We start from the raw sequence: 115,343 nt of genomic DNA on the forward strand, positions 1-115,343 counted from the left end.
CATCGTAAAAGAAGACGAATTGGTGCTTGGGCCGTTTCAGGGGCCAATTGCCTGTACACGCATCCGTAAAGGCAAGGGTGTTTGCGGTACTTCGTGGGAGAAGGCCGAGACCATCATTGTTCCTGATGTAGATGAATTTCCCGGACACATCGCTTGCAGTAGCGATAGCAAATCCGAGATCGTGGTTCCCGGAATATCCAACGGAGAAGTGAAATGGATCCTCGATGTAGACAGTACAGAGGTCAATAGCTTTGATGCTACCGACCAGTACTATCTAGAGCGATTGTGCAATTATCTGCTGCCGAAAAACAGCTGATAAATGCTCTCGAGCAAAGTATTTCTACGTTGTTCGAGTCGTGGTTCCTGTTTTGCGCGAACAGGACGTTTTGTTGCGGACGGTGTAGGGTGTTTCGATGAAGACTGGTATGCACTTGCAGCGTCTATTTCTACAAGTTCCAGATTGTCTGTGCTGGTGGCGCCTGGAGTGATCCATTCGTAAGCTTCTACCTCAGAAGAAAAGGATTTGAAAGTAAGGTTCGGATAAACCAGAGAGACCGTTTTTGAGATCGTATTGGAATAGATCTGTCCAATGGCAGAACGAGATTCGATGGTGGCTACCTTAGCCAGGAAAGGAATGACCGGCTTGACCAGTTTCTTCAGAAAATAGTTTTTCATCCAAACCCGACATTCTGTGTTCAGTTCTTTCAGGTTAAGTCGATTGATCACCACGTTTTGGATACCGTGGACCTCCGTGATTTCAACGGCTTTGGTGAGTACTCGCTTGTATTCTTCAAAATCGACCACACCATGCCAGGTGATCAGCAAAAATTTCTCAGAAAAGTCAACTGCGAGTGTAGCGGTATTAAGGGCTAAGATTCGATCCATAACTGCGATGCGAAAAGTTCTTCAATGATTTATGGTTAATCAGGGAAGTAAATTTGCCAAGCAACACAGTTTTTCACAATACCCTAAATCGGGTAATTATCGGACCTTAATATACCCTAAAGTGGGTCGTGTAGGGTATTGTTTTAGACGTGAAACACCTATTCGATGACTTAAGGACACTTAAGACGGCAGCGTCGCCAAAATGGTTTCACCACCTACGGTCTTCTCTCCGATCTTCACATGGACCAAAGATTCGGGAGGCAGGAATACATCTACCCGGCTACCGAAACGAATGAAGCCCACTTCATCACCAGCGGCAACAGGATCATTTTCTTTGCCGTAGAAGCTTATTCTTCGGGCTACTGCACCCGCAATCTGACGCATCAGGATCTTGATGCCATTGCCCGTTTCATAACCGATAGATGTTCGTTCGTTTTCCGTACTGGATTTGGGGTGCCAGGCCACCAGGTATTTACCCGGATGGTATTTGTAATAAGAGATCTTACCGTCCACAGGCGCTCGATTCACGTGCACATTCAAGGGAGACATGAAAATAGAGATCTGAATCCGCTTTTCTTTCAGGTATTCATCCTCTTCTGTTTCCTCAATCACGACGACTTTTCCTTCAGCCGGAGCAATCACGCGATGGTCTTGCTCCGGTGTTTCATAACCGGGCACTCTGAAAAACCGCACGATCAATATCCAGAAAATCGCGGCAGCAGCACCCAGGATCCATTGAACAATCACAAAAGGCAATAGCCAGGTCAATAAAAAGTACAACCCTGCAATCAGTACCGCCGATACGGGAATGATGATCTTGCCTTCCTTGTGAATCTTCATAAATATTATTTTTCTAGAATCCGCCCCTGAATTTATAGGTTTTCGCCACTTTGTCAATCGCCACGATGTACGCCGCAATTCTCAGAGGCACGTTATACTGTAAAGATGCATCATAAACCTTATTGAAGGCTTCTTTCATGATCCTGTCCGATCTTCTGTTGACACGCTCAGCTGTCCACTTGTATCCCAGTCGGTTTTGTACCCACTCGAAATAAGAGACCGTCACACCACCTGCATTGGCAAGGATGTCTGGCACCGCCATGATTCCCTTTGCATTCACAATGGCATCTGCTTGTGCGGAAGTAGGTCCGTTCGCACCTTCTACGATCAGCTTTGCTTTGATTTTATCTGCATTCACTTCCGTGATCACATCCTCAACTGCCGCAGGTACCAATACATCTACATCCAGTAACAAAAGCTCTTCCGGATCAATTTTCTCTGCTCCTTCGAAACCTTCCATCGTACGATCATTGGAATCTCTGTAGTTGATCGCTGCATGAATATCGATCCCCTCTTTGTTGTAGTACGCACCTGACACATCACTGATCGCAACAATCTTCGCACCTCTTTCTTCCAACAACACCGCGGCCCAAGAGCCCACATTACCAAAACCTTGTACAGCACAAGTCGCTTTAAAAGGATTGATCTTCAATTTCTCCATTCCTGCCAAAGCAGAAATCATTACACCACGACCAGTCGCTTCTGTCCGTCCCAGTGAACCACCCAAAACAAGCGGCTTACCGGTAACAACCGCATTGACGGTCATACCTTGAGAACGGGAATACTGGTCCATCATCCAGGCCATTTCTTCGGGTCCGGTTCCCATGTCTGGTGCAGGGATATCTCTATCCGGTCCAAATATTTCGTACATCGCCTGTGTATAGGCACGCGTCAATCGCTCTACCTCGCCTCGAGACATCTTTCTTGGGTCACAAGTGATGCCTCCTTTGGCGCCTCCGTAAGGAATATCCACCACGGCACATTTCCAGGTCATCCAGGCAGCCAGGGCTTTTACTTCATCGATGTTCACATCCATCGCAAATCGAACGCCGCCTTTAGATGGGCCCAGGATGTTGGAATGAATGACTCGATAGCCTTCAAAAACACGGATCGAACCATCATCCATGGTCACTGGAAGCGATACGATCACCTGTTTTACCGGTGATTTGAGCACATTATAGATCTGGTCGTCAAGTCCCAAATGCTGGGCAGCAATGTGGAATCTTGACATCATTGACTCAAATGGGTTGCCTTTGTCCTTAATCGGAGCAGGTTCAATGTAAGCCATGGGGTATTAGCTAATGGGTTATGTCGTCAAAAATTTGGATGCAAAAGTAACACTTAAGCGAAAAGAACTGTCTGGAAACGAGAGTTTTTGGTGCCTGAAAGTTGTCGCCTAGATTTGCTCTGCATGACTACTATTTTGCTCATTCAGTTTTTTAAAGAACCGCCTCTTGGCATTTCCTCTCTGGAAGTAGCGTTAAGCCAGCGCTTTGGAAGCCAATTAGTGGCCTTAGACAGCTTTTCTGATGGTAGCAACCTGGCTTATGTCCGAAAGATGATTGAAGAAAGTGAAAAGATCAATGCCATCATCTGGGAGAATGAAGGTGGCACACTCAAAGGCGTTCAACCCATCTTCAATGCCCTGCTCAAAAAGAAGCAGGTGGTTTCCCTGATCACCAATTCCTCGCAAGGCGTGATCGCAAAAATGTGTAAGGCGATGGAGTCGAAGAAAGTGGAGGGCGAGACGGAGTTGATAGAAGTGGTGAAAACAATGAACTAAGCGATGAACTTCAAGCTGAAAGTACTTATCCTGATTATGCTGTTGGCAACGCCCACATGGTCATTCGGACAGCAGTTATCGAAACAATCACTCATTGATGATTTGACCTTCTTGAACGAATCCGTTTCGAACGGTCATCCGGTAAACTATGACCCTCAATATCAATTCAATATTTCTGAAGTCATTGATCGTGCAAAAGCACTTAACACGGACAGTATTTCTGCCTTGAACTACACTATTTGGATCGAAAAAGGCATCTATCATATTGGCTGTATTCACACCTCGATCCAGGTAAACCCATTAAAAGTACATTATCAACCTTCTTTCATCCCTATCACCACATCGATCCAAAAAAATAACCTCAACATTACATCCTGTCAGGGCGCATCGAAAATTGGCCAGACGATACAGAAAATCAATGGACGTCATGCCTCCGAAATCATCGCTTATTATGAAGAATACAAGGCGAGTGATGGTGGCACCGATGCGTTTTCAAAAGAGTATTTTCATTTGTTCTCATCGAGCTTAATCTCAAAGTTCCTGGGCTATCCAGCGCATTATGAAATTGAAACTGCCAATGAGACCTATGTTTTGAAAGGACAGAAAAAGGGGTATTACCGTAAATCTGAAGATCAGGCAACTACTGATCTTTTATCAAATGGCTCCAATGAACTGTATCTAAACGACGATTTCGTCATCTTGAAAGTCGAGGACTTCAATAATTCAGACAAAGGGTTCTTTAAAAATGCATTTAAGAAAATTGACGAAATCGATGCTGAAAACCTGATCATAGACCTGAGACAAAATACCGGGGGAAGTAGAAAGGCCGCGATCGTGCTCACCAAATTTTTAGCAGACAGTGCCTTTGCCTATTCCATCCTTCAACCCAAATTGTCCACAGGAAAGTACCTGAATGGGAAAGGCAAGTTTTTTCTATTCCTATCAAAGCTGAAATACAATGTGGGCAATTTTTATAAAATGCGCTTCACCGATTTGGGAACGTCATTTAGATATGCTTACAAACCCAAAGCCAAGTATCATTTCAACGGTAATGTGTATGTCCTGACCGATGGTTTCACTGCTTCTGCCTCTACCATGGTCACTTCCTGGTTAAAACAATACAGCCATGCCCAGTTTCTTGGGCGTCAGGCCAGCGGTGGCTACAATGGCAACAATGGTGGCTCCTTCCCTGTCATCACCCTCCCCCAATCAAAAATTCAAATCAGATTTCCCGCTTATCGCCTTGTTCTCGATGATCAATCTGAAATGAGTGCCGGCCTCCAACCGGATGTTTCCCTTGATACAAATTCAGATATCGCCACCATCATCAAAGAAATAAGAAAGTAATAGGCTTTAGGCGCCCACCGCATTTTACTTTTCGCCTTGGCCCTGCGCTTGGCGGGGCAGGCGAGTACCTGCAACCAAACTCATATACTTTTATTATTAAAGCGGAGCTAGTGGTATTTGTTTTTTAGCAGGAAATCGTTTCTGCATTCGATTGGATCCCATTAAACCAGGCAGAAAGATCTCAAGCAATATTATAATAGTGCAATTGATTCTAAGAAACATGCTGCCGTCACTTTGAAAATATCCGGGCGGTGTTGATTTTTAGATTCAAAGTTTCGATTTTTAGTCATATTACTTAATAATGAGAAGAGCCATTTTTCTAGTATTAGTTGCTTTAGGCTTGATTGCCATTCTTCTTTTTATCTATAATCCAGATCTATTGGAGAAGATATGGTTATGGCTTGTAGGCCTTATAGGCGTGATTATCTCTTCCATTAAGTCCCTAATCAACGGCGTGCTCAATTTTTTCAAAGAAAATGAAAAAGATGACGTCAATAAAGAGAACAAAACAGCAGAAAAGGAGCAGCTAAACCCTAAGCAGCCCGAAGCCAATATTGCTAGTCCTCAGCCAGATCAACGGCAGCTTGCCGCGAAAGACAAAGAAATTTCCTTGCTCAAGCTAAAAGTGAAAGAGCTTGAATACGCACTTAGTTCCTCGAATACCGAACTGGACAATTTTCAGGGAACTACATTGACAGTACTGCGATATTTTGATGACCAGTCCACAACATTGGGACTACTCTTTATAGAAAACGAATTTTTCTGTTACACCTTGGAAGATACTTACCGGCCTCACAAAATCATGAAAGAAACAAGAATCCCTAGTGGTACCTACCAATTGGGTTTCAATGAAATTGAATCAAATACTACCAGCAGGTATAGAAAAGGCCGGCCCTGGTTCAAATATCATTTACATGTGAAGGACGTCCCGAACTATTCCGGAATATTGATCCATGTCGGGAATACCAAGGAAGATACAGCAGGATGTCTTTTGGTCGCAGACAGTATATCAGGGGGAAATAAACTAAAAACAGTCTATGATTCCTGGAAAGCCTTTGAACGACTTTACAAGACACTCCGTCCAAAAATAGAAAACAAGGAAGACGTAAGAATCCGGTATTATGATGAAGACTGGTTTGAAAAATTTAACCTTAAGCGAATTGTAGCATGATTGACAGTAAACGATTAAAAAATTTATCCTGGTGGTGGGGTGTCAATTTTCTGCTGATCGCTGCATTTATCATTTTGCATCTGCTGTTGGATGGTCAAACAAGACAGTCCATAAAATATCAGTTCTCACTGGATGCATACGAGTGGGGAATCATTATGCTTATATTCTCGGCCCTGATTCTCATATCTGCCTTGATGCCATTTTTCTGGGAACAATTATTTAGAAAGCCCGGAAGGATCATCCAGCTTCAGAATCAATCGAAACTGGCTAATGAAACTATTCAAGACATTGCCAGCGGAAAAAGTACGTTGGATGAAAAGAAACCGGGTCTCATGGATGCGAACATTCAAGCTATCTACCTGGAAAGTACAGATACTTTAAAAGAGTTTGTTGAAGAGCTGGATGGAGCCGCGAACACCGATGGAAAGATCGCGCAATTGAAGGCATTAAAAGTTTATCTGGAAAATGCCTCCAAAACCTGGCTCATTGCATTTTTTGCATCAACGATGTTCATTTCGGCTATCGGTATCATTACCCTTTTTGTGAAAGAAATTACACCGGACTATTGGGTGGGTATTGCAACAGGCCTTTTGCTTTTGGTGCTCTTCTCCGGCCTTGCCATATATTCTATTTTCATTCTTTATGTTGCAAACAGGACAAGTTTGTTTTCTAAGATCCTGAAGTGGCTTTCAAAGTACAATTATTTACAAAAAGCTGCGATCATTTATATAGTAAGTCTGTCTTTGATGGTCGTGATACTGGCATACGTCGTGTTAGTTTACGGTCGAAGTGGCGCATGGGACGCTGCTGTGGTTTCCACGGTTTTTGTATATGTAATTGCCTTTTTTGGTATCAGGTTTTGGTATAAGAACATAGATTCCTACGGAAGAGCAGTAGAGCAGCGAAAGAATCCTTACCGAAAGATGTTTTTTGGGAGCGTCAACATCATTTCAATGATACTCCTCGCCGTAGGACTTACAGGTGCTTTTCTCTTGCTCTTTTCCAGTGAGGAGAATAATTCCTATGAGGCCATGGGACTGGTGGTCATCATTATTTGGGCCGTGATCTTCCTGAGATACTTCATCTGGGCCATTTATCATTATAACATCAACTTCGGTCTTACCGACAAGGACTGGGATGAGATTTTTCAGGCCAGAAGAGACCGGGATAACGGAATATTGGTTTCTGAAGAGCGCCTGAAGGCGCCCAAAGCCAACCCATACAGAGCTCAAACCTTTGGTCTTCCTCCCGGGACCATAAGGGGAATGATCGCCGTTACCTTGCTGTTCGGCGCCATCGCCATGCTCATCGTTTCGATGGGAATGAATGGCAACATCGACCAGGATAGTTTCTTTTGGGATCATTTTGAATTTTATAAAACTGCATTCCTCATGATGATCGCCTTCTATTTTGGGGACCGATCCCTGAAATATTTGCAAAATCGTTGGCCATCCGTTCAACAGGGCAAATTCAAAGAAGCACAACTAAAAAAAAACGGGGCGGAGCCTAATGACGACATAAAAAAGGAGGACGAGGTATTCGCACAGGAGAATGGACTTGATGAAGAAGAGGAAGAAGCTGGCCAAAAGCTTAATAGTCCCTCGGATATCAAAGATTTGTTGAATACTGCTGAAGCAAATGTGCCTGCAAGCGTCAGCGAAGACTTAGAGGCAGAATTTGTCCAAATCAAAGATTTAGGGGTCAGTAAGGAACTTGATGACAACCTGATCCAGGAGGTGGCTGAAAAAAGTACTATAGAACCAGCTGCCTTAAAAGCAATCATAGAGGTGGAATCTTCAGGTAGTGGGTTTCTGAACAATGGAAAACCTAAAATCCTATTTGAAGGTCATCGCTTTTGGAGTTGGCTTGAAAAAAGAGGGCATAATCCGGAGCGACTCAGTAAAAGCTATCCGGATCTTATTTACAAACGCTGGACACGTGAACACTATCTGGGAGGGCAAAAAGAATATACACGATTCCAACGAGCCTATAAAATAGATCCTGTAGCTGCCGTTTATGCGACTTCATGGGGTCTGTTTCAGATCATGGGTGAAAATTTCCATAAAGGTGGGAACTGTGCGAACAGATCAAAGGATAAATCACATTTTTCTGAGACTGAAAACAAACTGAAAACAGAGACAGATATCCAGAAGATACCGCAGCATGAAAAAGATTTGAATCAGTATTACAAAAGAGTAGCGGTTGATAGTAATAAATGGGAAATTGATCCCGATGATTTCATTGATAAAATGGAATGGTCGGAACTCAACCACCTCAATGATTTCTTAGCTTTTATTGGCACCAAGAAATCTAACCATGCGATCGGAGGCTCCAAAATGAAATTAATCACGATCCTGGAAAAACTCAATACCGAGAAGGATGAGGAGATCATTGAGAAACTTTGGCGAGCCTTTGCCTATGGATATAATGGCAGTGGGTATGAAACTCACGGGTATCACATTCGATTGAAGAAAGCTTTTCAAAGATATCAAGCCTAATGTCTAAGCTGATCTACATTGTATTGTTAAGTGTCATGCTGTATTCCTGCAACAGGGACAACAGGGGCCTGGTGGTTGGAAAAATCCATAAAGCATCCAAGCTGGCAACAACAGAGTTTACGATAGACAAGATTGTTCACGGTACCAAATCCAAAAAAATTGGATGGTTGATCAAATTGAGTGAAGCCCGTTTTCTGCTTAGGTCGAAAGTAATTGTAAAGGCTGGGGTCGACCTGAAAAGGTTAAAAAAGGAAGACATTGAGATTGATGGCAAGAGCATCTCAATTGTACTACCTCCCATCGAAGTATTGAATTTTTCTTATCCTCCCGACAGCATGTTCATTGATAATGAAGTCACCAGAAATGCTTTCCTCAATCAGATATCTGTGGTTGATCAGGAAGAATTTCTTAGAAGGGCAGAGTTGGATGTAAGAGCCAATCTGCAATTTATGGGGATTGTAGAAACCTCTCAGCAAAAGACCCGAACCATGCTTACGGCACTATTGAGTTCTCTGAACTATGAAGAAATATACATCAGATTTCAATCGGATGAGTTGATCCTGGATCAGGTACCGGAAGAAGACATATGATAGGACTCCTTACCAAACATTGGAAATTTATTCTGGATGTTGCGATTGTGGCGGCAATCGTGATTTTGGTATTCCTTTGGAATCCTTTAAATCTGTTTGGTTCCGGACTGAAACTACAAAGCACGGCTAACATGGTTTCGAAGGTCAATGAAATCGGAGAACTGATTACCGCTGAGTATTATGGGGAAGTAATCGCTCACGACAACCTACAAGAAGTTGAGATAGAGCAACCAAATTATTTTGATGAAACGGGAGCCCTCTATTATCTGGAGTTGAAAGATAGTATTGCCAAATATTTTCAGAATGAGTACGAATCCGGACTTTCAGTTATCGAGGATAAGGATTTCAGACCTGCGAAGGAAGAACGCAAGATCAACAAACTCATAGGGAACATCAAATCCCAAACGATTAAAAAATATGTTGATTTCTACAAGACTGAAGGGACTAGAACCTATGAAGAAGAGAACTTATGGTATCCGCTATTCTTGTACCTATCAGAGTATGAGCACAAACAGAGAACCAAAGCCAAAAAATTCATCAAGAATGAAAAATACGTAGGACGTGTTCTCAAAGAGGTCATCAGTAAGGAGGTCAACCTGATAGCCGAATCGATCACTGGAAATCCGGCCTACGACGGGTACAGCCTCCAAAGTTTTACCAGCACCAAATCCTTCAAAGAAGTCTATTATGATTACATCGATAGGCAGGACGCTATCATTGGAGGAAAAAAGAACAATGAATTAGCATTAATTGGCCGAGGCAGTGTGAAAGCCGGTTTTAGATTTGGGGAATTCAATGATCGGAATTTTGTCTATGATGAAAGCAGAAACGTTATACACCTGTATGGCTTCAATGCTGAAATTTTAACTCAGGACATCAATCCATGGTTCATCCCCCAAAAGCGGGTGCCAGGTTTCGAAGTGCTTATCGCAGAGAAGGATGTATCATTTGAAGAAATGAAGGCATTGAAATCTAAATGCGTGAAAGTGCTTCGCGAACGAGCAAAGGCAGCAGGTATCTTAAAAGCAGCCCAGGAAAATGGAGAAGAAGCCCTAAAGGAATTTTTTAATTTGGTGCTCGATGAAGAGGTCCAGGACGTCATTTTTCACAAGGACGAATTATTTTTCCATGAAGATGAAATATTGAAAGACGAAGTGATCTCAATTGCTGAGCTCCGTACCATTGAGGCCACCTATCGATCAAATCTAAAACTCATCAACGAATCGAAAAGTAAGGCGGTCAGAATGAGAAGGGAAAAGCTCCTGGTATCCTTTCTACAAGAACTACAAACCAGTAAGATTCAATACGAGCAGAAAGAAGATACCACCACAACGGTCATTTCTATTCCCTTCAACTATTTCACTCGGCACATTCCCAAATTGATGGCTGATGGTCGCTTGATAGACAAGATGGAAGGAAGCGAAACATTTGAGAGTGAGTTGGAATTTATTGTGAAAGATCTGCGTCACAATCCTGTTTCCGCCAACCAAAATTCTCCTTATCGAAACCTTCCTGAACAAATGAGCTATTGGTTTGAAGATAGCTTACAATACCTTGTTCAATTCAACGTCTTCTTAGATCACCTATTTACCGATGATTTTAAGGGTGTTTATGACGTAGTGATCGTTGAAGGAGAGAGCCTGGAAGATACTCCTGAAAACCTACTCATCGCAGACTCATATATCGCGGAAAATGAATACGAGGAATATGTCCGGAAGGATGATATGATCCATTTTCTGAAATACGAACTGAAACCCGGTCATACAAAAATCGAGCGGTACGGAATAAATGATTCTTTATTTCAGGCTACCCTATTAGATGACAAGACCGAGTTTGACCTGCTATGGGTTCCACCAGATTCAGTTGTTGAAAAACAGGTGAATTCGCTTTTCAGCAATGTACTTTATGACTGGAAGGAAGATGACTTTGATCCTTATTCAATTAGAGAATTGGATAGCGTTAAGTATTTGATTGTCAACTCGCATCCTGATACCCTTCTATCGTATAAAATCATTGCGCAGGGTAGTCTGGATGAACCTTTTCAACTGAATGGGAAAAACTATAAACGAGGAGGATCCCTGAACACCAGATTGAGTACGGTTAACTCATTTTTCGAAGAAGTTCGGTTGAAGGAACTTTCAAATACATGGTACCTCACTTCAGAACTTGGTAATGCAGTGACAGATGATTTCTTTGTCCGAAAAGCTGAGGAAGAGGTATACTGGTATAAAGGAGGCCCGATGTTCGCCATTACCAAACAAAATGTTGTTGATCATCTTGATCTACTTGGTATCAAAAGAAGGGACCTGAAAAAAGAACAGGAAGCGATCAGATGGGCCATATATGAACGAAGAAGTACTTATCAATCCAGCGGTACTGTCGGCCAGTTAAGGATGCGTGCGAATAGCTTTATCGAAAAGGATAGTACCATATCCACTTCAGTGAAAGACGGCAGAAAGTGGATGAATGATAAGATTCGGGATTTAAAAGGTGCAGTGAAGTAAGTACGATTGGTCCAGTTGGTTTTGCCACCATCAATCCAAAAGCGCTTCCCAGGTTTGGATTTCCGGGAATTCAGTAGCCATCTTCGAAGGACAAGAAAGAAACCTGCCGAGCATCATTGCGATGCTCTTTTCCCCCATTACCGTCCTGCTAACGCCCCATTTATCCGACCGTTCAAATTCGGCAGGATTCTCTTCACTTACCTCATCCCTATTGTTCCTTTATTCGTCCTTTGGGACGGAGTAGTTTCCTCCTTACGGACCTACTCCATCAAAGAAATGAACGAACTAGTGGCTGACCTCAAAGGAACCGAAACCTATACCTTGAACATCAACAAAGTAAAATCCGGACCGGGGGTTATTTTGTACATGGTGGGGGTAAGGAAATAATGTTTAGTGGCATTTTTTTGGCAGAAGATGGTTTGTAATTTCGGATTAGGTTGTCTTATGAGGGAAGTGACACATATAGGCGGCGTGTTAGCCACTAGTTAACTTCAATCCATACTAAGTATATAAATACCTAAAAGTCGGTATTGCTCCAACCTCTTCACTTATTTAATATTACGGAAAAAATTATGGCTAACTGGACAAAAAACAATAGAGCTTGTACAACACTTTGGACAACTCTATTTAATATGAAACAAATTGAATCAAATTTTGAAGAGAGTGGTAAGATAAAAATGGAAGACCTAACCTTCTACAATGTCTTATCAAGTTCTGATCTCAGAAACCAAGAAGCAAAAATCATCGCAGATCAACTTGATAATATTTTCAGAATTGGCAGGGGAGCAAAATATGAAAGTGGTGTAACGAGATCTGATGCGATGACTGCAATGGTTGAAATACTTACAGACGACTCTAAACTAGTAGAAGAGCTTGCTGCAAAAGTTGATGATCAGTATCTCTTTTGGGGAGAATAAATGTATATAAACATGAAGAAAGTAATTCTCATCACCTTAACATTTTTAACAACAACGTTCTCTTTTGCCCAAGTTTCAGAAAAACAAATAACAGAATTGACTGATTATTTGAAATCATTAAATAAAGATGACGAAGCTATTAAAGAAGCTATTGATGGTTTAATTGATAGTCCTGAACTCTACAATGACATTTGGGAAATCCTTATTGATAACGCCATTAAAAGTGATAGCGTTAAATGGAAATACCTAGACGATTTGAACCTAAAATTCAAAACATTTCAAACTGAGGACAATACAAATTCAACACTTGGTTTATCTTATGACTTTAGTTTTGACTGGGCAAATTTTAATGAAACAAATAATCGCAGGGTCCCGCAGACTTTTGGGCTTGACGCTAAAGGAAATATTGCTTTTCACAAAAGTCTGAATCCAAATGACTTTCTTGAAAGTAATGTGAATTACAATCTTAGCTGGTTTATCGGTGGTGTTGTGAAAAATTCTGACTCATCGATATTTACTGAGCTTAATGCAATAGAAGATAAGCTAGTAACCTACGATGACCCACTGTCTACAGAAGCATTGAAACTATGGAATGAATTCGGTCAAAAATTGAAGCTTTCAAACCAGTATTATTTTTCAATTGAACCGAAGTTTGGTCTAGAGTCGAACCAAGATTTTTCTAAAACCCAGTTAGCTCCAGGATTCAAGCTAAACTTAGGAGTAAAGTCATGGTCAAGTTCTTCTAAGTTATCTAAACTAAATGTTTTTGATTATCCTTTTGCATTAATTAGAGCTCTAACTAAAGCTGATAAAAAATTTACCCCACGTGGAGCAACTATTCCAACTATTCAATTTGGATTAGACTATGTGGTACCACAAAACGATTCAATTCGAGAAGAATTAGTAGGAAATCTTGATCCGTTTCTTAGAACAAAGTTAGAGGCAAGTTTCAGAACGTATGTCTCAAAAATTAAAAAACAAAAAATCTTCTTCAATGCTAACTTTAGGTATTATCAAGAATTGTCAGCTGATGAAGCTGTAGAGAATGCTGATTTAGCCGATAATACATATTATGTTATTGCATTGCAATCATCCTCTGGATTTTATGTCAGTTACGCAAATGGTTCATTACCTTTTGATGCTAAAGACGATGAAGTCTATGCAATTGGTTTCAATTATAAATTTTAGTAGCTGCTAAATAATTTACACTATGGCACAAAAACAAAACTTAGAATGTCCGGAATGTGGTGCTAAATTCGTGTTTGACCCAAATTCAGATCAAAAAGTTATAAGTAACCTTAACGAGTCATACGTTCCAAAATTAAAAAAACAGATTGAAGTAACGGCTTACCTTGAATGTCCCAATGGGCATACAAAGCCTTATAAGGTAACCAAAGAATATTAGCAATGGAAATAGTAAATGATGAGTATTGGTTGAAATATGGCAAAACCTCTATTGAGCAATCTCTATCTAGCCGAAATGCTGCCGCTGCAAAGCTTGAAAAAATGACTCTTTGGTTTTGGGGGCTATATACTGCATCTTTTACCATTGGGGTCTCAATTAATATTATTGAAGCACCTGTAATAGTCCTAGTTATGCTGGCTTCACCGATTGTTTTACTTATACTAACATATTGGTTTTGTATTCTCGCTCAGCTCCCTGTTAATGCTGAGTTCGATCCAACAATTCCCTATGAGATTAAAGAAGCATTTAATGCGGGTTTAAAAGTGAAAAACAGGAGATTTTCGATAGCTCGTTATTTAACCTTGTTCTCTGCATTATTACTTAGTTCTGCTCTATTCTCAATGGCCTTTGTTAAGAAGAAAACTACTAACTCATTAGATGTTACCTTTCATAGAGAGAACTCTGTTTTAGTCGTATCAGGATTATTTCCAACAGGAACTGAAGTTGTAACCGAGATTGATTCTTTAAATTCTAAAGATGAAATTGTAAGATTCTATACCAAAATTTTTAAAATTCAGGAAACTGGAATCCTTAACTTAAACATTCCGATGAAACAACTCCCCAAGGAGATTACAGTATCAGCCAAATGGAAGGAGAAAAAAATAAAGAAAGGCATTTCTAGAAGTTTGACTAAATAACATATTGCTAACAAACACTAAAAATGAATATGCGATCTGAGCTATTTGAAAGGACATTGCGAATAGCCTACATCACAGATTCTAGCCACTAGCGCGCATACTCATTTTAGTTGCATGTTAGCACCACCTTGATATGCAGATTAAACACCTTAAAGTCCTGGAACATTTCTTTGAAAAGACATCCTTGTGGATCCATCCGATAAATGAAACTTCTACAGTATCATTTATTCATGGGTTTGAAGCAGGAATTGATAGTAGAATTTTTACAGTTGACTTAAAGGAATACATGGAATCAGAACATAATATTTACGGATCAAATCAAGGATGGCCTCGTCAAATATCATTGTATGCAAAAAGGAATAATCTGGAATGGCCCGAAGCATTTATGGAGATAGGAAGTAGGGTCCTTGATCGAATAAAATCAGCTTCTAACAACAACTAACAAACACCCGCATTCATAGGATTTAATCACCCATCCGTTTCTTTACCCCCACCCCATACCGCAACTGCGGTAGATTTTTCAATGCACACTTTGCTGTATTAATGTCCTGCTCGGAGTACTGAATTTTGAAAGGTTCAATATTCTATTGAGCAGCTACAATCCGTCTTTGTTTTCGACAGTAAAATTTTAATTAAAAGAAATGAAAGAGCAGAAAAACCCCGCATTTAGAATCTACCCGTCCATCGGGATAGCGCGAATGGGCAACGGGCCCGCAACCAAGGAAGAGGTTGTTTTCAGCCCGGAAGTACCCTGGAGACATTTATTCGATACCGATATCGTCCCTTATACATCGGAGGGTGCGTTGAAAAAACAGGCACAGCGATTTTACATCTACAAGTGTGATGAAAAAGGGAATCCCGTGGAAAAAATCAGTCCGGAGGATTACGATATTCAGTGGTTTGTGGAAGTCGCCAACAAAAAATCATTTTGGTATGATTTTAACAACAGCCTGGACCTCTCAGTAGACATGGATGATAAGGTTAACGATTTTAACAACAAGAACTTAAGCAAAGCCTTTTACGAAAACCGCATTGCGCCTGGGATCAGTGCCAGTTCCAGAAACCCAAACATTCCTAGTGAAGGCACGAAAGAAAAGAATATTCCCAACTCCAGAAAGGAGCTGGTGAATGGACCTAATTTCGGATCCGTTTCTTTGGCCAATAGCCGAATGGAACTTGAGGGTCTTTTCCCTTACCCTCGGACCGAAGAAGGTCAAGATAAAGTGAGTAAAATCGCTGCCAAAATGAAGACACATCCCAAAACGGTCAAACTTGGCACCATTGAATACGATGATGATCCGAAATACAACGGAGCACTTATTTTTTACAGCGGAGATGGCGTTTCTGCCTCTTTGAACCCTTCAGACCTCAATACTGATTTTGCTGACAACTCGAATTGGTATGACGATATCTGTGACGGTCGGGTAACCGCGAAGCTGACGCCAAAAGGAGGCGGAGAAACCATCGTTTTGGATGGTCCGGAAGCCGCTGCATGGATTGCCAGTGCACCACCGGATTATGCACCACAAATCAATCCGATCTCGTCGCTGTACGATTTGGTGACCGGCGCAGCTAAGGGTGACTTGCCAACAGATAAAGGATCAGTCCTAAGCATGGTGCTTCCTTTGTTTTTCAAGTTCTACCAAATGCAATGGGTCAATTTGAGTGACTTCCTGGCACCATCCTTCAAGGAGATCATTGATAAATTAATACACAATAACAAATTTGATTTGCTCTATACCCCTGGTCCTGAGAGCCAGGCGATACGTGAGTACATCTTTAAGCAATTCAGGAATCCTAGATACGATTACGACAAGAAAGAAGGGATCATCCCTAGTAAAGATGTCACCTCTTTTGATGCTTTGGGAATCCCCCCACTACCAGACAAACTGCCTACGTATGTTGGTGATGGAGTGAATTACCCTGGTAGCCCGGCACAATGGTTTGCTATTCCACCATTCCTCTATGATCAAATGGAACAATGGAGCTTAGGGCACTTTACTACGCCTCCGGAATTAATCAGCTTTGTGAAAAATAAGGAGAAGGACAATAAAAAGAAGAATCCCAATCCTATGATCTGGTTAGGTGAGTATTACCAGAGTGACTTTAATGCTGCGGCTAATGATCCTAAAAAAGCACCCTTGTTAATGACACGAGCGGTTTTGGAAACATTGTATGGCGGAGGGTTCCATCCTGGTGTCGAGCTGACCTGGCCCATGCGACATGCGCAAATGTATTGTGAGAATACATTGAAACACCATTCTGTGAATGGGGTAGAGCAGAACGACTTATTTGGCTTGCGAGAAGTCCGAATCAACTCGGCCAGTAAAGAAGTGCAAGACAAGGTATTCTTCAAGGATTTCGGATTCTTAATGACTCCTGAAGATGTAAGAAAATCCATGGATCCGAAAAACGAAGATTACTACTGGTTGTGGCAAATAACACCCGGAGACCTGACCAAATGGATGGGCATTCCATGGCAGTCTGATGCCGGCAGTTGTCAGGCAGTTTGGATCGATGCGCAATATCCTGTGCCTTCCTGGTGGGCTGCAAACCTTCCAATCGATGTACTGACCAACGAAAGTTATAAGGCAATAAAGAACCCTGAAACTTTGCCTGACACTAAACGCAATCTCTACGCAAGCCGTCAGCCCTGGCTTCAAACTACGGATACGGGTTATGTGGGATATCATGCAGAAGGAGGCTATTTGAACGGACTCATTAACATGGTCTATCAATGGGATCAAATAGGATCGGTGGCCGCTCGAAAATTAGATGTGGAAGGATTCCCTGAAACCGTGTATGTTTCTTTCCATGGGCAAGACGTAACGGATGATCAGCCAGTCTTGTTAGGTGTAGTCTATCCAAGTGAACCGTCTCCTAAACGTGGACCATTTTACAAAAAAACGGAAAAAGAGGTCCTGATCCCTTCGGGCAAACTGGCCATCCTGTCTGGTGAACCCGATGGAACTGGAACGACCTATGTAGACGATCAGGTTACAATCTCTGTAAATGGGAATGTAATATTTGAATTTGATTACAGTCATGGAAACTCGGGCAGGATCATTCCAAGAGAACCCATAGACCTGACTGAACAATTGAAACCATATGCTGGCCAAAGGGTAACCATTGAAACGGTTTATTCAGATCTATTTGGAGGGTCACAAGGGGCTTCAAGTTTTTTCCTGGTTTTCCGTTAATTAAACATAATTGATTCAATGATGAAGACAGATGTAGTAATCGTGGGTAGTGGTATGGCAGGCCTGGTCCTATCTGTTCTTTTGAAAGAAAAGGGTGTCGATCACGTCGTGTTAAGTCGTGTGGAAAACCGAAAAACACTCGAGTTGCCGGAAACCATTCCCCCCGCTACATTGGTGCTTTTAGAATCATTGAACTTACTGGAGCTTTTTTCGAAAAGCTCCAGTAAAACCTTTGGTTATCATTCCCTGTGGAATGGAAATGCAATCACCAACGATAATTTCTTCCATCACAATCCCTATAAGTATGGCTTAAAATTGAACAAGAAGCAACTGCTCCATGACTTGGAAGCATTGGTCCAGGACCATGTAACACCATTCAATAATCTCATTGAAATCAACCAATCGGATGAAAATGTAATCGTAGAGATTGAATCAAATCACACCTTGCATAAAATATCCTGCCGGATCATGGTAGATGCTACAGGCAGAAATAGAGCGGCGCTAAAGCATCTTGGTATTTCATCCGAAACCTTTGACAACCAGGTCGCATTGAGCTGTCATCTGCCTTATTTCAAACACTCCCGATTGATCCATCCCATCTTTACAGAATCCTTTGAAGGGGGCTGGGGCATTGTTTCTCCTTTGAACGACCAGGTTAATGGCATGACCCTTTATGCAGAGAAAGGCAGTCCTATTCTATCACAACTCAAAGACTACCGAAACTGGAAAGCTGCGCTCTCCAAAACACAAGTATTAAAAGATTTTTTGACGGATGATCTGAATCGAAAAGTAGTAGGTGGGAATGCCAATTCGTCCCGAGCTGCACAACTTACAGGTGCCAATTGGCTGGCCCTCGGAGATGCGGCCTTTACCTTTGACCCACTATCATCACACGGCAATTCAAACGCCATTTACAGTGCTAATTTTGCCGCCAATGCCATTCAATCAACTTTGACCAATAATGGAAATCCATCCTTTAAACATTACGAAGACACGATGGGTCGCGTGTTTGAGGAGTATTTAAGGCAAAAAGCGAAATTGTACGATAGCAGTATATCGATTTGAAGCGTACATGAGAATTTATTGCCGAAGGTCAGGAATAATATCTTTTCCTTATATTTGTAACTAGTTACGTAACCGCTAACATATATGGATTTCGAAGCAATAGGTAAAATGGCATTGGGCAGCAGGTTAAGGTTTTTGAGCGAAAAGGTCACGGAAGATGCTCAGCAGATCTACGATGCTTACGGCATTGAACTTAAGCCAAAATGGTTTCCAGTTTTCTATTTTCTGTCAAATGAAAAATCAGGAAAATCCATTACAGCTATTGCCACTGAAATTGGTCATTCACATCCCTCAGTGATCAAGATTGTAAGAGAAATGTCTAAGGATCAGCTGGTTCAAGAACAGAGAGATACTAACGATGGGCGCAAAAACCTGATTCATTTGACAAAGAAAGGTGTGGAGCTGTCCATTAAAATCAAGGCACAGTACATCGATGTGGAGAACGCCATTGACAACATGCTAAAAAATTCGAAGCACAATATTTGGTTCGCTCTTCAGGAATTCGAATACATTCTCAATGAGAAGACCCTTTACGCCAGGGTACTGGAAGAGAAGAAAATGAGAGAATCAGCGACAGTTCAAATAGTGGATTATCAAGCGAAACATCACTCGGCTTTTCGGGAACTCAATGAAGCGTGGATCAACCAATACTTCCGGCTGGAGGATGCCGATAGACAAGCCCTGGACAAGCCGGTGGAACACATCTTAGAGAAGGGAGGAAAAATTCTTGTTGCCGAACAAAACAACGTCGTTTTGGGCGTGTGTGCTTTACTGAAGATGTCTGACGAAAATTACGATTATGAACTTGCCAAAATGGCCGTTTCTGCAAAAGCAAGAGGACTAGGCATTGGATCTCTATTAGGAAAAGCGGTCATCGAAAAAGCGAGGCAGTTAGATGCCTCTTACCTGTATCTGGAAAGCAATACAATTTTAACACCGGCAATTTCCCTCTATGAAAAACTGGGATTCAAAAAGATCACTGGACGGAACACACCCTATGAAAGATGTAATATTCAAATGGAACTAAAACTAAACCCTTGACGAATGCCTTTTGAAAATAAGATTGCCATCGTGATCAAAGACGATCTTCAGCATTGGCAAAAACTGAATGTCGCCTCTTTCCTTGCTAGTTCCGTTGCGGTCCGATTCCCGGAGACGCATGGCCAGCCGTTTGTGAACGCATCCAATTCTGAGTTTCTTCCCTTTATCAAACAGCCGATGCTCATTTACAAGGCGGATGACCCATCTCAATTAGATCGGGCATTTAGAAGAGCTAAAGAAAGAGATTTACATATTGGGGTTTTTACATCACCCCTCTTTTTGACAAAAAATGAAGTGGAAAACCATTTGGAAATAGGCAAAACCACCGATGAGTCCCAGGACCTGGCGGGAATTGTCATTTACGGTGAAAACAAGAAAGTGAACAAAGCCTTAAACGGGCTCAAATTCCACGATTGAAAAGGCCGAAGAGAGGTATTGCTAAAATGGAATAACCAGGTTATCAGGGTTTTCCTGGCCAGAAAGACGCCCCACCCAACCCATCCTTTCACCTTAGCCCTGCGCTATTGGGGCAGGCGAGTACCTGCAACTCAATTTGATAACGCTGATAAATTTGTTATTCAGTAATTGGCATGCAAAGGCTAATTTCTTACGTTGGAGCCTTTATAGTTTTGAAATGAATCTAAACTTGTTGGAAAATCCTGATATCAAGCGCTAAAGAACATTAAAATGAAATTTTGGACATTCATATGGATACTTTCAATCACGACAAGTTGTTGTGAATTCAGTGATAAAGACTTTGAATTTTCTGAAGACCAAATAGCCCTATTTGGTCATTACAATATAGGAGACACGATTTATTACCAAAGTAAATCCGGAGACTATGACACACTAACAGTTTCAAGAATCGATTCTTCTCAACAATGTGGAGGATTCATGGGGTTTCCCGTACGAGGACAATCTGTTGAAATCAAGCATGTACCTAAGAACAAATGGGTTGCAGGAATTTCTCATTACGAGGATAAACCAGCAGAAGAAATTGATCAAAGTTTAATCACGATTGTAAAAACCCCAATACCTGATAAAAACATGTATAATGTTGGTTTCGATTTTAGAGATTTTTATGCAGGAGTAGATGGACATCCTAATAAACAGAATGATGACTTCTTCACTGATTTACAGATAAAGGAGTATTGGCAAGTGAAAACCGAACTTCCTCTTGAACACCAGACCGACAGTTCAGTTGTTGAAATATTCTGGACATCAAAATTTGGGCTCACCGCTTATTTCCTGAAAAATGGCGACTATTACAAAATAAAGAACGGACGCTAAAACAGTATTTCACAAGAGCTTTAAGTTTTCCAAACATTGAAAGAGATCAGAACCATCCAAAACCTTCAATTTGCCATGTTTGATTGGATGAATGGCTTTTTTGACTTACTGGTAAAAATAATTGACCATAACACAGATCTGAAGGCTATTGAAGATGATATTAAAAACTTACAATCAGACCTGGCTCAGATCAGAAGTGACCTCAATAAGGAAGTCGAAATTTTGGAATTAGGTGAGTTGGACAAAGCTTTCTTCATTAAATCCGTGACTAAACTGTTGTCAGTTAATCTTTTAACCCTCAGGATGTCCAAAATCCAAATGAAACCAACCGATTTCCTTGATTGGGATGATCTTATCAAAATTGAAAAAAATACCAGATCACACCTGAGCCAATTCGGCCAACAAGATTTACAAAATGCATGGGTTGCGTTCAACCAATGTTCGGCTAACCTAATTTTCAAAATCAAGAAAAGATCATCTGAAAACAATGGAAAAAGAGCAATTAAAGAAAATTTGTAAACAGCATAAGAATCTGATATTTTAGAAGCAACAAACAGCTAGTCACACTTCTGGCTTGACAATAGAATCAAAGACAATTATCGAAAAATGAGACGTACAATTTGGGCTGGAATTTTTATACTGACATTTCTTAAACTGAATGCCCAATCCGTATTTCTTAATGGGTACAGTTTTGTTGACGGTCCGCGAGAGCTATTACCTGAGCCAACCAGCATTACCGTAATGGGTGACTTTTTTTTTCAGGGATACGAGGAATTAAAAGAATCCATCTACGATTCTTTATTTTCTTCTTACTCATTTGAGTACGCCGGGGATGAAATCTTTGGAATCGGTGGGTTTATATTAGACTACACTTATATTGATCAAAACTTACGACTGACGATTCCTGGAGGAGTGGGTATTCGCACCACGATATTAACCCCAATGACTCCCTACCAATGGGTTAATTATGCTTGCGTTTTAGACGTGGAAAAACAAACAATATCGCTTTACATCGATGGTGAGCTTATTGCGGAAAAGCCATATGAGACCGACGATGGCGACTGGGAAGCTGACAATAGGGTGACGATCGGAGGATCAGACCAAAGAATAGGTGATGGGTTCAACGGGAAACTCAGCAATTTTAATGTTTGGGGGGAAGCACTGGATCAAAATGAAATTCAATTCTTCAGACACCAAAGTCCAACCGGACTTGAAAGTAACCTGATGCTTTCCTGGGACTTTTCCACCATAGATAACTCCACCATAAGGGATAGAACAAGCAACATGCATCATGGTATGCTTCAAACCGGAACCTCTTTACGATCCGACAGGCCAAGTTACTTGTTGCCAATCGAAAATATTGATCTGCACCTTCACCGTATTGAGATGGTGGACTTTGAGAACCTATTGATCGGTCATAATCCTTTGACCATTTCGTTGATCAACTATGGCAAGAATCAAGTGTCCGATTTCCAGGCATCCTTTTATTTGAATGATTCATTGATAGCTACTGAACAGATCGATCAGGTTATTCTTCCACGATCTCGATTCGACTATACGTTTCAAACACCTCTACACGTAGATACAGGAGATTTTCATCTTGATATTGAGATTACCGGTTTGCGTGCCGATTTTTTGGGGAATAGCTCCTTACAATCGGAGTTTTCAATTAAGCATCAACAAATCTTCCCGGATGAAGGAGCCGTCTATGGCAAGCATGAAGTCACTCGTTTTAGCTGGGAAAGTGATTTGGATCCCACCTTTCAAAATCGATTACAGGTGGCCACTGATAGCCTTTATGAAAATTTGATTTTGGATACTGTAATCGTTCACTATAAAGAATATTTAATTGAGGATAACTATGGCCCTCCGGATAGCCTGGAAGTCAGGCTCCCCATTTTCGATGGGCAGCTTGACCTCATGACCTTGTTAGAGGAAAATACGGAATATCATTGGAGACTCATCTCATCCAACGATTCCACACAATATGAATTGGAGAGCCATTTTTTTACTGATTCTACCAGAATAGTCGTATTCAAAGATGAAATCGGTGATACGTTTGAAGTAGGCGAATATCCATTCTGGGGGAAGGAGGCAAAAGTCAGTTTTGAAATAAGGGAACTTGGGATAGTCAGAGACATAAATATAGGCTATACGATTAACCAGTACTTTCGCTGTACCAGTGGTGACGGTTTCAATGGTTTCATCTCATTGATTTCACCTTCAGGGACGAAGATCAGGTTATCCAAAAATCACGAGCTCTTCAGCATATCTAACACCAGGTACTATGACGATGAGGGCTTTGTAAGTGATACCACCTATTATGATTTGTTTAACGACATGGGATTACCAGATCATTACAATGCATGCATTTATAACCCATTGCCGCGATACCCAAATTTTAGATTAAAACCTTTTGAACCACTATCAACCCTCATCGGTGAAGAGTCATTTGGAACCTGGACTTTAACTGTGGATATGGATAAGCTTGACGGATCTATCAGTAACGTATCTTTAGAAATTGGCATTGAGAGTCATCCTATCGAAGTATTCGTATCCAAAAACGCAAGTATTCAGCAAATCTGGAATGGAACACCGACCAGGTTTATCAAACATTCCATATTCAAAGAAGTATCGAATTCGGTGATTTTGAGACGATTCATCAAACTGACCAAACTTCTTTCACGGACACCACGCTGACCACACCCAATCAAGTTGTTGTTTATAGAATTGTAGGTTCAAGGGAGGATCAAGACTTCATTTCCAATGAAGCCGAATACAGAACATGGCTTGAACAGCCCACTATAAACGAGAGAGCATTTCATATTTCCCATGAAACAGACTATGAATGGATCGTCCAAACCAGTTGGAATTCGACAGGTTCGACATTTGGCTACCTTTTAGATGATGGTAGGAAAATTTCAACCTACGATGGTGACCCGCCAACAGAAGTGACTACTACACCCTTCAGAATTGCAACATTCCATCAATTTGATACCAGTCAGTGGAGTGATCCTGTTTCTTACAGCTTTGAATTACTATCTCCTGAGAATGGCGGCATTGTTTCGTTGAACCAGATTGGTGATTTTGAGTGGTTTTCTGACATGGAAAGTGAAGCAAGGTTGATCATTGGCAAGTCAAGGGATGAACGTGGAAAGATTATCCCTGATTTCGAAGCAAAAAACGTAGATCATACAATCTCCCTATCTACCAGTGAAAGTGTTGCCTTATTTGATGATATAGGGGAGTATTATTGGTCGATCATCTTAAAAGAAAGTGAATTTTACGAAGGGATATTTCTTTCGAAGCAGGGATCTTTTACCATAGAAGAAAAGCCACTAAGTACACCCACTCAACAATTAGCTGAAGTATGGCCTAACCCGGTTACTGGGAGCCTTACCGTGGAAACGAATGGTCATTCCAGGAAAAAAATAGCGCTCGTAGACCTTTCAGGGAAAATGGTACTGGCAAAAAATACCAATGACCAAACAATTGTGATCAATACAGAAGGGATCAAAAATGGTGTTTACTTATTGCAAGTCACCACTTCAGATAATTCATACACACATAAAGTGATCATTGCGAATTGATGAATTGTATACGCTTCACTATTTGAAATAGATATGAATGCTCCAAAGAAGTTTGGTCGTTTAATTGTTGTTGTAATCATTAGCTATCTTGGTTTTAGTCTGTATGTAATATTGGGACCAGACATAGAGAACTACAAAAACAGGATTGAATTCGACGCTGAACAGTGGAAGAATTGGGAAGAATCAGAGGACACCATGTCCTTGAGATGGGACATGACCCACAGTTTAACGACAAACTACGAACTCGTTGGTATGTCGACCGATGTAGTAATCGCACTACTGGGCGAGCCTTCCAGAAAGTCCAATGCTGATTTTTATTATTATCTGGGCATGACAAGAAATGGGATTGACACAGGTTCACTAATGCTGGAACTCGAAAACGGCAAGGTAGTGAGCTATAAAGTGCGGCATGGCTGATGAGGGTGGCTTAAGTCATAAACCATACCAAAGCGCAGACACAATCCAAGATCATTTTTTAGAAACCAGCTTTTTGAGAGGCACTGAAAGAAGCCTGCCAAGAATAACCGTCAAAAACAGATTACCAAAAATATTTTCAAGGTTCGCTATTTTCTTCATTAAGTTGTGAGCATCAGGATACATGGTATCAATGCCTGCAATGGAGTTTTGACTAAACATCAACGCCTGTATATAACTTGGATATCCAATTTCATAGGCTTGCCCCAAGAGGCTATGGTCTCCCAATAACAAAATCAATTCGAAGACTTCTGCAAAAGAGAGGATGATGAGAAAGTAAACCACAATAGCACCCCAAATATGATCTGTCTCCGTCTCAGGTGACTGGAATATATCCTTCAGGATGTAGAAACTAAAGATGACATCAACGATCAGGTTTGACAAATGAAAAAGCGGAAACAGTATTTGTTTCTGAGTCGGTGAATAAATATCTGCAAACGGGTAAGCTACACTCAGTCCTATAATAAGCCCCAAAACGGCATAGACCTGTAACGTACGAATGAGCAAATCCTGACGTCCCAGCATCTTGAGTAATTGTATACAATACAAATAGAAGACTACATCCAAAATGGAAAAAATGGCGCCTCCATATTTAGGACCATTCATATCACCTGTTAAGAATGTACTTTCAGAAGCCAGCACAACCACTACTTGCATCAAAATCACATAGGCTAATAATCGTCCATAAAGATTGCTTTTGGAAAGAATTTGGAACCTACTCTTCATATATTAACCTTTTTCAAGTTTCGCAAAACCTACCGTCCTGCGATAAACATCCGGAGATACACCTACTTTCTTTTTGAATAAACGACTGAAATAAAATTCGTCCTGATAACCAAGTTCTGCGCTGACTCTTTTCACGGATTTGGAGGTTAAGTAAAGTTCTCTTTTCGCCTCAATTACAATGCGACCCACAATTAAATCAGTCAATGTTTGATTGAGATACTTCTTTGAAATTTTCGCTAATGTCTTTGAGTTCATACAGAGTAGGTCTGCATAATCTTGAGGTGCATGTATTTCACAAAATTTATCTTCAATCAAATTGATGAGGTTTTGCATGATTTCAGATTGGTGTCCGGACGGTTTCGAAGGATTAAATTCATCAAATTGCATTTTTTGCCTTACCGCTTCGATCAAAAAAATCTTTAGGTAAGCAACCAATACCTCATGCTGGGCAACACCCTCTTTCTTCATTTCGTTTGATAATTGATCAATCAGGCTATTAAAGGTGTCTATACGATCAATTTTAAAGTAGGGAGGCTGATTGAAGTTGTGAAAAAGTACCCCTTCCGTTTCCACTTCATTTTGATGACGATATGTACAGAAAAAATCTGGATGGAAATTCAAAAGAACGCCAGAACAATGACTGTCAGAAGTGATCATATGAGGTTGATAGGGACCAATACAAATCATGTAATTGCCATCAAGCTCATGCTCTGAAACATCTACAAGAAGTTTAAAACTACCTGTATTTAAAATGATCAATGAGTAATAATTCTTTCTTTGAACATGATCGAAATGAGATAAACTGTTGAATCGCTCAAGCCTGAATGCCAATTCGCCGGTTTGTTTATCGATAATGATTTGTGCCATTTTCTAGAAAAGAAGGGAGTGAATTCACTTCCCTTCTAAAGTAACCATTTATTTTGAGGCCAATATGTCAATCATCTGAATGGCTTGTTGACCAAACCCTTCTAAAATTTCAGGCGCACTTTTCATCAAGGCAGCTGCCACTTTTCCATTTAGGTGGGCGTTCCTGCCTTCATCTGCCGCAAAAGTGTCGAATATGGCATAGGTATCATTGTTAAGCTGCATTGCATACCAGGATAGGGTATTAGTTTCGTCATTCACTAACTCTTCTCCCGCTAAAAGGAACTTCTCCACCTCCTGAGTTTTACCCTTCCTGGCTTTCATGATGACTAACAACCCTTTATTTTCACCTTCTTTAGAAAGCTTGGTTGCGAGTAAGTTTGCAGGCTGAATCCTTACACTAACTTCAAAATCAACTAGTAAGTCATCCGCATTTGCCAAAAGAGCTTTCGCTACTTCTCCTTCCAAATGTGCTTGTCTTCCCTCATTCGTACTAAAGGTGTCAAATATTCCAAATTCATTTTCATCAACCTGAAAGGCATACCACGATTGTGTGTCTGGTTCCTTTTGTACTAAAGGAAGACCGCCAAGTAAAAAGTCTCTCACCGCTTGTTCTTTACCTGGCTTTGCTTTCATTTTGACCAGTAAGCCAAATCTTTCATTATCCATGTTTTTCCACTTTTTTGTTTGAGATTGAATAAATCTGAGTTGAAAACCACGGAAGCGCGTGCCGCTAAGAATATCTCTTTCAAAATCCAGCTTGCTATTATCTTCATAAATTTTCAACTGATGCAATATTCTGAAAGAACTGAGGCCATCGGAATGGATAATTGGAACTAAGGCATGGACATTTTTCCCCTATGGAAGAGACTATTTATCGATTGATAATCACCTAACTCGGTGGACTTTGAAACAAGGCTTTGTGCAGCAACTGATCACTTCTTCCTAAATTTCTTATTAATCATTTTCTTCTTCCATTCCTCTCCAAAGAACCCGAACGCTTCATAGTAATACGCTGCTAATATGACTCCCCAGAAGAACGCATAAGCGAAAAAAGAACCCCAGTTTGACGAATCTTTGATCGCGTTGAACATGACAAGTCCTAAGTTGAATAAGGCCAATGCAATAAGTCCGTACATCCCTTTAATTTTTTCAATATATGCTTCTTCTTTTCTAACCTGTTCCATTTCTGCTTTCTTGTCAGAATCGACAATATCAGTCTCAAAAACTGCGGCTAAAGCTTTCAAAGACTCCAACCCGGCATTTTCTCCATTTTCGATGCGCTGTATTGTCCGGATGCTTAACCCGCTCATCTCCGCTAGCTGCTCTTGCGACCAATGACGGTTCAGTCGCATTTCTTTAATTTCTCTGAGATTAATTGTATCAGGATTCATGTTTCGAATAATTATGGAGCAAAAGTATATAGCAAGGTTTCACTGGACTGAAAATACCCCAGACAGGAACATGACAGCTATACGACAGGAGGCTGACAGCAATTATTGAAGGCTTTCAGAGATGTTTATGTGAATACTTAGTCGACGTGTGAGTCATCTCAAACGTCTTTTCTTCCGAAAGTTTGTGACGATACAAATAAGAGCTAAAAATCCGTGAGATTCCGGTACTCCACTACGTTACAACCGGAATGACGGTAAAAACTAAATCAGCTCAATGTAAATGCATCCCCATCCTTCTGGAAAGGAAACTGCTCACGGTAAGTATTCAATTCGGATCGTTTCAACTGGACTAATCCTATTTGCTCGGTATCCTGCATAAAGCTCAGGGCATTGCCGAGATAGTCATAGATGGCCGAGTGGCCGTTGTAATCCTTGCCGTACCCATCTTGTCCAACACGGTTCACTCCGATGCTGTAAACGTAATTTTCAATGGCTCTTGCCTTTAATAACGCGTCCCAGGATTGCACGCGGGGCGTAGGCCAATTCGCGGAATAGATGATCACATCGTATTCGTATAGCTGCTCTTCCGTACCACGGCTTCTGGACCAAACGGGGAAACGCAGGTCATAACAGATCTGAGGCAGGCATTTCCAACCCTTCACTTCAAAGATCGTGCGATCAGTTCCAGGAGAGAAAGATCCATCTTCACCAGCCAGGGTAAACAAATGCACTTTATCATAATGTTGGAAAGAACCATCAGGATGAGCAATGATCATCCGGTTGAAGTAGTTGCCTGATATATTGATGATGGCACTGCCCATCATAACAGCTTCCGTTTGTTTGGCCATTTGTGCCAGCCAGCGGTAGGTTTTGCTGTTCACGACTTCCGCCACTTCTTCGGGTTCCATCGTGAAACCCGTGGTGAACATTTCCGGCAATATGATCAGGTCTTGTTTCTCGGAAATACTCCAGATCTTTTCTTCAAAGGCAGCAAGATTGGCATCTATAGAGCGCCAGTGCAGGTCAGCCTGGATCAACGCAACGTTCAGGGTTTCTGCAGGTGTCATAGTTCATTCAGGATTTTGGCTGCGGCCAATAGGGTACTGTCATCCTTGGCAAAGCAGAACCGTAACAACTGATTGTCATGTCCATCGTGATTGAAGACGGACACGGGAATAGAAGCCAGACCATTCTCTTTGGTCATCTGCTCACACATGTCCCTATCACCCAAATCGTTGATTTCGGAATATTCAAGCAACTGAAAATAGGTCCCCGAGCTTGTAATGGCTTTGAATCGGCTGGCTTTCACCGCATTCACGAAAACATCACGTTTTTCTTCAAAAAAGCCCGCCAGGTTTTCATAGTGCGCTGGATCTTCAATGAAATCTGCCAGAGCAAATTGAATCGGCGTATTCACCGTAAAGGTCACAAACTGCCGTACTCTTCTAATTTCTTGTGTGATCGCTTCGGAAGCGATGGTATAACCACTTTTCCAACCCGTAGCATGAAAGGTCTTTCCGAAGGAAAAAACAGCTACACTTCGATCTTTCAGGTCTTCGATCTGTAAAGCACTTGTATGCCGAATGTCATCGAAAACCATGTTATGATAAACCTCATCACTGATCACAATCAGGTCTTTTTCAGCAGCAATCCTACCCAATTCAATCAGGTCTTCTTTTTTCAGGATACTCCCAGTCGGATTGTGGGGATTATTGATGATGATGGCTTTGGTCTTGACATTGATGGCATCCGCAAGATCGGCCCAGGGAATTCCGAAAGATGGATACTCCAGGTTCAAATGAACTGGAACACCACCGCATAAGCGAATAGCAGGATCATAACTATCGTAAGCAGGATCGAAAAGGATCACTTCATCTCCACGCTCCACCAATGCCGTAATGGTCGCAAATAAACCTTCTGTAGCCCCGGTTGTGATAGTGATCTCATCTTCGGGATCAGGAGTCACGCCATATAGGCGATTCGTCATTTCCGAAATGGCCTTTTTCAACCTTGGCACTCCGTTGCCCGGCGCATATTGATTGAGCCCTTTCTGCATGTAATGATGCGCCCGGTCAATCAATTCAGGGTGTACTGGAAAGTCAGGGAAACCCTGCGACAGATTAATGGCTTCATGATCTGCCGCCATGCGAGACATTACCGAAAAGATCGAAGTGCCTACATCCGGCAGTTTAGAGTTGACGATCATTTGGGTATTCGCACACGATAGTCTGCATCTACTTTTCCTTTACTGATATTGGCCAGACGGCCTTTCAGCAGGCGTTTCTTCAGTGGAGACAGGTATTCGGTAAAGAGTTTACCCTCGATGTGGTCGTATTCGTGCTGGATAATTCGCGCCTGAATGTCGGTAAAGGTTTCTTCATGCTCTACCAGATCTTCATCGAGGTAGTTGATAGTCACTGTCTCCTGTCTGGAGACATCTTCCCGGATGCCCGGAATGCTCAGACAGCCTTCTTCGAACGCCCATTCTTCGCCATCTTCTTCCACGATCTCCGGATTGATGAATGCTTTCTTCAAACCTTTGCCATCGCCTTCTTCCTCTTCCTCCATCGGCGTGCTGTCAATCACAAACACCCGGATGCTCTTCCCAATCTGGGGAGCTGCCAATCCCACGCCACCAGCAGCGTACATGGTTTCGAACATGTCCTCAACAAACTCCTTTACATTGAAATCCTCGGGAATGTCTTTGGCTTTCTGCTTCAACACCGGGTCACCGTATAATACGATCGGGTAAATCATATGCTATTTTCTAAATACGCTTTCAAAATTAAGGTCGCGCTGACCTGATCCACATTCAATTTCTCTCGACGCTGCTTTTTCTTTGTGCCAGCGGCAATCATGCTTTGCACCGCCATCTTGGAAGTGGACCATTCGTCCTGCAAAACTAACGGGACTTTGGGGAATAATTTTCGGAACCTATTGGCGAAGGCTTCTACCAGCGGGGTATTGTTGGTCGGCTGGTCATCATCATCCAAAGGATAACCCAGCACTACTTTTTCCACTTCTTCTTGTTCGAGGTACTTATTGAGGTAGACTTCCAAGTCATGCGTGTGCACGCCTTCCAAGGGGGAAGCAATGATCTGCAGAGGATCAGTCACTGCTAAACCGGTTCGTTTAGCACCGTAATCAATGGCGAGTATGCGTGGCATGGGGCAAAGGTAGTATTCCTTGGTTGATCGTCGATCACTTCGAAATCTTCATCAACAAAACCAGATTCCACTACGATTGCAATTGGAATGAATCGGATATTGAGATTTTATTAGCAATCCGTGGAATGACGGTTTTGTTGTAGAGTTACTTTTCTATCAATACCTATCATTGCATTTTTGCCGCTTCTTGAAACAGTCCATGAGCGCGTTGAGAAATTCATTGCTTTTCCTTACTTGTTTTTTCCTGCTTGGGTGGAGTACTGTCTGGGCTCAAAAGAACGCTGCAGGTTCCAAAAAATTCAGTTCCTGGTATGTAGAACCAGAGGTCATGGCGGGGTTCAATGTGAAGAACTGGTCCAGGTTTCCTGATTATACGGTCCGAACAGGCTATCAGGTTTCCATCGGAAAAGTCCATCAGGACACAAGTGTGCACTGGCATGGATACTACCGTTTCCCTAATCTTGGTATCTCATTGATGTATTCGGACCCGGGGAGTCCGGTGCTGGGTGACGAAATCAGTGTGGTCCCTTACTTCATGGTCAATTTGAGCCGGGAGAAAGCCAGGTCTTTCTACCTCAAGGTTGGAATGGGCGGAAGCTACGTGACCAATTCCTTTGATTCATTACAAAACCCGGGTAACGAAATTGTTGGTGCACCCTGGAACTGGCAATTCCAACTGTTCATGTACCGGACCCTCTGGCTGTCCAATAAATGGCATGTAAGAATTGGTGGGGGTTATGTCCATACTTCTAACAGCCACACGGAACTTCCAAATTTCGGACTGAATTCTGGGATGTTCACACTCGCTTTTCAGCGTAATCAACATGAATTGGTAGATGCGCGTAAATCAGGTTGGGCTTTTCGACCCGATCGAAGACAACAATACTTCTGGCAGGTCATTCCGGGGTTAGGATTCCATGAATTAGGAGGAACCCGAAGACCAATCGATACCCCAAATAAATTGATTGCTTCGCTCGCCATAGAAACGGGCATCATCTTCAAGCAGCATTTCAAAGTAAAAACCGGATTTACTTATCGCTATTATGATTCGTTCAGGGATGATATCATTAACAGAGAACTCGCTCAATACGAAGACCAACCTATATGGAATGCTTCTCATCTTTACTGGACATTAGGAATGGAATATCTACTTGGGCATTTCAGTTTTGAGATACAGAGTGGCATCACGATCCATAAACCTTATTTCGATCTGTGGTACTTCGAAACAGCTGGCACGAACAAGGTCGATAAATTCAGAAACAAGTTCTTTCCCAATAGAATTGGGGGGAATGTCTATTTATTGAACACAAACAAGAACCCTCCACAGAATGTCTTTTTCGGAGTGCACGTCAATGCGAATTGGGGCACTGCTGACTTTCATGGGTTTACGCTGGGGTATGTGCGGAGGTGGTCTTCGACAGCCTCAGACTGAAACCTTCTTAGCTCAATCTTTGTCAGTCTGAGGCTCTCGAAGACTAGACAAAGTAGGCTTTATATCCCTTTTAATTTATCCGGATTTTGAGCCGTATGGAAAATTCTTGAGATAGTTATTCTATTCTGTGTTAACCGATATATGATTTTGTAGCTCCAGGCTACAAGATATCTGTACTCAGATTTCTTATGTTGGAGGAGTGGTTCTCGTTGGCCTAATTCAGGAAAGTCCTCGAGGTGCTCAACCTTCTCAATAATTTTGGTCCCCACTATTTTGGCATAGGCGCTTCCACGCTCTGAGGAGATGTATTTTACAATTCTTTCGAGTTGATCAAGAGCAGTCTTGGTCCAAACTACCTTACCCATTCCTTGAGACGATCCTTCACCTCTGCAGTAGTAAATACTCGCCCCGCTTTTTCATCTTTTTCAGACTTCTCAATATCGGATAGCAAAGCAAGTTGCTCATACACATCTTCTAAAGTAGAATCTGAGGTGAGTTGATTGGCAATTGTGTTTAGATGTTCTTTGAGTCTATCCATTCATTCAAATTTACAGATTCTATCAATAGATAGCTATGTCAATCTAAAACGATCTCTTGCGGAAGATCGACTAAAGAAAAATCTGCAATCTATGCACCCTGGGGCACTCGCCAGCAGATCGGCTAGGTAGAAAAGGTGCCTTAAGACCCCCTAAATGCCTCCACTTGCTGGAAACCTTTGAACCAAATCGGAAAGGAAGCGCCTACTTCAAACTGAGAGACAAATCCACCGGAGCCCTCGGTATAGGTAATGGTTCCAAGGCCAACTCTATAAGTTCGTGATCTTGGATCCTTAGCTAAAAGATTGGCCTGCCACTGCACACCATCATCCCCTCTTTTTTCTCCTCTGAGAGCAGTTAGTCCTGTACTCGCTCCCCAGGCCCAATTAGAGGAAGTCGAAAGGAGGTATTCAATGGAAGGGGATACTTTTAAGATATGATTCTGACGAGGTAGTTCATCGTCCTGCCATCCGCCCACACCGACAAAAGTCCTGGCCACTAGCGTCCCTCGCCATAAAGACCATTTCCCTGTAAACCCGACCAGTCCCATCATCTTGATGGTGTCTGTAAATTGTCGATTGGCCCGACTGGTTGGTGCAGTATGCATTTCTCCAATTAACAACAGGTTGTATTTACCATCCGCCCACCGATCGAAGAAGCCCTGAAAAGCATTGATGGTGAAAATAAAATCAAGGTCTCCCCATTCCGATCCTTCGGCTTCCATGCCTTGCGCCAGCCGCCTGTTCGGGTCTACGTTGAACCGATGCCAGGGAAAACGTACTGAAAGACCATTTCCCGCACCAATCGGAATGTCCGCACGGAAATACTGGGTGAAGTATTCGTTGGACACCCCATCAAATGATGCCCTCGAAAACGTGCTGAAAGTAAGCTGATCATAGCCTGAAGTCACTGTCGGAATACGCCAAAAACTGTCAAAAGCTACAGGTCCATATCCAGAAAAGGACAAGGCGCCATTTTGAGCCTCAGCCTGGGTGATAAGAAGAACAATGATGAGAACCGAAAAAATACTTTTCATATGGGTTGGTTAGGGTCAACTGAAAAACGCTGATCGTAACAGAATCTTCTATAGATCGGTGAATTCTTTTCAGAAGGCACTAGTTAGAACAAAACTATCAAGAATATATAGCGGACAAGCATGAAGAGGACTATCAACCGCTGAAGTTGTTAGATCTAATTTGTCAGATCCACTGTTACCACCGGCGTGGATTGCTTTACTTCCATAGAGCCATACCTCAATACCATAAAGCTAAGGCTGAAATTTCTATTCACAACAGTCATTCCGTGGGTGGAATCTATGCAAATCAGTGATCAGCCTATCAATTTGAGCAAAGACTTCCAAAGGCCGTACGCGGAAGCGGAGTGACCTTCTCTTTATGGTATTGAGGGACTGCCCTGTACCTCGGTAAATACAACTGATTTTCTAAAGTGCCAAAGTAGAATTAGATTGACCCTTCATTCCAAATCGAGCGCTTTAGGGCATGTTTTTTAAGAAAGAATTTACGGAGATCGTCAGGGACGCCTGGCGTGATTATGATGGTGATAGTCGTCCGGTAAAATCCATCGCTGATATCAGTGCGAAAGTTTCGACTAATCATGTCTTCATGATTGAACTGGAGAATAGAGAAAGAGTGATCGGGAAACTGTCATACTTTGGGAACTTCGAAAACTTCCTGGAAGATCATACACTGATCAATGCCCTGGCCCTAAACCTGCCGGCACCGTATGAATATTTTGTTTCCCACAGTCTTACAAAGCAAAGTCAGGTGTACACCTATCGCTATGTGGACAGCATGTTGGATGCATGGGTCGTGTTTTATAAGCCAATCCGGGTCAGTAAAATGCTGCCTAGAAAACTTTCCACAAAACAGATCACAAGATTGGGAGAAGAAGTCGCCAAGTTCCACAAAACCTGTACTTCTTTGTCTGGTGTGTTGCCCCTCTGGTCCAAGACGATGAGCAGCGACCTGAATCAATTGAAGGAAATACTTCAAACGGAAGTAGGACAGTTCGAGCACCGTGGAAATGAACAGATCATTCACGAGCAAGTAGACACTTTGTTCAAAAACATGGAGGCCCTCGGTGCGGATGACTTTAAGACCATTCCCGTGTTTGTCGATTGGAACATTGGCAATTTCTCGATTGACGAAGGAGGCAACTTCTATTCGAGATGGGACTATGATTGGTTCCGAATGAGTTCGAGGATCATGGATTTCTATTTCTTCAGTCGGGTATGTTCTTCCGCTGGAGACAAAACTTTTTTCAGCTATCTGATCGACCCATTGATGGAGCCCCGGTTCATGACCTTCCTGAAAGCTTATCATCGAGTTTTCCCGCTCACAGAGCAAGAAGTGCTTTTCATGAAAGAAGCGTATCGGTTTTTTATCTTGAATTATGTGATCAAAGACGGGCGTTATTTCTTCCATGAAATATATGCCGGGCGACTTCAGATGGAAGCTTATTCCTCTTATTTCCCGAATATTGATAAATTCGATGCTTCACCGATCTTGAAGGAACTGGGAATTTGATATGGAAATTGATCGTTTTGAAGAAATCGCTAAGGGGTATAAAGTCATTTTCTTTGATGCCTATGGCGTTTTGAAGAACTCAACTGGTTCAATAGAGGGCGTAGACCGGACCTTTGCCTGGCTAGAGGAAAACAACAAACCTTTTTATATCCTGACCAATGATGCCTCCCGAAGCCCGGAACTATTGATGAAATCCTATCATGAAAGAGGGCATTACAACATCAAAGAATCACAGATCATTTCTTCCGGGATGCTATCAAGGCAATACCTGGGCTACAAAGTAACAGGAGGCAAAGTCGTTTACGTCGGACCTCCTAGCTCTGCGTTCTTCATTGAGTCCAAAGGGTTAGAAGCCCTGCACATCAGTGATGTAGACCTCAAGGATATTGAAGACATCACTGCCGTGGCCATGATGGACGATGAAGGTTTCGACTGGCAGGTGGACATCAATAAGTTGGTGAACTTGCTAAGATTTCATAATGTCCCGGTGATAGTCGCCAATACGGACCTGGGATTTCCTGTTTCAGGCAACGAAATCTCCATTGCCATTGGAGGTCTTGCAGAAATGATCCAAAACCTCGTGGGAAAGCACTTCATCAAGTTCGGGAAACCTGATGCCCAAATGTTCAATTTTGCTTTTGCACATTTTGAAGAAGATGGTGTCGAGGCAGGGAGAAATGAAGTCCTGATGGTGGGCGATACTTTAACCACAGACATCATCGGAGGCAACAAGTACGGTTTGGATACAGCTTTGGTGCTAACAGGTAATACGATCAAGGAAGAGGCGCCTACGTTGATCAGCTCCACAGGAATCCGACCGACCTATATTCTTGAGTCGGCCGGAATTTTTTAAAACTTACTCATACCGCAAGGCCTGACTGGGATTTCTTAGCGAGGTACGGATCACGGAAAGGGCCACACAAAGCACCACCAGTATCAGAACGATCAGAATGGTCAACCCAAACGGAAACAACCCGATGGAAATCTGATAAGCAAAATTTTCCAGCCAGAAATTCATCAGGAAGTAGGCCAGTGGCAACCCGACCACAAGCGAGATCACCGATCCAATAAGGAACGTGCGGCTCTCGTACCACAGGATATCTGTCAGTTTCGCTCCCATTACTTTTCTGATGCCAATCTCTTTCGTCTTTTGACTGATCAGTAAATATGCCAGTCCGGACAAACCTAAAACCGAAAGAATCAGTGCGATCGTGGTAAACAGGTTGAAAACGGCAAATGCCTGACGGTCGGACTGATAGACATTTTCCAGCGACTGATCTAAAAATTGATATTCGAATGTGAATTGCGTTTCAAAATCCAGATAAACGTCTTCGATAGCCGCTAATACTTGTGGAATGGACGTCCCGGCTTCCACTTTGATCAGCAAGTAATTAAGTGCATCGGGATTGATTTTAATGGCCAAAGGTCGAATTGGTTCGTGCAGGGATTTGTAATGAAAGTCTTCAATCACCCCGACTACTTTACCCCGACTCATGCCTGCCTCTTCATCCCAAAGCACTGTCTTTTCGAAAATATTGTCCACCTGAAATTGGGTCAATGCAGCCTCATTGATCAGATAACTAGTGCCAAGTGAATCTGTTCCTCTGGATGGCTCAAAGTAACGCCCTTCCTTCAATAGGACACCTAGCAATGGCAAAGCATCGTAATCCACACGAAGTTCAGAGCATGAAACACGATTATCAGGCTGATCTTCGGTAAAAAGGCTGTTGCGATTGAACTGACTGCCTGGCAAACTTGATACACCTCCAGCACCAATTACTCCCGGAATGGTGCGCATTTGCTGTTTCACCGCCTCCAGTTGGTCTTCGACTTGCTCGGTGTGAATTTTAACGACAATTAGCTCATCTGCATCAAAACCGAGGGCTTTGTTTTCCAGGAAATCGATTTGACTGAAGATGACCAGACTCCCGAAAATCAGCATGGCAGACACACAAAATTGAATGGCCACCAGGCTTCTTCTCAAAAACAAGCCACTGGATTGATTGGCCAGCTTGCCTTTGAGAATTTCACTGGACTTGATTCGAGTGACAGAAATTGCAGGATAAATTCCTGTAATTAATCCTACAAGCAGTACCAATCCCCAAAATGTGAAGATCAGCGTGGGATCGGTGAGATAAGTCAAAGGAATGTCGCGTCCTGCCAATGCAGAAAACTCTTCGAAAAGCAAAAGGGCCAACAAAAAGGACAGGATGGATGCCAACAGACAGGAGAAAACAGACTCCATGGTAAATTGAGAAGAAACCGCAAGCTGTCGCGCGCCCAGAGTCTTTCGAATACCAATTTCTTTACCGCGCTCCACCACACGTGCCGTACTGAGGTTGACGAAATTGATACAGGTGATCACAACAATGAAAACAATTGCTCCTAGCAGGATATAGATGTAGGTCATGTTGCTGTTTTGCTCCAGCTCCCATCGGATATCCGAATTCAAATGAATGGAAGTCATGGGCTGCAACCCAAGATAGGTTCCTCCTTCTTTCCATCGTTCGTAAATGTCTTGATTGATCAGGTCATATTTCAAATACAGATCAGGGAAGGCTGCTTCTATTACCTTGGGGTTTGCCCCTTCCTGGAGTTTCACATAATTGAAATGGCCCGAATCGTCCCACTTGAACCAGAAATCATCCGGGTTCATGGACTTGATGGTCATGTAAGAAACCAGAAATTGTGGATGGAAATGTGAATTGGCAGGCGGATCCTCAAAAACACCATTGATCACCCCTTTGAATCCACTGGTACCCGCTTCGATTGCTTTGCCCAACGGGTTTTCATCACCGTAAAACTTTTGGGCCAGACTTTCGCTGATCACAACATGACCTACACCACTGAGTGCTTCTTTGGGGTTGCCCACAGTCAATTTGAAATCAAACACATCAAAGAAGGTACTGTCTGCATAAAAGCCTCCCGGTTGCTTGATCCATTCATCCTCTCTGGGATTGCGAATAAAATTATCCTGTAACGTCAATCCCGGGCCATAAATCGGCGAAAGACTGACGGCCGCTTCCACCTGGCTGAATTCATCTACCATGGCCTGTGCCAGCGGATGAGGCGTCCGGGTTTGCGGACTACTATTGAGGATCGCCACGCGATAAGTATTGTCCGCGTCTTTGTGAAACTGATCATATGAAAGTTCGAAGCGGAGGTAAACCCAAACCAGAAGGATGCTGGTGAATCCCAGCACTAATCCAAATAAGTTGATGAAGCTAAAAGCTTTGTTTCGAAGTAAGTTTCGATAGTAAATCTTAAAAAATCCTGTGAGCATGATACTTGCGTGTTTTAATAACTCGAAAGTATCCTTATGGCCCTGAATTCCAGGTTCGAAGACATCAGGTGAACGTTCGACCTTATCAAATCGAACGTCTGAATCCCGATATTCGGAGGGAGTATTGCCCGTTATTTTCTTGAAGGTGGTGTTGAATGACGACTTGGAGGCATACCCCACCTGATTGGCAATTTCCTCGATTTTCAGATGCTGCATCTGGGGGTCTTGCAACATTTTTTTAGCCTCCCGCACTCGAACAGAGGCTTGTAGTTCGAAAAAACTGACCCCTTTGGATTCATTGAGTAGCTGGCTCAGGTTGTGGCTAGAAGTTCCCAAAAGCTTAGCCAATCCTTTGAGCGACGCATCGGGTTGCAAGAAATAAGTGCCGGATTTTAATTCGATTTCCAGGGTATCCAATAACCGTGCTTTATCGGGAGTGAGTAGTGTAGACTTGGCATATTTGGTAGTAGCAGCAAAGGATTCAAAGGAAGACTCTTTGGCAAAGTGCCAGCTACTGATCAGAACAAAGACAAGGACCAGGACGGTAAGAAATGCTAGCGGTACTTCTAACCAGAAGAAAGCCAGCAACACCAATTGAAAGAACGTTAAGGCATTGATCCAGTTGATTTTCGAGCCATTTCCAAATGTCGAAATGCCCTTCTGGCGATAGGTGCTTGTCAATAACCGAAGCGATCTCCATGTTTCCCAGGTAAATGCAAATTTCAGGATAAGTATTTGATATCCCGTAACCAAAAATGATGCGATAACCAACAATAGAAAAGGCAACACATTGATCAGTTCTCTGGGCCATTTGAGGGGTTTTTGAAAAAACTGAAGGAGATAGAACCGGAAGCCAATTGGAAGGACCAGCAACATCCATTGAGACAGAACCGGTGATGGAAGAAAAGTGGCCTGGCTTAGGCTGAAAATGAACCACATACTCGCCAGCGCAAATTGCTTTTGCCGAAGTGCGGCAAAAAATAAGCCCAGCAATAATCCTAGCGATATTAGGGGTATGAGTTCCATGCCTTCCAGAATACAATATTAGTGTTTTCTAGAAGCAGATGTTGTGCAATTACTCCCGTCACTCCCAACCAGGCGTCTCTGGATTGCACAAGAAACTAGAATTTTATCTCAAGAATAACTTGGTAATCATATGGGAATCCTTTTTCCCTAAACCATGATCAGATTCTCTTACCATCAATTTCAAGGTTGCTACAAATAAGATAATTACTGTGATGAAGGGAATGCCGAACAAGGCTGGAAGTTATCAGGTTGACTGGGTGGGGCTAGTGCGAGCGGCTAGGCGTCCTCTTATTTGTAGAAACCCACTTCTTATGGATAGATGCAGCTTTCTTCATCTATACTTCGGAGCTTGTGACCATTGGATTTAGCTACCAGGTAAGCATGTTCTTTCTGTCTTCGTAAAGCATTACGAATATATCAGTACGTCTTTTATGCATCATTCGCTTATTTTTATACAAACAATCTGACTAAAATGAGAATCTGCTTACTGGCCTTTATCAGTGTTTTATTTTTTCGATGCTCCGACGATGAACCTCTCAAGAGTCAAATCATTGACGAAAGAGATGGTCAGACTTATGAGACGATCCGTCTTGGAGGGATGAATTGGATGGCAGAGGACCTGAAGTTGAATGGACAAGATACTTATCATTATTTTGATGCTTTGGAAGCGTGCCCTGAAGGTTGGGAACTACCTACAACGGACGAATGGAGAGCCCTGGCAAGTGAAGCCGGCGGCTATCACAACTATGAAGAAGTAGTAGGTGATCCAAATCAGGCGTACAATGCACTAACAAATCCCAATGGTTTTAATGGACCTGATGACCTGGGATATTACTGGTCAGCTTCAGCTGCCGTAGCAGACGTTCCGAGTCTGCGGGCTGAGACTTTCGATTTTGCTCCAGAATTCGACGAATCAGGTGCTGCGGTATTCCTGGGGTTCACGGTACGAACCTCTTCGGGAAAATGTCGCTGTGTAGAGCGTTCCAGGAAAGTCACCGGAGCATTCGAGATGCAATCCAGTTACGGCACATTCAACTATGATGATCATTTGGAGACTTTCATCTATCCCTGGAATAACTCCTTGATTCTCCAGGGCTTTTACCTTACGGGACCCAATGATGTAGATTGGATCCAGCTTTCTATCTCCAACGAAGATCTGCAACGATTTAATGGTACGGAAATGCAATTTTCTGGTCGATTAGAGTACCAACGTACTCCTGAAATTGTGACTACTTTCTCAAATGAGGGTCGACTTGCTTACTGGAGCCCTGAAGTGGAGGTCACCATACTCCAATATGATCAGGATAATATTACTGGTCGAATACAAGGCACCCTTACTGAGGCAGAAGGGATTCCTCCGCTGGATATAGATGGACACTTCTCTGTAGACTTATCGACCTTACCGTAACCTGTCTGTGATTATCGCAACACTTTCAGGTGAGATCGACTACAACTTCCCGTAATAAATGAAAGGCGCCCAGTAACTGGTATTATTCAAATCAATGCCGTCTTTGTTGTACTTCCCTGTGATGAATCCCCTTTTCACTTCATTGAGCGCTTTTCGAAAAGACTTCTTTTCATTGAACACCATACGATACAGTTCGCTGACCAGTACGCTGGTGGCATAGTCGTTCACCGCCCAAAGTGAAGTAATCGTGCTATTGGCCCCCGAAGCAATGAAGGCTTGATTCAATCCGGCTACCCCTTGCCCAGTCTGTAATTTTCCTAACCCTGTTTGACATGCGGAAAGCATGACCATGTCTGCTTTGATCCTCAGCTTTTCTACTTCATGTAAATACACATGCCCATCCTCACCATTTTGCTCATCCGGAAATACCGTCATGGCAAACCCACTCAACTCGGGAATATAGGACTCTACCCAGCCATGTGTGGCCAAATGGATCACCCGATAATCATCCAGCTCTCCTGAGGCAGAAAGGTTTTTCAAGTTAGTCTCATTCATTTGAGTTCCCAGGAATGATTTTGCAGATGGAACGATCTGCTGAATGTTATTGACCTCCTTGAGCGTTCCCTGTAGATAGCTCATTTCCGCATACCCCAAAGCATAGAAGCGTTGACGCAACGATTTGGCCCCACCTTTGATGTCGTTGAAAGTCTCGTATTTGAGTCGTTCGACATCCGTGGCATTTTTAACCAGTTCGGGAGCCCTTTCCTTAGAAAAATTCACCTTGCCGTATTCCGCACCGCCCATGGCCAAGATCGATTTGGATGGCTGGTAATTCCGGCCAGCCAGTTCCCGTAACACAGTGGGTGACTGGACATAAGAAATATCATATTCCTCAACCAACAATCGACCAGAGCGAGACAGTAATCCTTCAAACGGAATAAAATTTAAAGGTCCACTCGGAACAATGATCAATTCCTTTTTGGCCTCAATTTCCTCTATGAACAAGCCAATGAAAGCATCGTAGTAACTCCCTCCAATATCAGCGATTTTATTCCGGTCTTCCTCCTTGAAAGACCGTCGTAATAGTTCGGTCATCAGGTTGAAGTCCCCTTTTTGCCGCATGGATTGCGGATTCACATTGAAGCTCGCAACCCGGAGTTCTTTGTTGGCATTCTCCCTTTCAATCAGTGCCAGGTCTTCTCTGTACTGGTTCCTGATCCTTACCCAGGCTTTTACATTGTTGATGTATTGATACTTCACTTTGTCTTTGGTGATGGCCACCATACAGAATCCCACATCGCCATCTTCCAACAATTTTTCAGCGTAATACAGCATGACCTGACCTGGACTTAACAAGGCCTGAACTTCTTTGGCAGTGATAGGGTCGGGAATGGTCGAGTTGATGTCACTGGCTAGCTTTTTGGCCTTGGATCGTTCGATGGCATTGAAAGCCGCTTCATCATCATTCAGGTATTTATGTGCCAGTGACAAGTTCACGTTACTGTTATACAAACTCGTATACACACTCTTTGCTAAATAGTCACTGACGGCACCAATGTAATCCAGGTACATTTCTTCTGCCTGTGTCAGGATATCGATGGCTTTTTGATGCTCTGTATGCAAAAGCCTTACGCCCAAACCCGTCAGGTTTTTGGCCTTCAGTAAATCATTAGCTGCGTATTCATTGGATAGCAGAGAGTATTCAATGCCTTTATCCCTTTGGTCATTGCGGAAATACGCCAGAGAAAGATTATTATAGATAAAGGAGATGATTTCCATGTACCCACTTTCCTTCGAAACGGCCTCTGCTTTGTGCCCATAAGCAATGGCTTTTTGCATTTGTCCCGCAAACTGATAATAGTTGTTCAAGGCCAGGTATCCTTTGATCAAAAGCTCCGGTGCCGTGTATTGAGACAAGACTTGCTCCAAAGAAGCTGCGATTTCCCGGGCCTGTTCCAACCGCTGATAATTGGCCAGAAGAATCAGCCTTTCTGCATATAAGTTGATCAGTTCAAACTTCAAATAAGGGCTGCTACCTGCCTTTTCTATCCGGACCGTATTCAATGCCAGAGCATTGTCTACATCTCCTGACTGAAGCATGATCGCATATTTCTTATCTGTAAATCGGCAATACAAGAAAGGGTTTTCTACGGCATCATTAGCTTCTTCATACCACATGGACTTCAGCACCACATTCGTTTGATAATCCGCCAACCAGTCTTTCCAATCATCGCTCAGGTCATCTCGCCGATATTGCTCGTCCAGTAGTTCATTCAGGTAGTGGAGCATGTAGTGAGAATAGCTAAACGGCAATCCCGTATCATACATTACCTGATTGGCAGCCTGAAGTCTTTTTGTCAATTCTTTAGCATGTTTCAGAATACCACCGTTTTTCAGGTCGACAAATATTTTGCCTGCTACTTCTTCCGGGTATTGATGATCCGCCTGACTGTAGGCTTGCTGAAAGATGCTGATGGTAGCATTGATATTGGGGACCAGCGAAGCATTGTAATAGTCAAAGTAACCCGTCCATGAATTGGCGTAAGAAAGGTAATAGTCGAACTGATTTTGAGCCATCATCCGTCCCGCTCGGGTTGCTAGTTTTTGGGCTTCAGTAGTTTGGCCTAAGGCAGACTTAAAAATGAACAAATTAGTCAGGATGCTGATGTCCGTGGGATTCAACAAGTGCGCCATATCGAAGTAGCTGATGGCCCGGTCAAAGTTTTCTGCTTGTACTTGTCCCAGGCCAGCTCGCAGGTAGATCTCCGCCTGATCTGGATATCGCTTGATCAAACTTTCGAAAAGTGAGCTCGCAAGGGTATAATTCTTGTTGTCATAGGCGGTCATCGCTTGCTTATAGTCAGGATGATCCTCAACGAACTGAATGTATTTGTTTGTCGAAAGCTTGACCACCGGTTTTGGTGTAGCTGCTACCTGCTTGTTAGGTTTTTCAGGTTTGGGTGCTTCCTCAACTGCTACCTTTTCTTCCTTTTCTGGTTTGGTGGATTCTTTTGCCACAACCGCTACTTCTGGTGTAGAAGAACCCCTTGAATGGATATAGCTCACGATTATATCGTCAACCCGGATGGTCGTGTTTTGATTGCTCTGCACCGATAGTACCTGGCCAAAGAATGGTTTGAATGGTACAGTGGTCACCAGTATTTCATTGATGAAGAAATAATACTGATCCGCAACTTTTCGGACAGTCATCTTATTGTAGTCACGCTTACTAAGTGCAGCTGATTCCGTCCAACTTTGATAATTGGTCCAATTATTTTCAGCAGCATCATCATAGCTGAAAACCTTAAAACTTCCATCACCCGAAAAACCGAATCGTAAGTTGCTCCAATCGTCACTTTTCTGGCCCCAGTTCAGGCTATTGGAGTTATTATCTTCTCCAGAAACGAATTTCATTTTGCATTCAATCTGGAAATCCCGGGACTGGTCAATGGTGAATTGGTTTTCCTCATTGAATTTGGCAGCAGCATAGTAGCCAGTTTTGAAGGATTGAATGACATAATATCCATTCTCAATTTGAAAATATCGAGAGTCGGAAGTACCTGCGCGCCAGGATTGGCTGTTGTCTGAGAAATCTTCCTTATAGAGCATTTCCTGATAAGAATAGCCTGTATACTGTACAGCCTGTTCATTGATTTTAGGTCGATAAGCAGACAAGTCTTGAATTTGCTCACCTTTCTTTTTGGTGAGGTATCCAACAATTAAATTCTTCACATGGATCTCGGTCCCATCATTGACCATGAAACCTACATTGTCATCATAAAAGGCAGAATAGTCTGCCGTATGGACCAGGGTTTCATTCACAAAGAAATAGAGCTTATTACCGGATTTACGGACTGTGAATTTGTTGAAGTTCCTTGGTTGCAGGGGTTCACAAACAGTCCAGCCTAATAGGTCCGTGAAAGACCGGGAATCAGCATTGTAATTGTCGATGGTAATTTTCCCGTTGCCAGAGAATCCGAATCTGAAATGTGAAGTAAATCCCGAAGCTGATTTTTTAGTGGCTTTACCAAACAGCAAGGCATTCGCATTATTGTCGCGACCAGCCACATATTTCATGTCGACTTCAATCTGAAAGTCGCGACGCTTATCAGTCTGAAAAAGTCCTTTCTTATTGAAGGATTCCTCAGGAATGTAATTCTCTACTAAGGAGGCTAACTTGTAATAGCCGTTTTCTATTTTCTTTTCATATCGATCTGTTGCGGCGGTCGCGTAGCCTTTCGCATTGACACGAAAAGGCTCATAAAATAAAATTCCATCCCGCTGATATCCGAGATCCGAATACTCGCTCTGAGCAACAGATTGAATTGACAACCAGCTGTAGACCGAAACCAATGCGATCATCAACAATTTTCTCGAATACCCGGCTTTGAAAACAATGGATAAAGCTATCATATTTGAAAAGGCTTTGAACTCAAATTTCCTTTTCAAAATTGCTTCGCTTTCAAGGCAATTACCTTCCGTGGCAATGGGTAAAGGCGTCTACGGGTTTCACGGTATAAAAGTACCCTTAGAGCCCGCTAAGCTGCCCAAATTGTGGAATTGCTGCCCAAATGGAGTCGCGCTGTTCTTTGGTTCTGATCAGCACTTTTTCACCTGCTTGCGTCAATTGGAACAAGTGTTTTCTTCTCCCGCCACGCGAAGAAGTTGCACCTGCATACCGTGAGCTGACGTACCCTTTTTTCTCGAGGCGAGCCAGCGAGGCGTGGACCGTACTAATGGTGATGGCACGATCACACCTTTCCTTGATCTCTTTCTGAATGGCGTAACCGTAGGCATCGTCATGCAGCAGGGCGACCACCAACATGATCAACTCCTCTAATTCTCCAATGTTCGTTCCTTTCATTACTCGTCCTTCAGGTTTTCGGTGAGTTTCGTATTGCCAAATTTAAAGCTCAGAGCGCTGATGATCACTACACTGACCAGGATCGTGACCAGTCCCGCGAAAAAAAATGGTGCGGGGTTCAGATCGATTTTGTAGACAAAATCATCAAGCCAGTCGCTTACCAGCCAATAAGCCAATGGTGCGGATATCACAAACCCAATCAGTATAATGACTAAAAACTGCCGATTCATCATGCCAATGATACTTTGGATCGTTGCACCTAGGATCTTGCGAATGCTGATCTCTTTTCTACGTTGCTGCAAGATCAATGCTGTCAATCCATACAGTCCCAATGCACATAAAATGACACTGATCACTGCGTACACAGATGCCATACTCAAGAGCAGTTGTTCGCTCTTGTATTGCTCATCGAACCACTGATCTACGAAATAGAAATCGATCGGTGTTCGCTCAGCCAAGGCTTCATAATTATCCGTGATGTACTTGATGGTTTGGCGGACATCACCACTGCCAATTCTGATGGAAGCATATTCCGGGCGTGGATTCAGAAACAAGACCATGGGTTCAATGGCATTTTTGGCCAAAGAGCCAATGTGAAAGTCATTCAGCACACCGATCACTGGGAATGATCGCTCTGAGGAAAAAGTGATGTGCTGACCAATGGGATCTTCCCATCCCATGAAATCAGCAAACGCTTGATTGACCATCAATGTACCAGCGGAATCTGCTTTTGATCCTTTTCGAAAAGCGCGACCAGCGGCCAAAGGAATTTCATACGTATCAATGAAATCAAAATCAATGCCGTACATCCGAGCAGAGACATCTCCTTCGTAACCATCCGCATTTACCCGATCGGTATAGGAACCTCCACCCAGGGCAGAACGACCAATAGATACTGATTGGATATTGGGGTGAGCTTCCAAATTGGATCTGAAAACGGCACTTTTTGGCCCCACTTCATTGTCCAGATTTACAACCATCACCTGAGATGCATTGAATCCAAGCGGCTTATTCACAAGGTAGTTGATTTGACGAACGACCGTGATGGTGCAGATGATCAGAAAGATAGATACCGCATATTGAAAGGTAACCAGTACCTTCCGTAACCACCCTGTTTCATTAGCTGCCCCTGAAGCCGATTTGAGAATGGACGAAATGGCATGTGAAGACATTACAACTGCAGGATAGGCCCCTACCAGAAAGCTGATGCCCAGGATAAAAAGGAGCAGACTGACAAGACTCATCGGTGCGAATACAGCACTCAATGGAATGTCCTTTTCAATCAGGTTGTTGGCTTCCGGTAAGATCAGATATAAAAGTGCTAAACTGATTAGGGAGGCTAAAAGAGTAATGATAAAAGTTTCCGCAATGAACCGGCCCATCAATTGGTTCCGCGTGGATCCTACTACTTTTCGAATACCTACTTCCTTGTTGGATCGTGAAGCCTTGGAAAGGGCGATATTGACATAGTTGACGCTAGCGATCAGAAAGATCAGGAAGGCTGAGAACCCAAGCAGGTAAACAAACCGGATGCTGCCGGTTTTCATCCCGCGAGCCATGGCGATCTCATCACCGTACAAATACATGTCTTGAAAGGGCTGGAGTTTGAGGAAATAATTTTCGGCCCGTTCAGCAAAATGGGTCTGCATCATTTCCTCAAATTTCTTTTCTGCCAATTGCGCATCAGCATTTTTAACCATTCTAACGAAGGTGAAAATCGCCTGAGCACGCCAGTTATTCATCCAGTTTTGGGGCATCGGACCCAAATTGGGTACGGTGGTGGTCCATGAAATCAACGCCTCAAATTGCATAGAAGCTTGTCGAGGAGGAGCTTTGAAAACCCCGGTCACCGTATACTCAAGATCGCCTATGCCTACCACTTGTTTGCCAATAGGGCTGGCATTGCCAAATAAAGATTGGGAAAGCGATTCGCTGATCACCAACGAGGATGGACGTTTCAGTAAGTCTTTAGGATTGCCCTGAATCAATTCAACGTCAAACAACTCCATAAAAGTGGAATCCACGATATAGACACTTGGGCTGACAATGTTTTTGCGCTCATGAGTAAATATGACCTGATCCCACCAGGGAAGCACACGTGCAAATGCCTCTATTTCTGGGTACTCTTTGGTCATAGTAGGACCCATCATCCCGGAGGTCTCATAAGTGAGTACGTCTACATTTTCAGGGACATTGATGTGCCTTTTGTAAACACGATATAGCTGGTCACCCGATTGGACATACTTATCAAATTGCAGCTCGTCATTGATGAATATGAGTGCAAATAGTGAACAAGAAATTGCAGTAATCAGCCCTATGAGGTTGATGACGAAAAACACCCTGTGTTTTCTCAATGAACGATAGGAAGTAAGCAGGTAATTGGTCCAGATTGATGCCATGTTAGAAGATCGTTTATCACTTTTTCTAAAAATGAGCCTGAAAAACCCAATGGCCTGAAGCAAGTAGATCAGCTGAGATCGACGAATACTTTTCTCCTCGATATTGTCCAAAAAGGCCTCTTCCAGATCCCCGGAAATACCTTCGACCAGGTATGGATCACAAAACCATTCCAGGCAAGTCAAGATCCATTTCGGTGGTTGAGGATGATTGGACATAGGGTCAAGTTAGCAGGTTTTTCAGAACTATTTTTATTTCATTCGATTATGTCGAAAAACTAAACGGATAAACCATCCTATTTGTTTCGATTATGTCGAATTTGATGTTCATTCGACAGGTATACTGTGCTTATTTAAGAAGGTTACTGTATCTTTTCAATATGGGTAACTCAGGTAATGTCATTGGTCGTTTTTCCTCTTCATTGGACCGTAGGGACCAGGGACCCAATGAAGTTATCGCACAGGCAATTGTGGATGATGCGGGCGGGGATTTATTAGAAGAAGTGGTGCAAGTCATACACTCAAAAGCAGCTACGCGTACCATAAATGATGTGGTGATGACGCTTATGGCGGTTAGTCGTATTCATCCTAAATTATTGGTGCAGAAAGCAGATGTTTTCATCGATTTGTTAGAGAGTAAAAGCAATCGGCAGGTTTGGGGAAGCATGATTGCTCTGGCCAATATGGCTCCCCTCGTGAAGGAAAAGCTCAAGCCACACCTCGTAAAAATCCTCCAGGCCATGGATGAAGGAACTGTGGTTACCAGAGATCATGGGTTTAGCATCCTGACTGAATTATACAAAGAAGATCAATCAGGAGATTTGCTAGCCTTGATCAATGAACAGTTACTGAATGCACCTTCGAATCAGGTAGGACAGTACACCGAAAAATTCATGGAAGTAGTGAGAAAAGAGGACGTTTCAACTTTTGTAGAAGCCCTGGAAGTGAGAGGCCAGGAGTTGACCAATGAGCATCACCTCAAGCGATTGGGTAAGAATCTGAAGAATTTGAGAGGATTATAGGGTTTAATCCTCTGTTAGAGTTTAAAAACGATAAGGTGGCTCGCCCACATTTGCAATTTGGGTGAATTATTCTTAGGCATTTGTAATGCCAGAACAGCGTTTTATTGGGTGCTTAACTTGGCAAAGCAAACCCTGAAATCGTACGGTAGAGATTCACCGCTGCTTTATCAGTCAATCCACTGATGAAATCAACCACCAGCTGCATGCTTTGATATACCGTCAGGTCTCCTTTTAACAGATTTTGATAGTCCGGGGGAAGTAATCGGTAAACGGCTTTCGGTTTAGGGTTCTTGGATCCCTCGCCAAATTTTTGTTCATAAACCGCCTGACAAAAGGATGCCATCAGTTTTTCCAGTACTTCCAGACCTGCGGCTTCACGTTCCAATACCTGTCGTGAACGATAGATTTTCTCTACTGACAAGCCTATGATTTGATTCAGGATAGGAGTAGATGGAATCTCATCGGTCAGGGCCTTATCAAAATTGCCATTCAGGATATTTTGTTCATGGTCCAAAAAACTGGAAACACACTCCTGGATCAGCTTATTAATGGTCATGGCCCGTAATAACCCCAACTTTTCTTCTTTACTCTGGATCTCGTTGAATTTATCGCGCTTGAACTTTTCTCCGATGATCTCCGCCATCAATTCAACCGTATCTTCCAGCCGAACCAGCCCCAGTCGGCATCCATCCTCCAAATCGATGATGTTGTAGCAAATGTCATCTGCCGCTTCTACCAAAAACGCCAACGGGTGTCGCAAATATTGATCTTCCGCGATTTTGATGAGGCCCATGTCTTCTGCCAGCTGCGCGTACAACTCGCGGTTACTGTAGTAAACGCCAAATTTCTTCTGGCTTTTGCGGGTCTTGTCTTTTGGTGCGAAGGCGGTTTTTGGATACTTCGTGAAGGCTGCTAACGTTGCGTATGTCAGTCGTAAACCCCGGTACAATTCGTGATTTAGGATCCTGAACCCTTGTGCATTGCCTTCAAAAGTCGTCAGATCGGCCCATTCTTCCGCAGAAACCAGTTTCTCGAATGTACCGCCAGCCTCAGTGCAACGGAAAAAAGAGCTAATACCTTCCTCCCCGGAGTGCCCAAAAGGAGGATTGCCCAGATCATGTGCAAGCGATGCCGCTGCCACAACCCCGCCGAAATGTTGGGTCGAATGCCCTTGGCTATCCAGTCCGTGACGCTGGATGATGACTTTACCAACCTCCTTACCCAGGGACCTCCCTACGCTGGAAACTTCCAAACTATGGGTCAGCCTGGTATGCACAAAATCATGCTCCGGCAACGGAAATACTTGTGTCTTGTCTTGAAGCTTGCGGAAAGGATGCGAGAAAATGATCCGGTCATAATCCTGATCAAATCGGGTTCTGATTTCATCATCTCCAGTCTCCGTTCTTTCGCCAAAACGTTTTGGAGACATCAGTTTTTCCCATTGCATCATGTAAGGATCAAATTTGGTTTTCAGATTCGCGCTCGCAAAATTACCCGGTCAGGGGGATTGTGAGCAAACAAGTTTAAGTGGCAGGCATCTCGAACAACAAAACAGGAGCCAGTAATACGGCATTATGTAGAGCATGCAAGGCAAAGGACCAAAACATACCCCCATTTTTGACACGGATATACCCAAAATAAAGACCTGCAACGAACTGTGGTAAAACAATCAGCGGGATCACCCAAACCGGCACGTCAATAGCCTGGAAGTTCGTCATGTGGACCAATGCAAAGGCAACGGCGTTTAGATAAAAAAACAAGCCAAAAAAACGATCCCATTTTACTTTAACCAATGCGGCCGCTTCTTCACGTAAGACCCTTTTGTTGGCGATGGTAAACCACTCAGAAAGGCCAGCGATCAGATTCCATCGACGATTCAAATGCAATCGAAAGATCAATTCTTCGAAAAATGGTCCTACCAATATGACCAACCCTGCAATGGCCCAAATAGGATATTGCTCTAACATCGCTTTTAGGGCATGATCGTCCAGATCAACAATCTCCATTTGCTCGATGAAACCCATCACTCCCACCAAAGGAAGCATGCATAGCAGGTCCAGCAACAGGATATAAAAAAGCCTGCTAATTTTCTCGACAATATTGGACTCCTCTACTTCTGCCAACGAAGATTCATACGGCTTCCTGATGTATTGAATGGCAATTTGCCACTCCTCCTTTAGCTTGGCCATGGATTACTTTTTTTCATTGAGGTTCAAAACTAGTGGTTCTGTGGTATGTAGTAGTAAAGTGACCTTGAGATTAGGAATAATAATCAATCCCGTGCCCTTTCCCCCTTGAAAGGGGGTGGTAGAAGACCTGGGGATTTTTCATCTCCTCAAGTCAATCATTGAGTAAACCGAGCTTTACTTAACATCGGAATCATATTCGATCCAGCAACATCGGATCCTGATTCAATAACACCCGCATCTGATGATACAAATGCTGATTGTAAACCTTGAATTCAGCAGGACGTTCAAAGAAATTCTCTACTGCTACTGCGAAAAATTCCGCATGATTCGTGCCTGCATAATCACGAAAAAAGCTCTTTTCGTTGTTACGAATACGCATGATCTCCTTTTCTGCGGCTTCCTCCCAGGCGTCTAAAGATTCCTGATCAAGAAAATTGGATTCCCCATTTTGTACCACATTTTCCAGTCGTAAGGCATGGGCCATTTCATGTAGCCCCAGATTCCTGCCATCTTTCACGATAAGCCCGGAAATAAAATTCCTCCACGACAGCACAATGGCTTTTTGTCTGGGGTTTACTTCCCCATAATGATAATTCTGTCCGGCGGTGCTGTAAAAAGCTTCGGGGTAGATGATGATGTACTTGAAATATCGGAAGTTGATTTTGATTAACCCAAAAGCAAGCTGGATTGCGGTTGCAGCAATCAAAACCCGCATCTCCTCGGTGATGCCATCCAGGTCCCTCGGAATAAAATTCTTGGAGGCAATGAAGGAAGCCAATCGACGTTCAAAAACCTTCTTTGATTTCGGCGGAAGCTTGTTGTAGAAATCAAAGTGCTCCTTGAGGATACCTCGCTGAGTCGGAGAAATGGGTACAACAATACCGGGGATGGCTATCCCGAGGTAGTAGCGTTTGGAGACGAGAATGAAAATGAGCACCATTGCCCCGAAAAAGGAAAAGGTGCTCATTGGATTATATCTGCTTCAACAATTCCTTCAGGCTGACTTTTTTCTCCACCGTATCACTCAATGAACTGATGGCCACACGCTCTTGTGCCATGCTGTCTCGCTCTCTCAACGTCACGGTGTTGTCTTCCAAAGTCTGGTGATCGACGGTAATGCAATACGGTGTACCAATGGCATCTTGTCTGCGATAACGCTTACCGATGGAATCCTTCGCATCGATTTGCAAGGTGAAATCAATCTTTAATTCATCCAAGATTTTGTTCGCGACTTCAGGCAGTCCGTCTTTGTTCACCAGAGGCATGATCGCCAATTTGTTGGGCGCTAAAGCCGGAGGAATCGCAAGGACAGTTCTTTTCGAACCATCTTCTAATGTCTCTTCTTTATAGGAAGCAGACAATACCGCCAGGAACATACGATCCAGACCGATAGAAGTCTCCACCACGTACGGTACATAGCTTTGATTGGCTTCGGTATCAAAGAACTGCAATTTCTTACCAGAATGTTCCTCGTGCGCTTTCAGGTCAAAGTCTGTTCGGGAGTGAATGCCTTCCAGCTCTTTGAATCCCATCGGGAAATCGTATTCGATATCACAAGCTGCATTGGCGTAGTGCGCCAGGTTCAGGTGGTCGTGGAATCGGTAGCGATCATCTCCCAATCCAAGGGCTTTGTGCCAACTGATGCGCTTTGCTTTCCAGTGTTCGTACCACTCCATTTCTTCGCCAGGCTTAACAAAGAATTGCATTTCCATCTGCTCAAATTCACGCATCCGGAAAATGAACTGACGGGCAATGATCTCGTTACGAAAAGCCTTACCAATCTGAGCAATACCAAACGGAGGTTTCATCCGGGCGGTTTTCTGTACATTGGAGAAGTTCACAAAAATTCCCTGGGCCGTCTCCGGACGGAGGTAGATCTTCCCTGCTTCACCAGCCACAGATCCCATTTCCGTAGAGAACATTAGGTTGAATTGACGCACATCCGTCCAGTTCTTGGACCCGGAAACAGGATCGGCAATGCCCAACTCCTCGATCAAAGTTTTCATATCGGAAAGGTCGCCGCTTTCCATGGCCGCTTTCATGCGGTTCTCGATGGCCGTGATCTGTTCTTTGTAACCGACTACCCGAGGATTAGTAGTGACGAACTGCTCCTCATCAAAAGACTCTCCAAATCGTTTGGCCGCCTTGGTGACTTCTTTCTTGATCTTGCCCTCGATCTTGGCAATCTGATCTTCGATCAGGACATCCGCACGATAGCGCTTCTTGGAGTCTTTGTTATCGATCAAAGGATCGTTGAACGCATCCACGTGACCGGAAGCTTTCCAGGTGGTGGGGTGCATGAAGATCGCGGCATCGATCCCGACAATGTTAGGATTGAGGCGCGTCATTGCCTGCCACCAGTATTGTTTGATGTTGTTCTTCAATTCCGATCCGTAAGGACCATAATCATACGTGGCACTCAGGCCATCATAGATGTCACTAGAAGGGAAAATGAAGCCGTATTCTTTGCAGTGCGCTGCGATGTTTTTGAGCGTTGCAGCATCGTCTGTGTTTGCCATGCCGCAAAAATAGATTTATCGGTCAAAGAAAGAATGATATGGAAGTATTCATTCATAAGATTGGATCCAATTCCCCTCTTGAGAGGGGTTAGGGGTGTGTTATGACTATAAATAAGACAAAATCAATTGACCTTTTAGATTTATTGACCTTAGAGGAAAGTATTCAAAACGCGATTATTCCAACTTGAAAAGGGGTGAAGGGGGATTTTGGAAAATAGTTTTGAATGCTTTCTAAATCCCCTAATTTGAACCTTTCCTCATCACAATGAATTCTCCTCCTTGAGATGCTGTTACTTTGCATCGATAAACACAAACATTGGCATGAGCGCAGATTCACAATCCTTTCGCGAAAAACTGGAAGCACAACATGATTTTCCTGGTCCTTACACCTTCAAGTTCATCATACCTGAAGACAAAAAAGGTGAGGTAGAGGCTCGTTTGCCAAAAGGAGAATTGTCTTACAAAGCCAGCAGTGGTAAAAAATATACCAGCATCACCCTTAAAGCGACCATGAAAAGCAGTGACGAGGTGATTGCCGTTTATACTGAGGTGGCCAAAATTGAAGGCGTACTTTCACTTTAACCTAAAAGAGATATGTGGACAGAAGCAGACAATAAACTAAGCCAGACGTTCGAGTTTAAGAATTTTGTGGAGGCCTTTGGCTTCATGACACAAGTGGCAATCATCGCAGAAAAGATGGATCATCACCCAAATTGGTCCAATGTCTACAACAAGGTGACCATCGAACTCACAACGCATGATGCCGGAAATGTAGTTACAGACAATGACCGCAACCTGGCGAAGGCGATTGATGGCCTTTTGCCTTAGTCAACTTCGGTTTATTTTTACTTCATGCAAGATCTCGCGAAACTTACTCCTTCCATCGTACAGATAGCTAAACAAGCTGGCGAGTTCATCGCCAGGGAAGCGGCTGATTTCGACCAGTCGAAGGTGGAGTTCAAGGGAAAAAGTGACCTGGTTTCTTACGTGGACAAGGGCGCCGAAAAGATCATTGTTGAAGGCCTGAAAGCCTTATTGCCAGAAGCAGGTTTTCTCACCGAAGAAAAGACCGTCGAGCAGACCCAAACGGAACTGACCTGGATCATCGATCCTTTGGATGGTACGACGAATTTCGTTCATGGCTTGCCCGGCTATGCTGTCAGTATAGGATTGTCGCAAGGCAAGGAAGTGATATTAGGAGTCATTTATGAGATCACCCGGGACGAAGCATTCTACGCATGGAAAGGTGGCGGGGCCTACATGAATGGAGCGAAGATTGCCGTATCTCAGGCAGCCAAAATCGATGACAGTCTGCTTGCCACCGGATTTCCGATCTACAATTTTGCCAAGATTACAGAATACCTGACCATCCTCAATGAACTGATGCGTAATTCTCACGGCCTTCGACGTTTAGGAAGTGCCGCGATGGACCTGGCTTATGTGGCTTGTGGGCGTTGTGAAGCTTTTTTTGAATACAACCTGAACTCATGGGATGTTGCTGCCGGTATCATCCTGGTGCAGGAAGCTGGCGGGACGGTAACTGATTTTTCCGGAGGTACGGATGCACTTCATGGACGAGAACTGGTTGCCGGGGGGCCTGTTCACGCAGAATTATTGCATCTGATCAAAGAGAATTGGTGATATCTTTTTACCCAACTTCTGAATGCTAGAAAATCAATCCCTATGACCCCAACCCTAAAGGGTGGTAATTGATTTTCTCCCTTTTCCCCCGGCCGGGTAAGGCTTTAGGGAATTAAAAGGGTTAGAAAGGGACTTTAAATAATCGGGCTAATATCCAAAGTATTATTATAATCCGAATAACTTCTAAATAGGACTGCAACTAAAATTCATCTTAAGGTTTTTTGGTTGATCCATTTTCATACTAAATTCATCCCCAAAGAACGAAACTTCCTATGCTTAAGCTCAGGACCAGAATTATTTTCCTGTTCATCTTCCTGCTTATCGTGGCCCTCAACATGGTCCTGGTATATTTTGAAAAGGAGGCGGGTTCTGGCATTGATACCTTAAGTGATGCTTTTTGGTACATGATTGTCACGTTGACTACTGTGGGATACGGAGACCTCTATCCTGCCAGTACCGGTGGCAAGGTCATTGGATATATTTATGTGTTCGCCAGCCTTGGTATTTTGGGATTCATTTTTAGCTCTATTTCAAGCAAAGTTCAAACCATGTTAGAAGAAAAACGATTGGGACACAGAGGAACAGATTTTGAAAATCACGTCATTTTCTATGGCTGGAATGATTTCAGCAAACTTGTTGCAGAAGAAGTCATCAGTGCCCAGAAGAAAATCGCCATTCTGACGGACAAAAAGGACGATGTAGAATTGATCTATGAGCTATGGGGCAAGGAAAAAGTATTCGTGCTGTTCAGCGATATGGATAACCCGGATTTGTTTGACCGGCTCAATGCCAAATATGCTTCCGTCATCTTTGTTGCCTTGGAAAATGATGCCGATTCGCTCACGGAAAGCATTGACATCCATCGCCACTTGCCGGAAATCGATTTGGTCGTCTCTCTGAAAAACAACAAACTGAAAGAAACTTTTCGAGCGGCTGGTGTCACTTATGTAGTAGCTCAAAATGAAATTGTGTCCAAATTGGTGGCGAGTTACATCTTCGAGCCGGATGTAGCCGACCTGAACCTGGACCTGATCAGTTCTGCAAGGAATGAACATGACTTTGATAATCAGGAATACGAGGTACTGGAGAACAACCCATACATTGGCCAAAATTGTCACGAAGTGTTCTTTTCCTTGAAAAAAGACCATGATGTAGTACTCATGGGCATCAGTAAGCTCAAGAATGGCAAAAGAACGGTTTATGGTAATCCATCCAGAGAAATGAAGGTCGAATTAGGCGATTTTCTGATCATCATGACGAACAATGAGACCATGAGTGAATTCTTTGGGGTACACCAGGGAAGGATGAGTTGATCATGTACTTTGTGTCAATCTAAAATGGCAAAAAGAAAGGGAGCGATGTATTAGGTAACAACCCTAATACACGATGAAACTTCAGAAAAACAAGAAGCATTACAACTTTACGGAAAATCAGAAAACTAATGACAGTCACAGGATATACGGATGTCATTTTCACACTGTAGGCAAATCATTTAAAATCCAGGCAAATAAGAAGTTCAGAAAAGTTAACAAAAGCATACTGTTACAAATAGTCATGGGCGGAATGATTTACCATTTGAGCGATACAGAAAATACATGTGGTGGGACATGTGATGGAATCACCCATTAAGAAGGGTTATATGTTGGGTTTCCATTATTTTTATTCATGTTACCTTCCATGAGATCATGCGCTTCTTTCTATTAATCACACTTTTGGTCCTGGCTTGTTTTTCCATGGCACAAAGGCCTCCTGTACCCAATCTTCCTCAAGTAAATCTTGAAGAAGCAGGATTCGACAGGGATTCCATCAATGTGCTTTACGATAAGGTTGAAAATACGCCACATCGCGATTTTGTAGGTTTGGTTGTGATCAAGGACCATCAGATTGCCATGGAATGGTATTTCAACACGTTCTGGCGCAACCATCTGTTAGATGTCCGATCCACCGGTAAAAGCATAACCTCTCTACTTTTAGGTGTAGCCATCAAGGAAGGGTTGGTAGCAAGTGTCGAGCAGGATGTTTATTCTTTTTTCTCAAAAGAAAAGTACCCAACGCTTCATCATGATTTTAAGCAAATCAAGATCAAACATTTGCTGGACATGGGGTCGGGTCTTCATGCTGATACGGATGATTACCAAACACCCGGAAATGCCGGCCGCTGGATTGGAAAAGACGAATGGGTTTCCTATTTGCTAAGCATTCCTTTGGCCTGGGAGCCTGGCGAGAAATGGGTTTATGCAGATATCAATGCCGTATTGGTCGGAGCAATCATCGAAGAAACATCGGGAATGAGTCTTAGAGATTTTGCCAAAAAGCATGTGTTTGAACCTTTGGGTATCACGGAATTCTATTGGTACACCAATGCCTCCAATCAAACTGGTGGCGCCGGGAATCTATACCTTTCTACCCTCGATTTTGCCAAGTTCGGCGTTTTAGTAGCTAACGAGGGAAAGTGGGGGAATAAACAGATAGTGGACCCGGCGTACATTGAACAACTGATCAATAGAAAGACATTCGATTTGACAGACTATTGGGAGCTTACTGACAGTTACGGTATGCTTTGGTACAAAAAGCGGCAAACCATCAACGGCAAGACGTTTGATTATTTATGGGCTTCAGGAAGAGGAGGCAATCAGTTGATTGTGGTTCCTGACGAAGAAATGGTCATTGCGCTCACGTCAACAGCCTATGGACCCAGGTATGGGCATTCCAGAGCGTCTGAATTTCTATTTGCTATTCTTGGTGCCGTGAAGTGAAAGGGACGTAGTAAGGAACAGCAATAAGGGCAACAGCGCATTCAATTGTCAAAAAATTGAAATGCTCTCTTACAAAATATTCTAATTTACTATCCATGAAAACAGCTTTCAAAATTTTAGCGCTCTCCTTTCTTATTTGGGGGTGCGAAGAGGAGATTAATTTACCCGACCCTACACTCGAAATTCAATTCAAACGCTTTGTTCGAACGCCATGTTGTGTCACTAGCACACCTATCGATGATCAGGAATCAATTGATTTTCGTCTCTTACCGGATTCTATGCTCATCGTCTCCATTCAGGAAGGCAATTTGACTGACCCTGAGATTTTGGAATTAAATGCCATGGGGCGTGATGCCATCCAATACACTTTTGAAATAGAGACAGCTAACGGAGATCGTGAAATTTTCATGTCTGACGAAAATGTGTCTACTTTCGGTAGCGGACTAGGTGTGAATTTTCATAAGGGCATCAGCCTGTCAAACTTGAGAAGGGACTTTGTTATTCCGTTGAACATCGACGAATTGCCTATTCAAGGTAATTCCATCATTGAACTTAGTCCAGGAAGTGATGTCACTATTCATGTACGGTTCACTTCGGAATTTTCCGATTTATCCATCGTACAATCCACTTTAATTCAGCTTTAAGTCAGGGCCCAATTGACGGGTTTTTATCCCTTGTCAAGGATTTGTGGTTTCGTGGGTTGACGGATGGTTATGATCGATGAACAATTCTCTGCTTAACTTTAAGTGGATCGACCTGTGACCTATGAGAAGGATTCATCAATTCCTATTAATTGCTTGTATCATCTTTGCTTGCACGCAAAAAGAAGTTGCTGAAAAGATTGCTGTAGGTGAAGCTACAAATGACATTGCTACCTGTGGCACCCCACCTTCAGCTCCTGAACCGAAAGAAGCTTATGTGATCAAACCCATTGAGCTAATTCCGGAAGCACTGGGTGTTTTCGAGCGCCCCATTCAGACAAAAAGTGTAAAAGCACAGGACTTTTTCAATCAGGGGTTTCAGTTGCGATATGCCTTCGCAATCAATGAAGCCATCAGTTCCTTTCGAGAAGCACAGGAAGAAGATCCTGATTGTGTCATGTGCTACTGGGGCGAGGCCTGGGCATTGGGATCTTACATCAATAGCCACATGAAAGCGGATAAAGCCCCTTTGGCCCTGGAAGCCATAAATAAAGCCCTTGAGTTGTTAGATGAAAATACTGCCGAAGTAGATCGCGCTTTGATTGAGTCGATGCAAGTACGATACGTGGAAGATTTCGATTACGAAACCCGAAGGAATCAGGATTCTCTTTATGCAGATGCCATGGCGAAGGTGCATGAGCGATTTCCGGATGACCTGGATGTAGCGACGCTTTATGCAGACGCACTTTTCCTCTTGGAGCCCAGGGCTGGAACACGGGAAATGGATAACCCACGACTCATGAAAATCCACGAAGCGCTGGAAGGTGTACTGGCAAAAAATATTGAACACCCGGGTGCCTGTCATTTGTATATCCATGCCACTGAGTCTACTGAATATCCTGAATTGGCAGAATCCTGTGCCGACTACCTGGGGAGCACGATTCCAGGAGCAAGTCACATCAACCACATGCCTTCGCATACCTACAATGAAATTGGTCGGTGGGGGGATGGCGTAAGAGCTAATTTACAAGCTTCACAAACCGATCAACTAGCAAAAGATGGCGGTGCGGCTATTGCCACTTATCCGGGTCATAACCTGCACATGTTACTGTATGCCGCTGCCTACGATGGTCAGGGAGCGATCGCTATGCAGGCAGGAAGAGATTTCCATAAATTGACTGATGACAACTATCAACATGCATTGACAGCCATGCGATTCGGACGATTCGATGATATTCTGGAAATGGATAAGCCTGAAGGTGGCGTCATTGAAAAAAGCCTCTGGGATTTTTGTCGAGGATATGCACATCTAAAAAATGACGAACCGGATTTTGCCAGATTGTACCTCAAAAGGGTTCAAAATACAGGTGATACCACCAAAGCCAGGTATCGCTTTTCGCCTGGTGGTCCTGTTCTGAAAGTGGCAGCTAAAATATTGGAAGGAGAGATCGCCTGGATCGAAGGCAAGTATCAGAAAGCCCTTGAGCTGTTCAAAGCAGGTGTAAAATTAGAAGATGACCTGCCATACAGTGAGCCAGAACCCATGCCTTTTGCTGTTCGGCATTGGCTAGGCGCTTTGCAAATGGAACTAAAGCAATACGCAGCAGCGGAAAAAACCTATCGCGAGGAAGTTGCAGATCACCCGCATAATGGTTGGTCCTTGTATGGGTTGCGAGAAGCCATGAAAGTGCAAGGGAAAGCATACGCTGAAGTGGAAGCTGATTTGTTGCAAAGCTGGGCTCGATCGGATACGCGAATTACCAGTTCGAGGTTTTAGTCAGTTACCCAACCAAGTAAGGCGCTTCTCACGATCAAGAGATTGAATCCAAGAATTATTCCTCATCTTCGTTTGTTCAATGACCATGGAATTAACCCTAGACATCAACCCTGAGGAACTAACCACCTACCTGCATGACCAATCCTGGATTGCAGCCAAGGAGGCGGTAATACGTATCGAAAAACCAGGGGAAGGTAACATGAACCGTGTCCTTCGTGCTATCACATCTACAGGATCCATCATCTTGAAGCAGGCCACAGAATTTGTGGTAAAGTATCCTGACATTCCAGCTCCTATTTCACGTATTGATGTTGAGCAGCAATTTTATCAGTTAGCGGCTGTCATTCCGGCCATTCAAAATCGTCAGCCCACGATCATGGGATTTGATGGAGATAATCATGTCCTGGCGATGGAAGATCTGGGCAGTGCTTCGGATTTTACATTTCTTTATCAATCCGGAAAAGTACTGACTGATGACCAGGCAACTTTAATTGGGAATTCATTACAGGCCCTACATGGTCATGAATTTCCAGATGATACAGTCAATCATTTTCCAAAGAATTACGAATTACGAAAGCTCAATCACCAGCACATTTTTGAGCTCCCATTTATGACTGAGAATAGCTTTGATCTCGACGGCTTCACACCCGGACTTCAGGAGGTTTCCTTGAAACATAAGTCCGACGAAGGCCTGAAAACGGCTGCCTCCAATCTTGGTGAAGTATACCTGGGGAATGGAACGAATTTACTTCATGGCGACTATTATCCCGGAAGTTGGTTGAATACGGATAAGGGATTCCAGTTGATTGATCCTGAGTTTTCTTTTTTTGGACCTCCCGAGTTCGATCTAGGAGTATTGCTGGCGCACTTGAAACTGTCAGAGCAGCCAGAAAGTATTCGTGCGATCATTCTCAAATCCTATACTTCTGAAGTTGACGAGACTTTGTTGCAGCAGTTTGAAGGAATTGAGATCATGCGGCGATTGATTGGATTGGCCCAACTGCCACTATCCATGGATTTGGACCGTAAGTCAAAACTGCTCCAATATGCCCATCAACAAGTCATGAAGGCATGAAACCCTACTATCCTTTTAGCTTAATTTTTCTTTTCATAATTGCTTGTCAACCTACATTGGAGAAGCAATCTTTCCCCGCACCAGAAGCATCATCGAGTATCCGCGAAGGGCAAGTACCGGAAGGATTAACGCGGGAAATTTATCAAGATAAACTGCTCGGAATGCTGATTGGATCAGCCATTGGAGATGCGATGGGTGCCCCGGTAGAAATGTGGAGTCGTGACTGGATGCAAGCACAGTACGGATACGTCGATACCTTAGTTCATGTAATCAGAGAAGGATCACCGGAAGGCCCCTGGGAAGACAACATGATGCCTGGAGCGACAACAGATGATACCCGTTGGAAATACTTGATGGGGCAGTATCTCCTGACTCAGGATGATCAGACCTTAGATGATGTGGCGTTTGCGAATTACCTGGTCAGTCTCTATGAAGAAGAAAAACAGGAGGTCCAATCTCTGGAGACCTTTGATCCTGAACCTTTGGAGCAGCAGCTTCGACACATGACCTGGTTGCAAGAGTGGGCCAAGGTAGCCCATCCTTTTGCTGAAGATGACTTACAAGGATATTCCTATGCTTTGAATCGTTTTTACGGAGGAGAGATGTCCTGTGCGGGGATGCTCTACACCCCAATGATAGGGGCGTACTTACCTGGCCAGCCTGTCACGGCTTACGAAGAAGCGTATCGGCTAGGCATTTTTGATCTCGGTTATGCCCGCGATATTTCTGCTTTAAGTGCTGGGTATGTTGCCCAAGCCATGAAACTGAATTCGCCGTATGACAGCATCGCGGGTATCACTCCTGTCTTAGATCCGCTGAAGTATGCGAACAGCCGACTCATTGGAAGACTGGCCCAGCAATCTTATTTCAATGCCAGAAAAATTGTTTACGATGCAAGGTCTATCATCGAAGCTGATCCTAAACTGCGCATACCCAAAGGTTTTAAAAGATCGGCATTAGAATTCACACAAATGACGCAAGCTTTTCAGGCCCTTGATCAACAAATGCAACAGATCCCTTTTCATGCCGGAGAAATCCACCTGATCAATTTGACAGCCTTGCTATACAGTGAAGGGGATTTCAGATTAGCCATGGAATTCATCGTCAATTTCGGTAGAGACAATGATACCGTAGCTGCAGTAACCGGGGCTATTTTAGGGGCTTATGTGGGGTATGAAAACTTACCCAAAGGCTTGGCTCTTCCAGTTTTAAAAACCTCTAAAGAGACCATCGGCATTGACCTGGAAGCTCTAAGCCAGCAGTTGACTGATAAGCTGTTTGGGAATGAAGAGGTCAATAATTGATTGATAATTTTCAACTTAGCCCAAAAAAATAAATCGTCATTCCCGCGAAGGCGGGAATCTCAAAGTTATTCGGCATATCTAAGTTTGAGATTCCTGAACTACGTCAGGAATGACGGCTAAGTTGAGTGGAAAAGATTCAATCTCTCCTACCCCTCGTATAAGGTGCTCCAATGGCTGTCAATTCTGCTTCATATACTTTGAATGACTCCAGGTACTCCTTCAATTGCACTTTGAAACCTTGTAAGGACTCATTGGCGGTTTTGATCTGCTCTTTCATCGTTTCCGTTGGCAGATTTGTCGTCCCCCAGTGGCTATAAGCAACCGTACCAACTCTGCCAGAGATCCCGGGTTGTCTTGACTCATCCAGGCTCCCTCTGGCCGGATCACCGTACAAGACCATTCTCAAATCTGCCAAGGTAGAATTAAGCTCATTCCATTGCTGAAAGTGCGATTCCTGCGCTTTTGGTGTTTGCTTTAAGGCTGCCTTGATAAACCTCAGGCGCTCTCCAGCTTCCGAGAGTTTTCCACCCAATCCGGAGATTTCCACTAGTAATTCTCTCGTTTCCTGTTGGAATGCGGCCACCTGTTTGAAATCCACCTGTTCTAAACTTGGAATGGGTTTTACTTCAAAACTTTGTGCATCTCCCTGTGGAGTGAGATGGCCATTGTCCTCGATGTACAATTGTGCTGAATAAGTTCCTGGAGCAGCCAACGGACCTTCGGCATCTCCTGCCCAGGGAGGTTGAAAAGCAGGCTTTGTCAATTGGATCGCATCTGGAGCAGGCAGTTTCAAATCCCAGTTGATACGATGCAATCCTTTGGCACTTTTCCCTTCTAACCATCTTACCGCATTCCCGGCTTCCTCTTTGATTAGAATCAAAACTTGTGGCGTGGTACCTTTTCTTTCTTCATTCAGGTTTTCCCACCCAGGGAAGGGCACATTACCATTCCCCTTCTTGATTTCTTTTTCCCGGTCCTTTCGCTGATCTGCAAGGTTTTGAGGCACATCACTCAAATAGTAACTGATCATCGCTCCAAAATCAGGATTCTCGGCTACATAATGCGCAGACCCCTGACCGGGCATTCCTTTGGCCTGGAAAGGCACCGTAGGCACATACCACCAGGCATCTCTGACCGCAAACAAGGTGTTGGTATTCCCTGTGACAGCCTGACTCAAATTTCTCAATGGGGAATAGTCATCCAGGATATAGAACCCTCGGCCGAATGTCGCTCCTACCAAATCATTGTCACGGGTATGCGTAGTGATGTCTCTGAATGGAATGGTTGGCGCACCTTTCAATTTCACCCAATTCGCTCCTTTGTTATAGGAAAAGTACATACCGTCCTCAGCGCCGATGAACAGTAAATTGCTTGCTACATGATCTTGTTTGATCGCCCAAACTATGGTACCAGAAGGAAGGTCACCTGAAATGGATCTCCAGGTTTTACCTCGATCTGCACTCATAAATATATAGGGAGCATAATCACCGAATTTGTGGGCATCCACCACCGTGAAAACCACATTATCCTCCAGGGGAGAAGCCTCAATGTCATTGATGAAGGACCTTGCCGGGACACCCTTCGGGAGATTACTTTTCCTCCAGTTTTGGCCGCCATCTTCACTGACATGTACCAGACCATCATCTGAACCTGTGTAAAGCAAGCCTGCCACCTTCGGGGATTCGGAAATGGTCGTCAGGGTCGCGTATTTGGACATGGCCCCATTGTCGTAGAGCGCATCCACACTCCACACCCGATCCATCAGTTCCAGCTCATAACGATTGGTATTGGTGGTCAGGTCTTTGCTGATCGCTTCCCAGGCGTCACCACGATTGTTACTTTGCCAAAGTCGCTGGGAACCAAAATAGATGCGGTTGTGATCATGGGGGCTGATGTGGATAGGGCTGTCCCAATTCCATCGCTCTGGTGCTTCGTCAAGAGCAGGTTGTGGTCGAATGCCGATCAATTCGCCCGTAGCCACATTCAGTCGTTGCAAGTTCCCTTGCTGAGTTTCCATGTACGCCGTGTTGTTATCCTCAGGATCGAACAAAGAACCATAACCATCCGCACCGAGTGGCACATACCAATCACTGCTCAAAATACCTTCCACACTGGTGGTTCTGGAGGGTCCGATCAAGGTGCCCAGGTCTTGCGCTCCTCCCACGATGTTGTAGAAGGGTTCGGAATTATCGAGTCCTAGCTTGTAGAATTGTGAGATAGGAAGATTTGCAAAGTGTCTCCAGAATGATCCGCCATCAAACGTCTCGTAAAGGCCTCCATCTGATCCTGCTATCATGTGATCTCCATTGGTCGGATCAATCCATAGTGCATGATTATCACTGTGTTTTTCTCTGCCATTGCCCAGGTAATCGATCGTCTTTCCACCATCTTTTGTAATGTGTAGAAATACGTCCATTTGATACACCAGATCCGGATCGTGTAGAGATGCTTCTAATTCTTGATAATAGTGCGGACCCGTGCCTCCCGAAATGTAGCTGTTGCGCTTTTCCCAGCTTGAACCTTGATCAGTCGATCGGTAAAATCCCTTTTCCTGATCATTGGCTTCAATGGTCGCATAAACCAGGTTGGGATCCGCGGGAGTCACCGCCAATCCGATCTTGCCCATATCGCCTGAAGGCAAACCTGTTGTGATCTTATTGAAGCTTTCCCCATTATTGGTTGATTTGTAAATGCCACTATTGGGACCCCCTGCCATCAAGGCCCAGGTCCTTCTGAATCGCTGATATGCCGCAGCATAAACGACATTCGGGTTCTTAGGATTGAATTCAATATCGGTAACTCCGGTATACTGATCAATTTGAAGCACCAATTTCCAGGACTGGCCACCATCAATAGATTTGTAAAGTCCTCTTTCACCCCCAGCGGACCAAAGTGGCCCTTCTGCAGCGACTAAGATCACATCGCTGTTCCGGGGGTCTACCAAAATCTTTCCGATATGCTCGGACTTATTAAGTCCCATGTTTTTCCAGGTCTTTCCGGCATCAGTACTTTTATAAATACCATCACCCCAACCCACATGTCGGCCACTTACATTTTCACCAGTTCCTACCCAAATGACATTGGGATTATTGGGATCGATGGTTACTGTTCCGATCGAATAGGTGGACTGATTTTCAAAGATGGGTGTCCAGGTAATACCTCGATTGGTGGTTTTCCAAAGGTTCCCCGACCCTACGGCTACATACCAGGTGCTTAAATCAGAGGGATGAATGGCAATATCAGCAATTCTTCCGCCCATCAATGAAGGACCAATGCCTCGTAGTTTCATGCCCGCGGCCGCTCTCTCAATGGCTGCTTTATCAGGAGTTTGAGCCTGAATGGTGCATGATAGCAGAAGAATGATCAGAAAGCTGACCGTTTTGGATAGGTTGGATTTAAAGCGCATAATTCTGGAAATTGAGAAGATGAACTTAATGAATTATCCAGAGAAATGTACGTGGTGCTTTTTTAGCGGAGTAAGTAAGGGATGAGTCGTAGCCTCAAATAGAAATCTCATAGTTTTTAAGGATGGTAAAATCCTTGAAACTGTGGTTATTACACTTAATGGTGAGCTGTAATTTTGAAACAAAAGATCATGTCAAAAACCATATTTTTAAGTTACCGAGTAGTCGATGAAAAATACAAAAAGAAAGTTGTTGACTGGGCTGAGGAAGGAAAGCTTGGCAATGGAGTAAAGGTGCTTCATCAAATGGATCAAGGAAGACCATTAACCGGAAATGAAATAAAAGGTCTTATTAAGCCTAAAATCAAAGGTGTTGCAATGGTCCTGATCTTAGTTGGTAATGATACGCATAACAGCAATTGGATTAAATGGGAAATCGAGTTGTCAAAAATGGATAACAAAGCGATCTATTGGATGCAGGCTCCCGGAACATCAGGGGCACCACCTTATGAGCTTAAAAAGATTCCAAAAATTGAGTTTAATTCTAATTCAATAAAATCAAGGCTTTGACTCAAACCAGTAACAACCCATTTTCCCTCAAAGCCCGAATAGGCCTGGAGTCCCAAAACCCTTCAAAATCCCCAAAATCGATTTCAAAGCTTTCTTTTGCTTGTTGGAATGTGACCGGCTGTTCCGTATCCATTGCTGCCGCACACAATAAATCGATCAGCCATTCGGCGCGTTGTTCTTCCAGCTCAATTTGGAAGCTGCTTTTCTTGTCGTGGAAGATCAGCAGCCAATGATTTTGGGGCTTAACTTTTTTGGTTTTGGTGAAAGCCTCAACAAAGGGTTGTGTCCCTAGCCAAACGACTTTTGCATTTTTCTTAGTCGTCGCGTGATCATCAGCGTAAATAGCCCTTTCTATAAAGTTCGGTGGGATGATGGTCGTTGGGATCTTGAAATCAAACCATTCCTGCAATGGATAGTCGAAACACAATCCATGCATGTAGTTGAACAAGGACTTCTTCAAGCCAAAACTAAATTGCTCATGATCAATCCCTGTCTCATCGGTGAAAGCAATGTCATTGTGGGCAAAAGCAATGGGTTTCATTTCAGGGATCACACCAAAGGCTTCCGGATTGAGGCCCACCGGACTATGCGCTGTTAAGGCAAATTGATGCCAGAACCCTGATTGAATGATACCTAGTTCAAACATTTGCCGGACCATCTCCAGACTGTCTATTGTTTCCTGAACTGTCTGTGTGGGGTAGCCGTACATCAGGTAAGAGTGGACCATGATCCCTGCGTCAGTAAAGTCCTTTGTGACTCTCGCCACTTGTTCCACCGTGACGCCTTTATCAATGAGTTGAAGTAACCGATCGGAAGCTACTTCCAAACCACCGGAAACAGCGATACAACCAGAGGCCTTCAGAAGTATGCAGAGGTCTTTGGTGAAGTTCTTTTCAAACCGAATGTTCGTCCACCAGGTGACGGTTAGTTTCCTTTTCAAAATCTCCAAAGCCACTTCCCGCATCAACGCAGGCGGTGCGGCTTCGTCCACAAAATGAAATCCATGTTCCCCCGTCTGAGCGATCATTTGCTCCATTCGGTCCACCAGTGTTTTGGCCGCAATGGGTTCATAGAGCTTGATATAATCGAGGGAAATATCGCAAAAAGTACACTTTCCCCAATAGCAACCATGGGCCATGGTCAGCTTATTCCAGCGGCCATCACTCCATAGACTGTGCATGGGATTGGCTACTTCAATCACAGAAATGTATTGATCTAAAAGTAGATCGGAATAGTCCGGCGTACCTACTTGCAGCTGTTTATAGTCGGTTCTTTTTGTGTCGTTCTTATAAACCACTACTCCGCTTTCCAGGAGAAAGGTTCTCTTGTATTCATTCGTTTCTCCTCGGACATTTGAAATCAGTAATTCTACCGGAAGTTCGCCATCATCCAGGGTAATGAAATCAAAGTATTCGAAAACCCGCACGTCCGTGATTTGTCGCAATTCTGTGTTCGGGAAACCGCCACCCATGGCAATTTTGATGTTGGGATATTGCTTCTTGATGAAGATGGCACAACGAAAAGCGCTATACAGATTTCCGGGAAACGGGACCGAAAAACAAATGAGTTTAGGTTGAATTTCCTGAAGTTGAACGTCCAGCATATCTAATGTGATGGCATCAATAAAGGTCGGCTCCTGGTTTAGGGCATCATACAACTCATCGAAACTATTGGCACTTCTTCCTAGCCGTTCTGCATATCGGCTGAAGCCAAAGTTTTCATCCACGCACTCCACAATAAAATCGGACAGATCCTCTAGATAGAGGGTAGCCAGGTGCTTAGCCCGATCCTGATGACCCATTGATCCAAATGCCCAATCCAGTTCGTCTAGTTGACTGAATCGAGAGGCTTCGGGCAAGAAACTTTCAGTGATGATTTGTCGGGCGAGGGTGGCATTTTTTCCCTGAAGAAATAGGATGACTTCATCTATCGTCTTTTCGTATTCCGACCTTAAAGCAAGGATTCTTTCCGCATTTTCTGAGAGCTCACCATCGTATTCTGAAGCATAATCGAAAAGCTGCTCGAGTCCATGTCTACTAAATAATTCCAGGATCACTTCAATCCCCAGGTCCATTTGAAGGGACCTAATGTTAATGGTATTGAGAAATCCCTTGAGGTAAGCCGTAGCTGGATAAGGAGTATTCAGCTGCGTAAAGGGGGTCGTGATGAGCAGGACATCTTGCACATTGCGAAGATATGTCGATTTCGACAGGCTCAATCTGACAATTCTATTTTTCGAAGATCATGTGGAAAGGATCATGTTGTTGGTGTCAAGTCGAGAAACACACATAATTGATTATATGAAATATTACTCGACCAACACCAACCCACTTCTCCTCAACTCTCCCACCATCAAGCTGGTAACAAGACTGTAACTCTTGATGCCTTCTTTCTGATCGTTGGCTTTTAGAAACAGGTCATACATGGCATCCGTCAATGGATCAATAGGATTATAAAAGCTTTGCCAGTATTCCCGGTTTTTACGCAGATCTTCTTTGACGTCTACCGTCAATTTGGCGGCTAATTCATCATAAGCAACACTGTCCAGGCGAAAAAGTGAACGCATGGAATAACGCAGCATCATCAAATTACCGGAATATTGAAAGTTAATGTCAGGATTGAATTGACATGCAAGGTACCCTACAAAATTGGCCTCATCTTCTGAGGCAAACCCACTTTGATGGGCCATCTCATGACAGGTAACCGCCGGGACCAAAAAGTTGGGTGGATCCATATTCACATTGGCCTCCCCGGTGAACATGAAATAAATCCCACCGATCGTGAAGGAGGACATGATCTCCGGCACCAAAACTGATTTCACTGAGAACACATCATAGCCAATGAAATCATAATGTCCATGGGCCCGTTCGAATCCAATCGTAGCCTTTGCCAAAATTTCATCTTTGGTGATGGGCAAGTCATCTTCAGTGATAATTTCAGAACGCAACCTATTGCACCTGGAAATCAAGGTATCATTCAGGGAAATAAGTTCCTCTCTGGTAATGTCCTTGACGTCCAGATCTGCTATTTCAGGAATCTTTAGACGGTGATAATTCAGGCCCCAGGTCAACGTAAATAGGAAATTGAACAGCGAAAAAGCGAAAAGGCCGTTTTTGATCATGACCCAGGCAAACTTTCCGAAACTGATCTTCTTTTTGATCAAATGAATGACCCTTTTCACCACCCAAAAGATCAAGCCAAAGAACAGTGAGTAAAAGATAAGTTGACCAATCGGGATAGGAACAATGCTGCTGATTGCACTAAGGATCGATTGAATGACTGGATAAAATCCGTTGCTATAGTGATCTTCTACCCATTGTGGGTTTTCGATTGCCCAATTCACGAAAATGATTTCGAGTGGCAGTAATACAATAAAGATTACTTTGATGATCTGGCCGGTATGGGAATTTGTTTTGGTCAATACAATCGCGAAAGTAATGAGTGCTTTCTTTTTCTCCCTGTCTTGAATTCGTTAGTTTGACAACATGACTGCCACCCCCACCAGGATATTGCCGCTGCTGGTCCTTTCACAATTTGCCGCGACCTCCGTATGGTTTGCGGGCAATGCGATTTATCCGGACCTACAACAGCACCTTGCTCTTGGATTCGACATTACTCCTAAGCTCACGATTGCCGTACAATTAGGTTTCATCTCTGGGACATTGCTTTATGCGATCTATATGATTCCTGACCGGTTTTCTCCGGCAAAAGTCTTTCTGGTTTCATCAAGTTTGGCGGCAGTATTCAATATCGCGTTGGTTTTTTCACCACCGTTTTGGTTGATGTTTGCTTCTCGTTTTTCAGTCGGTTTATTCCTTGCAGGAGTGTATCCAGTGGGCATGAAAATAGCCTCCGATTGGTACCCGAAATACCTGGGACATGCGCTTGGGTTTCTGGTGGGAGCGTTGGTCATAGGCACTTCTTTTCCTCACCTGATCAAGACATTTTCACTCGGATTGCCGTGGCAAGTCGTACTGATCGTTACCAGTATACTCGCCATTGCGAGTGGCCTCATCGTTCAATATGGCATCGGTGACGGACCCAATCGGAAGAAAGGGAAGGAATTTTCATTTAGGGTTTTTCTCCAGATGTTCAAAAACAAAATGTTCAATCGGGCTTCCCTCGGTTATTTTGGACACATGTGGGAGCTTTATACCTTTTGGGCATTCGTGCCATTGCTATTGACCTATTTCAATGAAAGTGCCAATGTTTATTTGAATGTGTCCCTTTGGTCGTTTTTAGCCATCGCGGCAGGTGGTCTGGGTAGTGTCATTGGTGGCATCTACTCCCGACGAATGGGCAGCTGTCGAGTGGCTTTTGTGTCGTTGAGCTTCTCTTCCTTATGTGCCATGCTATCTGTTTTCTTCTTTAGCCTTCCAGTAGCCATATTCCTTTTTCTATTGCTGCTCTGGGGCTTTTTCGTGGTGATGGATTCACCGCAGTTTTCCTCTGTAATTGCCGATTATGCCCCAAAAGAATTCCTGGGGAGTGCGCTCACGATTGTGAATAGCATTGGGTTTGGTTTAACCATCATCAGTCTTGAAGTAACCGACCGTCTGGCCTTCTTAGAGGAACATAGATTTTGGGTACTGGCAATCGGTCCATTACTGGCGCTGATCCCAACCGGAAAGATTGCCTTTCGAAAGAATTTCCCGGCGCTTTAACATCTATTTCCCTTTTAAAAGCTCCGAGATCATTTCAGTTGGAGTCGTATACTCGTAAGTTCTCTCTGAATGATAGTCCGCATCTCCTTTGGCTATTGCTGCCCTAAGGTGAGTTAATGCTTGATTACTAGAAAGACCTTCCGCAGATCCAGTTCCTGACTGTACAACTCCAGTTTTAATGCTATGTTTTCTGTTATTGGCCATATTTTTTTCAATTAGATCTTAGGAACAGTTACTCCCTCACCACCTCAAATTCCAAACTATCCACCGCAAAAGCAGTGAAGATACCGAGTGCCTGACTGACATTTGATGGGGGTTCATTCAAGTCACGAGAATCTTGTTCGAGGCTATTGAACAGATCAACGTACTCTTCATTCACGGTGAAGACCTTGGCCACATGTGGTCCGTAAGTTTCGAGTGCCACACCAATGATATCGAAAGACCCGGTGGTGGAAGGTTCACTGATGAATCGAAATGAGGAGAGTAATTCGATGGCCTCTTCAGGGATTTGTTCAGGAAGAATTGGGTCCAGTTCTGCTACCCGGTTTTCAATCACGACAAAAAAGGATTGGCCTTCCACTTCATCCCAGGTTAAAGTGATGCGTTCTTCCTGGAATAAATCGGTGATTTCTTGCCGAAGTTGGAAACTCAACCTAAGCGTAGGGATGACCAATTGGTTTCCTGTCAGGCTCAATCCTGTAGGTCGATCCGGAACCAAAGTGGTAGCACTTGCCAGCCGATCGCCTACATCCACCGTGAGGCGATATTCCTCAGCAATCTCAATATTCAGATCAGATTCCACGTATTCATAAAGGCCCGTCGTACTGTTGAACAGCAATGGAAAGGCATCGGAACCATGTTCGATGACCACACGGGCGTCAGTAATAGATTCCGAGGTGACTTCCTCGCTTAGCAGTGACGAGATCTGCTTGATTTTGATGTTGTTGACTGGCTCACCTGCCACGATAAATCCTTCTACCACAAAATTAGGTGTCCGCGTCGTGTCTTCCAGACAGCTGCAGAGCAAGCAGGTCATTATGATCAATATGCATCCTACTGCCTTCATCAGAAATCAATTTTGAAAGATAAGTTGGGGGTGAATCCCAGATAGGTAATGTCCGTGATCAGCGGAGGCTCCTGCGTAAAATCATATTCCTTGTACCAGATGTTGGTGCGGCCATACAGGTTAAAGATCGAGAAGCCCAGGTCAGTAGGGAATTCTCCCAATTTGAATTTGCGATGAATGGACAAGTCCAATCGGTGATAAGCTGGTAATCGGGATCCGTTCTTCGGACCAATCCCAATGTAATTGAGCGTTCGGCCATCCAGCAATTCCACACTGTACTGACCTTCTGGTTCTGAGAAAGGCTTACCAGAACCGTAAATGAAGGTCGCGGCAAAAGTCCAGTCCCAAAGTTCATAACTATGCACCATTTTGAATTCATGGAGCTGGTCATGCAAGGCGGCAAATTTTTCGCCTTCATTGAATGCCTCGAAGGTATTTCGGATCGCGCCGAGCGTGTAAGATGCCCATCCCGTGTAGGTACCGTATTTCTTCTGGATCAGGAATTCCACACCTCTGGCAATCCCTGTCCCAGTAAAAAACAATTCATCCGCATTGATCTCAAGGCCTCTTCGGAAACGGAGTGAGAATTCAGATAAACCGGACAGGTCTTTATAATACCCTTCTACGTCAAACAACCAATTGTCAATCTCATAGCTCAACCCCAGTACGTAATGATCTGCTTTACTCACTTGGACCAGGTCTCCGTCGGCCAACAACCAGAATTCCCTGGAACCTTCGGAAATGTTTTCATTGATGATCCGGTTGACAAACTGGTAGTGTCTTCCGTAAGCGGCTTTGAGTTTCCATTGGGGTAACAATTGATAAGTCAATGAAACCCGAGGCTCAAATAAAGGCCTGGCTCGCAGTTCATAATCAGAGAACCGAATTCCCGTAGTGAGCTTCAGGTCATCCCCGATTTGTTGTTCATTTGATGCGTAGATGGAACCGAAAAAGGCTTCTTGATTTCTTTCCAGAATGACTAATGTATCATTTCGGATATTGGAGTAATCGATTTGAGTTTGTGTCAAAGAAATCCCGAATTCTGTCTTGGCCTTTGAAGAACGCTGCCATTCGATATCCAGCCTTCCGGACAGGTCAACTACACTATTGTCTTCGAACGTTGGGAAGCTGCCAAAGAACAAGGTTGAATCTCCTGAATAAATGCCCAGGTCTGCTTTTCGATCAAACTTGCTAAAATATTCAGATCCCGCAATGAGCACGTTGCTGTACCATTTTGGCGCCCATTGCCGGGACCACTTGGCAGAAATTCCTCGATTTCCCCAATCTGTTTTTTCATCCAGATCAAATAAGATGCGGCCATCGGGAACGATGTTGTCTGGAATTTCACGATCCACCCCGCGTGACTCATCCAGAAAATCCTGTCCGCTGTAGACACTGAGCGTGAGCATGTCTTTATCAGTGGGCCTGAAGGAGAGTTTACCATTCCAATCGTAGAAATAGAATTCTGGTTCTTCCAACAGCACATCCTCCGGATTGAGATTGGGTGCATTAAATCCACGATCACCCAGCAGGTTATTTCGAATGTCATCAAATAAAGCACTTTGTATGATGTCGGTATAGGATCGTCGGCCGGCCAGCAACACGGACACTTTTTTGGATACTGGGAGTTCCAGATAGCCATTGGCGCTTAACAGGTTGATGCCCAGACCTCCTCTGATTTTTTGAAAGCTCCCAATTTTACCAGTCAGGTCCACCACACTAGAAGTACGACCTCCGTATCGTGCTGGGAAAGCCCCTTTGAACAGTTGCACGTCTTTGACTGCACTGGCATTGAATGCGCTGAAAAACCCGAAGAAGTGATCCACCTTATAGACGGTCATGCCATCTAGTAGCACTAGATTCTGATCCGGCGTACCTCCACGCACAAATAGCCCTGAAGAGTTTTCATTGGTGCCACTGACACCTGGCAGCAGTTGTAACGAGCGAAATATATCCGTCTCGCCGACACTTGGAAGAGAGGAAAGTTGCTTGGTTGAAATAGTAGCTGAACTGATGCCCGTGGTGGCCCGCAGTACCTTGTAAGCATCTGCAGTCACGATAACCTCATTGAGTTCGGCGCTCGCTGGTTCTAGTTCAATGATCAACAAGCCTGTCTGATCAGGCTGTACAGGTACCTGTACAGATTGATAGCCAACATAACTCACTTCCAGTGTGAGGTCATCCGTTTCAATATCAATCAGGGAGAAAAACCCGTCCAGGTTGGAGGTAACGCCTGTAGAAGTGCCGGCAATGGTAATCGTGGCAAAGGGAAGGACTTCACCCGAACCCTTTTCAATTACTTTACCGGACAGGGTGAATTGTGCCCAAACTGAATGAATCAACAGGTTGATAAGTGTCAGGAAAAGGAATGCTCGCTTCAAGGTGTATTCGTCAGGTTTCCTTTAGATGTCATTTGCATCAAAAGGCATAATCACGAAGATGCACAATGAGTGAGTTGATTACAACATACTTTCGATAAAAGCCAGTTCACGTCATCGCATCTCTAGAGACTAGTTACCTTCCAATATCGTTCTCACTGCTTCATAGGCAGAAAGGCCTGCGCCATGGACCGTAGCTTGCCAGTCATCGTGATACGCTTCTCCGGCGAAGTAGACCTTATTATCGATGGTTTCCTGAAGCGTTGCAATGGTACCGCTACGATTGCTTCCATAGTGACTATAAGACCCTCCGATAAAAGGCTCCGCTAACCAGTTTTGGATTACATGATTTTGGTAGTGTTGGGTAGCTTTTCCATCAAAAATTTCGTCCCACTGTGCCATGAGGTAATTGAAGATGTTTTCATCACTACCCTGGTCAGTGTATTCTTTCGCAGGGTCACCTACCGCAAAAAGAGCAAAGACATTGCGGTCTGAATCCTTTCTGAAGGCAGCATTATAATATACTTTTTCGCCTAGCTCATCATTTTGTTCCAGCAACCCACCATCGAATACAATATCCGGGTAGAATTTTTCTGAAAACTCAACAAAGACCTTAATCCCGGAAGGCATTTCCACATTATTCAGCGCATCCGTTTTGGAAGTTGGAAGTGCTGGTGTAAATGAAATGACATCATTTTGCAGCACGGTAAGGGGCACGGTTAAGATGATCTTATCCGCAGTGTAGGAATTGCTGTTTTGATCCGTAACCGTGATTTGAGTCCCAGAATAATCGATGTTGGTTACTTGTGTATCGTAGGTAATACGATCGGCGATACCGGGCAAAATGTATTGCTCGAAAAAACCGTACCAGGTCGTGCTTTTGAATTTGTGTTCTGCGTAGAAATTAGAGAAGAAATTCCGCTTTCTTAGTTGATTGTTCTTCCAAACGTGGATTTCCTCCGGCCTGTAATTGATGATGTCTATGGAAGCCTGGACACTAGGATCATTGACCAAATCCGCCAAAATGGAGGGGTCTGTATGAATCCATTCGGCGCCCAGATCAATCGGAAAATCTACGAAGCTATCAGCCCGTTTTACCCGGCCACCATACACGGAAGACGCTTCAAGGATTTGAAAATTGATGCCATTTTGTTGGAGAAAATGTCCTGCCATTAACCCCGCGGATCCTGCTCCAATGATCAATACATTCCCGGAGAAATTGACATTGATCTCATTAGGAGTAATGTTGTCCTCTTCGCAAGATGAAAGAAGGGAAATGAGCGGAAGACCTAGTCCCGCCATTGCCGCTTTTTGAATGAATTCTTGACGTGTCATCTTTTTGTTGTTGGAAGTTTAAGGCCCAGGGCAACGAGCAAGTACATTTCTGTTTCACGTTCTAAGCTGAGGGCATAGCCCCATCGTAGCTTGGTGAAGAACCGGTTCTTTTTGCCCATCTTGGTAGACCACTCATAGTTGAGTGTCGGAAGAAAATAGTGCCGCCATTCACGCTGCACATTACTGCGATCGCCGGACCCAAGATTAACCGTAAAACCCGTTTTTTCAGATTCTCCTAAGTAACTCAACCCTACAGAGAGTACTGAAGCACCTTTTTTATCGACTTTGGTTCGGGCAACCCCAAGGTCCGCACCTGCCAGGATGTTGTAGTTGCGATCGATGTACGAAAAAGCACCTACATGTGGTTGTAAGAGAAGGCTATATGCTTTTGTCGTATTAACATTCAGGTCGCGAATGGGCATGTCATAACTGACCGATAAGCCCGGTCGGATAAAGAAATTTCCTTGATAGGCAATGTTCAAATAAGGCGTATAACCTGTAACATCCTGTGCCTGGGCAAAGCCATAGCATAACAGCAAAGCAAAAAACAACCTAAATCTTGACATAACATGGTGAATCTAATAATTGTACCAGTACAGAAATAATATCCCTACTCGAAAGCCATGAATTTAGGTCAAAAGAAGAGAAAGGCGTATCAGGAACGGCTTACTGAACAAATATCATGACTTTCTGATTTGGCGAAAAAGCAGATCTATCCATGAATACATACATACCTGAAGGCAATCCACTGACATCAATTTCCAACACGCTTTTAGAACCTGATTTTGAGAGTGAAAAAGGAGGATGGACCTCTCTGCCAGAAAGACTTGTCATTGACCAATTTAAAATTTCATGGGTTGTGACAGAAATAGTGAGTATTTCCTCCGCCGGATTGGGAAAAACTGTGTAAGAACCGAAGTTATCTTCCGTACCAAGAAGTAGAGACGATTCTTGAATCGAAATCACAAAGTCCTCTTCTGTCCCAAGACCAGCTTCATCAGTAGCCCTTATCGTGATAGAATATTGTTCTTGCTCTTCAAAATCGAACGTACTGGCAGTTAATAGTTGATCTTCAATGATTGTAAATAGGGTAGTATGTTCACCTAAGATCTCAAATGTTATCACATCTTCTATGTCGGGATCACTAACTATGAGATTACCAATAAGTGTTCCTATGGTCGCGTTTTCCTCCACAGAAGCATTATCTAAAGTTAAATCAGTTGGAGCTTCATTTACATCTAAAACCTGGATCTCAAAAGAGAGATCCGTACTAAGCCCTTCGGCATCAGTTGATTTGATTGTGATCTGATAAGTATTTTTCGTTTCAAAATCCAAAGCAGCATTAGTAATGAATGAGCTCCCTTCAATGCTAAACGCACTGGCATCGTCGCCGTACAAGGTGTAGGTAAAGGTATCATCGGTATCATCGTCCATGGTGGAAATGGTTCCGACAATCGTCATCAAGTCACTATTTTCATTAACGGTGTTACCGCTTAGCGATATGGTCTCCGGTTTTTCGTTGAGGTCATTGACAGTAATGATGAAATCTTCACGGGTTGAAAGGCCGCCCGCGTCTGTAGAGGTAATGCTAACCTGATAGCTATTTTTTGTTTCAAAATCCAGAGAAGCGTTTGTGACCAATGAGCCCTCTTCAATGCTAAATGAACTTGTTTCGTCTCCCGACAAGGTATAGGTAAACGTGTCATCTGCATCTGCATCTGTCGTTGAAATCGCTCCGATATATGTCCGCAAGGCACCGTTCTCATCGACATTGGAATTGCTTAATGAAATAGTCTGTGGGGCTTCGTTGAGGTCATTCACGGTAATGATGAAATCTTCACTAGTTGAAAGGCCGCCCGCGTCTGTAGAGGTAATGCTAACCTGATAGCTATTTCTCATTTCAAAATCCAGGGAAGTATCCGTAATCAAAGAACCTTCTTCTATGCTAAATGCACTAGCATCGTCTCCTGACAAGGTATAGGTAAACGTCTCATTTGCATCTTCATCTGTCGTTGAAACCACTCCGATATGTGTCTGCAAGGCACTGTTCTCATAGACATTAGTATTACTTAATGAAATTGTCCGTGGGGCTTCGTTGACGTCATTCACGGTAATGATGAAATCTTCACTAGTTGAAAGGTCGCCACTATCAGTAGCTGTAATGCTAACTTGATAGCTATTTCTCATTTCAAAATCCAGGGAAGTATCCGTAATCAAAGAACCTTCTTCTATGCTAAACGCACTAGCATCGTCTCCTGACAAGGTATAGGTAAACGTCTCATTTGCATCTTCATCTGTCGTTGAAATCACTCCGATATGTGTCTGCAAGGCACTGTTCTCATAGACATTAGTATTACTTAGTGAAATTGTCTGTGGGGCTTCGTTGAGATCATTGACTGAAATGATGAAATCTTCACTAGTTGAAAGGTCGCCACCATCAGTAGCTGTAATGCTAACTTGATAGCTATTTCTCATTTCAAAATCCAGGGAAGTATCCGTAATCAAAGAACCTTCTTCTATGCTAAACGCACTAGCATCGTCTCCTGACAAGGTATAGGTAAACGTCTCATTTGCATCTTCATCTGTCGTTGAAATCACTCCGATATGTGTCTGCAAGGCACTGTTCTCATAGACATTAGTATTACTTAGTGAAATTGTCTGTGGGGCTTCGTTGAGATCATTGACAGTTATGATGAAATCCTCACTGGTTGAAAGGCCGCCACCATCAGTAGCTGAAATAGTAATTTGATAGCTATTTTTCGTTTCAAAATCCAGAGAAGCCTTAGTAACCAATGAGCCCTCATCAATGCTAAATGAACTTGCTTCGTCTCCAGATAAGGTGTAGGAAAAGGTATCATCGGTATCATCGTCCGTAGCTGAAATGGTTCCGATATGTTCCTGTAAGGGACTGTTCTCATCGACATTAGTATTGCTTAATGAAATAGTCTGTGGGGCTTCGTTGAGATCATTGACTGAAATGATGAAATCTTCGCTGGTTGAAAGGCCGCCATCATCAGTAGCTATAATGGTAATCTGATAGCTGTTTTTCGTTTCAAAATCCAGAGAAGCATTTGTGACCAACGAGCCCTCATCAATGGTAAATGAATTTGCTTCGTCTCCCGACAAGGTATAAGTAAACGTGTCATCTACATCTGCATCTGTAGTTGAAATCGCTCCGATATATGTCTGCAAGGCACTGTTCTCATCGACATTAGTATTGCTTAATGAAATAGTCTGTGGGGTTTCGTTGAGATCATTGACGGTAATGATGAAATCCTCGCTGGTTGAAAGGCCGCCATCATCAGTAGTTGTAATGGTAATCTGATAGTTATTTTTCGTTTCAAAATTCAGAGAAGCGTTTGTAACCAAAAGGCCCTCTTCAATGCTAAATGCACTTGCTTCGTCTCCCGACAAGGTATAGGTGAAGGAATCATTGGTATCCTCGTCTGCGGTGGAAAGAGTTCCCACGATGGTATTCAGGTTACTGTTTTCATCAACAGAGCTATTGCTTAAGCCGATTGTCTCCGGTGCCTCATTGAGATTATTCACGGTGATGGTTAAATCCTGAGTGACTGACAAACCATTGGCATCCAATGAGGTTATTGAGATAGAGTAACTACTCTGATTTTCAAAATCGACCGACTCATTTGTAATCAGGCTTTCTTCCTGAACTAAAAAGGCATTTGCATCTGTCCCCGCCAGACTGTAACTGAATATGTCGTTTCTATCTTTATCCTCAGTAGACAGTTCTCCTACCAATGAACCTATATTAGCATTTTCATCAATGCTATTTTGGTCGATTGAAATGCTTGTAGGCGAAGAGTTTACAATTAGCGTAACTGGGTTTCGTTGAAGCGTCAGTGATTGGGCATTTGGGTTGGTGATTGTGCAGGTATATATACCCTGATCATCTTCTGTAGCAGAGGTTATTTGGTAAGTTGCTGCTGTTGCATTCTCAATGACTTCATTGTTCAAAAACCATTGATAAATGTTATTCACTTCTTGATCTGATACTGTCATCGTGAACTCCTCACTCACATTGATCAGGCTTTCGATAGCACTATCCAGATTTTTCTGTGGGCTATAATATAGATTGGTCACTGAAATGTTTGGGAGAATGTCTTCAAAGCCCAGTTTATTATTATGGACACGCACATTGTTGATAGTGGCTAGGGCGGTGAGGTCACTTAAGCCAGTAAGGAAATTATTAGAGATATCAATGAACGACAGAGACGTCAAACCACTAAGGTCTGGTAGATCACCAGAAAATTGATTATCACGTATAAGTACTGAAGACAAATTGGTAAGGTTATTGAAACTGGCAGGGATTTCACCAGTGAGTGCATTTTCATAGAGACCAACTCTCTGAAGATTCATGAGATTGCCAAATTCTTCAGGAATATTGCCTGTTAGCTGGTTGTTCCATAGTTGAAGTTCTGTAAGGTTAGTCAGATTACCAATTTCTATCGGAATCATCCCTCCAAGTGGATTGCCTCCCAAGGATAATTCTTCAAGTAGTGACAAATTTGTTAACTCGACGGGGATTCCCCCAGTCAAATCATTATGACCTAATCTGAGTGTCTCCAGTTTTTCCAGATCCCCCAGTCCCGATGGAATTTCACCAGATAGATTACATCCCCAAAGGCTAAGCCGATTCAATGATGTCAAATTACCCCAGTTCGCAGGAATATTTCCCGTAAATTGATTATCAGCTAAAACAAGTTCTTGTAATAAGTCAAGTTGCGTGATTTCTTCTGGTATTGTACCCGATAGTCTATTGAAGCTCATATCTATTCGGGCCAGTGAAGTTAAATCACCGATTTCCGGAGGGATTGGACCCGACAATAGATTGTGCTGTAATTCCAGAAACTGAAGACTACCCATATTGGAAATATCTCCTGGGACCTCACCTTCCAATCCATTATTGTTCAAATTCAATTGAATAAGGTTTTCCAAATCCCATAGCTCATCTGGCACTTTCCCTTCCAGATTATTATGTCCGACATGCAAATACTCGAGGGCCGTGAGCTGACCTATGCTTTCACTCAAATTGCCTTTCAGGTGGTTCATGTTAAGGTTTAGTTCTGTGAGTAAAGCAAGCGAATACAACTCTGAGGGTATTTCTCCCGTGAGACCGCCGCCGCCATTCCATTGTCGGTCAAGTCTGAGATCAGTTAACTTGACCAAGTTTCCAATTTCCTTTGGAATTTCTCCGGATAGTTGATTACCACTAAAGTCTAAATCATGCAGATTTGTGAGATTACCAATTGTTGCGGGGATAGAACCAGAAACTCCTAGATTGGAGTCATAAAACTTTCCGTTATTAGCCAATCTCAGTACTCTTAATTCATTCAGTTCACCAATTTCTTCAGGCATTGCTCCAGATAAATCGTTATTGTTCAGATCTATGACAATTACTCTATTGGTTTCACTGCTTACACTAATGCCATACCACTCATTAAGGTCTGCAGACTGGAGCCAGTTAGAATTATGATTCCAATTTGGGCCATTCATTGAGATGTAGAATGCTTTCAACGCCTCGAAATCCGGATGTGTATCAATCCCATCAGGGATAACAATAAATGATTTCGTTAAAGTCAGGTCTGGTAAATTAGGATGAGTTACTTCAACGACGTAATTTCCGGCTTGCTCTTCATCCACGTAAGTAAACGAATACGTGGCTTGGGAAACGCCAACAATTTCAACACCGTCTTTGTACCAGGTGTAGACGTTGCCGCCTGGTTCACCCGTGATCACTTGAAGGTCAATTTCTCCCGCAACTCCCTCTACTTCGGAAGTACCCAAATTCGCCTGGTCAGCGTAGCCAAACAGAATCCCCTGGTTGGGTAGTAGGTCAGCAAAATCAAGTCGATTTTCCTGTACCCAAATCCCAATTGATAATGATGATAGGTCTGGTAACCCAGAAAACTCATTGTCGCTAATATTCATATAAGTGAGGGATGAAAGTCTACTGACATCCGGAAAATCACCTGATAGTTGATTTCCGAAAATTGTAATGGATGTTAAACCTTCCATATTAGTAATTGAGGAAGGGACTTCTCCGGTAAGGAAATTGTCATCTAGACGAAGAGCAGAAACTTGAATTAAATTTCCAATTTCATCCGGGATTTCTCCTTCCAATCGATTGTCACCTAGCAATAAGTTTTCTAACAAAACCAAATCACCAATGCCAGCCGGAATAGGGCCTTCCAATTGATTTTGCATGAGGTCCATTTCCGTCATATTCGACAAAGCACCTATCGTAGTTGGCAAGGAAGAAAGACGATTACCTCGAGCATTGAAGGTCGTTAGTTGAGTTAGGTTTCCAATTTCGTTGGGAATTGGTCCGCTTAAATCATTCCAATTGAGTTCCGCTATTATCAGGTTCTGTAGATTTCCGAATTCAATAGGAATAGGACCTCTTAAGTCATTGTATTCTAATTTCAGGACCTCCAGGTTTGCCAATGCACCTATCTCGGGAGGAATGATGCCAGGCATTTCACAAAAACTAATATCTAAAGATTTTAGAGAGGTCCATTTTCCGATGGTTTCAGGAATACCTTCTTCAAATAAATTGTAGGAGAGATCTGCCTCGTCCAAACTAATCAGCGCACCCAGATCATCAGGAAAACCAGTCAAATGATTGTTATTCAATTTGAGCGTTTCCAATGCCACCAAACTGCTGATCGCTTCTGGAATATTTCCTGATAAGTTATTTTCAGAAAGGTCAAGACTTTCCAATGACCCTAGCGCTTTAATTTCTTCTGGAATTTCACCTGAAAACTCATTCAAAGCCATGTTAATACTCAGCAGTTTTTTGAGGTTGCCAAGGGTATTTGGGATGGCCCCAGAAAAACGATTACTTTCCATTTGCAGATGACGCAAGTTCAGCAGATTTCCTACGGAGTTTGGAATCTCACCAGATAAACCATAACCCTGATCTTCCGAATAGTTGCGTTGTAGTTGTAAAATTTCGAGTTCCTGCAGGTTTCCGATTTCGGAAGGTATCGATCCTGAAAAGTCATTGTAAGCGAGCTTAAGTTCTTTCAGTTTTGTCAACTGACCCAGACCGTCAGATATATTTCCATTTATCGAATTGCTTCCCAAATCCAGGTATTCCAGTGAAGTGAGGTTCCACAATTCTTCTGGTAATTTACCATTGAGATTATTACCACTAAGTTTCAGTGAAGTCACTTTCCCGTCATTGGTAGCAGTGACTCCAAACCAGGTAAACGGGTCCGCGGTTAGGTTCCATGAATTATTCCAGTTAGGGCCATCGGTGCTTTCATAAAGTACCAATAAGGCCTCTAACTCCTGACTATTGATAGTTGGCCGTGTTCTCTGAACCTTGAATTCAAAATCTTTACCACCAAAACTACAACCAGACCCAACACTTGTTTTATCATGTTTCAGGGAAAAGGTAAATTCTGAGTCATCAGCAGGATTATAGGAACCAGCTTCGTCAGCTGTCCCCAGGATCAGATCCACGTTATTGAATGTGGAAAAAGTATTTTGATCGTCATTGAATGAGACCAGACCACTTTCAAGTTGAAATGCGTACGGAATGTTAAATCCCGGTTGACCCGACTCCAAAAAATAAGTCGCTCTAAAACTTCGGGTCTCTACATCCACGTAACTGACAATGATCTGAACCACATCACTACCAAAAATCAAATGGCGACATTCGGGACCGTCGAAATTGCGCTGCAAAAGGTAATAGGTACCGACCCATCCGTATTTATCTACTGTTTTAGTCAACGAATTATTTGATTCATTTTCATCCTCGGTAGTCAATTCTGCTCTGATGTCATATAAGCCAAATTCACTAAAGTCATAATCCGTAAAGAAGGTAATTTCTTTTGTCGCCAAAGGCGTTAGTTCTTCATTGACCGCATGACTAGTCACCAATTGATCATTGACGTATAGATTAAGCTCATATGAACTGATGGTCTCAATACCTGTATTCTGTATTTCCACGACGATATCATCGGTCCCAGAAGCACTGGTTGTAGGTGATAAAATTCTCGAAATGGCCAAATCGTTTGCAACTTGATTAAATACGGTAATATCATCTATGGCTACATCACCACGTGGTGACCCACTTCCAGTCACCTGGAATTCTAATTGTATCAAATCACTGAGTCCCTCAAGGTCAAAGGTTGCGCTTTCAAATAGCTCCTCTGACGAAGTTTGTTGTACGCCGCTTAGTTCAAAAATTTCATGGCTTTCTCCATCGGATTGATGTGCGATTACTTTGAGTGTTCCAATCTCTTCACCATACATGTGATAATAAAATTGAACAACCGGCTGATTTAAAGAAGAGATGTCAAAAGGTTGTGAGAAAAGAGATGCTATGTCGCCAGTGGAAGACCCTGTGGCTTCAGTATAGGCATAATATCCTGAGCCACTAGTATTATCCCGAGATGGACCGGTATCGCTCGTGACCGTGGCAGTTTTTATCAATCTCCAGTCTAGTGAGTTATCTTTCTCCTCGAACCATCCTTCAGGTAAAGCTCCGTCATGTTCAAAATCTTCATAAAACGGATAATCTTTTACGGCACTCGGCACCTCAGTTAATAAAATTAGCTCATCATTAGATTCAATTTCATCTTCGGCTAAGGATACAATTACTTTTATTTCGTAGTTACCGGCATCTAAGAAACTGTAGGCTGTCTCAAATGTGAATTCTGCCACTTGAAGAGGCTGCAATTCATCGGTAAATATTTCAGTAGAGATCAATTGCTCATTCACGTAATAGTTTAATTCAAAATCGCTAGCGGCCGTTGAAGCTAAATTCATCAATTTAATGGACGGATTAACCGGACCAAATGATAGGCTTTTTGGTGAGGAAATGGATAAAACGGCAAGGTCATTCGTTGGACTATCAGCAATTGAAAATTGATCAATGGCCGTTCCTTCCTGATTAATCACAAAGTCCGAAGCAAAGACAAACGCCAGTTGAACATACTTTTCTCCCGAAAGGATGGATAGGTTGGCGATGACTTCTCGATAATTACCCTGAGTACTTCCAGACCAGCCAGGGAGTCCCCTTAAGGCATCAATGTTCGAACCATACCAGTTTTGTATTCCAACTTCCGACGATAGAAGTATGAATTCATCGTTAGGTGCCGTTCGATAGACCAAGTGCATGCCATCCCAGATATCTTCGATATCGTTGTTAAAATAGAATCTGAGAACGGGTTGGTTGAGAGATTCAAAATTGTAGCTTGTTGTTATTAAGGTATCTAAAGCATTGTTCGGGTAATTATTATCTAAATCCGTGGCCCAGGCGCGGCTACCATCGTGAGCGCCACTTATCAAAGAAGTAGTTGGGGTACCCAATTCCCAAAGATTGCCATGGGTCATCCATCCATGATCGTCTTGTTCAAAACTTTCTGAATAGGGAAATGAGGTAATGGTACCAGTGGTATTTTGCGAATGTGCGCTTAGTAGGGAAAATACGCCCACGATTATAATAAAGGCCTCTAACGTTGTTTTCATAGTCATGGAATTTGTAAATGACGGGAGTCATCAACACAAAAATAATCAGATATACATTTTTATATCGATTCATGAAATTGCCGAAGTATCATTTTATTCCTAATTTTCTACATTACCTAACCGATTTTTTATGTCTGATCAAGTGAAACCCCCTGTTTGGTATTGGATTGTGTCTGTCGTTGCTTTGTTGTGGAATGCTGCTGGCGTGATGAATTATCTTATGCAAGCCTATAACAAAGAAGCAGTGGTGGCAGCTCAGCCACCGGAAATGCAGCCTTATTTTGAAAACATACCGGCCTGGGCAACCGCCGGATTCGCCATAGCCGTATTTGGCGGACTTTTTGGGTCTGTTCTTTTGTTGATACGGAAAGGTCCTATCCAATTGCTGTTTATTGCCTCACTATTGGGGGTTTTCCTTCAAAACACGTACTGGATGTTTTTATCAGGAATTCCCAAAAACGCCGGAACGATGGCACTTCCTTTGACTGTAATTGTTGCAGGGGTGTTGTTGATCCTCTTCAGCAAGAAAGCCAAAAGCGAGGGTTGGATTGCTTGAAAAATAAACTGTCAGTGAGCCTGTCGAAAACTCATGTGTAGTACATACATTTCGACAGGCTTAATCTGACAGAAGTCTTAAGTTTAAAGGGATGAAACCGACCCTTTCCCTTTGACTTTTATATTTCTTAATCAGCAATCACTCGTTGATTCTCAGAGAGGTCTCCGGTCGCATCAAGGTCGGCAACAATACCACCAAAATCACCACCATTCAATACGTTGCCATCCGCGTCCACAGGGTATATCAGTACCCAATCATACCATCTTTCCTGACCAGCTTTTGCACGTTGAGGAGCGAAAAAAGGATTATCTCCTGAGTTGACTTGAAGAGGGAAATACTGCTCACCATTCTCAGTGATATATCCCAACATCTGGTAAGCAGGTTCATCCATATCCGCCAATTGTCCTGCTAACGCCGCACCACGTGTGCCAAGGAAAACGGCAAATCTGTCTACGCTCATAGCAATTGAAGCGTCAGCCAAAGGCTGTCCTATACCCTGAAAATCGTTCAGGTACAACCAAAACCTTGTTCTTCCCTGATCTTGGTTAGTAATCATTTTTACATAGCCATTCGTGGTAGCTACTTCTTCAGCGGATCGATCTTCCAATTGGAAAGGGTTCCATACGGTCTTTCTTGGCAACAAATTTGTTGCATCCAGATCAGCTACAATGCCAGGTGCATCTTGATTTGGGTTTTCGTTGGGATAGATCACCACCCAGTCAAAGTATCGTTGATTACCACCTTCAGCCATGGTAGGAGCGGCATCCAAAGGCACGTATTGTTCACCCGCACCGGCAGAGATGGACCCAACCCAAACTGGTTGTTCCGTAGCATCAAAACCATTTTGCGTGGCAAAAGCGGCACCTGAAACCGTGGAGTACACATCATAGACGGTACCTGCGGCAGCATTCGTAGCTAAAGACGAAAAGGCAAGAAAGTAGTATCCGAAATCGTCTCTTACCAGAGAAGCCGTTCCAATTCCAATATCTCCAGGATTGGTGTTGGTTCTACGATCTTCGATGTTAAAAGCATTCCATACGGCTTGTGGAATACCAGCAGGCATATCTCCTTGCATAGGTCGGGTTGCATCCTGGCCATCGGCACCGTTTAGTCCATCCGCTCCTGCTTCGCCCTGTGCACCAGCGGGACCAATGTCTCCCTGTGGGCCTTCGCAAGCCGCTAGAAAAGCGATGATAAATGAAATGGCAAATAGTTTAAGCAAATTGTTCATGAGTATTTCAATTAATTTACTCAACCGTACCAATTGCACTTATCTTAGGTTGTTTTGTACTTTATTGGAAATGCTAATGTGACATTTATTCAGCTTATAAGAAATACGTTAAAGAATATTCACCAGGACTTCACAAGGTTTCGATGGAAATTCTAAGAAATAGCTAGATCAAAATCAGTCAATTGAATAAATCTAACCAACTGACATACAATGGCTTACCTCGCTATTGATATAGCATGATTTAGAAAGAAGACGAGTATTGCTGGTTACCGGATCACAACGCCATCAGCGATGAAGGAATATTCTTCTTTTGGCTCGGTGATCAGAGCAACTTCTTCCGGTGACTTGCCTGCATCTTCGGCATAGTGGCGAAGCTCGTCCACTGAATAAGTCTTTTTCTCGAGTATGCCTTCGATGACCGTTTCTTTTCCTTCTACACCTTCAGTAGGTACAAAGAATCCATAATCCTTGAAGGTCACGCGCATGGTCCCGCCTTTGCCATCTTTCACTTCCATCCAGCAGCCTTTCATGGCGCAGGTAGATTCGATGGTAGTCGTCAATTGGATTTTCTCGCCCTCAGTAAACTGGGCCAGTTTCTCTATGGCCAGGGTATTCACGATATCGATAGGTTGACCGTATTCACCAAAGTGTTGTGGTTTTTTCTCCAACAACTTGTAGCAGCTTGACAGGGAAACAACGAGGAAAAGAAAAACGAGCGATCTCATAGCCAATGAATTTGTTACCACAAAGATAAGCGTTACAACGCGAGCATAAAAACGGGAAAAATGCGTTAAGATATCTTTTGCAAAGCCATATTGGTCGCTTCCTTATAATTCCGACCTATGGGTAATATCGTTTCATCAATGAAGACCCGATTATAATCCAGGCCAGTCACGTTTTGGATATGTATACCCCTGCTTCCCAGGTGACCATGGAAGAGGGTAAAGTAAAAGTAATCCGGGAGGGATATAATACGGCAGATGCACTGGGAGACGTACCTCCACCAGACTTTGTAGCACGTGATTTACCAGATAGTACCTACTATTACTCGATTTCAGAGGCTGGTGAACTCATCTCTTCCGCTGCGACCTTGCCAGCAATAGCTGGTGCTTATGATAGCTTTCGCATGTATGTAGCGGTGGATGGAGATCAGATTACTGGCTTCTACAACAATGGTCGTTACGAAGGCAATCCAAACTTTGGGTGCTCCTTCCTATTTTATGGAAAAACCTCTGATCTGTTTAAAAAACGTCAAATCAATATTCAAACCCTGAATCCCTTTGATTTTAATGAAGCACCTCGAGCGGGTACATTAAAGCTACATAGCGAGGAGAATGAACTATTCAACGTGGTAGCTAACCTCAACGGTGATGATTGCTGGGATCAAAACCTTGGGTTATCACAAATTGGAGAATCGCCTGGCGCTTCTTTTGAATTAGATGAAGCAAAGCCCTACAAGGAAATGCGCATTGCCCTTGAAGAAATTCCTGTTTTTGATGAAACGGAAACACAAACGCAACTCAATGTTCAGAAGGACGTAGTGGTGATCGTTTTGGAAGAGTTTGAGACGGCTTATAGCGTCATCTTTTTCACAGGAAATGGACCAACAGAAGGGTACATCAATAAAGGCAAGACCAGAAAGTTAACAGAGAAAATCTTAGAACAGACTCAAAACCCTAACGCATTGAACTTCAACCCATCAACGGGATTGTATTCCAAAGCTGGTAAAGGGAATTTAACGAAACTCAGCACCTGAAACAGGAATTTGAGTGCTTTCTTATCGGTTTTAATCCGTGAGAGGTCGATATCTGGTCCAAAATAAACCTGTGCATAGCGACGAAAGGTAGGCAATGCTTCACCCGCTTCATTGAATTCGGGATTGCGATCTGCTCCGGTCATGCCTTCTGCTCCATAACCTATGGCAACGTTCAGCCATTTAGGAAATCGCGATGATTTGTTAGAAATAAAGGAGTGAATATTGGCAGAAACCCAATACGTCTGTCCATTGTAGTCTTTTAGCCAACGTTCCGATGGTCCTTCTCCCAATAAATTGGGCCGGTATTGCGCGTATCTGGAATTTCGATATGACCATTTGATCGAAATGCGGGATTCCTGCCACAACAATTCCTGTCCAATGGCAAGTCCGGTCCCTAAGGCATTGGCACCTACATCACCCCATGAAAAACCCCAGTCTTCAGACATGCCATCAAAGATTTCTACGGAGGTCAGGAAGGCAAAACCGATGCTCCCACCGATCCAAATGGCTTGTCTTTCCCGCATACCAGTCCATCGAAATACGCCAATACCAATCCTTCCGGTTTGATAAGCTGTCGCCGCATGGCCCCATTTGTCCATGTATCGCCAACCAGAATTGTCATCGAAGAAGTGGAATTTGCCCAAATCTTCGTACCACACCGTTCCCAGTCCAACCATCGAGGTGACGTAGATTGCTGAAGTGCTCCCCGCTACCAGGCGCAAGCGCTTTTTGTTGACCTGAGACGAATCTAATTGCTGCGCCAACACCCCGGTAAAAGGGACTAATAACAGGCAGAGAAAAAGGATTCGTTTCATACGGTAAAGTTCAACTGAATGGCTGGCTTTGCCTAATGAATAACTGGCTATTGCAAGACAGAAGGAAGGAAAATTGAAACTCGTATGCCCAATCGTATGCTAGTCCTGAGATAAAAGCACATTAATGCGCTCGAAATGCACCAGAAACCAAAAGAGCCTGTTCCGTGCGAAACAGGCCCCATTGATTGGTCTAGGTGCTTAGTCTTAATATCTCACTCTTGAAGCTGTCGAAAATGTTAATTGATATCCTCTCCCTTTTCCAGTTTGGCAATGTTGGCATCAATGGCAGGGCCATTGACGGTATCACCTTGTGGAACTTTGGTTCGGGCGACTTTGAGGTGCTTCAAGGCATTTTTATAATCCCCGACAGCAGAATAGCCTCGTGCTAATCCATAGTTGGTCGGCCATACGCCTTTAAATCTTTTCTGATTGTATTTGAAGACTTCCAGCGCTTTGTCCTTGCGATCCTGAGCGACCAACTGACGACCATAGCCATGAATTTGGAAAGCCGTTGCAGCAGGCTCTTTGATCGCTTCATCCATGACACCAATGGCATCATCCAAATCCCCTTTGTTGAATAAGACAGTGGCTTTCGTCTGAAGCGTATTGAAATTTCTCTGCCCTACGAAAGGCGCAGCAATGGCTGCATCTGCCCAGGCCAAAGCCTTATCATGATACCCCGCTCCGGAAGCCCAGGTAGCGGCTTGCGCCCATGAATTAGACTGAAATCCAGCGGCACTGGTCAGTTCGCTTTCGATGTTAGCGAGAATAGCATCATTGTAGTCCGGTACCTCAACTGTGAAAGGCAACTTCGTCTTTTCCCAAATGAGTGCAGCTGTCGCTTTATCGGCTTGTCGGTCGGTGAATTCGAAGGTCAGGAATTCATGAAAGCCTACTTCTTCCGGAGTAGCTTCTACCTTCACAACGTCTTGATCAGGGGTATAGAAGAAACTTCCCCAGGCATTGATCTCATCGGTCAGAATGATGGTCCAGGGACCGCTTTCTGCAGTTACAACATGGAATCCATATTTTCCCGCCTTTACGGATTTCCCTTGAAGGTTAACATCATGGGAAAATTCAATAACGGTGTTTTCATTGGCTCCTGCACGCCATGGTGATGGGTTATCGGCAGTACTTGCCCCAAACCCAAAAGCATTCATTCCATGAGGAACTACAGTGCCAAAGATGTTCTCACGTCCCGCTACATCAGGACTGTTATAAGTAATTTCTACGAATGCCAGTGGGCCAATGTATTGGCGTACGACACTTTTTTGATTTCCTCCCCCAGGAGGGAGGCTAAGTTGGGCGAGCGTAATAGTAGTGGTAAAGATAGCTGCGATGGCAACTACCATGGATTTGAGTTTCATAAGTCAAAAAATTTTGAGTTTTCGGTCTGTTATTCAAACGCCTGCTACTCATGAAACCCTGCTGATATTTATTTTAAAGGAGAAAGAATCGAGATGAATGGTCAAATATGACTGGTTTCCGAATTCGCTTTATCTTCACTGCATCATCGCAAACTATTCAAACATGAGGCAAGCTTTGAAGGATCAGCAGGTCGGATTGGACCCTAGATTTCGGTACCGGGGCATGAGCCAGACACGCATTGAAACATTTAGTGATACGGCTTTTGCACTGGCCATTACCTTGTTGGTTTTGTCCTCTTCCGTACCTGAGACTTTTCTGGAGCTAAAGGCGTCTATGAAAAATGTACTACCCTTCATGTTATGCATTTGCCTGATTACGATCATCTGGTATCAACACTATATTTTCTTCTTAAGATACGGACTGCAAAACGCTCGGACTGTCATTCTGAATGTACTGCTACTTTGCCTGATTTTGGTCTACGTCTACCCGCTGAAATACCTGATGCGGTTCCTCACAGAATTCTACATCGCCTTGTTTACCCGAGACTTTAAGCCCGTTGAAGCGGAGTTTGGGGACCTCTTGGGAAATGCAGGCGGAAACAACATGCAATACCTGATGGTGGTGTATGGTCTTGGGGTATTTATGATTTTCATGACCCTCGCTTTGATGTACCTGCACGCCTATCGTCAGCGTGAACAGCTGGATCTAAATCCCTACGAACTGTTTTCAACCCGATCCAGTCTGATCATGAACCTCCTGCAGGGCGGAGTTGCATTAATCTCTGTTCTGATTGCTGCAACCAGTATTTTTGGACCAGGTTATTCACCGATCGTAGCGGGGTTTACTTATTTTCTTTATCCCATTGTGATGCCTTTAGCTGGCCGAATATTGAAGAAGAAGGAAAAACTACTTTCCCCGGAAGAGGATTGAAAAAATTGCTGTTTGTATTGCGCATATCGTTGTTTGCACAATAAAATTCTAAAGGCATAAGGACTTCCTTAAATTCTTAGACTAAATCATTTCAAAGAGTCAGGTCATAAGGAGTATAGCTTCGATTAGAAATTATTTTTAAATCAGGATCGAACTCAAGTAGCCCAGATTTTTTGGAGACGTAGCATTTGTTCTTGCACTGCTCTCCTAGACTAAGATCAATAAGGAAATAAGCCGGCTTACACCCATCAGATCTGGCCCTGATTTTGGCCTTTTAAATGGAGATATCATGACGCAGGTACTACATCATCTCACTCCCGAGGTTCGCGGAGCACGTCTATCTGACCCTTCACCGAAACAAGACCAGGACTGGCACATCAATCAATCTTTGGGAGAGGGAAAACCTGCGGCGATCATCCCTCTTTTTATGTCATTACCACCTGAGACCACCGTCGACCAGGCGAAACAAGCTTATTCGTGGCTAGTCGCAAGACATGAAAGCCTTAGAACCTACTTCCCAAAAATCGAGGGCGAATTACGCCAGGCCATCGTCGATGTGGATACTGCATTGTTTGAACTCGAACATTGGCAAATCAATACGCAAGAAGACTTTCACAAATATGAAGAAGAGGAGTGGAGAAGGGTGATCAGCCATGTAGAAGCGCCTCCCCTGACTAGAGCGGCAATCGTCAAAAATGATCACAAATTAACGCTGGTATTTTTCATTCACCACATTGTGGCAGATGTCTGGTCCCTTAAAGTGATTAAGCTGGAATTCCTTTCATATCTAAAAGCATTGAGATCAGGGCTCGAGCCCAACTTACCTCCTCAGGTTCAGGTGGCGGATTACTTTCAAGAGAACAAAAACAGCAAATTGGCTAATCAGGCGAAGCACATACATTACTGGGAATCCGTCCTTGGAGATAAACAATGGCATTTCAGGTTTGACCGGCTGATTGAAAATTGTTTAAATGGGGCAGTCGATAATAGGTTAAAACATTGGTCCGGAGTAACGCAAGACTTGCTCTATCAGGATCCCGAGGGAGCGTTTTACAACATTTACATGCCTTCCGATCTATACAAGAAACTGGAAGCCTATTGTGAGCAACAGGAGATAAGTGTCAATTCCTTGCTTTTAGGTAGCTGGGCTTTGTTTGGGTGCCTTGTCACGAAGACCGAATCGATACTCATTCGATCGTTGTACTCCAACCGTCTGAGTAGTAAGTCCCATCAAGTTGTTGGAAATCTATTGTCGGATGCACTTCAGTTATTCAGGATGGATATGAACGAGCGGATACTGGATTTCATGATCAGAAATTACAGTAATGCGTTCATGTCCTTCCGTAAATCTGTTCAGGACCTGAGGCCTCTGGAAGCAAGTTTACAGGTAGGTACCCGCTGTTTTATGATGTTCAATTTTGTTGGCAGAAAAATGAATAATGATGCAAGCGCCATCATCGTACCTCCCAGGATTATCAAAAGCCAACAGATCTGGTCTCCTTTATTCTGTAATACCACGGAGTACAGCAATACCATTCTTTTCGAGTGTGGCTTTCATCACCGGTTCCTGAACGAACAGGTCGTGTCCGCGATGTTTCAGAAATTCTTTGGGTTGCTCGGCAAGTTGGTCGCTTCAGACGTTCAGCTAGTTAGTGATTTGAATCCGGATCTTTTGGATTGATTATCATTTACACCACTCATTTTTAAAGAGCAATACCTACCTGAGTTCGGCTCGGCAAATAATCGGACACAGGAATGAATGGAGCCAGCAACGAGGCCTTGTTCTAGGAAGGAGTAAGTCCAGATGGCGAGCAGCTACTCACCACATAACTCTGCCTGGAAAGGCAATTGATACTCCGCCGGAGCAAAAAAATCAGCACAAGGTTCACCAATCACGCTGACGGGATTCCCGAGGGGAAGATCAAACGATTCAAAACAAGTTCTGATCAGTTGCTGGGAATACGCATGAAAGTATCCATGAACCACTTCATTATCACCATTCACGTTACGAATGTTTCCAATGACCGCCGCAAAAGGTTCGACGAATACGCCTTTGTCCCGGTCCAGTTGCGTTCGTGCGGCTAACCAAAACAGATAAGCCTCTTCTGATAGAGAACTGGTTTTGATTTCAGCGATATAACGTTCCTTTCCGTCGGCACGGATAGCCCCGGTTAGAGCCAGGTAGTTACCCGATTCTACTTCCAAATTGGTACCGATGGTCACTCCTCTGGTGGCAGGGTTTTCCAGTGCCCAGCACCTGGTTGGGTACAGGATGGTTTCACTGGTATAGGACACATACTTTTCACGCCATCCGGTCATATCCGTTTTGAAATACTGAGGGTTGGGTGAATTTTCAAACTCGATGGTAATGGCATGAGCCCAGGAACGTCTAAATACGCCTAACTCATCGATTCGACTGGTGTTTACAGGCGTTGCAAAGGCCGCAGTAACCGGCATTGGTTCCGGTAAGGTAACGGGAGTAGATTGATAGTGTTCATCATTACCCAGCACAATATCCAGATAATAAGGCCTTCCGGTTGCAATGCTTAAGGCATCGGGTTCCGTGTCGTAGATCCCTGGTTGAACCTCATTGAGCTGAGTCGTATCTGTATCTGAAATAATCCTAACCCAGGCACCAGTCCCAAGCAAGTTCACTCCAAGTCCTCGTAAGGAGGAAGTTGTTTGCAAGCGAACACGAAATGTATCATCAAAATCATTGATCGAACCTTCTACAACGAGTTCAGGGGGAAATTCTGAAGGATTACCCAATGGTATTTCCTCCACACAGGAAAGCAGAAGCATACTTCCGAATAGCCATATGATGATATAATGCTTATTCATTGCAAAGTTCATCTTCGAAAGGCAGGTTGTAAACTGCAGGAGCAAAAACCTCAGCACAAGGCGCACCGAAATTGTTCAGGAGTTGTCGTAATGGAAGATCGAAGGTGTCGAAGCAAGTCCTGCTTTGGGTTTGGGAATAGGCATGGAAGTAGCCATGAACGATCTCCTCTTCATCATTGACATTTCGCATATTACCCACAATGTTCGCAAATGGCTCGACAAAAACACCCCGGTCCCGGTCCAGCTGTGTTCTCGCGGCCAACCAAAACCGATAGGCCGCTTCCGACATTGAACTGACACGGGGTTGCGCGATGTATTTTTCGCGGATAGTCGCCCGAATGGCAGCCGCTTCCACCAGATAACTGCCTTCGGCCAATCCTTCGTTGGTCCCTATGGTAATTGACCGGACTGCCAGCGGATCAAAAGCCCAGCAAATGCTGGGTGCGTCTACTGGAGCGGTGTAAGAGACACGCTTTTCGCGCCAGCTCTCCATGTCTATTTTGTAATACTGTATGACATCACTGTTTTCCAATGTTACAAATATCCGATGTGCCCATGACTGACGGAACACTCCAAATTCATCTGCTCTGCCAGTATCGACACGTTCTGCGAAAGAGGCTCCGGTTGGTATGGGTTCCGGCAAAGTCACCGGACTGGACTGATAGTGTTGGTCACTGTTCGTAACAACATAGAGTGAATAAGATTTCCCTCGTTCAACGACCAACGCTTCTGGATCTGAATCATAGATGCCAGGTGAGGTTTCGTGAAATTCCACCGTATCCGTTGCTGAAATCACGCGGACCCAGGCTCCCTGGCCAAGCGTGTTGGAACCTACTCCCCTGGTTGAGGAAGTGGTTCGTAGCTGGATACGAAAGGAGTCATCGAGATCATTGATGGAGCCTTCTACCACTAGTTCTTTCGGAAATTCTCTTGGGTTTTCCAACTCGATCAATTCCACACAAGCACTGGACAAGCACATCAATATTGAGATCGCTATATAACCATTCAACTTGCTCATGGGTCGGTTATCGAATCAGGTGGTTTAATCGGATTGATTTTGGACAGCACTGTTTTATGCTGAACTATTCTGTTAGCCAAAAACCTTATTGTGCGTGCCAAACAATTTGATGACATCATGTGACATCTTTTAACAATCTTTCAAAATTTTCGACAGATGTTGGGTCCTTCTTTGCCGTATAACCTCTGGTAAACCTAACTGCCCATGTTGGAACTACAGCACATACAGAAGTCATATCAGGTCGGCAAACAGTCCCTGCACGTATTAAAAGGCATAGACCTAAGCGTCGAAGAAGGTGAACTGGTTTCGATCATGGGTTCCTCTGGTTCAGGTAAGTCCACCTTGCTCAATATCCTGGGTATTCTGGACAGCTATGATTCTGGTACCTATCAACTGAGTGGCAGGGAGATCAAAAACTTGTCCGAAGGCAAGGCAGCTACTTTGAGAAATGAACTGATCGGTTTTGTTTTCCAGTCTTTTAATTTACTGTCTTTTAAGAATGCCATCGAAAATGTGGCGCTTCCTCTTTATTACCAGAAGGTCAGCCGTAAGAAAAGAAATAAGACCGCCGAGAAATACCTCGAAATGGTGGGTTTGTCCGAATGGGTGGAGCACTCTCCTAATGAAATGTCGGGAGGTCAACGTCAACGAGTGGCCATTGCCCGAGCCCTGATCACGGACCCAAGTATCATTCTTGCTGATGAACCTACGGGGGCGTTGGATAGCCAGACATCCGATGAGGTGATGAACATCCTGAAAGAAGTGAATGGTACTGGCAAAACGATCCTGATCGTAACGCATGAGCAGGACATTGCAGAGCAAACCGAACGCCTGATCCGCATCAAAGACGGATTGGTCGAACATCATAATGCCATGGTCCATGTTTGATTTTGACAAATGGCAGGAAATCTTCGAAACGATCCGTAAGAACAAAGTACGGACGTTCGCTACAGCATTTGGGGTATTTTGGGGCATCCTGATGCTGATATTATTATTAGGTGCCGGACAAGGACTTCAGAATGGGGTGGAACGCAGCATGCTGCTGGATGCCACCAATAGCATTTGGGTCATTCCTACCAATACCTCCATCAGTTACCAGGGCATGCCTGCGGGTAGGCAGCATCCTTTTTCTGAATCTGATCTCGAGTCAGTGCAGGAAAACATCGATGGAATTGATTTGTTAAGTCCTGAAAACTGGCTGAAAGGCAACTATCAGGTTCGGTATAAAAATCGCAGTGGCGGATACGGTGTATTTGGCACGTATGCAGATTACTTTGGTATCAAGGTCACACAAAAAACCACGGAAGGCCGTACGCTGAATCCACTGGATGACAAGGAAAAAAGAAAGGTTTGCCTGATCGGAAGCCGGGTAGCAGAAGCTTTGTTCCCGGATGGATTAAGTCCTGTCGGAGAGCAGCTGGTGATCAAGGACATAGTATTCACTGTCGTGGGAGTGTTCAGTTTTGAATCTTCTAATGGCCAAGACCAGGCCCAGCGCATTTACATTCCGTTTCCCACCTTTCAGCAAGTATTCAATCCGCAGCGTCAAGTCAGTTTGTTTGCCGTTACCACCGCCGAAGGTAAGGAAGGCAAGCAATTGGAAGCTGATATTCTGAAACTGGTCAAGCAACGACAAAGCATACACCCGGATGATAATCAAGCCTATTTCGTGCACAATCAGGAAGACGAATACCAACAGGTACAGCAACTATTTCTGGGCATCAGGATCTTCATTTGGATCGTGGGATTTGGAACATTGACTGCTGGAATTGTAGGGGTTAGCAATATCATGATTATCGTGGTGAAGGAACGCACCAAAGAAATTGGGATCAGAAAAGCCATAGGCGCCAAACCCTGGTCCATTGTGAGTTTGATCTTGCAGGAATCTGTGTTCATTACTTCTGTGGCTGGATACATGGGATTGTTCCTGGGCGTATTGTTGCTCGAATCTGTGAATTACCTGCTGGAATCGATGGGTGCAGATATTGAGTTTTTCAATCGACCCGAAATTGATTTCCAGGCGGCCATCATTGCCTTGATCATCCTGGTGGTCTCTGGTGCGCTGGCTGGATTGGTCCCTGCCCTTCGAGCAGCACATGTAAAACCTATTGAAGCCTTAAACGCCGAATAACATGTTTGATCTTGACAAATGGACGGAAATATGGATCACCATGAAGAAGCACAAGCTTCGCACGGCCTTGACGGCTTTTGGGGTGTTCTGGGGGATTTTTATGCTGGTCATTTTATTAGGTGCAGGCAAAGGTCTGTACAATGGAGCCACTCAAAATTTTGACATTGCCAAGAATGCTGTTTTCGTCTGGACAGAACAAACCTCCATTCCTTATGCCGGTTTTCAAGCGGGTCGATCCATCGACCTGACCAATGACGATTACCTGGCTTTGCAACAGCTTCCTGAGGTAAAATCCATTGCCCCAAGAAATCGAGTCACCAGCCGATGGCAGGGTAGTACGCTGGCCATTGAGCGCGGGGACCGTTCAGTATCCTATCAGATCATGGCGGATTATCCCAACTTTTTGGACATCAAGCCTTACGTGATCAATGAAGGCCGTTTCATCAATCAGATTGACATTGAGCATCAAAGAAAGACCGTATGCATCGGTAGAAGGGTACGCGATGAATTGTTTGGACCGGAAGAGCAACCTCTGGGGGAATACATTCGAATCGGGAACATTCCTTTTCAAGTCGTGGGGGTTTTTGATACCCGCTTAACCGGGCAGGACGCAATCAATGATCTGCAGACGGTGCATGTTCCTCATACTACCGCTCAAAATGCCTTTAACATGCCCAATGAAGTGCATTGGTTTGGATTTGTTCCATCGGATGGGGTGAGTGCTTATGAAGCTGAAGAAGCCATCAAAAACCTATTTCGCCAACGACATAAAATCGCGCCCAATGATCGTCAGGCACTGGGTAGCTTCAATGTAGAAGAAAATTTCAAAGAGATACAGGGGGTTTTCACGGGTATTTCCGCGTTCAGCTGGCTAGTGGCCATCGGAACCATCATTGCAGGCATGGTGGGAGTAGGCAATATCATGCTGATCATTGTCAAAGAGCGCACCAAAGAGATCGGTATTCGAAAATCCCTGGGTGCCAAACCATGGTCCATCATCAACATGATCGTGCTGGAAGCGCTGGTAATCACCGGAATTTCAGGATATGTAGGACTGGTTTTAGGGGTAGGCATCATTGAAGGTATTGCTTATGCGATGGATCAATTTGGAATGGATAATCCATTTTTCAAACGTCCCGAAATCAATTTTGATGTGGCCTTTTTGGCCATCATGGTCTTACTACTTTCCGGTGTACTTGCGGGGTTATTTCCGGGCCTTAAAGCTGCAAAGGTCAGCCCGGTAGTAGCCCTCCGAGATGATTAAGAACAGAACCCTATAGTCAAAAACACGAACTCCAAGCAAAAACTAAAAGTCATGAAAAAGGCCCTTATCATTTTCTTCGTTTTGATCGCCGTTGCCGCCTTCGCCGGAACTGGTTATTTCTTGTATCAAAAGTCTGAGGAACCACCGATCGTTTATGAAACCGATGCTCCCTTCAAAACAGATATCGTCAAAAAGACGGTAGCTACAGGCTCGATTGTGCCCAGAAAGGAGATCGATCTCAAATCTCAGGTATCTGGCGTGGTACAGGAGCTTTATGTAGAAGAGGGCGAGAACGTCAATATTGGTGATTTGGTGGCCAAGATCAAGATTATTCCCAATGTGGTTGCCCTGAACAATGCGGAAACTCAGCTTGAGACTGCTCGCATCAATTATGAAAATGCTGAGCGGGAAATGAAGCGGCAAAAGGAGCTTTATGACGAGAAAGTGATCTCTCAGTTTGATTTCAATCAGTTTGAACTGGATTTCAGGTTGCGTCAACAAGAATTGCAGGCTGCAGAAAATAACCTGGAGTTGATTCGGGAAGGTTCTTCCAAAAGATCCGGGAACGTGTCTAACCTGGTCAGGGCGACGGCCAGTGGTATGGTACTGGACATTCCGGTCAAAGAAGGTTCTTTCATTATTGAATCCAATACCTTTAATGAAGGGACAACTATAGCCTCTGTGGCGGATATGAGTGAGATGATCTTTGAAGGACGCGTCGATGAATCGGAAGTAGGAAGAATTGGAGTGGGCATGGACCTGATCCTTTCTGTAGGAGCTATCGAATCAGAAAAGTTTGATGCACAATTGGAATTCATCTCGCCAAAAGGTACCGATGATGAAGGAGGGATCAAATTTGACATCCGGGCTGCAATCACCTTGAAAGAATCCACCTTCCTCCGAGCGGGATTCAGTGCTACAGCAGATATCGTATTGCAAAAGCGTGAAGAAGTGCTTGCCCTGAAAGAAAGCAATCTGTTGTTTGAAGATGAAAAGATTTTTGTAGAAGTCGAAACTGGCGAACAGCAATTTGAAAAACGAGAAATTGAAACCGGGTTGTCTGACGGCATCAATATCGAAGTGTTAGCGGGTCTTTCAGAAGAAGAAAAAGTCAAAAAACTATGAGGAGAATAAAGTCACTATTCATTTTGACGATGTTTGTCCTGCTTGTACAAGCTTGCTCATCAAGTCAAACCTATCTCGAATTGACCCCTGAACAAAGCATGCTGATCATCGGCAAGGGTCCCGGACAAGATGCTGCAATCAATCCTTATCAGGGAGAAAAAAGTGTCGCTTTGGTAAAAAACCTTGAAGGAGCCCGATTCAATGTAAGGATTCAACGGCAAGGAAGCATTATCGATCAGGTAGAAGTACGATTACGTGAAACAAAAGAATTCATCCTCGAAGCAGAAGATGAATTATACCTGGATACGGAAGTCAATGCAAAAGCAAAGGTGAGTTTCAAAAGGCTTTAGTCCAATACTCACCAGAACAAGTATGGAAACACAAACTCTTTCTTTGAGATGCACCTATCCAATGATGAAATAAGACCAGATTTCCTTAAATCGGCCATTTTTAAGTCCGAAGTTCCATCCACTTTTTCATAAAAAGGGTCCATCTTGCAGTGTACAACATGACAACACTTTAGGATGACTTTTTTACTGCTATTATTGTCTTACGTTTTTCAGTATCCGCAATCCAATTCGGCTAAGAGCCATGTTCCAAAACCTTCTTCTGAAAGGATAGAAGCTCACTTTGAGGCAAATAACATGTATGTTTATAATGGAACAGAAATCCTTCAGTTAAACACCGATGGTCCCGGCCTTGTCACCTCGTATGAAAATGGTGGAACGGACTGGATTTTTGCTGCCACCGAGGGAGGACAATTGGTTAGTGCAAAAAGAAGGGATTCCACCTTCTACGTACTACAAGAAGGCGGAACGCCAACGCACATTGCCATTCAAAGCAACATCAGTGAACATGAGATAATTGATATTACCTCGTCTGAAAATAAAATTGAATTATTAACTCAAGTCAATTTCTCCTCTTTATATCAGGTCACATACGACCTTAATTCGGATGAAATGACCACTGAATTTGTGGAAAGCGTGAGCAATGGTTGGAGTGGAGCCTATATGAATAACAATCGCATTCGAACGCCCTTCTCGAATGATATACTGAATACGGTGCATTTTTCTACTTTAGATGGTGGTCATCGCACGTTTGCCTATACTGAGTCGGATAATTCCTGGTCGTCGCGTACCATCGCCGATGAAGAAGTAGCTGATCTGGCGTTTGATGCTTACGGAGAAGTCTATGGCATGGTGAATGGGTCACTGCATCATATTGACCTGGATTCTGCTCTTATTGTACCTTATTCTTTGAATCATACGAATAACCTAACAGGTGTTTTCAGCCACATCAACGAGCCTCTGTCGTATGGCCTTGGGCCTAAAAGTCAGGCTTTTTACAAACAAGCAGGAGAAGAATACTTTGGTCATGTGAAAATTACCAATAGGTTTGAATCGGACCTTGAGATCTTGTCAGTAAATGCGGGTGACGACTTTCTTCAGATATCCCCCTTGCAAACCAACCTGATCGCTCCTGGCGAATCCATTTACCTGTCTTTTGAAGTCATTGGTGAGGCGTTGATGGAAATAAAGACCCAGATCAATTTTCAATTTCAGACAGGAGAAATGAACTGGTCCGATAGTGTCTTCGTCGAGGGTGTAGTCTACGAACCCGCGGGGCTTTCAGATACAGATCTATTCTTTTATGATACCGAAGCATCGAGATTTGTTGATCAAAATGATTCAATCCTTTCCTTCCCCAGAGAAATATCCATCGCTTCTGCCAATTCAAAAGGCGTGATCTATGCAATTGCAGGAAATAGAATGTATGAACTTGATCCGGTCACAAAATACATGAAGCCTATCCGAAAGCTATTCACGCCAAGTGACATCTCCATTAGCAGTTTCAATGACATGGCGTTTGATGGCGAGGATACCTACTATTTATATTCGAGTTCCGGTGGGTTTCGAAGTGAGGGTTCTAGTTCCGTAAGTCGGTATAACCTCCAGGGGGAACGTCTGCAAGTTTTGATAAGAGATGCTTATGTGGGAGGTATTGCCTATTCCATCACACGCAAAAGTTTTTATTTTTTGACCCGAAGTTCAGGTAGGAGTTATTTCAATCTCCATCAAAATCATACCGGGTTGGGAAGGACGATCATTAAGCAACATTTACATCCCGTGCTGAGTACCATCAAAGATATTTTCTTCGATGCTCAGGATGACCTGTATATGATCTGTGCTAACAATGAGATGAGTATCCTTTGCAAAGTAGACCTTGAGATGGGCACTCAGGAAGTGGTAGATACACTTGCTGCTGGTGTCGATTTTGGTATCTCCAGACTGTCTAACCTGCCCTTGAAAACAGATTTGGTTTTTCAGACAAATGTCATCCTCGATGTAGAAGCGGAAAAAAGTTCAGAACTAAAGATATTCCCAAATCCTGTTTCAAATCTGTTTCAGATTGCGAGTGATCAACGTATTTCAACCTTGAGGCTTGTAAACTTGTCTGGTCAGGAATTTGAGCTTGAGACCATTCCGTCAGGAAATGATCGCTATTACAGACCAATGAATGCAGCACCTGGCGTCTATTTGTTACAGATGCTACTCAAAGAAGGAGAGGTCATTACTCGCAAGCTGCTGATCCAGTAGCAATCGTAGATTTCCTCTGCCATATGATAGCATTACTACACCAGTCAGGAATTTAGACTATATTGGGCTCTACTTTTTCGCAATGATCCAGTACAATCCAAAATCCTGGTTTTCGCTCATTTTTGACGTTTACAGTCGGTATGTAATCCGTGCCTTGTTGCCGTTATTGCTATTTCTGGGAATATTCACGGCATTTCTTTGTTTCATCGTCATCGATGTATTTGAGTGGCATTACTCAGGGACCATCGCTTTTCATTCCATTTTGGGGGTGATTTTAGGTTTGTTTCTGGTACTGCGAACCAATACAGCCTATGACCGCTGGTGGGAAGGCCGTAAACTTTGGGGCCGATTGGTAAACGATACCCGGATGTTGGCGGTCAAATTCAACAATTTTATTCCGCCGGAGCGCAAAGAAGATCGGCAGTTTTTCAAAAAAATGATCCCGAACATCACTTTCGCCATGAAAGAACACCTGCGAAGTAGCATTCGCATTGGTGAGCTGGACATGATTGACGAGGAGATGAAGGAAGACCTGATCAAAAGCAAACATCGCCCAAACACCATCACAAACATGATGTATCGTCGGGTAGAGAAATTGCGAAGAGAGGGCGTGATCGACGGGGATCAGCTGATTGTTTTAGATAAAGAATTAAAGGGGTTCTTGGACATCATTGGGGCTTGTGAGCGGATCAAGAGCACACCGATCCCCTATTCTTACAGCATGTTCATCAAGAAATTCCTCTTCATTTATTCAGTTACGTTGCCCGTTAGCTTCATCTGGGAAGTACATTACTGGAGTGTTCCCCTGGTCATGCTGGCGTTTTATTTCTTATTAAGTGTCGAGCTGATCGCTGAAGAAATCGAGGATCCGTTCGGTGAAGACGTGAATGACCTTCCCCTCAACGAACTGTGTGTCAAGATCAAAAGAAATGTCGCTGAGATAATTGATTACGGCGAAAAATTCGATTGATTGACTCGAAAGATTTTAATTAAACCTCAAGGCTTACTAATTTACCCCGATATTTCGAAGATTTGACTAACCTCAAAAAAACCATATTTATGAAATCCGTTTCATCAAAGTTGTTTAATGCGTTGGTTCTTGCGGCCATTACCACCCTGCTATGGGCTTGTGGCGGAGGGTCATCCAATACCGAGCAGTCCAATGCAAGTGATGAGTTTGCTGCGGCACAAAAAGAGATCGCCAGCGACATTGACGCTTACATCAAAGATCTTCCACCACCATCAGAAGTGCCCTTTTTATTGATGGCGACTGGTAGTGATTTCAATACTGCGCTCATCAACTCTCTGGACAATTCTGATCGTTACACGACTAATTCCGACAAAGCGGCACTCAACCTTGGTGTGTATGCGACCGATATCGGATACCTTTCTTCTTATGACCAAACGGACGCAGTTTATGAGTCTGTGCAGGTTTGCCAGCAATTGGCTGAAGCGATCGGTGTGGCTTCTGCCATCGATATCGACCTGTTGTCCAGATTCGAGGAGAACGTTGGGAATAGAGATTCTTTGGCGATCCTGATCGACGAAGTGATGGCGGTAACCAAAGATCGTTTACAGACTTTGGATCGAATCAACCTGGCTGCCGTAGCGCTTTCCGGATCATTTGTCGAAGGACTTTACATCACCATGGGCGTGATCGACAGCAACCCGGACGATCTTCCTGAAAACTTAAGAAACAAGCTATTGCAACCTCTGGTAGAGATTGTGATCAAGCAAAAGAAGACATTAGACGATTTGATCAAGGTGATCGGTGAAGTGCCACAAACAGAGGCATTGGGAACCATGACTACTGAGTTGAACAAATTGAAGACCATCTACGAAGAAGATCTCGGAGACATTGAGGAAAAAATTGCCAACAATGACGGATCGCTGCAGCTCAACAAAGAACTGTTGACCAGACTTTCTGCTGAGGTAAAAAGAATCAGAGCGTCTATCGTAGAGTAAGACATCACCAACCCAACCAAAAAGCATTGGCGCGTTCAATGCTTTTTTTGTTTAAACACACCGCTAAAACCTAACTTGCCATGAGTGACAACTTGTTAAAAACCATTCTCCGATTACTGGAGATTGTTGCCAGGGAGGATGATGTGACTTCTTCGGAAAGGGAGGCTGTTCAGGGCTTTCTGGAAGAGAATGTCAGCAAGGAAGAGACACTTAAGTACATGGAGTTCTTCGACAAACTATTGGAAGGACCTCATGAACAAGACCAACGTGATGAGACCAAAGAAATCATCAAACTCAGTTATCAGGTCAACAAAGAATTGAAGCAAGAACAAAAGTTGGTTGTGATGCTTCGGCTGTTGGAACTGATCATTGCCGATGGTAAAGTGAGTGAGCGTGAAAAGGAGCTCCTTTATTTGATTGGAAACAGCATGAATTTCGCCACGAAAGTGCTGGACCACCTGAAATCATTTGTCACAACCGATGAGCCTGAAAAGTACGCCGCGAAGAGCGTATTAGTCGTAAGTGCGGAGGAAACCGAATTAAAAGCGCATCACATTCAGGTGGCAAGACTGAACGGGTTCCTGGCCTTTTTCAATGTGCCCGGAATCGACATCTATTTCGTCAAATACAAAGGAGATGATGGCCTCTCTCTGAACGGCCAGGGCCTACGCCCCGGATCAGTTAAAGTATTCTCCAACGGTAGCTCCATTCGTGGACGTAATGTATCGATTACGCCGATCTATTTTAGCGACGTAATCAGTGGCTTTCATGAATCCGGTCAGCAGCACAAATTGTCGTTTGTGGCTGATCATGTGGATTATAAATTTTCGAATGGTAACAAGGGGCTAACAGACTTCAACCTCGCCGAACAAAATGGTAAGCTCATTGGGATCATGGGTGGTAGTGGATCCGGTAAATCCACGTTGCTTAATGTGCTGAATGGCAACGAATCTCCTTCGGCAGGATCTGTCAGGATCAATGGCATTGACATTCATAAAGATGCTAAAAGTGCGGAAGGGATCATTGGTTATGTGCCACAGGATGACTTACTGATTGAAGAGCTTACCGTACATCAGAACCTGTTCTTTGCCGCGAAGTTGTGTTTTTCGCAATCTTCAGAAGAAGAATTGAACCAGTTAGTCAATAAAGTGCTGACCTCTCTCGGCCTAAAAGATACCAGTGATTTAAAAGTGGGCAACCCGCTGCAAAAAACGATCAGTGGCGGGCAGCGCAAACGCCTTAATATTGGCCTTGAATTGCTTCGAGAGCCATCGGTGCTGTTTGTCGATGAACCAACCAGTGGTTTATCATCCAGGGATTCGGAAAACATCATGGACCTTTTGAAGGAGCTTTCCCTCAAAGGCAAAATGATCTTTGTGGTGATTCACCAGCCTTCATCGGACATCTTCAAGATGTTTGATAAACTCGTTATTCTTGACGTAGGTGGTTTTCAGATATACTATGGAAATCCAGTAGACGGTGTGACTTACTTTAAGACCATTGTTGATCACATCGACAAGGATCAGGCGGCCTGTATCAACTGTGGAAATGTGAATCCGGAGCAGATATTCAACATCATCGAGACCAAAGTGGTGGATGAATATGGTCGGTTCACGCAAGTGAGAAAAATTTCACCCGCTCAATGGCACGAATTCTTCAAAGAGAAGCACCAGTTTGCCGAAGCGGAAGACATCAATGAAGCCCCTCCGAAATCGCTATCGGTACCCAGTCGATTCAAGCAATTAGGCGTATTCATTAAACGAGACATTTTATCCAAATTGAGCAACCGGCAGTATTTGTTCATCAATATGCTGGAAGCTCCAGTTTTAGCATTGCTACTGGCGTATATCGTACGTTATAGTCCAGTTGGATCGGAGTATACTTTCAACGATAACCTGAACATCCCAGTCTTCTTTTTCATCAGCATCATTGTGGCCTTGTTCATGGGGCTCACGATCAGTGCAGAAGAAATCATCAAAGACCGACTGATCCTGAAGCGGGAATCATTCCTGAACCTCAGCCGGATGAGTTACCTCAGCTCCAAAGTGAGTATTCTGTTTTTTGTGTCGGCGGTTCAGACATTGCTCTTTACTGTCCTGGGTGTTTGGATACTCGAAATTCAGGGGATGACCTTCAACTACTGGATGATCCTCTTTTCTGTTTCATGCTTTGCCAATATGCTGGGCCTGAACATCAGTGCCAGTTTCAATTCTGTGGTGACGATCTACATTTTGATCCCGTTACTGATCATTCCACAGCTGATGTTGAGTGGTGTGGTGGTCAATTTTGATAAACTTAATGCTACCCTCACTACGGAAGACAAAGTGCCGATCATTGGAGAGGTGATGGCTTCCCGATGGGCTTATGAAGCATTGGCGGTTGCACAGTTCAAAGAGAACAGTTATAACCAGTCGTTGTACGATTACAATCGACGTTCGGCACAGGCAGAATATAAAAGCATTTATTACATTCCTGAATTGGAGAAAATCGCGGAAAAAGCGCTTTCCTCTGATACTCCCGAAACCAGTCTTGCCTTACTGAACACTGAGATTGGAAAGGAATTACAAGTAGTTGGCGCCAATGCTTTCGATCTGAACCGACTTAAGGCTGGACAGTATAATGAAGCGGTTCACAAAGACTTAAAGGAATTCCTTGATGCTTTAAGGAAGTTCTATAATAACCGACGAAACAAAGCCAGCGACGAGAAAGAAAAGTTCCTAACGGCTGCTACAGATACGGAAAAGAAAAAAAACGCTTTTATCAATTTGCGAAATGCACATGAAAATGAGCGAATTGCTTACATGTTGAAGAATACCTCCGTGGAACATCGGGTGGTCCGTTCCGGAGATGAACTGGTCCAAAAGATCTACCCCATTTACGCGCAAAAAACGAATCCAAAGCATCCTTTCGATTTCAGGGCCAACTTTTACTTTCCTGAGAAGCATTTTCTGGGGATGCAAATCCCTACGAAAACATTCAACTTGTTAGTGATTTGGTTCATGACAGTGACTTTATTCGTCACATTGTATTTTAACGTTTTGAGAAAATTGATCACAAAGGGAAGTAGAAGATGAGAGGTAAAGTAATCCTTGCTGTGGTGATACTGGCCGGCCTAGGCCTTGGAGGTTGGGGCGGTTATTGGCTGTATGGTGAGCACAAAAAGAAGAAAGCGTGGGAAGAAGGAACCCGACCATTCAATACGCTGACCAAGATCCGGGCAGCCATGAATCCGGTGACCGGAGATCCTACTGATTTCAACAAGAAAACCATGGTCATGTTGTTCAACAGCGAGTGTGATCATTGCCAGGCAGAAATGGATATCCTTTCCAAAAACCTGGACGCACTGAAGGACATCCAGTTGTGGTTCATCTCTTTCGAGGAAGAGAACCAGGCACTGAATTTCCTGCTACGCAAAAAGATGTTGAACCACCCGGACATGCAGCTGTTCATCACTTATCCCGAAGATGCGAAGGCTCTTTTTGGAGCGTTGTGGCTGCCACAAACCTTTTTGTACGAAGACAATCAATTGAAAGAAGGTTTTCTAGGACCCATCAAATTTGAGGAGCAAATTGTTCCGTTTTTGGATTAATTTCAATCAATTAATTCCCGTTTGCATGCCGACTCTCCTTAAAATTTTTGCCTTTATTCTCGGTTTGTGTGGGCTGATCATGCTCTTTGGAACCTTGGGAAATATCGAGATGATCCAGGAGGAATTAGTGGGGTGGCTCATGTTAGTTTTCCTGGCGAATGTGCTTCCTATTGGGGCCAGTATCTTCCTGTACAGGAAAGGTATAAAAATGGAGAAAGACCTAAACTATCGAAAGTATGAGGCTATGGTTTTAGATCTTGTCCAAGAAAAGGGAGGAACCCTGACCATTGCCGATGTTACGGTAAACACTTCCATGACCTACAAGGAAGCGGATTCTTTTCTGAAAGAGATGTATGTCCATGGCGTGCTGGGAATGGATACCAATGGCGAAGGCCAGATCGAGTATTTCTTAAATGCTTGAAGGCATTTCAAAGGCCGAATAAGATTCGGTCGCAAAACATTTGCAACCAAACAAGAAGTGTCGTTTCAATCAAGTGTTAAAACTTTTTTTCTCAAAATCTCCCTTCACCCTCTTTAAGAAGAGAGTTAAAGGTGTTTTAACACTTGATCTATCAAACTTTAGAAGTTATTCCGCCTATTTATTATTCCTTTCAGTACATAGAGTTGAATACACCCACAAGCGTAAAGGAATTTACTCGGGTTATGTGGGAATCGGTATTTCAGATTCCCCTACAATCAATGAATTTCTTTTAGAATCATGTGACATGAATGATTCCTGCCTCGTCCGGCAGGCGGGCGTGGAATGACGAAATCCCTTTGAAATCGTGAAATTGCTATTCATGATGCTTACTAAGCTCAACCACAAAGCCCCGCACCAAATCTTTTAACTCCTGAGGTTCGATGATTTTCACCATGGTACCATAAGAGAGTAACCACCGTCCCAAAAAGTGATAGCTAGGCGTAGAGAAATGCATCTCCATGCCACCATCCGCTTCCTCTTGTTTCACAAATCCATGCCAGAATTTTTGCTCTCCTAGAAAATTGGCGACCTCATTACTGAACCAAATGACTGCTTCTTTGGCATCCGCACCGTGCATGGACCGGCCCAGGAATTCCTGATGTTCGGGATGCTGAGATCGGTCATAGCTGTGGTCGGTCACCTTCAACTTCTGGATGCGGTCCGTACGAAAATCTCGTAGCTCTTGTCGTAATTGACAATAGGCAATCAAATGCCAGTGATTGGTGTAATAAACCAGAGAAAGTGGCTCAACTTCTCTTTCGGTAAATTCTTGCTTACTATTGGCCCAATAGCCAAAATGAAGGGTCCGACTGGAGCTTAACGCAAACTGGATGTCGCTGAGGAATTGGTTGTCCATATTTTCTTGTGATACGGAAGGTGGCGGGATGACTTCAATATGATTTTCCAGGCTTTCGAGGAAATCCCGGTCCTGGGTTCTGAGGACGGCTTTTACCTTACTCAAAGCATCTTCCAAATGATCATTGACCTTAGAATCTGCTTGCTTCTCGATGAATTTGGAGCCTAAGAGTAACGCAGCGGCCTCCTCTTTGTTGAAAACGACGGGAGGCAAGTGGTAGCCTTCGGCAATAAAATAGCCTTCACCCGCGTCACCGCCAATCGGGATGCCAATCTCCAACAAAGCACGAATATCCCGAAACAGCGATCGCCGACTCAGGTCAAAACGTTCTTCTAAATGGTCCATCGTCACCTTTCGCCTGGTTTGGAGCTGTACGAGGATAGCAGTAAGGCGGTCGATTCGATTCATGCAGGCAAATTCTTCCCATAAAGTTGGCAAAAGATTAGCTTTGAAAAGCACACTTCAAATACTTTCGTTAAAACACAATTTGTCAAAACAATGAGAAACAGTCTGATCATTTTGTTGTGTCTGATCACTTCTGTTGCCAGTGCACAAAAAATCCGTATCACCAGCCGCAAATCAGGGGCTGAGATTACGGTTTTTCCCCAAAAAGTAAAGGCCGTCGTAAACAAGGACGGGGAGTTTTTTGAAGGAAGAGTCCGCCCCTTACCAGAGTACCTTATGATCGGTGATCATAGTGTTCCTTATAGTCAAATTGGCTTTCTGGAGGTGAAAAAACTCAACGGCAGGTCCTTTATCAGCAAACCACTTAAATGGCTTGGAGGAGCATTGGGTATCATTGGTGTTGCAGTAACATCTGTTGCTGTTGAAGGTGATGAATCCATAGGTCAAGTAGGGGCTGGGGTATTGATGATGGGGGTTGGCACCCTGCTACTGACTTTAGGAGAAAAAACGAAACCTAGCAAAAACAGTAAGATCACTACCCTTCACACCAAGGAATGGGAGTTTTCCTACCTACCCAATTCTGAACTGTGATAACAGGATTCGGAATCAAAGAAACCAAAAGGCAGACCGGGTTACGCTTAATGCTTGCTACAGAAGAAACAAATGCATTCATCATTCGATAATAAATCCTGAGTATTAGATATTCTCGATACCAGTGAACGCCCTTTTGTGCTTCGTCCTACAACGAAATTCAAATTTTCTGTAACTTCAGCGACGAAATGTGGCCAATCGAACTCAGACAATTCATTTGACTTAATTTCGTTTGCCATAAGTAGAAACACTGCTGCCGTATGAACTACGTAAAAAACTGGAAGCGCATCCTGATTTTGTGCCTTATGATTATCACCTTCCAATCGGTGATGGCCCAGGAAATTTTTTTAGGTGCCAAGCTTGGAGGCAATCTGATGGGCCTCAAAAACACAGACTTTGATGAAGCAACCGGCATTACCTCTTTTGGAGGTCACGGAGGGCTTTTCATGGAACTACGATTCAAAGGGAACATGGCAGCCCTGCAAGCGGACTTGTTGTACAATTACGACCAGTTTGAAGGGGTGCTCAATACCTTCGACACCAAGCTTACTTATGGTCGACTGGCACTACCAGTTGTTTTCAAAATCTACCCTGCTGGCAATGGATTCAACATTCAGGTCGGAGGACAAGTGGCCTATTTACTGCACGGACAATCGCAGCAAACCGATGGGGTGAACTTCGATGACAAATTCAATATCACCAATACCACCACTACACCAGACGGATCGCTGATTGCGGGATTGGGTTTTGATATGGACCGACTGACGCTATCTGCACGGTATATTTTCGGTGCAACAGACTTCCCAAACACGGAGGAACTCATGAGTGGTCCCCAGGTAAGTGTGGGATTTGTTGCATTCCGTGGTAGCCAACTCGGGATTGGCACACCAAAAGTGAAAAGCAAGAAATTCAACGCACCGAAAAAGAAAAAGATCGGCAAAAAGAAAACTGCAAAGACGACCAGAAAGAAGAGGTAGTTTCCTCGTCGGAGGGATTATCAAATTGACTACTGTAGCTTTCGCTTCATTTGATCTCTCTCCAATTGCTGCTTGACCCACTGAATTTGCTGAAGGGTTTTCGTTCCGACAAAAGCATCAGCAACCGACCTTTGAACTTTCTATCAGACAATTCTCTGCAAAATCCTCCATGACCTGAAACGACTGATGTGAGGGCATCTTCTCTATTTCAATGTAATTTGAAAAGTCATTATCTACCTTATCGACCACTTCTTGAAATAATTCTACATCGACATATGGGCTGTTGGGATCCGGAAAGCACTCTAATTCCCCAGATTGATTATGAACGTAACAAAGATTCCCGCACAGCAATTCTTCTGAAATTTCTTTTACCTGTTGATCACTTAGCTTCATAAAATTGAACTTAATGTGCCTATAGCAAAAACCAGCCCCGTGAAGAAAGTTGCCAGCACCAGATAAAGCATATACGTAAAGAATGTTCTCACCAAAATCCCTATTCGACTTGCCGCAGTAAAGAATTGCCAGAAAACCCAGGTGGCATAACCAATCGAGACTGTAAGTCCGATAATTTCAAGGAGATCGCTCTTTCCTATGATTCCTGACAAAATGGCAAATACGACGGAGATTAATGCCTGATGGCCCGTGACGTAGGCATTGAGCACGACATGCTCAAGGTAATTACGCCTGAATTTTCGAAAAGCGAGGTGTGACGCCAGTGAGAAAATAGGTAACAGCAAAAGGACGGTATATCCGTAATTGGCGACAAACCAATCCAGCATTTCTACTCCTTTTCCGTCGATTCCCTCATCAGTAGCGCCGTTTGACCATCCGGTAGCAAAAGCATTGATGAATGTCTCCCCACCGAATAGTCGGGAAATCAGAAAGTAGATCGTGGATAGGGTAAAAGCGTAGGCAATGGGCTTAAAGAAGGGCTTTCTTTTTCCTTCCAGGTAATTGAAAATGCTTTGTCCTGGGCGGAGAAACATTTCCCGCATCGTAAAAAGCAATCCTTTATTGATCTGAAAGACACTACCCGAAACTTCCTTTATGAAATTCTTAGCGTTCAGTTTTTCAACCGTAGCCCTTTGGCCACAATTAGGGCAAAAGTTCCCTTTAAAAGTCTCACCACAGTTCTTGCATTCCATTGGGATGTAAATCTAATAAGGTGATCGCTTTACCGTGAATGGTCCTTATGACACGATTAAAATTACTTACCTTTGCCTCACGCCATTTCACCCATGGCATAAGCCAATTCCTGCAAGCACTTTATCGCCTTTGATGTTCAAATGACATCATCATGGGAATTGATCAATATACTATCACTACTTTTCGTTCGATTAACCAACGGTTCCTGATTTGGGTCGTAATTAGTGTGTTGCTATGTTTTCCCGTGAGTGCTCAGTACTCTGAATTGTGGGGATATGGCTTTAAAGGCGGGTTGCACGACCTGGGGTTCGTTTATAAAACCAACAACCACGGTGGTCAGCTTCAGATTGTTCACCATTTCTCAGGAGAGGAAGGCGGGCAGTATCCAAATGGCGACTTGGTACAAGGACCGGATGGACTGATTTATGGCACCGCAAGTGGAGGGAGCTACGGACTAGGGATGATATTCCGCATCAATCCCCATGATAGTGAACTGGAAATTGTCTACCACTTTGATGAAGAACATCCATCCGGGTCCATGATTCTGGCCTCAGATGGTAAACTATACGGGTATACTTCAGGCATAGGAGAAATCTATGCCTTTGATCTGGAGGCAGAAATGTATGAAGTCATCCATGCTTTTAATATTACAGATGGGAAAGTAGGTGTCACTGCCACAAAGATGATTGAAGTCACATCTAATGTCCTTTATGGGGTCACCGTACTTGGAGGCGTAGAAAACGGCGGCTTGATCTTCCGATACGACATCAATGAAGCTAAATACGAAATCGTCTATGAATTTGACGGACAGCATGGGTCTAAACCTGGGAACATCGAACTATTCTCGGATGGGAAGCTTTATGGAATTGCCGATGGAGGTCGTGAATTTGATAAAAGACTCATTTTTCAATTTGATCCCG

Annotated in this window: 94 protein-coding genes (2 of these 94 running past the window's edge); 55 read left to right on the plus strand and 39 right to left on the minus strand. The window is 43.6% G+C overall.

Annotated elements, in window-relative coordinates; genetic code table 11:
* Nucleotides 1-316 carry the 3' portion of a GAF domain-containing protein gene (locus R8G66_28910; GenBank protein MDW3196430.1) on the plus strand. Its footprint begins 170 nt before the window's first position, so 316 of the gene's 486 nt are visible here — the last part of the coding sequence; the start codon falls outside the window, past its left edge; it ends in the stop codon at nucleotides 314-316.
* Here the strand turns inward: R8G66_28910 and R8G66_28915 are convergent.
* From R8G66_28915 to R8G66_28925, 3 genes are all read right to left on the minus strand, one after another.
* The gene (locus R8G66_28915) at nucleotides 292-885 is read right to left on the minus strand and encodes a hypothetical protein (GenBank protein MDW3196431.1); all 594 of its coding nucleotides are present in this window, start codon (nucleotides 883-885) and stop codon (nucleotides 292-294) included. The two genes, R8G66_28910 and R8G66_28915, sit on opposite strands and share 25 nt — an antisense overlap.
* A 180-nt stretch (nucleotides 886-1,065) precedes the next feature.
* Nucleotides 1,066-1,725, minus strand: coding sequence for a phosphatidylserine decarboxylase family protein (locus tag R8G66_28920; GenBank protein ID MDW3196432.1), 660 nt, complete (start codon nucleotides 1,723-1,725; stop codon nucleotides 1,066-1,068).
* A gap of 13 nt (nucleotides 1,726-1,738) precedes the next feature.
* Nucleotides 1,739-3,013 carry a Glu/Leu/Phe/Val dehydrogenase gene (locus R8G66_28925; protein ID MDW3196433.1) on the minus strand — a complete coding sequence of 425 codons (1,275 nt, stop codon included), beginning with the start codon at nucleotides 3,011-3,013 and terminating at the stop codon, nucleotides 1,739-1,741.
* A gap of 123 nt (nucleotides 3,014-3,136) precedes the next feature.
* On the opposite strand from R8G66_28925, the gene R8G66_28930 reads away from it, so the two are divergent.
* From R8G66_28930 to R8G66_29025, 20 genes are all read left to right on the plus strand, one after another.
* Nucleotides 3,137-3,508, plus strand: a complete 372-nt coding sequence (locus R8G66_28930; GenBank protein MDW3196434.1) for a hypothetical protein — start codon at nucleotides 3,137-3,139, stop codon at nucleotides 3,506-3,508.
* Between the two features lie 3 nt (nucleotides 3,509-3,511).
* Entirely contained in the window at nucleotides 3,512-4,855 is a 1,344-nt protein-coding gene (locus tag R8G66_28935; GenBank protein MDW3196435.1) for a S41 family peptidase, read from the plus strand.
* 301 nt (nucleotides 4,856-5,156) lie between these two features.
* The gene (locus R8G66_28940) at nucleotides 5,157-6,026 is read left to right on the plus strand and encodes a DUF5675 family protein (GenBank protein ID MDW3196436.1); all 870 of its coding nucleotides are present in this window, start codon (nucleotides 5,157-5,159) and stop codon (nucleotides 6,024-6,026) included.
* A complete protein-coding gene (locus tag R8G66_28945; protein ID MDW3196437.1) occupies nucleotides 6,023-8,524 on the plus strand; it encodes an N-acetylmuramidase domain-containing protein in 2,502 nt (833 codons plus the stop codon). Before R8G66_28940 ends, R8G66_28945 begins: the two co-directional genes overlap by 4 nt.
* Nucleotides 8,524-9,114 (plus strand): DUF4230 domain-containing protein, encoded by a 591-nt coding sequence (locus R8G66_28950; GenBank protein MDW3196438.1) that lies wholly within the window; start codon nucleotides 8,524-8,526, stop codon nucleotides 9,112-9,114. Before R8G66_28945 ends, R8G66_28950 begins: the two co-directional genes overlap by 1 nt.
* Nucleotides 9,111-11,618 carry a hypothetical protein gene (locus R8G66_28955; protein MDW3196439.1) on the plus strand — a complete coding sequence of 836 codons (2,508 nt, stop codon included), beginning with the start codon at nucleotides 9,111-9,113 and terminating at the stop codon, nucleotides 11,616-11,618. Before R8G66_28950 ends, R8G66_28955 begins: the two co-directional genes overlap by 4 nt.
* A gap of 21 nt (nucleotides 11,619-11,639) precedes the next feature.
* On the plus strand, nucleotides 11,640-12,005 hold the full coding sequence (locus tag R8G66_28960; protein MDW3196440.1) for a hypothetical protein: 366 nt from the start codon (nucleotides 11,640-11,642) through the stop codon (nucleotides 12,003-12,005).
* A gap of 245 nt (nucleotides 12,006-12,250) precedes the next feature.
* The gene (locus tag R8G66_28965) at nucleotides 12,251-12,535 is read left to right on the plus strand and encodes a hypothetical protein (GenBank protein MDW3196441.1); all 285 of its coding nucleotides are present in this window, start codon (nucleotides 12,251-12,253) and stop codon (nucleotides 12,533-12,535) included.
* 12 nt (nucleotides 12,536-12,547) lie between these two features.
* Nucleotides 12,548-13,723, plus strand: coding sequence for a hypothetical protein (locus tag R8G66_28970; protein ID MDW3196442.1), 1,176 nt, complete (start codon nucleotides 12,548-12,550; stop codon nucleotides 13,721-13,723).
* A gap of 22 nt (nucleotides 13,724-13,745) precedes the next feature.
* Complete coding sequence (locus tag R8G66_28975; GenBank protein ID MDW3196443.1) at nucleotides 13,746-13,940, plus strand: hypothetical protein; 195 nt, start codon at nucleotides 13,746-13,748, stop codon at nucleotides 13,938-13,940.
* Nucleotides 13,941-13,942: 2 nt separating this feature from the next.
* Nucleotides 13,943-14,638 (plus strand): hypothetical protein, encoded by a 696-nt coding sequence (locus R8G66_28980; protein MDW3196444.1) that lies wholly within the window; start codon nucleotides 13,943-13,945, stop codon nucleotides 14,636-14,638.
* A 641-nt stretch (nucleotides 14,639-15,279) separates the two neighbouring features.
* On the plus strand, nucleotides 15,280-17,838 hold the full coding sequence (locus tag R8G66_28985) for a LodA/GoxA family CTQ-dependent oxidase (protein MDW3196445.1): 2,559 nt from the start codon (nucleotides 15,280-15,282) through the stop codon (nucleotides 17,836-17,838).
* 18 nt (nucleotides 17,839-17,856) lie between these two features.
* A complete protein-coding gene (locus R8G66_28990) occupies nucleotides 17,857-18,903 on the plus strand; it encodes an FAD-dependent monooxygenase (protein MDW3196446.1) in 1,047 nt (348 codons plus the stop codon).
* 84 nt (nucleotides 18,904-18,987) lie between these two features.
* Nucleotides 18,988-19,944 (plus strand): bifunctional helix-turn-helix transcriptional regulator/GNAT family N-acetyltransferase, encoded by a 957-nt coding sequence (locus R8G66_28995; protein ID MDW3196447.1) that lies wholly within the window; start codon nucleotides 18,988-18,990, stop codon nucleotides 19,942-19,944.
* A 3-nt stretch (nucleotides 19,945-19,947) separates the two neighbouring features.
* Nucleotides 19,948-20,361 carry a DUF2000 domain-containing protein gene (locus tag R8G66_29000; GenBank protein MDW3196448.1) on the plus strand — a complete coding sequence of 138 codons (414 nt, stop codon included), beginning with the start codon at nucleotides 19,948-19,950 and terminating at the stop codon, nucleotides 20,359-20,361.
* A gap of 270 nt (nucleotides 20,362-20,631) precedes the next feature.
* Nucleotides 20,632-21,234 carry a hypothetical protein gene (locus R8G66_29005; GenBank protein MDW3196449.1) on the plus strand — a complete coding sequence of 201 codons (603 nt, stop codon included), beginning with the start codon at nucleotides 20,632-20,634 and terminating at the stop codon, nucleotides 21,232-21,234.
* Nucleotides 21,235-21,270: 36 nt separating this feature from the next.
* Entirely contained in the window at nucleotides 21,271-21,753 is a 483-nt protein-coding gene (locus R8G66_29010; GenBank protein ID MDW3196450.1) for a hypothetical protein, read from the plus strand.
* Between the two features lie 87 nt (nucleotides 21,754-21,840).
* Nucleotides 21,841-23,934, plus strand: a complete 2,094-nt coding sequence (locus R8G66_29015; GenBank protein ID MDW3196451.1) for a LamG-like jellyroll fold domain-containing protein — start codon at nucleotides 21,841-21,843, stop codon at nucleotides 23,932-23,934.
* Nucleotides 23,935-24,185: 251 nt separating this feature from the next.
* The gene (locus tag R8G66_29020; GenBank protein ID MDW3196452.1) at nucleotides 24,186-24,824 is read left to right on the plus strand and encodes a T9SS type A sorting domain-containing protein; all 639 of its coding nucleotides are present in this window, start codon (nucleotides 24,186-24,188) and stop codon (nucleotides 24,822-24,824) included.
* Nucleotides 24,825-24,857: 33 nt separating this feature from the next.
* Nucleotides 24,858-25,241, plus strand: a complete 384-nt coding sequence (locus tag R8G66_29025) for a hypothetical protein (GenBank protein MDW3196453.1) — start codon at nucleotides 24,858-24,860, stop codon at nucleotides 25,239-25,241.
* Nucleotides 25,242-25,292: 51 nt separating this feature from the next.
* On the opposite strand, the gene R8G66_29030 is transcribed toward R8G66_29025, so the two are convergent.
* The 8 genes from R8G66_29030 to ruvX form a co-directional block, all read right to left on the minus strand.
* Nucleotides 25,293-26,024 (minus strand): hypothetical protein, encoded by a 732-nt coding sequence (locus tag R8G66_29030; protein ID MDW3196454.1) that lies wholly within the window; start codon nucleotides 26,022-26,024, stop codon nucleotides 25,293-25,295.
* A 3-nt stretch (nucleotides 26,025-26,027) separates the two neighbouring features.
* Complete coding sequence (locus R8G66_29035) at nucleotides 26,028-26,783, minus strand: helix-turn-helix domain-containing protein (protein ID MDW3196455.1); 756 nt, start codon at nucleotides 26,781-26,783, stop codon at nucleotides 26,028-26,030.
* A 156-nt stretch (nucleotides 26,784-26,939) separates the two neighbouring features.
* Nucleotides 26,940-27,674, minus strand: a complete 735-nt coding sequence (locus tag R8G66_29040; protein MDW3196456.1) for a hypothetical protein — start codon at nucleotides 27,672-27,674, stop codon at nucleotides 26,940-26,942.
* Nucleotides 27,675-27,823: 149 nt separating this feature from the next.
* The gene (locus tag R8G66_29045; GenBank protein ID MDW3196457.1) at nucleotides 27,824-28,282 is read right to left on the minus strand and encodes a helix-turn-helix domain-containing protein; all 459 of its coding nucleotides are present in this window, start codon (nucleotides 28,280-28,282) and stop codon (nucleotides 27,824-27,826) included.
* Nucleotides 28,283-28,548: 266 nt separating this feature from the next.
* Nucleotides 28,549-29,349: an amidohydrolase gene (locus R8G66_29050; protein MDW3196458.1), complete on the minus strand. Its 801-nt coding sequence runs from the start codon at nucleotides 29,347-29,349 to the stop codon at nucleotides 28,549-28,551.
* The gene (locus tag R8G66_29055) at nucleotides 29,346-30,488 is read right to left on the minus strand and encodes a methionine aminotransferase (protein ID MDW3196459.1); all 1,143 of its coding nucleotides are present in this window, start codon (nucleotides 30,486-30,488) and stop codon (nucleotides 29,346-29,348) included. Before R8G66_29055 ends, R8G66_29050 begins: the two co-directional genes overlap by 4 nt.
* Nucleotides 30,485-31,039 carry a peptide deformylase gene (gene def, locus R8G66_29060; protein MDW3196460.1) on the minus strand — a complete coding sequence of 185 codons (555 nt, stop codon included), beginning with the start codon at nucleotides 31,037-31,039 and terminating at the stop codon, nucleotides 30,485-30,487. Before def ends, R8G66_29055 begins: the two co-directional genes overlap by 4 nt.
* Nucleotides 31,036-31,449 (minus strand): Holliday junction resolvase RuvX, encoded by a 414-nt coding sequence (gene ruvX / locus R8G66_29065; GenBank protein MDW3196461.1) that lies wholly within the window; start codon nucleotides 31,447-31,449, stop codon nucleotides 31,036-31,038. The genes def and ruvX overlap by 4 nt, the downstream gene beginning before the upstream one ends.
* A 199-nt stretch (nucleotides 31,450-31,648) precedes the next feature.
* On the opposite strand from ruvX, the gene R8G66_29070 reads away from it, so the two are divergent.
* Nucleotides 31,649-32,881: an acyloxyacyl hydrolase gene (locus R8G66_29070; GenBank protein MDW3196462.1), complete on the plus strand. Its 1,233-nt coding sequence runs from the start codon at nucleotides 31,649-31,651 to the stop codon at nucleotides 32,879-32,881.
* Nucleotides 32,882-33,233: 352 nt separating this feature from the next.
* On the opposite strand, the gene R8G66_29075 is transcribed toward R8G66_29070, so the two are convergent.
* Both R8G66_29075 and R8G66_29080 read right to left on the minus strand, forming a co-directional pair.
* Nucleotides 33,234-33,419: a hypothetical protein gene (locus R8G66_29075; protein ID MDW3196463.1), complete on the minus strand. Its 186-nt coding sequence runs from the start codon at nucleotides 33,417-33,419 to the stop codon at nucleotides 33,234-33,236.
* Between the two features lie 140 nt (nucleotides 33,420-33,559).
* Nucleotides 33,560-34,453: a hypothetical protein gene (locus R8G66_29080; GenBank protein ID MDW3196464.1), complete on the minus strand. Its 894-nt coding sequence runs from the start codon at nucleotides 34,451-34,453 to the stop codon at nucleotides 33,560-33,562.
* Between the two features lie 463 nt (nucleotides 34,454-34,916).
* On the opposite strand from R8G66_29080, the gene R8G66_29085 reads away from it, so the two are divergent.
* Both R8G66_29085 and R8G66_29090 read left to right on the plus strand, forming a co-directional pair.
* Complete coding sequence (locus tag R8G66_29085) at nucleotides 34,917-35,963, plus strand: hypothetical protein (protein ID MDW3196465.1); 1,047 nt, start codon at nucleotides 34,917-34,919, stop codon at nucleotides 35,961-35,963.
* A 1-nt stretch (nucleotide 35,964) separates the two neighbouring features.
* A complete protein-coding gene (locus R8G66_29090) occupies nucleotides 35,965-36,816 on the plus strand; it encodes an HAD-IIA family hydrolase (GenBank protein ID MDW3196466.1) in 852 nt (283 codons plus the stop codon).
* A 3-nt stretch (nucleotides 36,817-36,819) separates the two neighbouring features.
* Here R8G66_29090 and R8G66_29095 read toward each other — a convergent pair whose 3' ends face one another.
* Complete coding sequence (locus tag R8G66_29095; GenBank protein ID MDW3196467.1) at nucleotides 36,820-40,272, minus strand: FtsX-like permease family protein; 3,453 nt, start codon at nucleotides 40,270-40,272, stop codon at nucleotides 36,820-36,822.
* A 472-nt stretch (nucleotides 40,273-40,744) separates the two neighbouring features.
* Here R8G66_29095 and R8G66_29100 point away from each other — a divergent pair, with 472 nt between their 5' ends.
* Nucleotides 40,745-41,680 carry a hypothetical protein gene (locus R8G66_29100; GenBank protein MDW3196468.1) on the plus strand — a complete coding sequence of 312 codons (936 nt, stop codon included), beginning with the start codon at nucleotides 40,745-40,747 and terminating at the stop codon, nucleotides 41,678-41,680.
* Between the two features lie 39 nt (nucleotides 41,681-41,719).
* On the opposite strand, the gene R8G66_29105 is transcribed toward R8G66_29100, so the two are convergent.
* The 3 genes from R8G66_29105 to R8G66_29115 form a co-directional block, all read right to left on the minus strand.
* Nucleotides 41,720-46,093, minus strand: a complete 4,374-nt coding sequence (locus R8G66_29105; GenBank protein MDW3196469.1) for a CHAT domain-containing protein — start codon at nucleotides 46,091-46,093, stop codon at nucleotides 41,720-41,722.
* 115 nt (nucleotides 46,094-46,208) lie between these two features.
* Nucleotides 46,209-46,544 (minus strand): PadR family transcriptional regulator, encoded by a 336-nt coding sequence (locus tag R8G66_29110; protein ID MDW3196470.1) that lies wholly within the window; start codon nucleotides 46,542-46,544, stop codon nucleotides 46,209-46,211.
* Nucleotides 46,544-49,159: an FtsX-like permease family protein gene (locus R8G66_29115; protein MDW3196471.1), complete on the minus strand. Its 2,616-nt coding sequence runs from the start codon at nucleotides 49,157-49,159 to the stop codon at nucleotides 46,544-46,546. Before R8G66_29115 ends, R8G66_29110 begins: the two co-directional genes overlap by 1 nt.
* A gap of 92 nt (nucleotides 49,160-49,251) precedes the next feature.
* Between R8G66_29115 and R8G66_29120 the strand changes: the two genes are divergently transcribed.
* Nucleotides 49,252-49,962: a hypothetical protein gene (locus tag R8G66_29120; GenBank protein MDW3196472.1), complete on the plus strand. Its 711-nt coding sequence runs from the start codon at nucleotides 49,252-49,254 to the stop codon at nucleotides 49,960-49,962.
* 112 nt (nucleotides 49,963-50,074) lie between these two features.
* On the opposite strand, the gene R8G66_29125 is transcribed toward R8G66_29120, so the two are convergent.
* The 4 genes from R8G66_29125 to R8G66_29140 form a co-directional block, all read right to left on the minus strand.
* Complete coding sequence (locus R8G66_29125; GenBank protein MDW3196473.1) at nucleotides 50,075-51,412, minus strand: deoxyguanosinetriphosphate triphosphohydrolase; 1,338 nt, start codon at nucleotides 51,410-51,412, stop codon at nucleotides 50,075-50,077.
* Nucleotides 51,413-51,485: 73 nt separating this feature from the next.
* Complete coding sequence (locus tag R8G66_29130) at nucleotides 51,486-52,151, minus strand: CPBP family intramembrane glutamic endopeptidase (GenBank protein ID MDW3196474.1); 666 nt, start codon at nucleotides 52,149-52,151, stop codon at nucleotides 51,486-51,488.
* A gap of 190 nt (nucleotides 52,152-52,341) precedes the next feature.
* The gene (locus tag R8G66_29135) at nucleotides 52,342-53,118 is read right to left on the minus strand and encodes a zinc-dependent peptidase (protein ID MDW3196475.1); all 777 of its coding nucleotides are present in this window, start codon (nucleotides 53,116-53,118) and stop codon (nucleotides 52,342-52,344) included.
* 4 nt (nucleotides 53,119-53,122) lie between these two features.
* Entirely contained in the window at nucleotides 53,123-54,670 is a 1,548-nt protein-coding gene (locus R8G66_29140) for a glycine--tRNA ligase (GenBank protein ID MDW3196476.1), read from the minus strand.
* Nucleotides 54,671-54,991: 321 nt separating this feature from the next.
* Here R8G66_29140 and R8G66_29145 point away from each other — a divergent pair, with 321 nt between their 5' ends.
* The 9 genes from R8G66_29145 (at nucleotide 54,992) to R8G66_29185 (ending at nucleotide 63,864) form a co-directional block, all read left to right on the plus strand.
* Entirely contained in the window at nucleotides 54,992-55,252 is a 261-nt protein-coding gene (locus R8G66_29145) for a DUF493 family protein (protein MDW3196477.1), read from the plus strand.
* Nucleotides 55,253-55,264: 12 nt separating this feature from the next.
* The gene (locus R8G66_29150) at nucleotides 55,265-55,498 is read left to right on the plus strand and encodes a 4a-hydroxytetrahydrobiopterin dehydratase (GenBank protein MDW3196478.1); all 234 of its coding nucleotides are present in this window, start codon (nucleotides 55,265-55,267) and stop codon (nucleotides 55,496-55,498) included.
* A 24-nt stretch (nucleotides 55,499-55,522) separates the two neighbouring features.
* Nucleotides 55,523-56,311 (plus strand): inositol monophosphatase family protein, encoded by a 789-nt coding sequence (locus R8G66_29155; GenBank protein ID MDW3196479.1) that lies wholly within the window; start codon nucleotides 55,523-55,525, stop codon nucleotides 56,309-56,311.
* Between the two features lie 272 nt (nucleotides 56,312-56,583).
* Nucleotides 56,584-57,624: an ion channel gene (locus tag R8G66_29160; GenBank protein MDW3196480.1), complete on the plus strand. Its 1,041-nt coding sequence runs from the start codon at nucleotides 56,584-56,586 to the stop codon at nucleotides 57,622-57,624.
* 372 nt (nucleotides 57,625-57,996) lie between these two features.
* Nucleotides 57,997-59,067: a serine hydrolase gene (locus R8G66_29165; protein ID MDW3196481.1), complete on the plus strand. Its 1,071-nt coding sequence runs from the start codon at nucleotides 57,997-57,999 to the stop codon at nucleotides 59,065-59,067.
* A 95-nt stretch (nucleotides 59,068-59,162) separates the two neighbouring features.
* Nucleotides 59,163-59,711, plus strand: coding sequence for a hypothetical protein (locus tag R8G66_29170; protein ID MDW3196482.1), 549 nt, complete (start codon nucleotides 59,163-59,165; stop codon nucleotides 59,709-59,711).
* A gap of 121 nt (nucleotides 59,712-59,832) precedes the next feature.
* Complete coding sequence (locus R8G66_29175; GenBank protein MDW3196483.1) at nucleotides 59,833-61,485, plus strand: hypothetical protein; 1,653 nt, start codon at nucleotides 59,833-59,835, stop codon at nucleotides 61,483-61,485.
* 85 nt (nucleotides 61,486-61,570) lie between these two features.
* Nucleotides 61,571-62,560: a phosphotransferase gene (locus R8G66_29180; GenBank protein ID MDW3196484.1), complete on the plus strand. Its 990-nt coding sequence runs from the start codon at nucleotides 61,571-61,573 to the stop codon at nucleotides 62,558-62,560.
* The gene (locus tag R8G66_29185) at nucleotides 62,557-63,864 is read left to right on the plus strand and encodes an ADP-ribosylglycohydrolase family protein (protein MDW3196485.1); all 1,308 of its coding nucleotides are present in this window, start codon (nucleotides 62,557-62,559) and stop codon (nucleotides 63,862-63,864) included. The genes R8G66_29180 and R8G66_29185 overlap by 4 nt, the downstream gene beginning before the upstream one ends.
* 136 nt (nucleotides 63,865-64,000) lie before the next feature.
* Here R8G66_29185 and R8G66_29190 read toward each other — a convergent pair whose 3' ends face one another.
* Complete coding sequence (locus tag R8G66_29190) at nucleotides 64,001-67,270, minus strand: glycosyl hydrolase (GenBank protein ID MDW3196486.1); 3,270 nt, start codon at nucleotides 67,268-67,270, stop codon at nucleotides 64,001-64,003.
* A gap of 189 nt (nucleotides 67,271-67,459) precedes the next feature.
* Between R8G66_29190 and R8G66_29195 the strand changes: the two genes are divergently transcribed.
* A complete protein-coding gene (locus tag R8G66_29195; protein MDW3196487.1) occupies nucleotides 67,460-67,837 on the plus strand; it encodes a TIR domain-containing protein in 378 nt (125 codons plus the stop codon).
* Nucleotide 67,838: 1 nt separating this feature from the next.
* On the opposite strand, the gene R8G66_29200 is transcribed toward R8G66_29195, so the two are convergent.
* Nucleotides 67,839-70,022, minus strand: a complete 2,184-nt coding sequence (locus R8G66_29200) for a B12-binding domain-containing radical SAM protein (GenBank protein ID MDW3196488.1) — start codon at nucleotides 70,020-70,022, stop codon at nucleotides 67,839-67,841.
* Between the two features lie 123 nt (nucleotides 70,023-70,145).
* The gene (locus R8G66_29205) at nucleotides 70,146-71,180 is read right to left on the minus strand and encodes a DUF3810 domain-containing protein (GenBank protein MDW3196489.1); all 1,035 of its coding nucleotides are present in this window, start codon (nucleotides 71,178-71,180) and stop codon (nucleotides 70,146-70,148) included.
* A gap of 142 nt (nucleotides 71,181-71,322) precedes the next feature.
* Here R8G66_29205 and R8G66_29210 point away from each other — a divergent pair, with 142 nt between their 5' ends.
* Nucleotides 71,323-72,501, plus strand: a complete 1,179-nt coding sequence (locus R8G66_29210; protein ID MDW3196490.1) for an MFS transporter — start codon at nucleotides 71,323-71,325, stop codon at nucleotides 72,499-72,501.
* Between the two features lie 3 nt (nucleotides 72,502-72,504).
* Here R8G66_29210 and R8G66_29215 read toward each other — a convergent pair whose 3' ends face one another.
* From R8G66_29215 to R8G66_29240, 6 genes are all read right to left on the minus strand, one after another.
* Complete coding sequence (locus tag R8G66_29215; protein MDW3196491.1) at nucleotides 72,505-72,705, minus strand: hypothetical protein; 201 nt, start codon at nucleotides 72,703-72,705, stop codon at nucleotides 72,505-72,507.
* Nucleotides 72,706-72,733: 28 nt separating this feature from the next.
* Complete coding sequence (locus R8G66_29220; GenBank protein ID MDW3196492.1) at nucleotides 72,734-73,567, minus strand: DUF4249 family protein; 834 nt, start codon at nucleotides 73,565-73,567, stop codon at nucleotides 72,734-72,736.
* A complete protein-coding gene (locus R8G66_29225) occupies nucleotides 73,567-75,948 on the minus strand; it encodes a TonB-dependent receptor (GenBank protein ID MDW3196493.1) in 2,382 nt (793 codons plus the stop codon). The genes R8G66_29220 and R8G66_29225 overlap by 1 nt, the downstream gene beginning before the upstream one ends.
* A gap of 129 nt (nucleotides 75,949-76,077) precedes the next feature.
* Nucleotides 76,078-77,280 (minus strand): NAD(P)/FAD-dependent oxidoreductase, encoded by a 1,203-nt coding sequence (locus R8G66_29230; protein ID MDW3196494.1) that lies wholly within the window; start codon nucleotides 77,278-77,280, stop codon nucleotides 76,078-76,080.
* Complete coding sequence (locus R8G66_29235; protein ID MDW3196495.1) at nucleotides 77,277-77,846, minus strand: hypothetical protein; 570 nt, start codon at nucleotides 77,844-77,846, stop codon at nucleotides 77,277-77,279. Before R8G66_29235 ends, R8G66_29230 begins: the two co-directional genes overlap by 4 nt.
* Nucleotides 77,847-77,946: 100 nt before the next feature.
* Nucleotides 77,947-86,781, minus strand: coding sequence for a cadherin domain-containing protein (locus tag R8G66_29240; GenBank protein ID MDW3196496.1), 8,835 nt, complete (start codon nucleotides 86,779-86,781; stop codon nucleotides 77,947-77,949).
* 130 nt (nucleotides 86,782-86,911) lie between these two features.
* Here R8G66_29240 and R8G66_29245 point away from each other — a divergent pair, with 130 nt between their 5' ends.
* A complete protein-coding gene (locus R8G66_29245; protein ID MDW3196497.1) occupies nucleotides 86,912-87,337 on the plus strand; it encodes a hypothetical protein in 426 nt (141 codons plus the stop codon).
* A 127-nt stretch (nucleotides 87,338-87,464) separates the two neighbouring features.
* Here R8G66_29245 and R8G66_29250 read toward each other — a convergent pair whose 3' ends face one another.
* Together R8G66_29250 and R8G66_29255 are read right to left on the minus strand one after the other, a co-directional pair.
* Nucleotides 87,465-88,568 (minus strand): collagen-like protein, encoded by a 1,104-nt coding sequence (locus tag R8G66_29250; protein MDW3196498.1) that lies wholly within the window; start codon nucleotides 88,566-88,568, stop codon nucleotides 87,465-87,467.
* Nucleotides 88,569-88,834: 266 nt separating this feature from the next.
* Nucleotides 88,835-89,293, minus strand: a complete 459-nt coding sequence (locus R8G66_29255) for a DUF4920 domain-containing protein (protein ID MDW3196499.1) — start codon at nucleotides 89,291-89,293, stop codon at nucleotides 88,835-88,837.
* Nucleotides 89,294-89,472: 179 nt separating this feature from the next.
* Here R8G66_29255 and R8G66_29260 point away from each other — a divergent pair, with 179 nt between their 5' ends.
* Nucleotides 89,473-90,324, plus strand: a complete 852-nt coding sequence (locus tag R8G66_29260; protein ID MDW3196500.1) for a hypothetical protein — start codon at nucleotides 89,473-89,475, stop codon at nucleotides 90,322-90,324.
* Here the strand turns inward: R8G66_29260 and R8G66_29265 are convergent.
* A complete protein-coding gene (locus R8G66_29265) occupies nucleotides 90,237-91,139 on the minus strand; it encodes a DUF2279 domain-containing protein (GenBank protein MDW3196501.1) in 903 nt (300 codons plus the stop codon). The genes R8G66_29260 and R8G66_29265 overlap by 88 nt on opposite strands.
* A gap of 236 nt (nucleotides 91,140-91,375) precedes the next feature.
* Nucleotides 91,376-92,506 (minus strand): DUF2911 domain-containing protein, encoded by a 1,131-nt coding sequence (locus R8G66_29270; protein ID MDW3196502.1) that lies wholly within the window; start codon nucleotides 92,504-92,506, stop codon nucleotides 91,376-91,378.
* Nucleotides 92,507-92,669: 163 nt separating this feature from the next.
* Between R8G66_29270 and R8G66_29275 the strand changes: the two genes are divergently transcribed.
* Both R8G66_29275 and R8G66_29280 read left to right on the plus strand, forming a co-directional pair.
* Nucleotides 92,670-93,437, plus strand: a complete 768-nt coding sequence (locus tag R8G66_29275) for a TMEM175 family protein (GenBank protein ID MDW3196503.1) — start codon at nucleotides 92,670-92,672, stop codon at nucleotides 93,435-93,437.
* Between the two features lie 289 nt (nucleotides 93,438-93,726).
* Nucleotides 93,727-95,118, plus strand: a complete 1,392-nt coding sequence (locus R8G66_29280) for a condensation domain-containing protein (protein MDW3196504.1) — start codon at nucleotides 93,727-93,729, stop codon at nucleotides 95,116-95,118.
* A gap of 134 nt (nucleotides 95,119-95,252) precedes the next feature.
* Here R8G66_29280 and R8G66_29285 read toward each other — a convergent pair whose 3' ends face one another.
* Both R8G66_29285 and R8G66_29290 read right to left on the minus strand, forming a co-directional pair.
* Nucleotides 95,253-96,278 carry a DUF4249 family protein gene (locus R8G66_29285; protein MDW3196505.1) on the minus strand — a complete coding sequence of 342 codons (1,026 nt, stop codon included), beginning with the start codon at nucleotides 96,276-96,278 and terminating at the stop codon, nucleotides 95,253-95,255.
* Nucleotides 96,271-97,296 (minus strand): DUF4249 family protein, encoded by a 1,026-nt coding sequence (locus R8G66_29290; protein ID MDW3196506.1) that lies wholly within the window; start codon nucleotides 97,294-97,296, stop codon nucleotides 96,271-96,273. Before R8G66_29290 ends, R8G66_29285 begins: the two co-directional genes overlap by 8 nt.
* 204 nt (nucleotides 97,297-97,500) lie before the next feature.
* Here R8G66_29290 and R8G66_29295 point away from each other — a divergent pair, with 204 nt between their 5' ends.
* The 11 genes from R8G66_29295 (at nucleotide 97,501) to R8G66_29345 (ending at nucleotide 110,388) form a co-directional block, all read left to right on the plus strand.
* Nucleotides 97,501-98,184, plus strand: coding sequence for an ABC transporter ATP-binding protein (locus tag R8G66_29295; protein MDW3196507.1), 684 nt, complete (start codon nucleotides 97,501-97,503; stop codon nucleotides 98,182-98,184).
* Nucleotides 98,177-99,427, plus strand: a complete 1,251-nt coding sequence (locus R8G66_29300) for an ABC transporter permease (GenBank protein MDW3196508.1) — start codon at nucleotides 98,177-98,179, stop codon at nucleotides 99,425-99,427. The genes R8G66_29295 and R8G66_29300 overlap by 8 nt, the downstream gene beginning before the upstream one ends.
* A gap of 1 nt (nucleotide 99,428) precedes the next feature.
* On the plus strand, nucleotides 99,429-100,691 hold the full coding sequence (locus tag R8G66_29305; protein ID MDW3196509.1) for an ABC transporter permease: 1,263 nt from the start codon (nucleotides 99,429-99,431) through the stop codon (nucleotides 100,689-100,691).
* Between the two features lie 51 nt (nucleotides 100,692-100,742).
* Nucleotides 100,743-101,816, plus strand: a complete 1,074-nt coding sequence (locus R8G66_29310; protein MDW3196510.1) for an efflux RND transporter periplasmic adaptor subunit — start codon at nucleotides 100,743-100,745, stop codon at nucleotides 101,814-101,816.
* Entirely contained in the window at nucleotides 101,813-102,166 is a 354-nt protein-coding gene (locus R8G66_29315) for a hypothetical protein (GenBank protein MDW3196511.1), read from the plus strand. Before R8G66_29310 ends, R8G66_29315 begins: the two co-directional genes overlap by 4 nt.
* 174 nt (nucleotides 102,167-102,340) lie before the next feature.
* Nucleotides 102,341-104,413 (plus strand): T9SS type A sorting domain-containing protein, encoded by a 2,073-nt coding sequence (locus R8G66_29320; protein ID MDW3196512.1) that lies wholly within the window; start codon nucleotides 102,341-102,343, stop codon nucleotides 104,411-104,413.
* A gap of 82 nt (nucleotides 104,414-104,495) precedes the next feature.
* Nucleotides 104,496-105,383 carry a bestrophin family ion channel gene (locus tag R8G66_29325; GenBank protein MDW3196513.1) on the plus strand — a complete coding sequence of 296 codons (888 nt, stop codon included), beginning with the start codon at nucleotides 104,496-104,498 and terminating at the stop codon, nucleotides 105,381-105,383.
* A gap of 89 nt (nucleotides 105,384-105,472) precedes the next feature.
* The gene (locus tag R8G66_29330; protein MDW3196514.1) at nucleotides 105,473-106,378 is read left to right on the plus strand and encodes a hypothetical protein; all 906 of its coding nucleotides are present in this window, start codon (nucleotides 105,473-105,475) and stop codon (nucleotides 106,376-106,378) included.
* 80 nt (nucleotides 106,379-106,458) lie between these two features.
* On the plus strand, nucleotides 106,459-109,452 hold the full coding sequence (locus R8G66_29335) for an ATP-binding cassette domain-containing protein (protein ID MDW3196515.1): 2,994 nt from the start codon (nucleotides 106,459-106,461) through the stop codon (nucleotides 109,450-109,452).
* Nucleotides 109,449-109,967 carry a hypothetical protein gene (locus R8G66_29340; protein ID MDW3196516.1) on the plus strand — a complete coding sequence of 173 codons (519 nt, stop codon included), beginning with the start codon at nucleotides 109,449-109,451 and terminating at the stop codon, nucleotides 109,965-109,967. Before R8G66_29335 ends, R8G66_29340 begins: the two co-directional genes overlap by 4 nt.
* Before the next feature lie 25 nt (nucleotides 109,968-109,992).
* A complete protein-coding gene (locus R8G66_29345) occupies nucleotides 109,993-110,388 on the plus strand; it encodes a hypothetical protein (GenBank protein ID MDW3196517.1) in 396 nt (131 codons plus the stop codon).
* A 373-nt stretch (nucleotides 110,389-110,761) separates the two neighbouring features.
* Here the strand turns inward: R8G66_29345 and R8G66_29350 are convergent, their stop codons facing one another.
* Entirely contained in the window at nucleotides 110,762-111,712 is a 951-nt protein-coding gene (locus R8G66_29350; GenBank protein MDW3196518.1) for a YafY family protein, read from the minus strand.
* Between the two features lie 90 nt (nucleotides 111,713-111,802).
* Between R8G66_29350 and R8G66_29355 the strand changes: the two genes are divergently transcribed.
* Together R8G66_29355 and R8G66_29360 are read left to right on the plus strand one after the other, a co-directional pair.
* Complete coding sequence (locus R8G66_29355; GenBank protein ID MDW3196519.1) at nucleotides 111,803-112,300, plus strand: hypothetical protein; 498 nt, start codon at nucleotides 111,803-111,805, stop codon at nucleotides 112,298-112,300.
* Nucleotides 112,301-112,560: 260 nt separating this feature from the next.
* The gene (locus R8G66_29360) at nucleotides 112,561-113,277 is read left to right on the plus strand and encodes a porin family protein (protein MDW3196520.1); all 717 of its coding nucleotides are present in this window, start codon (nucleotides 112,561-112,563) and stop codon (nucleotides 113,275-113,277) included.
* A gap of 117 nt (nucleotides 113,278-113,394) precedes the next feature.
* Here R8G66_29360 and R8G66_29365 read toward each other — a convergent pair whose 3' ends face one another.
* Both R8G66_29365 and R8G66_29370 read right to left on the minus strand, forming a co-directional pair.
* On the minus strand, nucleotides 113,395-113,670 hold the full coding sequence (locus tag R8G66_29365; GenBank protein MDW3196521.1) for a hypothetical protein: 276 nt from the start codon (nucleotides 113,668-113,670) through the stop codon (nucleotides 113,395-113,397).
* Complete coding sequence (locus R8G66_29370; protein ID MDW3196522.1) at nucleotides 113,667-114,422, minus strand: DUF3667 domain-containing protein; 756 nt, start codon at nucleotides 114,420-114,422, stop codon at nucleotides 113,667-113,669. The genes R8G66_29365 and R8G66_29370 overlap by 4 nt, the downstream gene beginning before the upstream one ends.
* A gap of 152 nt (nucleotides 114,423-114,574) precedes the next feature.
* Between R8G66_29370 and R8G66_29375 the strand changes: the two genes are divergently transcribed.
* Nucleotides 114,575-115,343, plus strand: partial view of an Ig-like domain-containing protein gene (locus R8G66_29375; protein ID MDW3196523.1) — the 5' end (the start) only. Its footprint extends 893 nt past the window's final position; the window shows 769 of its 1,662 coding nt (coding positions 1-769); the start codon lies at nucleotides 114,575-114,577; its stop codon lies beyond the right edge, outside the window.

Source organism: Cytophagales bacterium (assembly GCA_033344775.1).
GTDB lineage: Bacteria > Bacteroidota > Bacteroidia > Cytophagales > Cyclobacteriaceae > JAWPMT01.

Coding starts and splice junctions, on each gene's coding strand:
- R8G66_28915 (MDW3196431.1), bottom strand. CDS start 885: ATGGATCGAATCTTAGCCCTTAATACCGCTACACTCGCAGTTGACTTT.
- R8G66_28920 (MDW3196432.1), bottom strand. CDS start 1,725: ATGAAGATTCACAAGGAAGGCAAGATCATCATTCCCGTATCGGCGGTA.
- R8G66_28925 (MDW3196433.1), bottom strand. CDS start 3,013: ATGGCTTACATTGAACCTGCTCCGATTAAGGACAAAGGCAACCCATTT.
- R8G66_28930 (MDW3196434.1), top strand. CDS start 3,137: ATGACTACTATTTTGCTCATTCAGTTTTTTAAAGAACCGCCTCTTGGC.
- R8G66_28935 (MDW3196435.1), top strand. CDS start 3,512: ATGAACTTCAAGCTGAAAGTACTTATCCTGATTATGCTGTTGGCAACG.
- R8G66_28940 (MDW3196436.1), top strand. CDS start 5,157: ATGAGAAGAGCCATTTTTCTAGTATTAGTTGCTTTAGGCTTGATTGCC.
- R8G66_28945 (MDW3196437.1), top strand. CDS start 6,023: ATGATTGACAGTAAACGATTAAAAAATTTATCCTGGTGGTGGGGTGTC.
- R8G66_28950 (MDW3196438.1), top strand. CDS start 8,524: ATGTCTAAGCTGATCTACATTGTATTGTTAAGTGTCATGCTGTATTCC.
- R8G66_28955 (MDW3196439.1), top strand. CDS start 9,111: ATGATAGGACTCCTTACCAAACATTGGAAATTTATTCTGGATGTTGCG.
- R8G66_28965 (MDW3196441.1), top strand. CDS start 12,251: ATGAAACAAATTGAATCAAATTTTGAAGAGAGTGGTAAGATAAAAATG.
- R8G66_28970 (MDW3196442.1), top strand. CDS start 12,548: ATGAAGAAAGTAATTCTCATCACCTTAACATTTTTAACAACAACGTTC.
- R8G66_28975 (MDW3196443.1), top strand. CDS start 13,746: ATGGCACAAAAACAAAACTTAGAATGTCCGGAATGTGGTGCTAAATTC.
- R8G66_28980 (MDW3196444.1), top strand. CDS start 13,943: ATGGAAATAGTAAATGATGAGTATTGGTTGAAATATGGCAAAACCTCT.
- R8G66_28985 (MDW3196445.1), top strand. CDS start 15,280: ATGAAAGAGCAGAAAAACCCCGCATTTAGAATCTACCCGTCCATCGGG.
- R8G66_28990 (MDW3196446.1), top strand. CDS start 17,857: ATGATGAAGACAGATGTAGTAATCGTGGGTAGTGGTATGGCAGGCCTG.
- R8G66_28995 (MDW3196447.1), top strand. CDS start 18,988: ATGGATTTCGAAGCAATAGGTAAAATGGCATTGGGCAGCAGGTTAAGG.
- R8G66_29000 (MDW3196448.1), top strand. CDS start 19,948: ATGCCTTTTGAAAATAAGATTGCCATCGTGATCAAAGACGATCTTCAG.
- R8G66_29005 (MDW3196449.1), top strand. CDS start 20,632: ATGAAATTTTGGACATTCATATGGATACTTTCAATCACGACAAGTTGT.
- R8G66_29015 (MDW3196451.1), top strand. CDS start 21,841: ATGAGACGTACAATTTGGGCTGGAATTTTTATACTGACATTTCTTAAA.
- R8G66_29025 (MDW3196453.1), top strand. CDS start 24,858: ATGAATGCTCCAAAGAAGTTTGGTCGTTTAATTGTTGTTGTAATCATT.
- R8G66_29030 (MDW3196454.1), bottom strand. CDS start 26,024: ATGAAGAGTAGGTTCCAAATTCTTTCCAAAAGCAATCTTTATGGACGA.
- R8G66_29045 (MDW3196457.1), bottom strand. CDS start 28,282: ATGAATCCTGATACAATTAATCTCAGAGAAATTAAAGAAATGCGACTG.
- R8G66_29050 (MDW3196458.1), bottom strand. CDS start 29,349: ATGACACCTGCAGAAACCCTGAACGTTGCGTTGATCCAGGCTGACCTG.
- R8G66_29055 (MDW3196459.1), bottom strand. CDS start 30,488: ATGATCGTCAACTCTAAACTGCCGGATGTAGGCACTTCGATCTTTTCG.
- def (MDW3196460.1), bottom strand. CDS start 31,039: ATGATTTACCCGATCGTATTATACGGTGACCCGGTGTTGAAGCAGAAA.
- ruvX (MDW3196461.1), bottom strand. CDS start 31,449: ATGCCACGCATACTCGCCATTGATTACGGTGCTAAACGAACCGGTTTA.
- R8G66_29070 (MDW3196462.1), top strand. CDS start 31,649: ATGAGCGCGTTGAGAAATTCATTGCTTTTCCTTACTTGTTTTTTCCTG.
- R8G66_29075 (MDW3196463.1), bottom strand. CDS start 33,419: ATGGATAGACTCAAAGAACATCTAAACACAATTGCCAATCAACTCACC.
- R8G66_29080 (MDW3196464.1), bottom strand. CDS start 34,453: ATGAAAAGTATTTTTTCGGTTCTCATCATTGTTCTTCTTATCACCCAG.
- R8G66_29085 (MDW3196465.1), top strand. CDS start 34,917: ATGTTTTTTAAGAAAGAATTTACGGAGATCGTCAGGGACGCCTGGCGT.
- R8G66_29090 (MDW3196466.1), top strand. CDS start 35,965: ATGGAAATTGATCGTTTTGAAGAAATCGCTAAGGGGTATAAAGTCATT.
- R8G66_29095 (MDW3196467.1), bottom strand. CDS start 40,272: ATGGAACTCATACCCCTAATATCGCTAGGATTATTGCTGGGCTTATTT.
- R8G66_29100 (MDW3196468.1), top strand. CDS start 40,745: ATGAGAATCTGCTTACTGGCCTTTATCAGTGTTTTATTTTTTCGATGC.
- R8G66_29105 (MDW3196469.1), bottom strand. CDS start 46,093: ATGATAGCTTTATCCATTGTTTTCAAAGCCGGGTATTCGAGAAAATTG.
- R8G66_29110 (MDW3196470.1), bottom strand. CDS start 46,544: ATGAAAGGAACGAACATTGGAGAATTAGAGGAGTTGATCATGTTGGTG.
- R8G66_29115 (MDW3196471.1), bottom strand. CDS start 49,159: ATGTCCAATCATCCTCAACCACCGAAATGGATCTTGACTTGCCTGGAA.
- R8G66_29120 (MDW3196472.1), top strand. CDS start 49,252: ATGTCGAATTTGATGTTCATTCGACAGGTATACTGTGCTTATTTAAGA.
- R8G66_29125 (MDW3196473.1), bottom strand. CDS start 51,412: ATGATGCAATGGGAAAAACTGATGTCTCCAAAACGTTTTGGCGAAAGA.
- R8G66_29130 (MDW3196474.1), bottom strand. CDS start 52,151: ATGGCCAAGCTAAAGGAGGAGTGGCAAATTGCCATTCAATACATCAGG.
- R8G66_29135 (MDW3196475.1), bottom strand. CDS start 53,118: ATGAGCACCTTTTCCTTTTTCGGGGCAATGGTGCTCATTTTCATTCTC.
- R8G66_29140 (MDW3196476.1), bottom strand. CDS start 54,670: ATGGCAAACACAGACGATGCTGCAACGCTCAAAAACATCGCAGCGCAC.
- R8G66_29145 (MDW3196477.1), top strand. CDS start 54,992: ATGAGCGCAGATTCACAATCCTTTCGCGAAAAACTGGAAGCACAACAT.
- R8G66_29150 (MDW3196478.1), top strand. CDS start 55,265: ATGTGGACAGAAGCAGACAATAAACTAAGCCAGACGTTCGAGTTTAAG.
- R8G66_29155 (MDW3196479.1), top strand. CDS start 55,523: ATGCAAGATCTCGCGAAACTTACTCCTTCCATCGTACAGATAGCTAAA.
- R8G66_29160 (MDW3196480.1), top strand. CDS start 56,584: ATGCTTAAGCTCAGGACCAGAATTATTTTCCTGTTCATCTTCCTGCTT.
- R8G66_29165 (MDW3196481.1), top strand. CDS start 57,997: ATGCGCTTCTTTCTATTAATCACACTTTTGGTCCTGGCTTGTTTTTCC.
- R8G66_29170 (MDW3196482.1), top strand. CDS start 59,163: ATGAAAACAGCTTTCAAAATTTTAGCGCTCTCCTTTCTTATTTGGGGG.
- R8G66_29175 (MDW3196483.1), top strand. CDS start 59,833: ATGAGAAGGATTCATCAATTCCTATTAATTGCTTGTATCATCTTTGCT.
- R8G66_29180 (MDW3196484.1), top strand. CDS start 61,571: ATGGAATTAACCCTAGACATCAACCCTGAGGAACTAACCACCTACCTG.
- R8G66_29185 (MDW3196485.1), top strand. CDS start 62,557: ATGAAACCCTACTATCCTTTTAGCTTAATTTTTCTTTTCATAATTGCT.
- R8G66_29190 (MDW3196486.1), bottom strand. CDS start 67,270: ATGCGCTTTAAATCCAACCTATCCAAAACGGTCAGCTTTCTGATCATT.
- R8G66_29195 (MDW3196487.1), top strand. CDS start 67,460: ATGTCAAAAACCATATTTTTAAGTTACCGAGTAGTCGATGAAAAATAC.
- R8G66_29210 (MDW3196490.1), top strand. CDS start 71,323: ATGACTGCCACCCCCACCAGGATATTGCCGCTGCTGGTCCTTTCACAA.
- R8G66_29215 (MDW3196491.1), bottom strand. CDS start 72,705: ATGGCCAATAACAGAAAACATAGCATTAAAACTGGAGTTGTACAGTCA.
- R8G66_29220 (MDW3196492.1), bottom strand. CDS start 73,567: ATGAAGGCAGTAGGATGCATATTGATCATAATGACCTGCTTGCTCTGC.
- R8G66_29230 (MDW3196494.1), bottom strand. CDS start 77,280: ATGACACGTCAAGAATTCATTCAAAAAGCGGCAATGGCGGGACTAGGT.
- R8G66_29235 (MDW3196495.1), bottom strand. CDS start 77,846: ATGTCAAGATTTAGGTTGTTTTTTGCTTTGCTGTTATGCTATGGCTTT.
- R8G66_29240 (MDW3196496.1), bottom strand. CDS start 86,781: ATGAAAACAACGTTAGAGGCCTTTATTATAATCGTGGGCGTATTTTCC.
- R8G66_29245 (MDW3196497.1), top strand. CDS start 86,912: ATGTCTGATCAAGTGAAACCCCCTGTTTGGTATTGGATTGTGTCTGTC.
- R8G66_29250 (MDW3196498.1), bottom strand. CDS start 88,568: ATGAACAATTTGCTTAAACTATTTGCCATTTCATTTATCATCGCTTTT.
- R8G66_29255 (MDW3196499.1), bottom strand. CDS start 89,293: ATGAGATCGCTCGTTTTTCTTTTCCTCGTTGTTTCCCTGTCAAGCTGC.
- R8G66_29260 (MDW3196500.1), top strand. CDS start 89,473: ATGTATACCCCTGCTTCCCAGGTGACCATGGAAGAGGGTAAAGTAAAA.
- R8G66_29265 (MDW3196501.1), bottom strand. CDS start 91,139: ATGAAACGAATCCTTTTTCTCTGCCTGTTATTAGTCCCTTTTACCGGG.
- R8G66_29270 (MDW3196502.1), bottom strand. CDS start 92,506: ATGAAACTCAAATCCATGGTAGTTGCCATCGCAGCTATCTTTACCACT.
- R8G66_29275 (MDW3196503.1), top strand. CDS start 92,670: ATGAGGCAAGCTTTGAAGGATCAGCAGGTCGGATTGGACCCTAGATTT.
- R8G66_29280 (MDW3196504.1), top strand. CDS start 93,727: ATGACGCAGGTACTACATCATCTCACTCCCGAGGTTCGCGGAGCACGT.
- R8G66_29285 (MDW3196505.1), bottom strand. CDS start 96,278: ATGAATAAGCATTATATCATCATATGGCTATTCGGAAGTATGCTTCTG.
- R8G66_29290 (MDW3196506.1), bottom strand. CDS start 97,296: ATGAGCAAGTTGAATGGTTATATAGCGATCTCAATATTGATGTGCTTG.
- R8G66_29295 (MDW3196507.1), top strand. CDS start 97,501: ATGTTGGAACTACAGCACATACAGAAGTCATATCAGGTCGGCAAACAG.
- R8G66_29300 (MDW3196508.1), top strand. CDS start 98,177: ATGTTTGATTTTGACAAATGGCAGGAAATCTTCGAAACGATCCGTAAG.
- R8G66_29305 (MDW3196509.1), top strand. CDS start 99,429: ATGTTTGATCTTGACAAATGGACGGAAATATGGATCACCATGAAGAAG.
- R8G66_29310 (MDW3196510.1), top strand. CDS start 100,743: ATGAAAAAGGCCCTTATCATTTTCTTCGTTTTGATCGCCGTTGCCGCC.
- R8G66_29315 (MDW3196511.1), top strand. CDS start 101,813: ATGAGGAGAATAAAGTCACTATTCATTTTGACGATGTTTGTCCTGCTT.
- R8G66_29320 (MDW3196512.1), top strand. CDS start 102,341: ATGACTTTTTTACTGCTATTATTGTCTTACGTTTTTCAGTATCCGCAA.
- R8G66_29325 (MDW3196513.1), top strand. CDS start 104,496: ATGATCCAGTACAATCCAAAATCCTGGTTTTCGCTCATTTTTGACGTT.
- R8G66_29330 (MDW3196514.1), top strand. CDS start 105,473: ATGAAATCCGTTTCATCAAAGTTGTTTAATGCGTTGGTTCTTGCGGCC.
- R8G66_29335 (MDW3196515.1), top strand. CDS start 106,459: ATGAGTGACAACTTGTTAAAAACCATTCTCCGATTACTGGAGATTGTT.
- R8G66_29340 (MDW3196516.1), top strand. CDS start 109,449: ATGAGAGGTAAAGTAATCCTTGCTGTGGTGATACTGGCCGGCCTAGGC.
- R8G66_29345 (MDW3196517.1), top strand. CDS start 109,993: ATGCCGACTCTCCTTAAAATTTTTGCCTTTATTCTCGGTTTGTGTGGG.
- R8G66_29350 (MDW3196518.1), bottom strand. CDS start 111,712: ATGAATCGAATCGACCGCCTTACTGCTATCCTCGTACAGCTCCAAACC.
- R8G66_29355 (MDW3196519.1), top strand. CDS start 111,803: ATGAGAAACAGTCTGATCATTTTGTTGTGTCTGATCACTTCTGTTGCC.
- R8G66_29360 (MDW3196520.1), top strand. CDS start 112,561: ATGAACTACGTAAAAAACTGGAAGCGCATCCTGATTTTGTGCCTTATG.
- R8G66_29365 (MDW3196521.1), bottom strand. CDS start 113,670: ATGAAGCTAAGTGATCAACAGGTAAAAGAAATTTCAGAAGAATTGCTG.
- R8G66_29370 (MDW3196522.1), bottom strand. CDS start 114,422: ATGGAATGCAAGAACTGTGGTGAGACTTTTAAAGGGAACTTTTGCCCT.